Raw genomic sequence first — 115,343 nt, forward strand, 5'->3', positions numbered from 1 at the left:
ACGTCAAAGCCGATCGCGGCACTGACGATCCCGATGCTAAGGCCCAAATTGCCGGTGGAACCCACATCAATGGCGTATTGATTAAAAAAACGCTTGAAAGCTGGAGAGGCAAATTTTTCGTAGCTTTCCTGCTGTGTGATCATCCCGTTGTCAATGGCCAATGTTTCCGCATATTTTAGGACTTCAAAAATCCCGCCGCGCGCCTTTATGGATCCGGCAATCGGCAATTCATTGTCGCATTTTAAATACAAAGTCCCTTCGATGTTTCTTTTATAATGATTTTCAAGTTGCGTTTGCACATTCGGAATGGGGCGCAAGGGAGATTCAATGTTCCCATCATTTTCACGCGTTTCCGGAAACATTTTTTCGATAAAGGGACGAAACCGCATCCACATGCCTGCTGCTTCTTTCATATCTGCCGCGCTTACGGAGCATCCGGAAGCAGAAGCGTCCGTCCATTTTTGTTTGTATGGGTTTTCCCACCATACTGGCCTTAACGCTGTGATGTCTTCAAGAAGGGGAAATGCTTTTGTCCAATTTTCCATTAGTTCGCCCAACACCCGATTCTTCATGGCCAAACCCTCCTCGATACTAAGAGCGACTTAGCCTTCTTCGGTAAAAGCATGATACTCCGCTTCATTCATTAGATCTTCAAGTTCATCACGGTCAGCCATTTTCACATCGACCAACCAGCCTTCATCTTCCGGGTTGGCATTGACTAACTCCGGTTCATCTTCCAATCTTTCATTTACGTTCACAACCGTTCCGGAAATCGGAACGTATATTTCCGAAACTGTTTTCACCGACTCAATGGTGCCGATGCTTTCGTTCGCGGCAACCTCTTCATCGACTTCCGGAATTTCCACAAAAACAATATCTCCAAGTTCCTGCTGCGCGTAATCCGATATTCCGATACGCACAATGCCTTCTTCTAACGTTTCTACCCATTCATGTTCTTTGCTATACAATTTACTCATCATAGGTACTCCTTTTAGCTATATAATTTACGTTTGATACCTTCACCTGTTGGTGTAGTTGCAAGCCCCCCAAGGGATGTTTCCCGTAAGGTTCGAGGCATTTCGCTCCCGACCCGATACATCGTTTCGATCACCTCATCACACGGGATGCGACTTTCAATGCCCGCGAGCGCCATATCCGCGGAAGAAAATGCGATCGATGTGCCGATGACGTTCCGTTTAATGCATGGCACTTCCACCAAACCGCCAACCGGATCACACACGAGCCCAAGCAAGGATTTCATCGCCATCGCGGTCCCGTGTACGGCTTGCCTAGGCGTTCCCCCTTTTAATTCCACGATTACACCTGCAGCCATTGCTGTTGCAGATCCGACTTCTGCCTGACACCCACCTGCAGCACCTGAAATAAATGAACGATTGGCGATAATATAGCCAAGGGCACTGGCAGTAAACAGTCCATTCGTTAGCGCATCAAGGGAATAATTATCGTTGTCGCGAAGGGAAAACAAGATCCCCGGGAGCACGCCCGCTGAACCTGCCGTCGGGGTCGCAACAATAACGCCCATTCTGGCATTGCATTCAGACGTTGCCATCGCGTAACGCATGGCCCCGGTAATGAGTGAGCCGGAGAGTGTGTCCCCGCGGTCTATATATTCCCCCATTTTCAACGCATCTCCGCCTGATATGCCGCTTGGGGCAGGGGAGCCGTCCGATTTCCCGGCTTCGACGGCCTCTTGCATTTTTATTAAACGATCTTTCATTTTATGGAAAATATCCTCACGCGTCATTTCCGCCTTTTCGCTTTCCTTGCCGATCATCGCATCAGCAATGCTTACGTTTTTCGCCTCACAGTGTGAAAGCAAACTTTCCATTGAATCAAATGGCACACGTTACACCTCCCGTTTATCATTGGTGAGCATATATAAAGGCAAGCGATTGCATATGGAACGAAAGTCGTCATCTGTACTTAAACGAATCGTCGTTTCCGCATCATTAATGAGAAAGATATGCGACAAACCGCCGCCAAGGGAAACGCCACCCACTTTTACGTGCCGATATCCAGCCTCGGCAACGATGATTGTCGTATTCGGATGATCGTAATAAGGGCATTGATCCTTTTCGAGCAAAAATGAGTAATCGATGTTTTCATCACTTGCGATAGCCAAGGCGTCTTTAATCCGGGTATCCTCTGGCCCCATCCCGAGCAAACCGCCAAGCAGCGCTTTGTCGGTGCCGTGGCCCTGATACGTTTGCGCAAACGAATCATACAAGGTAATGCGGGCCTTTTCAGGTTTGCAGCGGCCGAGGAGTTCGTACGTAAACCGGCCAATGGAAGCCGCTCCCGCAGTATGAGAACTGGACGGCCCCACCATTACGGGGCCGATAATATCAAAACAGCTTTGAAATTCCATCTCTACACTCCTCTCAAGTAACACGTGCTTCTTGTTGGAAAAGAGGAAAGGCTTTGCAAATGTCATTCGTCTTGTTTTTCGCCTGTTCCAGGACATCGGAATTGCCGTTACTTCCCAGGACATCGGCAATAATTTCGCCAATGTTAATCATTTCTTGTTTTCCCATCCCCCGTGTTGTAAGCGCTGCTGTGCCAATTCTAATCCCGCTCGTCACAAACGGTCCCTCCGGATCAAACGGAATCGTATTTTTATTAGCCGTAATGCCGGCTTTTTCCAGCAATTGCTCTGCCTCTTTTCCGGTAAGGTTCCATGGACGGACATCGACGAGCAATAAATGGTTATCGGTTCCGCCTGAAACGAGGGCAGCGCCTTTCTCTTTTAACGTCTCTCCGAGTGTGACTGCGTTTTCCACAATCCGATTGGCATACGTTTTGAATGACGGCTGGAGGGACTCTTTAAAGGAAACGGCTTTTGCGGCAATCACATGCATTAATGGCCCGCCTTGCAGGCCGGGGAAAACAGCCTTGTTAATTCCTTTTGCCATCTCTTTGTCATTCGTTAAAACAAACCCTCCGCGAGGCCCTCTTAATGTTTTATGTGTCGTACTCGTTACAACGTCCGCATAAGGCACCGGCGATGGGTGAACGCCGGCTGCAACAAGTCCGGCAATATGCGCCATATCGACAATCAGTTTTGCATCAACCTTATCGGCAATTTCTTTAAATTTTGCGAAGTCAATGACCCGCGGATAAGCACTCGCACCGGCGATAATGAGTTTCGGTTTTTCTTTTTTTGCCTGATCTTCCAATTGATCGTAATCAATCAAGTGATCGTCTTCCCTTACGCCATAAGAAACAACATCAAACCACTTGCCGGAAATGCTGACAGGACTGCCGTGCGTCAAATGCCCCCCATGGGATAAATCCATCCCCATTACCTTATCCCCGGGTGTTAACTGTGAGTAATAAACAGCCAGGTTGGCGGAGGCTCCGGAATGAGGTTGCACATTCGCATAATCGGCTTGATACAGTTCTTTCAATCGTTCGATCGCCACATTCTCGACAGTATCCATGTTTTCACATCCGCCGTAATACCTTCTCCCCGGATAGCCTTCCGCATATTTGTTCGTCATCACCGATCCCATAGCTTCCAAGACATCTTCGCTCACAAAATTTTCTGACGCTATTAGCTCAAGTGTGTCATGCTGTCTGTCCCGCTCTCCCTCAATTGCCGAAAAAATAGTTGCATCGTTTTCTTTTAAACTCATCAAAATCCCTCCATTTAAAATTATTTTTGGGCAAATAAAAAAGGACAGAAAAAGGCATACACCCTTTTCTCTGTCCTTGTACCTGAGAGTTCAACTCCCGTTTAAGGAGCCTACCCCTTTGGTGGCTTTAGCGCTCTCCAGAGTTGCGTCCCATTGTAGTCATTTTACCTGAGAGATTCATTCACAAGGATTTTTTATGTGAATATTGCCCCTTCGGTGCCGACGCCTAAGTCGGTCTCTCCCACAATGTTCATTCGCAAATTTCATTCAATTTGTTATTATCATAGCAAAGCAAACACCTTAATGCAACACTATTTTGAAATTATTTATACATTTATCCCCACTCACACAAAAGCCTCACTGCCTTGGTATTTCGCGGCTTCTTGCCATACTTGTGCTTTGTTGACCTGCTCATCGGCGTGATAAGAAGAACGAACGAGAGGCCCTGCCTCGCAATGACGGAACCCTTTCTGCATGGCAATTTCTTTGAAACGCGCAAACTCTTCGGGTGTGTAATATTTTTGCACATCCAAATGTTTTTTCGTCGGCTGCAAATATTGCCCGATCGTCATAATATCCACATCGTGGGCACGCAAATCATCCATGACTTCTTCGATTTCTTCGGGCGTTTCCCCAAGGCCGATCATGAGGCTTGATTTCGTCGGAATGTCGGGATGCAACTCCTTGGAATAGCGAAGAAACTCCAGGGAACGATCATACGTCGCGCGTGCGCGAACTTTTTTCGTTAAGCGCCGGACCGTTTCAATATTGTGGTTCAATATATTCGGGCGCGCCTCCATAAGCGTTTGTAAATTGTCATGCAGCCCCATCATATCCGAAGGCAATACTTCAATCGTCGTAAGCGGATTGCGGCGGCGGACGGCGCGAACCGTTTCTGCATACACCCTTGAGCCCCCGTCTTTAAGGTCATCGCGGGCAACAGCCGTAATGACGACGTGTTTTAATCCCATTTGTTCCACCGACTCGGCGACTCGTTCCGGCTCGCCCCAATCAAGTTCATTTGGCAGCCCCGTTTTCACCGCGCAAAATCGGCACCCGCGCGTACACACATCCCCAAGAATCATAAATGTGGCTGTTTTCCTTACGGCCCAGCATTCATGAATGTTTGGACAGCGCGCTTCTTCACAGACCGTATGTAATTTCTTTTCGCGCATCATCTTCTTAAGGCCTTTATAGGATTCATTCGTGTTTAACTTTATTTTTAACCAATCCGGCTTGCGAACGTGCGTTTCTTTTGCCTCCATTTGATCACATCCTTTGCATCAGACGAATAACTATTTTATCATTTTCGGACAATCCCCCCGAATCGTGTCAGCTCCCAAAATGCGTAATGGTTTCGGCGAAGGGATCACTCTCCACCATCCCCGATTGGCTTCCCTTTTTCATCTTCCAACGGGGCTTCGGGACAAACAAAAAAGACAGAAAAAGGTCTCTACACCTTTTCTCTGTCCTTGTACCTGAGAGTTCAACTCCCCGTGACGGAGTTTACCCCTTTGGTGGCTTATGCGCTCTCCAGAGATGCGTCCCATTGCAGTCTTTTTACCTGAGAGATTCATTCACAAGGCATTTATGTGAATGTTGCCCCTTCGGTGCCGACGCTTACGTCGATCTCTCCCACAATGTTCATTCGCAAATATTTATTTGATATTAGTTTAGCAAAAAAGGCGTTGTAAAGCAATGATTATTTGAAAATTATACTTACACATGTTTCTATGACATTGTCTAAATTCCTATGCCTCAAATGCCAGAGCCAGGCTTCTATAATACTCAATCGATCGCAAATAAGCGTCAACGTCCACATATTCATTAGGTTGATGAGCCAACTGCTCGTCACCTGGACCATAAATAAGTGTTGGGATGGTACTTTCGGGATTCAACACGGCTGCATCCGTATAGTAAGAAACACCGTAAACATCGTTATCAGTACCTTTAATATCTTTTGCAGTCTGAATGATTCGACTTGAAGATTCAGTCAAGATCCCGGGCCTATTTAGCAACTCCTCCATTTTAAAGGCAGAGCTATCCTCCTCATTAAAAAGTTCCTCCAACTTCCTGCTTAATTCCATAAAAATTTCATTGTGGGATTGAGGAGGAATTGTTCTAATATCAACGTATATATGGCATTGATCCGGAACAACATTTGCTTGGAGCCCGCCTTCTATTTTATTAATCGATAGACTACTCTCCCCAAGTGGAGCACCAGTTATTTTCCATTCAAGGCGACATTCATCAAGGATCGCCATTACTTCCCTTATCCGTTCAATGGCATTAATCCCTCGATCCGGCATGGCACCATGTGCTGTTTTTCCGAAAGTGAGAATTTTAACCCATAGCGCGCCTTTATGACCGACAACCACTTTCTCTCGGGTTGGTTCACCGATAACCATTGCAGCAGTATTTGACACATCATGATCTTCCAAATACTGTCTCGCCCCGCAACTATCCACTTCTTCCCCTGCTGTAGCAAGAAATACAATGTCGTGAGGCAGCTCTTCGTTTTGCAAATATAATGATTCAATGGCTAGAAACATGGCCGCAAGACCACTTTTCATGTCTGAGGCCCCTCTGCCGTATATTTTATTTTCCACTTTTTTAGCTTCAAATGGCGGGTAATCCCATTTTTGCTCCCCGGGTAAAACCGTATCCATATGCCCGCAAAAGAATAGCTCGCGGCGATCTTTCCCCTTTAGGTGAATGCTAAAGTTACTTCGATTCTGTCCTAAGTCAGTTATTTGGTATGGCAGACCACTTTCCTTACAGCGCTCTGCAAGAAGTTCGGAAATTTTCGATTCATTACCCGGTGGATTAGAGGAATTTATCCTTATCAACTTTTGCAAAAATTGTACCGCGTTCACTTACTGCCCCCATTATTTGCATTTTTAATGGCGTTACTTGCCAACCGTTAACAGCCTCCATATCTTGCGAACAGGTTGAACATGCAATGACAACATCTTCTGTAGCCCTAAGCCGTATATAATCCCCCGGCTTCGATAACGGTTCCTGAATTGTATAATCTCCCAGTTCATCAAGAACATTGTTCATAAACCAATTGATAGGATCCGGAATTTTCACAGGATGTATGCCATGGTTTTCCAGGGCTATTTTTAAATTGTCATGGCAGTTAGGATGGTCTTCGTTGCCAAAATCCATTTTATATCTGTAGTAATCACAGGCAGGGAAGAAGAAATCATGTTTGCCAACCGTATCCTGGACAAATTCCATGAGCGGACGCCGTTTATTGCTGTATAATCCATCACCTTCTTTTAAACGAATGCTACTTAATGATGCGCGCATGTGAACCGGCGACACATACTCCTCTATGTCATGTTTATTAAAACAAACAAAATCTCCAACTTGTTTTCCTTCCACGTCAATGAGAACTAATTCATCTCCAACTTTAAGTTCTACACTTCTTCCTTCATAGGGGGGGATGAAAATTTCTTCTCGTACACCTCCACCATCAACCATACACCTGACCTCCTTAATAGCTCACCTAGTCTTATTCCAAAAACACAGCTACTGCCCGTATCGGCGAACCCGTGCCTTGGCGAATCTTTAATGGCAATCCAAAATATAAAAAACGTTTCCCAGCAATTTGGTCTAAATTACATAAGTTTTCAATATGGGACATTTCATATTGACGGCATATAAGATGGGCGGAAAAGTTTGGGTCCTTAGGATTATCAGGTGCCGGCGCGTCGACGCCTATATTAACGACACCTTTTTCTCCAAGCCATCTACAAGCCTCTATATCCAGGCCTGCATAACGTGTAAGCCACTCATCCGTTCCATATGCCCGGTCATAATGACCGGTATACAAAAGGACAATGTCCCCTTTTTCCAACACTTGACCTGATCTTTGCAACGCGTTTTCAAGGTCACCCGCCGTAATATAATCATCAGGAGAAACATGTGACACATCTAGGCAAATGGATGGACCGTAAAAATATTCGAGTGACATTTCATCAAGTTTCTTTCCGTTCGGGTCGAACTCATAAATTGCATCCGTGTGTGTTGGGCCATGTTCATTAATCAAGAGATTATAAGTGGCAAATTCAAACCCAACTTCCTTTTTAGATTCTTCGTGTGTTTTATTCTGAAAAATAAAGGTTTTTTGGTGAAGGGGAAACACAGGCATACCATTATAAATCTCTTGCGACAAGTCTACTAATTTAACATTACTCATAGGTCGAACCCCCTTATTCTACTACAGTAGACAACACTTCAAATTGATTGACATCAATTAAACCCATGTCAGTAATCTTCCACTCAGGGCTTGTTACGAGCGACCAGAAAGATAGATGCATGAACGGAACATGTATGCCACACCCTAGTTCATCTTTAGCCAAGCGTGACATTTCATCTACTCTTTCACTCACTTCTTTCCCGTTTAATTCATCGCTTATTAGCCCTCCAACTTTTAATGGTAAATCGCCGATCACTCTTCCTTCGTTTATCATCGCAATTCCACCGTTCATCGCTATGACCCGATTGACGGCCGTGGCCATATCTTCATAGTTGGTTCCGGTGACGATAATATTATGTGTATCGTGAGCAACACTTTCGGCAATCGCACCACTCTGTAACTGAAATCCATGTAAAAACGATTTTCCTATTCTGTTACTTTTACCATGACGCTCGACGACTAGGAGAGGAAGAACATCCTGTTTGAGGCAAGGTTCGACGACCCCGCCGGAAACATTTAAATCAAATTCTTCTGCACCTGTTAAATTTTGATCAGGAATAGCAACAATCGATCTAACTCGGGCTTTATTGCTATTTCGATTCGTTGTGATATGCAAGTCTTCGGTTTTTACCCTTTTTCTCTTTACTGACGTTTTTGTGCTTTCCGGGTACGTATAAGAAGGTAGATCTATCGTTAATTGACCATTATCGGCTGCCGCCTTTCCATTTAAATAAACTTTATCAATGGTCATTTCATTCAAATTATCGATAACCGCAATATTGGCACGTTTCCCCGGGGCCAATATGCCTACATCCTTAAAGCCAAAATGTGTGGCAGGATTGATTGTCGCCATTTGAATTGCTTCAACGGGGTCGATCCCTTCGGCGATTGTCCTTCGAATAATGTCATTCATATGGCCATCTTTTAATAAATCATCAGCAGCCATATCGTCAGAAACGAGTATAGCTCTCCTCGAATCAAGCCCTTCTTCTTTGATGGCACGGACACATTCCGCCATGTTCCGTTGCGATGAACCTTCACGCATAAATACACTAACGCCATAACGAAGTTTTTCAACGGTTTCTTCTTTTGTTGTTGTTTCATGGCACGAAATATGTGTACCCCCACTAATAATATGAGCGGCCAATTCTTTGCCGAACAACGCCGGGGCGTTGCCCTCAACTGTTTTCCCAATGCTGTTGGCATATGACACCGCTGCTACTAAATCATCAATGAGCTCAGGAGCATTTTGGTAGACGGGTTGAATATTACTAAAGCTTTGAATTTCTCCGATCCCTTGTACATTTTCATCATTCAATAAATCTTTCATATGTTTAGCAGTGACTTCTTCCCCGGCAGTTTCTAGCCCGGGCGCATCCGGCACAGCGGCCGGGACGGTAAAATATACTTGATTCGGCAATGTTTTGGCTTCTTTGATCATTTCTTGCATCCCATGAACGCCAAGGACGTTTCCAATTTCATGCGGGTCTCCGATAAGCGTAGTGGTCCCCGTTGGAATCGATAGCCTTGAAAATTCCGTGCCTGTCAACATTGAGCTTTCAAAATGCATATGCGAATCAATAAATCCGGGGCTAATGAATTTTCCCCTTACATCTTCAATGGTTGTTGATGACCCGATTAAATCCTTGGCGTCCCCAACAAGTAGAATGTATTCATCTTTGATAGCGACATCTGCTTGATAAATTTCCCGTGTTACCGTATTAATGATGTAACCACCCTGAAGTACAAGATCAGCAAATAGATGATGGTCCAACAATACATCAATCAACTTACGACGTTGAATCGCTTCCTTAAACTTTTCCGCTTCCATTTCGTTCACCCTTTCCCATAATCGCATTCCAACATATCAATAATGCCGACTATAGCTGCATCGACAGGCGCATTATCATTATCAAACGCTCTGGATGCAATACTTCCTTTCACGAAAATCACTTTTTCACCAACCCCTGCACCTACCGTATCGACTGTAATAATGGGTTGCGCTTGACTTGGCTGATCGTCAATCCCCACCGGCTGTGTAACCAACATTTTTGCTCCGACAAGGCTTTCGTCCTTTCTTGTCGCTGTTACAGTGCCAACTACAATACCGATTTCCATATCAGGTGTCCTTTCATTCTTCACGTATTTGAATGTTATTTTTAAGTGCTAAATCTCTGGCAAGAGGGGTAATGACAGTATTGGAATCGATAATAACCTCATAGTGTGATTGTGATACTATTTGTTCAATGTTTTCTGCACTTATAATCGTCTTATCTTTAGTTCGAGAATAGAAATATCGATTGACTTCTTTTTCATCTGAAAACAACTTAACCCCAAAACTCCTGAGTCTATGCATTTGATTATTCAATTCATTTTTTAAGAACGAATTCCCATGATTCAATCCGTCTTGAGCCCATAAAGAATGGTAAGGGTTTGAACCAATGTCTAGAGCAGTAATTTTCCTCCCTTTCAATAACCCCCATAATATAATATGGGAGAATGGACGGTGATCGTTAAAAGCCAATATATCTGATATAAGCGAAAAGGATAATACAGGTATAAAAAAAGAAGAAAACCGCTCCTTTGCTACGCCTAGTTCACTGCACGGAATAAATGCATCAATGTCTGTTAATGCGTGTATGTCTTCTCTAGTAAAACCATCCAATACTGAATCTTCCATACTTATATAGATTGTGGCACCACTTGATTTTAATAATTTTAACGCAGCTAATCCTCGGTCCATACCGATCATATGATGGGAAAGAAGAGCCAGGATTTGCGGATGTTTATGAAACTCTGGCTCCATTTTGTTTTTTTGTGAAAGTGCTTGCAAAGTGTAAGTGACAACAGCACTTTGCCTGTTTTCATTCATGTTTATTCACCTTTGGAGAGTAGAGCGCGTTCAATTTCACTGTGAGGGCGCGGAATGACATGAACTGAAATCAGTTCACCAACTCTTCCTGCTGCATTTGCCCCGGCATCAGTTGCTGCCTTTACAGCACCAACATCTCCCCTTACCATAACAGTGACCAACCCAAAACCGATTTTATCGTATCCGCATATTTCTACATTAGCTGCTTTTACCATCGCATCCGCAGCTTCAATCGCACCGACAAGACCTTTTGTTTCTACCAATCCTAAGGCTTCACCCATAATGATTTCCTCCTTGATTTAAGTTTTATTTGATTTACCATTTTTGCTTTTTAAATCCTCATCCTGTTGCTCTGTTTTCTTATTTGTGGACTTTTCCTTTTTTTCTTCGTCCTGACTGTCCGTTTTTTTCGGTAAGTTCTCTTGAGAACTTTTTGATAGATTTTTTGTATTTTCAACTGTTTTGCCCATGAACTTATCTATTAATTCGTCTTTAACATTTGAATGTGTACGCGGGATCACATGCGATGAGACTATTGTTCCGACACTTTCACCAGCATTTGTTCCAGCTTCAACCGCCGAAGTAACCGCCGCAACATCTCCACTTAAATGGATCGTGACTCCGACAGCACCGCTAACGCCAATGACCGTCTCACTGCCAAGAATCTCAACATCAGCTGCTTTCACTGCTGCGTCAGCTGCAGAAACTGCTGTTGTATATCCGATCGTCTCAATTAACCCGAGCGCAATCATTACGTCCACCCCCTTCATATTAAGGCTTAGCTAGTCATCCTATAAATTGACCTCCATTTTTTTTGAATACTGCCTCGGCTTCTGTCATTTCGTTTTGACTTCCCGAGACAAGTAAATACTCGTTTTCGACATGATAGTTGAGCGTCCCTTCCGGCATTGCCTTCAATACATGATCCAACAATGAAATGTTGCTATAATAAGGAAGGCCTTCAACAAAACATAACCCCTCAACCGTATAATTGATGCCTAGTTGCTTAGATAGCCACGTGCTCGGATAATCAATTTTAAACACTTCATAATGTTTCATCGTGTTTCGATTTATTTTTTGGAACAATTGCTTGAGGGTATTTTTTAACCAGTGTTCATCTTCATAAAACATCTCTAGTAAAAACTCGCCTTTATTCTTCTTATCCCATTCGAGATGATACTTAACTTCTTGGTTTTCTCTGATGATGTTATTTACAAACATTAATTGACTCGGATAACACTCGGGAAAGTTTACGCACCCTGCGCTAACGCCTTGTTGCGGGGTTCGATAAAAGAATTTCTCCAAGCCTTTAGATAGCTTTGGGAAAAACCACGCTCCCGCCCCAGTATTTGCCTTTCCAATCATTTCGGCATACCCGGAGGCATTTGCTTTTTGATTGTAAGCTTCGCCCTTTGTAAGAGACATCGTTTGTAATTTAGATAATGCATTACTTGAGTGGCTGTTTGGGATGACCGTTACATTCGGTTGATTTATTTGTGAATTCTTAGAAACAGGAGACGCCTGTTCATTTGCAGTCATTGACAATCGTTTTGTTTTGTTTTCTAATTGATAGTTCGGTCGTTTTATGGATTCATTCGAAAGGCTGTCAGTTATCTCGCGTTGAAAAATTGATCTGTCCCCCTCGTCAGTGGAGGGATTCGCTTGTTTTGGGCTGAGGATTTGCCCAACGACCTCTTTCATAAAATCCGACATCGCCGCGCCACTCCTTACAATAATTTTTCAAGTTCCGTATGTGGCCGGGGGATTACATTACTTGATATTAATTCTCCACCAACACGCTCAGACGACAATTTTCCTATTTCAACCGCAGAATTCACATCGGCAACGTCCCCCTCGATAATCACAGTGATTAAGCCTGATCCGACTCTTTTTAAATCAAGGCAACTAATATTAGCTGCTTTCGCCATCGAATCCAGAGCTTCGGCTGCCGCGGTTAACCCCCTTGTTTCAACTAACCCAATTGCACTCACAAGTCTCCCTCCCTAATTCGTTTACAAATAATCATTTAAATCAATATCCAAAGGTATAGATGCTCGCCTAAATTCCGTTTTTTGGGCTAATGGAATAGTTGCGTCAACACCCATTTTTGCAGTTACTCCCCTTAGATTGTGAGATGCTTCCAGGGGTGATCCCTTAGCCCCAGGCATGATCATTACATCTATGTCAGCTTGGACTCTTGTAGCAATTGCCCATTCAACATCTTCAGGATTATATAGATCAACATCATCATCCACAACAACCACATGCTTTAAGTCCTTGTCACTTGCAAACGCTGCCATTGCTGCTTGTTTACCGTCACCATCCGTCTTTTTATCGATTTGAATAACGGCATGAAGGCGGGCAGCGGCAGCCATTGTCACATGAGCCGCTTGCACATTTTCTACGACCTGTCGGACCGTGCTTAACAAGGTCATTTCACGCACCAGACACATTGGCAGCTTTTCTTCTGCGCTTGCTGGTAAAATCGTTTGCGAAATGGCGTTTTTTCTATACGTTAGCGCTGACATTTCCACAATTGGTTGCTCCATGTCGCCTCCATAATAACCCCCGAGTTCAGCAAATGTTCCTTCGGAATCACGTTCATATGGCAACATTCGTCCTTCAAGGACGATTTCAGCTTCCGCCAAAACTTCGAGGTCTACCGTTCGGCATTGAACCACATCTAATGGTTGGCCAAGCAATGCACTGGCTACATCCAACTTATCTGTATGGAATAAATGTGTACTGACTTGGGAAGTGAGCACGACAGCTGGAACAACGCCAAACATGATTGCAACTTCCAACGGTTCGTTGTTTTTCTCAAATGTTGAATAATGACGTTGAAGTTCAGGCGAAGTAATCGCGATGTTTGTTTTATTCACACCTATAAATCCCATTCTGCGGATTGATGTATACCTTTTTTGTCCATTCGGCTCTTTAACGACTAATACACCGGAAACAAAATATGGTCCACAATCTTCTTCATGAAAAGTCGGAATGGGGAAATGTTCGTCCAAATTAAAGGGAGGAAACACTACATTTTCATGGACAGGAGCTGATTTAGATTGTATGGTGTTTGTTTTCATTGGATGAACAATGCTTTCAATTAATGATGGAATCAGTTCAGATGATGAAACACCTATGCTATCGGCCATTAGTTCTCTATCCCCACCCAATCCCGCAACCATTGAAGATTGGTAGCCTTTAATATTTTCAAACAGAAAAGGTTTTTGACCATTTTTGGTTTTAACAACAGCCCCCAGTTCATATTTAGGATCAACTTCCTTGTTGATACGATAGAGGAGATTTCTGTTTTCCAGACTCTCAATCAATGTTCTCATTGATACGGGGTTCACTATTTTTCTCCCCCCATCTGTCGATAAGTTTGTGATCAATGTTAAGTCCGTCCAATATACGAGAAACCATAAAATTAACCAGTTCCCATATTTCTTTCGGACGGTGGTAAAATCCCGGAGACGCAGGCATTATGGACACGTTTGCTTCAGCTAATCTTGTCATGTTTTGCAGATGGATGACATGAAAAGGGGCTTCTCTAGGGACAACAATGAGTTGTCGTTTTTCTTTCATTGCAACATTAGCAGCGCGACTTAGAAGCGTATCGCCAATTCCATTCGCGATTGCCCCCAATGTATTCATTGAACAAGGGACGATAACCATACCATCCGTCTGAAAAGAACCACTCGCCACTGGAGCAAACAAGTTTCCGTCATCATGAACCTCAGCAAATTGATGCATATCCTTTATATTGACACCGCATTCGTATTGCATCACCTTATCTCCCGTTTCGGTCGCAATAACGTGCGTCTCAATGCCTAATTGATGAAGGGTGTGGATCAGTGTATAAGCATACAAAGATCCACTAGCTCCTGTTATTCCTACAATAATTCTCATAGGAGTTTTAATTGGCCTGTTTGTTTCGGGAGAATTTCTGTATCGCAGCCTTTTTGTATTCCTCTGTTGTCATCACCTCACCAAATATACCGATATCTACCAAACCTGCCTCATGCATTTCGTCAGTTTTGGAAGCAGTTGCATCCGACAAACATACAACATTATACGTGTGATACAAGGCATCAGAGGCGGTACTCCTGACACAAACATTCGTCCAATTTCCTGTAAGCACGACGGTGTCAATGCCCTCTTCCCGTAGAAAAAGGTCAAAATCGGTATGGGCAAAAGCACTGTGACGCCTTTTTTGGACGATGTAATCCCCCTTGTCTTCTTCCGGTTGCAATTCAGGAATAAACTCTGATCCCCATGTACCCTTAATGGCATGTACAGGCCTTACTTTGAAATCAGCATCGTTTTTTCGATGCGCTTCTTGAATAAAAACGACCTGAATATCATTGTCATGGCTAAAATCAACCATTTCTCTTATTTTAGGGACAATTTTTTCATTGTTCTCAACCCGTAATGCCCCACCTTCTGCAATAAAATCATTCAACATATCGATAACAACAACTGCGTGTTTGTTTCCTTTTACGCCCATGTTTAAATACCTCCTGTGAATTGTTTTTCTTTATCTGTAACATCTACCTTTTGACCTAACGTATTTTCCGTTTCATATTTTAATTCACGGTCAAGACGTTGAATGCTTTGGCGTTCCACGTACTTCCCATAACCAGGTTCGCTTACAATTCCGCCGTCATCAGCGTTATAGACCATCTTTCCCCGAACGATGGTTTGTACAGGAATACCTTTCAAATCCATGCCATGGAAGGGGGTATATTTGGCTTCCGTTAATACATTATCCTTGTCGATCGTATAATTCCGTTCTAGATCGATCACAGTAAAGTCTGCGTCACTTCCAAGCTCCATCGCTCCCTTTTTGGGGTAAATCCCATAGTGAATGGCAGCATTACGACTCGTAACTTCCACAAACCTGGACAATGACAGACGCCCTTTATTCAAGCCTTCACTTACCAGTATCGGTACCATTTGTTCTACCCCAGGCATACCGGGGAAACTGGTCCAAATAGTCGAACCTTTTTTCTCGGTTTCAATGTTGTAAGGTGCATGATCCGTTCCGACGAAATCTACCGTGCCATCTGCAAGTCCTTGCCAAAATGCTTCATTGTCTTCTTTGCCACGTAGTGGCGGCGCAATTTTTGCAAACGTTCCCCATTTATTCATCGCTTCTTCAGCATTTAGCACCAAATATTGGGGACACGTCTCTGATGTCACCTTAACGCCACGCTTCTTCGCCTCACGAACAAGCTCGACTCCCTTTTTTGAAGTCATGTGAACAACATGAACCCTAGCATCCGTTTCTTCGGCAAAACTTAAAATAAGTTCAATCGCTGTTTTTTCTGCAATAACCCCTCTCGCTTCTGACCAAGCAACTGGATCTTCCCTTCCTTCACTTTCAAGCTTTTTCGAATAAAATGTACAAATGTCAAGGTTTTCTGCATGAACCCCGATTGGCAAATCTGTTGGGGCGACATGACGGAAGATTTCAAGCATTTCCGCATCAGATACCGGTGGGAACGTCGGAACAGAAGGTGTCATATAGACTTTGAAAGCAACAACGCCTTCGTCTACTTGAGGTTGAATATTGTGAAGCAATCCTTCCCGAACATCTTCTCCTGTCATGCCACCCCAGAAAGCGTAGTCAATAACAGCTTTATCTTTAATCGAATTTAATTTTTCATGGAATTGTTCGCGGCTGCGTACAGACGGTTTTGTTGTACACGGCATATCAATGTGAGATGTTAGGCCTCCTTTTGCTGCCGATCGCCCAGCGGCGTCAAACGTGTCACGGTGACTAAATCCCGGCTCCATAAAGTGGGTGTGTGGATCGATACAACCCGGAACCACCAAATTCTGTTGTGCATCAAATATTTCGTCAGCTTCTATACCTTCTATAGAATTAGTGAAACCAACGATTGTGCCTTGATTCACCAAAATATTCGTCAATACTTGTCTGTCTCCCTGCGGAATATTGGCATTTTTCATGATTAAATCCATAAAAAACTCCCTTTCTTTTATAATGATATTTATTAGAAAAACTTGACTTTTCGCCAAGAATGGCGAAAGTCTAAGTCTTTTCTTATACTTTACTCCTTTAACAAAGGCAAACATTCTTAAAGTGTAAAATAAAAAACCGTAGATGAAAGAAGGCATAAGTGTGCACCTTCTACATCTACGGTTTCTCATTACACCGGTTAAACAGAGAATAAGCTCCCGCATAACATTTAGGTGGAAGAACTATAGCGAGTAAATCGCCTTAGATTCTCCCTTTTCATTTAGTTCTTATTAATCTTAAATCTAAAAGTTTTCTTTAAAATGAATGACCGTACAAGCGTATTCGGATTCAGGATCAAAATCCTTCAATACGGTGAAGACTCCTATTCCCAGATGGCGTTCGATCTCTGCTTTCAATCTGTCCTTAAATTCCATGACAAGCGCCGCATCAGCTGCCAAAGTCAGTTCTTTATACTGATTATTAAGAGCATTTAAAGCTGGGTTGCGCTTATGTTCTCCGAAAATCACAACAGTGTTATCAAATGTCTCGATCTTTTGTTTCTTCACCCCTAATCCATGAACTTCTTTGTTGATTTTGTTATAAATTTGCGATAATTCTTTTTTCAGATTATTTTTTGCCGGGTCAGAAACTTCTTCGAGCATCAATCACCCCTCCAAGCATAAAAGATATTTGGAGAACATGTGACAAAGTTATACGCCATTTGAAAACAATTAAAATATTTCTATGTTTTTAATATTATACTATCTCTTGAATAACGTCAATACTTTTCCATTGACTTCTCATTCATAATTTTAATTAAGTTTATTCATAATGAAGCAGTTCTGTAATCCCCGGGCAAACAAAATCCCGAAAATTGGAATAATAATGCGGTTTTGCGGGATTTTTGAATTAAGGTGGTGTGTACTGTCCTTAAAATTTCGGTTGAATAGCAAAAACCTCTAGAGAGTGGCTCCCCAGGTGATAAGGGTTTTACGCTGTTCATGAGGGGGCCCTTTTTTGAAGTCATTTTTCCAACTTAGGTGGAATTCATCAATATGAATAGACAATAAATACAAGCTTTAGTGCTTTTTCCGTTTTTTACGATGTTCACTTGAATGGGGGTGTATTTTTTTAATAGGAGCATTTTCGATCGCTTCATTAGTACGTTGTGAGACCTCATGCATTAATGCTTTTCCATCCCAGTCGACAGGCCATCCTTCCCAAAGACGTAATTTACCGGATACGAACACACCAACGATTTGATCACGATTACCAAACCGTGTAAATTCCCAAACTAGATCTCTTGATGGTTGAAACTCCGGGATGTCCACATCAACGAGCAAGAAATCTGCAGCTTTGCCCGATGCTATTTCACCCGTTAGGTTTCCTAAAGAAATTGCTTCAGCACCGCTTGTAGTTGCTTGATCAAACCAAGTCCACCCTCCACCACTGGAAAAATCACCTACTTGAAGACCATATGATAACCTATGGGTTGCTTCGGCAGCATCTATCAATCTAAATCCATCACTTCGTGTAGCGTCGGTGCCAAGCCCGATGCGAATACCAAGTTCATGCATATGTAATGCAGGTGCTGCAGCATTTCCCTTCCATTGAGTTGCAACAGGGTTATAAGCAACAGCAGTACCACTTTCTTGCAACATGGTAATTTCTTCTGGGGTTAATAAAGTAGCGTGAGCAGCTAACGTTTGGGGACCCAGCGCTTTAATTGAATGTAGATGCTCAAGCGGTCTTAAACCATGCTGAATTAAAGAACGTTCAACAGAAGCAAGATGTTCATTGACATGCGTTTGGAAAACCGCGCCTGCTTCTTTACATAAATTAGAAGCAGTATAAATCATATGATCAGTAGCTACTTCAGGTATTGATATAGCAAGTGAAGGGTGTACCAGGCTATGATTCTCCCATTCATTAAGATATTTTTCAGCTTGCTTTAGAATCTTATTCTGATCACTGGAAGAGGCACCTTTATCATTAGAAATCATGCCAAGAACGCACCGGATACCAACTTCGGATACAGCCTTTACAAGGGGATCTAAACCGCCTTCTGTACGAGCTCCGGCATCAACAACAGTTGTAAACCCTCCACGCAGAGATTCAAGTGCTGCCAGTTTTCCTGAAAGGTACATTAACTCAGCATCAAGGTTACCTTCTAGTGGCACCCAGACTCTTTTAAAAATTTCTGAAGGTTCTCCGAAGGCCAACGCCTTACCAAATGATTGCGTAAGATGGTGATGAGCATCAATAAAACCTGGCATCATAGCAAAACCCGGAAGGTCAATTTTGGTTATATTAGGGTAACGCGATAGCAAGTCCTCTACAGGACCAACCTCAGAGAAATATCCCTCTTCAATTACCACAGCATAATTGGAAACAGATCCATGACTTAGTATAAGATGTTCCGGAGTAATCAAAAGGCGCTGCGCAAAAAAGATTTCAGGATTCAGTTCAATTCTTGATACCATTGTGAGATTCCACCTCGCGGCTAATTTTTTAAAATATAGTTTTTATAAATCTCTTTACTCAAAATACCAGTTGTTAATACACGATTCATACAGATCAACAAATATTGAGCGCATATGAATGTCAATGATTAGCAAAGAACAAATTATCCTTATTTTTGCATTTTTAATATAATATCTCTGCATCCCATTTCCCGTCTAGAGGCTGGTCGAATAGCCTGTGTAAATTTAATTGTTTTGAAGCTTCATCCATATAATAACCTTGATAATTAATATCTATGTTGTTCGGGGATCCATCATACGAATAATATGATTTATTATGGTTCAATAAGTTTTTTAGAGCTTTTAGATCTTGGTGATATACTGCTGCATCCCATCTAACTTTGGAAATGATATCTGTAGAAATTGAATGTTGAATCCCAATAGATTTACTAATGATTTTTGCGACCTTTAAAGGGGAGCTACGGGCAATTTGATGAGTTCTAATATGCGCCTTTAAATAAGCGATTACTAAATCATCATTCTTCTGTGCCCATTGCTCTTGAGCGATAACCCCTGTCAAATAATCATCGTTAATACTTTCATAGTCAATAGTCCTAGCACCTTGTAATCGGGAAAGACTTACATATGGTTCCCACATGACACTCGCTTCAACACACCCTTGCATAATATTTGAATAACTTGAATTCATATCTTGGTTAATGATTTCATAATCAAAATTAGTATTCGGTAACCACTGATTTAAACGGTGACTCGCGCTTGAATTTACAACCGTAGTAATTGTAGTTCCCCTTGAATGGAACAAGTCTCGATATTTTTTTCCTTTTGGGATAACAAGGGATATCCCTGAGCTGTGTGATGTTTTTCCATCAAAACAAAGTAATACGGGGCGGAATTTTGGCAATAGGTTACTGATTTGATGGCTCATGATTATTGGATAATCCCCTAATGAGGCAATATGAACTCCCCCGGAAATTATGCCTTCTACTAGCTCCAAGCCATTTGTGGCATCGATCCATTGAATATTTACCCTGCGATTCGGATAATTTAAGGCTATTTCTTCTTCAAACAAGCGAAGTTCTTTCATAATAAGGGAACTCCACATATGGGCCGTTTGACTTTGATATCCAATTATGATGGTTTGAAGTTGATCTATTTGATCCTCATAATTATCTTCTATTTTTGTGTGTTGCTTGACCCATGCATGCACATCTTTCTCGTTAAAGAAAATTTCCTTACCTATTTTTATATAGGGAAGCCCTTTAAACTTTCGCCATCTATCGATGGTTGAGCGACTAACATGTAAAAGATCCATTGCTTCTTGTATAGTGATTAGATTTAATTCATTTTGCATATTAAACACCTCTAGTAAGTTATAAAAAAGAAAAAGGGGGTTGATAATAGTCAAAATCACCATTTTAACATTCGGAATTTACTGGTGATTTTAATCATTCTTCGTCATTCACCTCCATACGTAGGGCTTTTTCAAATGACTTATTGATAAATGAAAATGATTACTTTATATTAACCTTTAAAGTACAGGCGAAACAATAATGTTGTCAAGGAAGGGTGAATAAAATTAAAAGTTGGAATTTTTTAATATATTGATAAAATACACTTGCGATGGTTTCCTGAATTGGATAAGAAGTTTTTTAAAATTAAATATCTTTATACGAGTGAGGAGATAGTATGGAAGAAGGATATCAATCAATTGCTGATAGGGTTAAGAAGGAATATAAGATATACATTTCAGCTTTTTCCGTTCTTATTTTATCAGAGCTTATTGGGGAAATTGAAGTTAATTTCGGGCCCGGGATGTTGATTTTATTTCCGCTTTTCTACGGAATAATTATTGGAGTTTTGTTGGGACCTGATTTAATTGGCTTTTTTAAAAATGAAGAGGTAGAAGCAGCGTCACCTCTAGTCTTGGTAGCTATAGCACCGTTCATTGTCAACATTGGAATTACAGCGGCTCAAGACCTCCCTTTGCTTATTTCTGTAGGACCGGCCTTACTTTTAGCGGAATTCGGAAACTTATTTACAGTCCTTATCGCTTTGCCTTTAGCTTTATTCCTTGGTTTAAAACGCGAAGCAGTTGGCGCTACGCATTCTATTAACAGGGAAACAAACTTGGCTTTAATCACTAATGTATATGGGCCAAACTCCCCTGAACTGAGAGGTACACTAGCAGTATATATCATGGGCGGTCTTTTTGGAACCATCTTCTTCGGTTTTTTAGCCTCATTAGTGGCTTCAACAGACCTTTTTCACCCACATGCTCTTGCAATTGGAGCAGGTGTAGGTGCAGGGATCATGATGGCTGCTGCCACAACTAGTTTAGCGCATATTTATCCGGCGTATGCTGACGATATTCTCGCGCTCGGTGGGGCGGGCGATATGTTGACTGGAATGACGGGGCTATATGCTGCAATATTTATAGCTCTTCCTCTTGCGAATAAAATATATCAGCTATTAGAACCAAGAATTGGCCGCAAAAAGAAATCTACTGTTAAAAAGGAGGAAACAGATTATGAAGCTTAAAGAATGGGCCTTTTTATTCGGATTTATTGCAATCGGTATCATTACCACAAATCTAATTGGTTATAATACCCCAATTACAGACTCTTTAATGGGAGTATTGATTTTATGTTCAATCGCGTTTATTGCCGTATGCGTGTCAAAAATAATTCCATTAAGACTTCCAATGATTATTTATTGTTCAATATTAGGTTTGCTCATTGCTTCACCTGTTTCCCCTATAGGCGATTTTGTAAGTGATGCAGCAGGAAATATAGATTTCAAAGCTCCGCTAACGATGGTAGGAGCGTTAGCCGGAATAGCAATTGGTGCTAGCGTCCGTGAGTTCACAAAACTTAGTTGGAGAATCGTTGTCGTGGCGTTAGTTGTTATGGCGAGTACATTTATAGGGTCTGTGATCATTGCTCAGATTGTCCTTAACATCACAAATTAAATTTAAGAGGTTTACCATTTTACAGTCGATAAACCCACCCACTTTAAGAGAATACTATACCCTTTGGCGGAAACAGATTTCTTAACGCAATCTGCATCAAGAGGAGCGATAACTACTCCACCTATGCCCTTTCCCTTCACGGGGATAACAACCAATAAGTTCTGTATCGTAGTCGAGATGTGCAAAAATGGTGTTAAGCAGTCCAAGCAAAAATCCATAAAACGCACCTCGCAAAAGCGGGATTGTACCTTTTTTGCTCGAGTGCGTTTTTGTTATACCGTAACGCAATGGCCAGTTATTTTTATATAAAAGTTTATGGTGATTAAGTCTACTTTTGTAATTATCAACAGATTTAAGAAATGCCATATATATCGTATAGAGACGAGGGTTAGATGTTGGATTATCTATTTATATTTATATTAGCTTTAAATCTATTAGTTGGTATCCTCTTGGGAATGTCTAGCATAGGAGGGTTCCTTCTCCCATTAATTTATGTAGGTTTTTTACAGTTACCGTTAAGAGAATCATTGGCTTTAAGTTTTTTATCCTTCGCTATAGCAGGAATTATTGGGTCATATACTTATTGGAAATCCAAAAACATTGATATGAAATTAGCGATAATTATTAGTATCGGAAGCATTCCTGGTGCTTTCTTAGGTGTACAGCTAAATGTCATGACTCCCGATCATATTGCTACCCTAATATTGTATATATTTGTATTAATTTCAGGAGTTTCACTTTTATTCAATGGTAAAAATGATCAAGGCAGTACATCTACAACAAACATACTAGAAAAAAAATGGTTTGTTTTACTATTAGGCTTTACGACAGCGACAATTTGTGCGTTATCAGGAGCCGGAGGCCCAATTTTACTTGTGCCTTTATTAACAAAGCTAGGACTCAGTATCCGAGTTACTGTAGGTGTATGTTTATTTAATTCAGTCGTTATTGCTTTGCCATCAATGCTTGGTTATTTTCAATATGCGAATATGGAAACGTTAACCCCCCTAATCGTGGCTAGTGCAATAGGACAACTTGCAGGCATATTAACAGGATCGTATCTTTCAAACAAGGCAGAATTAAACCAATTACGTTTTTTCATTACATGGTTCACCATCCTAACAGCGACCTACATGATTATTACATTATTTATTTAGCCCAAGTTCATGCTTAAAAACCGAACACTCTTGTGATCACGGGGCTCGAACAGCTTGTTTGTTCAAGCCTCTCGCTATTGAAGTCGAGCCTTCCTAAAGTATAATCTGCTAAACTAAGCCCATCTAACAAGCCGGGGTTTTTCCATCCAGCGCACTTCAATCCTTAGATTTTAAAGATGTACCCTTTTTAACATACAACTATATCTTTCTTTGGGGTATTTTTCACTGTCAAAAGTACGTAATTCAATGCGTGTTCTTGCACGTGATCTAAGATGAATTTCGTTTTCCCCACCAGACTTCAAATTTTGTATCCTTCACTATTGAAGTCCATTCAAGCATGTCCCCTTTTTTAATATATTGACTTTTCCATTTTATTTTTCTATACTTAAATTTATTAGGAAATGGATACGTTCATTCGGTTCATTTTTCTTCCAAAAGTGTATCGGTTGCTCAACCTCTGTTTACCGGAGGCTTTTGAAGCCGTAGATGAAGAAGTGATTCTTCTATCTACGGCTCTTTTTTGTTGCAAATCTATTCAAAGTATATTGTCTGCGATGAAATGGGGTGCTAACAGAGCTGTGAAACAATTTTAGATCTATTGCTGAATATGAAAGCCCTTTCAAAAGAACATACGTGCAGTTTTTTGATTATGGGTAGGCAAAAATCTAATAAATTTTCCAACGCAATATTCTAGTTTTAGATGACCCAACGAATGCCGAGAGCCTACAATTGAGGAGGAATTGTATTGAAACAGCAGACAACATTTCATTACCCCTGGTACAAAAAAGAGGATACCGATGCTTTTTTCGCTTTATTTCAAAATAACCTTGCCAATTTTGTTATAATTACGATTGCAATGCTTGGAATGGGGTTTACTACAGACATTGTTTTCGGACGAGTTATCCCGGGTGTAGCTGTAGCGGTACTGTTTGGTCATCTGTATTATGCCTACACTGCAACTCGTTTGGCAAAAAGAGAGCAAAGAACGGATGTAACGGCTCTATCTTACGGAATAAGTACGCCTGTAATGTTCATTTTCCTGTTTGGAGTCCTACTGCCGGCTATTACACTGACTGATGACCCAGAGCTGGCCTGGAGAATAGGAGTGGCTGCTGCCTTTATAAGTGGGCTAATTGAAGCTTTAGTTAGCCTTGTTGGAAGGTGGATTCAAAGAAATTTACCGCGAGCAGCAATGCTGGGTGCTATTAGTGGCGTAGCTTTAACATTTATCGCAGGTGAAATGCTATTTATGACAATGGAAATACCCGTAGCGGGACTTATAGCATTAGCCATTATCATCGTAGGTGTTATTGGAAAAGTAACCATGCCATTTAGGATCCCGGCTTCCTTATTTGCCATAATTATCGGTACAATTTTGGCATATGCTTTTGGACCAGCCAATATTGGTCAAATTACGGACGGACTAGCTTATGTGGGATTTTATCCATTTTTACCAACTTTAGCAGCTTTTGAAGGGATGACTTATCTTTTTGGAGCTATGATTGGCATATTCGCGGTTGTCCTTCCTATCACCATCTATAATGCTATAGAAACGATGAACAACGTGGAAGCAATGGAAGCAGCAGGTGATAAGTATGATGTTCGGGAATGTCAGGCTGTTGATGGGGCAGGAGCAATGTTGGGGGCTGTTTTTGGGGGAGCATTTCCGACCACCGTCCTTCTTGCCACAGTTGGAGCCAAGCATATGGGAGCAGGTCGTGGCTATAGCATATTAAACGCAATAGTATACACACTTACAGCCATGTTTGGTTTAATCGCTGCAGTCTCGGAAATTATCCCTGTAGCCGTAATAGCACCTGTTCTTGTTTATGTGGGTGCTTCCATGGTGTCAACGGCATTTGAATCGAGTGCATCAAAATACTATCCGGCTGTCGTTATAGCTATGCTTCCATATTTTTCAAATTACTTAATGACTCGGTTTGATGATGATGCTCCTGAAATAGTGGCAGATATCTCCACAGGTATCGTTCCCCTGGGTGACGGAGCCATGTTCACAGCCTTGATTTTTGGAGCTATTACCGTCTTTATCATTGATGGTGATTTTAAAAGGGCAACTGTCTTTGCCTGCACAGGATCCGTTTTCTCCTTTTTCGGACTCATGCACGCTCCGGAGTTAGCGTTCAATGCATCTCCTGATTTTGCCATCGGTTACTTAATAGTGGGACTTTTCTTCTTTTATCAAGCTATTAAAGATGTGAAAGTGGGGAAAATCCAAGAATTGGATCAATAAGAAAAATCAATTGGAGGGGTCTTAATGTCAAAAACACTTATTAAGAATGCTGAAATTGTAACGGTAAATGAGGAAAACGAGATTTTTTATGGCGATTTATTAATTGATAATGATCGGATTAGCCAAATCGATTCGCATATCCAGGACATAGACGTAGATAAAGTGATTGATGCAAGACATAAAACCGTCATTCCCGGTTTTATTCACACCCATATTCATTTATGTCAGACGCTATTCCGAGGACAAGGAGACGATTTGGAGTTACTTGATTGGCTGGAAAAACGGATTTGGCCATTGGAAGCATCTCATGACGAAGAATCCAGTTATTATTCAGCCATGTTAGGTATTGGAGAACTTATAAGAAGTGGGACAACGTCAGTCGTTGATATGGAAACGGTTCACCATGCCGACTCAGCTTTTCAAGCAATCGCGACGAGCGGTATAAGAGCATTAAGCGGAAAAGTCATGATGGATTATGGTGATGAAGTCCCTTTACTGCTACAGGAAAATACAGACACTTCAATTCAAGAAAGTGTGGATTTATTAGAAAAGTGGCATGGTCACGACAGCGGAAGAATACAATATGCCTTCTCACCTCGCTTTGTCGTATCGTGCTCGGAAGATTTACTAACCGAGGTGAGAGACCTTTCCTCGCATTATAATGTTCACGTTCACTCTCACGCAGCAGAAAACACTGGAGAGATTGAAATCGTTGAAAATAGAACAGGAATGAGGAATGTTGTTTATTTAGATCACATTGGCCTAGCTAATGAACGTTTGATTTTAGCGCATTGTGTTTGGTTAAATGACGAAGAAAAATCAATTATTAAAGATAGAGGGGTTAAAGTCAGCCATTGCCCCGGTTCCAATCTGAAATTGGCTTCAGGGATTGCAGATGTGCCTGATATGTTGGATAAACAATTACAGGTTAGTTTAGGCGCGGATGGAGCCCCTTGCAATAACAATTTAAATATGTTGAATGAAATGAGGTTGGCAGCCACGATACAAAAGCCAAAACATGGTCCAACGTCCATGAATGCCCAAGCAGTTCTGCGAATGGCAACGATTGAAGGGGCAAAAGCGGTAGGAATGGAAAATGAAATCGGGAGTTTGGAAGTCGGGAAAAAAGCCGATTTATCAATTCTAGATTTAAATGATTTCCACGTATACCCATCCTTTGACGTTGATCCGGTTTCACGAATTGTATATTCGGCTACAAGTTCAGACATAGAGACGACGTTTATAAATGGCACGCCTGTTATGGAGGGTAGAGTAATGAAAACCATGGACAAAAATATTGTCCTAAAGGAATCCAACAAATCAATTGATCGATTGCTAAAAAGAGTCCCGACGATTCAATATAGTTAAATGATCGAAAATATTTTTATCAAACCATAAAACTTTAATTTTCTGAAAGCCATTGACAAAAAAAGTACATTCCATTACGATTTATCTAAACAATATTAAATTTTAAAAAAGGAATCAATTTCAAATTATATTTGTCATTGGTTTCTTGTAACCAGTTTGGTTTCGTATTCCTTCTGTTCTACGGAATAAATATGAACCGTAACTCTGGGTCAACTCTCTGTTTAGTGACCTATTGTTGCGGTTCTTTTTTATAATTAAAAATTCCCTTTCGTATAACCTCAATAATTGGTTTGAGGGTATCTACAGGAAACCGTAAATTTCCACACTACGAAAGAGGGCTTCTTCCTGGAGTCCTTTTTCGTTTTTTTATGTTTTTAGCCATATTAATGAAGGAGGATTTTTAATGAAGCGCATTCGATTTTTTGTAAATGGCAAACAAAAAACAGTTGATTGTCCACCTGCAAAACCGCTTCTTGATGTATTGCGGGAGGATTTAGGATTGACAGGCAGTAAAGAATGTTGCGGTAAAGGCGAATGTGGATCGTGTTCAGTTTTTATAGGGAATGAAGTAATATGCTCCTGCCTCGTGTTGGTTGGTCAGATTGAAAATGAAAGTGTTATCACTATTGAAGAAATCGGGCTTACGGAAAACATGGACATTGTTCAAGAAGCATTTATAGAAGAAGGTGCGACACAGTGCGGTTATTGTACGCCAGGGATCATCGTTGCGGCTAAATCTTTTTTAAACGATATTGACCACGTTCCAACGGTCAATGAAATAAAAACTGCTCTTGGAGGAAATCTATGTCGCTGTACCGGTTATCAGAAAATTATCTCAGCCATTCAATCAGCGGCCAGAAACAAATTCGCTATATCCGGTGAAACATAATGGCAACTGGTGAGGATAACAGCTTAACCGCACTTGTATTAGCCGCTGGCCGTTCTCAACGAATGGGCACATTAAAAGCTGCCCTTCCCTGGAACGGAACAACGTTAATCAATTATCAAATCAATCAACTCCAAAACACCTTAATAAGTGAACTTATCGTTGTGACAGGTTATAAGAGTGAAGAAGTTGCTGAGATGATTAAACCTTCTCATGTAAAAATAGTCCATAACCATCGATTTCATGAAGGGAAAACTTCATCGATCCGAAAAGGAGTCAAGTCTATAAGCCCTGATTCAAAAGGAATTTTAATAAGCGCAGTTGACCAACCGGTTCCAAAACATACCATAGACTTCATGATCACTCATTTCAATAAAACAAATGCTTCCATTGTTGTTCCTGTATATCAACAAAAGCGCGGACACCCAGTATTATTCAGTACGCAACTAAAACACGAGTTGTTAAAAATCAATGAAGAAACACAAGGGTTACGGAACATTTTTCGAAAGTATAATCGTGATGTGTCGCCAATAGAAGTCTCAGACCCTAATGTTTTACTTAACCTCAATACACCCATCGACTTTCTTCATATGAAAGGAGAGAGAAAATGATTAAAACATCTGAAATGCAGGTTGTCTCACCAAAATCATTGAATGAATGTTTATATTTGCTTAATGATCAAGAAAAGAACAACCGGCTTATCGCAGGAGGAACAGACGCGGTCGTTCGTATGAAGGATAAAAAATGGACACCTGATAGTTGGATTAACATCAAAAGCATGAACGAACTTAGGTATATACGTGAAGATCCAAGCGGCATACATGTGGGTCCACTAACAACACACACCGACATTGTTAAGTCGAAACTATTGCAAGAGAAAGCTGATGTACTCACATTTGCAGCAAAAGAGGTCGGCGCAACCCAAATGCAAAACATGGGGACGTTAGGCGGAAATATTGGAAACGCTTCGCCTACCGGTGATACTATACCAGCCCTCTACGTGTTGGATGCTCGCATTGAATTACGTTCACTTGACGAAACAAGAACAATTCCAATTGAAGAATTTTTTCTTGGTCCGGGAAAAACCGTTATGGAAGCGAACGAAATCATTACAAATATCATTATCCGTCCTCAAGAGAAAAACGAAATGGGCATTTTTGAAAAACTTGGCCCTCGCAAGGCTCAGTCCATTTCCATCGTAAATTTTGCAGCATCCATCAGCATGGATAAGCAAACAAACCATTGCACATCCGGCAGATTGGCTTTCGGTTCAGTTGCCCCGACCATTATCCGTGCAAAAAAGTGTGAGTCAGTGCTTACATTAGACCGCTTTGATAAGGATATTATTCAAAATATTGCTAAAATCGCCTGGAAAGAAGTTGCCCCAATTTCTGACGTCCGCGCTTCGGCAAATTACAGGAGAGACATGGCCAGTGCATTGTTGGAAAGAGGATTACTTCGATTAATGAAAAGGTGGGAAAACAAATGAGCATTAGTGAAAAAGCAAATATTCCCAAGGAACGTTTTAACGATAAATATCAATGGATAGGGAAAAAAATCCCCCGTATCGACGGTCCTGAAAAGGTAACCGGTGAACTAAAATACATGACGGATGAAAGTTACTCTAACATGGTATGGGGAAAAGTTCTTCGGGCAGAGTACCCCCACGCCAAAATTAAAAACATCAAAACGGAAAAAGCAGAATCATTACCCGGGGTGATTTGTGTATTAACGTATAAAGATATTCCGGGATTTAACGGTTTTGGTATTGTGACCCCTGATCAGCCCGTCCTTTGTGAAGATGTTGTTCGATGTACAGCAGATGCTGTCGCACTCGTGGCGGCAGAAACAAACGAAATTGCGGATGAAGCACTCAATCTTATTCAAGTTGATTATGAACCATTGAAAGTTGTCGCTGATGCTGAATATGCCATGACCGATGAAGCACCTTCCCTCCATCCCGACGGAAATATACACAGCCACGTTAAAATCAAAAACGGAGATGTCGATCAGGCATTTAAAAATGCTGACTACATTTTCGAAAATACCTATTATTCCCCGCGGCAAATGCACGCGTTTATAGAAACCGAAGGTGGTTGGGGTTTGGTTAAAGAAGACGGAACGTTAAAAATTCAATGCCCTGGCCAATATGCATACAGAGACAGACTACAAGTTTCTCGAGCGCTTGGTATGAATCCGGAAAGTATTCATGTTATTTCCAGCCCTAATGGCGGTGGTTTTGGCGGCAAAGATGAAATTACTGTGCAAATCTATCTTGCTTTATTAGCCCTGCATACCGAAGGGCGACCTGTGAAAATTCATTTATCTCGCGAAGAGTCGGTTACAGCCGGTATGAAAAGACATCCTTTTAAAGTTCAAGTGAAAACAGCTGCAAACAAAGACGGAACAATTACTGCCAATCAAGTAAGAGCTGTTGCAGATACAGGGGCGTTTGCTTCTTTAGGACCGGCCGTCATATCATTAGCGGTCGAACATGCTTGTGGCCCTTATAAAATACCTAATGTTGATGTTGAAGGGTTTTGCGTATATACCAATAACGGGATCGCCGGTGCATTCCGAGGCTTTGGTGTTAATCAAGTATGTGTTGGCATTGAAACACATATCGATATGATCGCCGAAAAAATCAATATGGACCCAATTGAAATCAGAAAGAAAAACGCCTACCGTCAAGGCGAAATTTCGAGCGTAGGACATGTCGTTAAATCCAGTGTCGGTACACATGAAACGCTTGAGAAGGCTCAAAATTGTGACCTATGGACGAATCGAAATACCTATAAAAACCAACCGAGTGAGCCATGGAAAAAAAGAGGGGTTGCTATCGCGACGTCTTTTCACGGTGTTGGAATGGGACTTGACACGCCGGATTATGGCGCCGCCTCTATCGAACTGTTACACGATGGTCGTTTGAAAGTGGGCGTCGGGCCTGAAGAAATAGGTACCGGCAATGGTACCGTGTATGCTCAAGTTTGTGCTGAAATGCTCCATTGCGACATCGCCGACGTCTCTGTTATCCAAGGCGATACGTCTGAGACATTAGATAGCGGCACCATTTCTGCCTCACGATCCACGTATACCGGTTCAAGGGCAATAGCCACTACAGCACCGCTCATGATTGAACTACTTACGGAAACAGCGAGTGAAATGCTTAATATTCCGGCAAAAGATATGGATATTGAAGACTGCAATGTGATCCATAAAAATGATCATTCAATCCTTCTTGCCTTCACTGAAATCCATGATTATTTGTCTGTAAACAGAAAATCTACAAAAGTAAGTAGCCAGTTTTATCTTCCGAAAGAAAAAGAAGAAATCAAAGGTTCCGGAGGAGCCCCTCATCATATTTACGGTTACCAGACAAACGTTGTCATGGTCGAAGTGGATACCTTAACCGGAGAAACCGACGTTTTGCGGGTAGTGTCAATTCCCGACTGCGGAAGGGTTATGAATTTACAAGGTCTTGAGGGGCAATCCGAAGGTGGCGCCATAATGGGGATCGGTTATACCTTATATGAAGATGTCATTATTGAAGAAGGGTACCATAAAACAAGTAATTTAGGCGATTACATCATCCCAACCATAAGGGAAACCCCGGAGATCGAAACCATTCCTGTCGAAGCTCCGGAACCATCAAACCCATTCGGTGCTAAAGGTATCGGAGAGGTTGTTATGATTCCAATAATCCCTGCCATCATGTCTGCCATTTATGATGCAACCGGCGCAAGGGTAAGGCACTTGCCAGCGACCCCGGAACGTATTTTCAATGCAATGAAATCTGCCACAAAGTCAGTTCCGATGTCTTCGAGGTGATTGCATTGCTCAGTAACCAATTATATGAAAAGTTATCCCATTCACTGAGACAACAGCTTGACGTTGCATTACTGACGATAACGGACCATCCTAATGATCATTATATAGGATCCAAATCACTGCTGTGGCCAGACGGACAAATATTTGATGAGAATAATTATTCATACTGTTTTTCTAATCAGCTCATTTCATGCTGTCTCCCTTTGTTATTGGAACAAAAAACAAAAACCGTCACTTTTGAATGGGAGACTGATAACGTGGACTGCTATGTCGAAGTCTATCCCAGCCCTTCTCATTTAATTGTTGCTGGCGCCGGGCATGTTTCTGAGCCTGTTGAACAACTTGGACGAATGTTAGGGTTTTATGTCACTGTCATTGATGATCGACCTTCTTTTGCAAATCGTGAAAAATTTCCGGAAGCTAATGAGGTCATCTGCATGTCATATCTTGATTTTTTCAGTTCGGTACACATTACACCTAAAACCTTTATTTTGCTTCTTACCCGCGGGCACAAGTTCGATGTCATAAGTTTACAAGAACTACTGAAAAGAGAGGAGAAACTTACACCCCAAGAGCGCACGAGATATATAGGAATGATTGGCAGCAGAAGACGGATCGCCGGTGTATTTGAACAGCTAAAAAGTGAATTTAACAATCATCATTTTAAAAATATATATTCACCTGTTGGATTGGACATCGGCGCACAGTCTCCTGCTGAAATTGCTATCAGTATTATGGCGGAAATATTAAAAGTTCAAAATGGATCTCCAGGCCATTCACATCGAGAGAAAATTAACTACGAAAAACTAAAATTTTATGAAAGGAATCGAAAATGAATCATATAGAGTTTTTCGAAACAGTTATGTCCCTCCGTGAGCAAGGACAACAAGCGGCTATCGCTACCATCATTCGAGTAAAAGGCTCCACCCCGCGAAAAACAGGGACAAAAATGATCATTTATCCCGATTATAAACTATATGGAACAATTGGAGGTGGTTGCGGTGAAGGCGAAGTGATCGAAAAAGCAATTCATGTGATCAAAACAGGTCGTCCCCAACAGCACAAAGTAGACCTTACGGAAGGACTTTTCTATGAAGATGGGGGGATTTGCGGCGGTATTATGGATGTATTTATTGAACCGATACTTTCGATTAAATCTATCTCCATGAAATGAACCAAACAACATTTAAGAGGGTGAACAAAAAGTGAGCTCAAACTTAGAAACTCCAATTAAAAAAAGCAAACCACCGAAAGGCAATAAAATTGAACAATACTTTGGTTTTAATGAAAAAAATACTAATTTCAAAACAGAAACCATTGGTGGACTCACAACCTTTATGGCCATGTCTTATATATTGTTCGTTAACACGGCTATTCTAAGCGATGCAGGAATGGATGAAGGAGCTGTGTTTGTTGCTACCGGGCTAACAGCAGCTATTTCGTGTATTATTATGGCGTTGTGGGCCAACTATCCGATCGGCTTAGCTCCCGGGATGGGATTAAACGCTTTTTTTGCATATACGGTCGTAATAGGTATGGGCATCCCATGGGAAACTGCTCTTTCCGGGATGCTGGTAGCGGGAGTTATCTTCTTGGCCTTAACCTTAACCGGTTTAAGAGAGAAAGTTATTGATGCTATCCCCCCTCAACTAAAAGATGCTACCGTAGCAGGCATCGGAATATATATCGCCTTTATAGGATTACAGAATGCAGGTGTTGTAGCCGGAGATGAAGAGACGTTGGTAACACTTAGTTCCATTACTTCACCCGCCACTTTACTGGCTATGTTCGGCCTGATAGTAACGGCTATAATGCTCGTACGTGGTGTTAATGCCGCTATCTTTTTTGGAATGATCATTACATCTCTTGTTGGAGTAATCACTGGATTGATCCCTATCCCTTCTCAAGTGATTTCTACCCTACCGAGTTTGGCTCCTACTTTTGGAGTTGCGATTGCCGAATTGCCAAATATTCTTCAACCGGAAATATTCACGGTGGTTTTCACTGTACTATTTGTGAACTTCTTTGATGCAACAGGCACAATAATCGCAGTTGCTAAAAAAGCAGGATTCTTGAAAGATGATAAATTGCCCAGGGCCAAACAAGCATTGGGAGCAGACGCTATCGCGTCAGTTGTTGGATCTATTCTGGGAACATCCAACACTAATTCTTATATTGAATCTGCTTCCGGTGTTGCGGCGGGTGCCCGCACGGGATTTGCTTCTTTAATAACGGCCCTTTGCTTTTTCCTATTCTTGTTCCTGTCCCCGCTTTTGGAAGTTGTTACTAATTCTGTAACAGCTCCTGCATTAATTATTGTTGGGGTTTTAATGGCATCTTCTTTAGGATCTATTAAATGGGACCAAATGGAATATGCCATACCTGCTTTTATCACAGCCATTGCAATGCCGTTGACTTACAGTATTGCCAATGGGATTGCCTTAGGCTTTATCGCTTACCCAATCTTAAAAATTGTTAAAGGAGAATACAAAGATCTTCATCCTATCATGTACCTGTTGCTAATTACTTTTATCGCATATTTTATTTGGTTAGCTTAGACAAGCCGTATTTCCACAAAATCAAGGTGTTTTCAGACGACCATGGATCATGCACAGGGAAAATACCCCTGTGCATTTTATCGATTTTCGTTCATTAACTGACAGTCACTTGTTTCTCAACGGGGTTAACAATTGTCCCCGTTTGCCCTTGCAAGGCCTCTTCTGCCTTATCCAACGCACAGATGATGGAGGTGCCGCCTGTTTTGGCGAAAGACAGTGCAGCCTCAACTTTTGGTCCCATGCTTCCTTTACTAAAGTGTCCTTCTTCGATATATTTTTCCAATTCATCAACAGTAAGATTTTCTAACGCCTTCTCATCGGCTTTTCCGTAGTTTACATAAACATGGTCAATATCCGTTAAAACCATAAATACATCCGCTTCGATCTCTTCTGCCAGCTTACATCCGCTGCGGTCTTTATCAATAACAGCCTCGATCCCTACATCGGCATCCGTGCTTTTGCATATGACCGGTATTCCCCCTCCACCACCGGCAATGACTATGTTACCGTTTTCGGACAACTCCCGAATCGTGTCAGCTCCCAAAATGCGTAGCGGTTTCGGCGAGGGGACTACTCTTCGCCATCCCCGATTGGCATCCTTTTTCATCTTCCAACGGTTGGAGACTTGTAATTGTTTGGCTTCCTCTTCTGTATAAAAAGTACCAACCGGTTTACTCGGATCGAGATAATCTTCATCTTCGCTAGATACCTGCACCCTTGTCATCATACTAACGACGGAGACAGTTAGATGATTTTGTTTCAACTCATTTAAGAGCGATTGTTCAATCATGTACCCGATAAACCCTTGCGTTTGTGCATTAAGCACATCTAACGGGAACGGGGGCACAACATTTTGTGCCTCTTCGTTTTGTTGTAATAACCTACCGACTTGCGGACCATTTCCGTGTGTTATCACTAACCGATAGCCCTGTTTCACCAATAGACTTAAAAATTTGCAACTCTTCTTTATATTGTTTAATTGATTGATATAGGTTGGCTCTTCATCGGCTTGCTGAATAGCATTGCCCCCCAGTGCAACAACAACCGTTTTACTCATATCTATCTTTCACCCCTTTACTCTTTTGGCCCCTAACAACATACCTATTAATGTATCCATGCCTGATGTGTATCCAATCTTTTTCATCTCATGAACGGCAGCCAAGCATTCGAATTTTGACTCTTTTATAAGGCTTTTGCACATATTGATGACGTGTGAATGATATTTTTTCTCTGCGGCATACCACAAATATTCATAGCCGATATTTGTCGTCCGGTTGTGCCCTTTTTCTTGCAGGTAGGATTTCAATTGTTCGAGAAATATTGCATTCGAATAGCCAAGGGCGTCCATTGCAGCGCATGTCCCGACGAGGAGGTCGTCCCCGCTAGGCGTCAATCCTTGCCCTCTTCCGATCCAAAAATTAAACATGGTGTCTGGGTCCGTATATTTATTTTCAAATGCCATTGCTTCCAATTCGTGTAGTTTTTTTAGCATTGGATCGACCATATCGCTTGAAGAAGATTGAAGCATATCATGTAGAATGGCTTCTTTATTTATCTCAGTGAAGCCAAGCTGTCCTCTTTCTTCAAATAGACTGGATATTAAATGATCTATATTATTGGTCACGTTTTCTCGCTCATAGCTATAAGCCGGCATTGTATGATCTGTTACTTGCACTTGGTGCATCCAAAGGCGCGCCTCTTGAAAAATAAATTGGTTCGTATTGAAGCGAACAGGTTGCCCACTGTATATTTTCTTTAGGAGGTGATTCAGCTCCCATGGTTCAATCCCGATACTAAAGGGGGCCAATCCTTCATCCACGCTACCGACATGGACGAGGCGATCCCCGAATTGCAAATTAAGGCTATTGTTAAAAACGCTGTGCACCTTCCCGTCGACTTGCTTTTCAATCAATGAGCAGGCGTCAGCACTGGCGACAAGAGCTGATGTTTCCATCATTATTCGTCAGCTGAAACGCCGTATCGTTCAGCAAGCGCTTCCAATGCCTTTTCAAAGCATGCAATCGGCACTCGTACCGTCCCGGCCCCTATTTGTCCGACGCCTGCATTTTTGTGCGCCATCCCTGTATTAATCACCGGCGTAATCCCGGTTTCCACAACTTTACGAATGTCAATGCCTAGGGGCGCTCCTTTGAAATCCCAAGAAGGAATCGGGAAAATCGGATGATGATCAATGCAAATTTCCTGCATTTCTTCCGTCGTAGCCACGGCGTCGTCAAAACCGCCCGCTCCGACGAACCGCATCACAGCCGGTGCAGCGATTACAGCCATCCCGCCCACGCCAAATGCTTCTACAATCGCGCTGTCACCCATATCCGGGCTGGCATCTTCCGAGGAAAATCCGCTAAAGTACAGACCATCAGGTGTGTTAACCGGCGCTGTAAACCATTGATCACCCATCCCACTTACTTTGATGCCAAATTCATATCCGTTTCGGCTCAAAGCAGTTACAACACTGCCCGCTTCCACGCTTCGTGCCGCGTCCATCACTGCTTTACAAGAAGCCATCATAATATTAAGGAAAAACTGATCGGTATCGGCCAAAAATTGCGTAACTTCTTGGACTTCTTTTTCCGGCAAACCTACTTGCAGCAAGTACGGAACAATCTCTTTTAAAAATAAAGCAGAAGCAGCGATGTTTCGTTGATGAAATTCATCACCCATAGCGATCGCTTTAGCAGCAAGAACGTTTACATTTATACCGCCATCTATTTGTCGGAGCGCCCGAGACAATGTTGGGTGCAACACATCTTTCATCCATTGCAAGCGATCGATAACCTCTTTGTTGTAAGCCCCAAAACGCAACACTTTGCCAATGCCTTCATTTAAGTTACAGTAGGCATGATTTCCGTCCATTCGGTTTTCAACGACAAGGACCGGCATATTGGCAGAAGTTATCCCCCCATCGGTCCGACTGCATCAACAGCGTGACACGAAAGAAATTCGATTTCCCCTCCGGCCAACATTTTTTCAGCCTCTTCGTTATCGTCCGCCCACCCTTCAAACAAAGCAGCTCCGATACAGGATCCTTGCATTGGGTTTGTCATATCATCCCATTGAAGCGGAGGACCGGCATGTAACAACACTTTTTTATTTAAATCAGATATAACATCTTTTGCCAGTTTAACATCGACCAAAAATGGTTGGGCTGCTTTTACTTTGTTAATCACTGCTTCATTTGCTTCAGCAATCGTCTGATAGCTCATCTTTTAACTCCTTATTTCTAAAATTTAACGAGGAAAAGGTGCTTCAGCATTATTTCAGTTTTGCCAACAATGATGCTAGACGCTGATTCCCTCCTGCTACAGGCGCCCAATTAAATTGCACGACTTCTCCCTTTTGTTCATGGACGGTTTCAGCAAAACTTTGTAACCCAATATTTACAATCCGCGGTTTTTCTGAAATTAATTTCTCTGCAGGTGTGGAATCAACAGTCACTGCCGTTTCTTCATCACTCGGAGACAAGCTGGATTCTAATTCTTCCATTATTGTTATCGCCAATTGTATTGCAGCGGCATTGCTGTTTCTCACAAGCACGCCGGCGTTTTCCAACTTTTTGACTTGCTCTTCATATACTTGCGGATCTTTGTGGGTCCCTGTTACAGAAGCAATAAAAATAATGGCTTTTCCTTGCTCTTGAGCTTTGATCTTTTCTTCTTCGATTACATCTGCGAATACACCAGCCATATCTACATGTCCACCGTATCCGATAACATTATCCAGCAAAATGATAGCTGTCTCGGGCTCACTTGCAGCTTTTTTTACTTTTTCAATTCTCATCGTCGGGTCGATCATCGGATGGGGGCGATTTTTCGTGAACGTATCATCACCCAAATCCACAATTTCACTGCCATTGTCTTGGAACATGATGCCATTTGCATGATTGCCGTCATCTTCCAACCGGGATTCATCACGCAAGATCATCGCTGCTTCCAAAGCCAACGTTCCACCACAGAAATACCCTTTTAACTGACGTTGGCCTGGCTCGGCTTTCACTCGCCCGATTTCCGATTGAACATCCTCGTTTAAAGATTGATTCGCCAGTTCCACTGCTTTTAAAGCTGCCTGCTCTAGCGTCCATGTGTAATGTACATTGTCATGGTCTTCCGCCGGTTTTTCTCCCATGAAAAGAGCAACAACTGGTTTAGCAAGTGTTGTAAACATTTTAACGACTTTATCTCGCACTTCGGGGGCGGGTGGTTTTGAAACATAGACGAGCACTTCAGTATGTGGATCTTGTGCAAGCAAATTCAAACCGTCAATGGTTGTAATTGCTCCAACTTCAGAAGACAAGTCCCTTCCTCCGGTCCCGATCGCGTGTGTCAGCCCTCCACCGGTACGGGAGATAATACTGGTAATCTCCTGAATCCCTGTGCCTGATGCCCCGACAACGCCGATATTTCCCGGATTGACCACATTTGCGAATGCAATCGGAATATCACTGAAAATTCCCGTTCCGCAATCGGGACCCATTACGATAAGTCCACGCTCGTGCGCTTTTTGTTTTAATCGAACTTCATCATCGATTCCTACATTATCGCTAAATATAAAAACATTTAATCCTTCATCGAGCGCTTTATCTGCTTCTTCGGCCACATATTCTCCTGCAATGGATAGCACTGCTAAATTGGCATTCGGCAGTTTCTTTATTGATGTATCCCAGCTGCGTGCATGCGGTATCATGATCTTGCTCGATTGTGCTCGCTGATTTTTCAAGTAGTCATCAATTTCAGTAATGATGACGCTCTTAACTTTTTTATTGTCAATATCCATTACAATACATAGGTCATTCGGATCTGCGGTACCAAGTTCTTCTGTATATAATCCAGCACCTTTGAAAATATCTTTGTTTGCCGGCGTCCCCATCATCACGGATATTTGATTCACATCGGATCTGGTGTTTAATTGCTCCGACAACAGCATTAAGTTCACCGAATCCTGATATAAATTTTTCTTAATGACTGTATAAAGCATTGTTTTCTCTCCCATGATCTTCGATTAATCTTTATGTTTGTTATCAAAGTCCGGCTTTTTTCCAAACTTCAAAGGGATATTGTTTCACATGTCTTGGTTTCACCGTTTTAAAAGAAATATCCCTATTTTCGTTTCGTTTAGCTACTTGCTCATAAATATACGGCGAAGCCAAGTCGTATGCAGCAGCTTCTTCGAGGGAATAGGCGACATAAACATTCTTAATATCCGCTAAATAAATGGCTCCCAGACACATTGGACAGGGCTCTCCGCTGGCATACAGGTCACACCCGGCCAAACTTTCGCTCTGAAGCTTCTTTGCCGCTTCCCTTATCGCAAGGAGTTCTGCGTGAGCCGTTGGATCGTTTCCACTTCTAGCCTCATTGGCTTCCTCACTAATGATTTCCCCATTTTTTACGATGACTGCCCCAAATGGTGTATTGCCATGCTCGACTGTATCGCATGCTAAACGTATGACTACTTCCATAAATTTTTCTTGCAAACATTTCAACCTCCCTATTTGCCGCCTATATATAATGTAAGTGTTTTCTCTCTATATTTCATTGTTCATATAAACTAAAAAATCATTGATTTTTTATTCAACTTTAACGTTAGAAACCTTGGCTTTTCGGCAGGCTTGTGAAAGCATTGCAAAAAAGCTCCCTTGTCATTAGGGAGCTTTTTCTTACCTTCATTTCACGTATCATTAAAAGCAACGTTTTTTATAGTTTTGCATCTCGATTGCAATCTTTGGAATACACATAGGAAAACGGTTCTCTGCCTACACCATAGCATGCTTGCAGGACGTAGGGGCCGAACCAAATGTAATCATCCTTTTTGACAGGAATCCATTCATTGTCTAAATTATACATCCCCTCACCCGATAATAAGAAAGCACCATGCTCCTGTACATGTGTTTCAATAAACGGGTGGCTTCCTGCCGGATCAAACGTTAAAATATGAAAATTCATATCAAAAACGACATCTGTAGGCAATAGATCTTTCAAGCGGACATTTTCCATATCTTGATAGATCTCACCTTTGATTTCATTCGCGTGCCCGGAGACTACCCACGGCTCGCCATAACCGTCAAGCGGTTCATATTTTTGCTTGTAAAGCGCCAAACGCGCATCCTCGCTTTGCATATTCTCTAAATACATCTTTTTACCCGGCGGGCAATACAAATAGCCGCTTTCAGTTAGCGTAAAAGCCTCGTCGTCCGTATGGGCTTTTATTTTCCCCTCTATCACATAAACAAATGTCTCGACGCCTTCTTCTCCGAATCCCCGCGTATTTTTTCCGCCTTCATGCATGGTGACTTTATAGTCAACGAAACTCGCGCCCAGCTTCGGAGAAGCTAAAATCGAAATCTCGCAGTTTTCAAATCCCGGGATTACATTGTCTACCAGCCCTTGCGGCGGAATAAGTGCGAATTTTCCCGGTCTTATTATCGCTCGGCTAGATAGTAAATCTGATGGATAACTCATGGTTAACCCCACTTTCCTTGTTTATTTCGATACGGCTTTTTTGGTTAGGTATGAAAGTATAAATCAACTTTCTTACCTACATAAGTGCAACTAAGGCTTTCGCCATAAAAGCTTGGCGAAAAGCCGAGTTTTCTAATTTAACGACAATTCTTTTGTATACCCCAGATCATAAATGGCGCCTGTCAATGCTTTTATGCCTTCGACCAAATCTTTCGGCTTCGTATATTCTTGCGGGTTATGACTGATGCCGTCCCGACTGGGGACAAAGAGCATAGCCGTTGGTATGTTTTGTGCAAAAACTTGCGCATCATGGCCCGCGCCGCTATGCATAAGCTTGTACAATAATTGCTGATTGTCGCATTGCTGTTTAATAATATCGACTACTGCCGGATCCATCGGCACCGGAGGTTCATCCATCCACATGTCAATATCGATCTCTACGCCGATATGGCTTGCCGTTGTTCGTAAGTTTGCCGTCATTTCATCCGTGAAATCTTGGAGTTCTTTTTCATTGATATGCCTTGCATCAATCGAGAAAATAACTTTTCCCGACACAACGTTGACGGTGCCCGGTTGGGCTTGTATCTCCCCAACCGTTGCTACAAGTGGGTCGCCATAAGACAACGCGAGATCATTTACGCCATAGATCATACGGGCCGCTGCGTTCATCGCATCCCTTCGATATCCCATTGGGGTTGTTCCGGCGTGATTGGCTTGACCGGTAACCTCAACGATGAATCGGCGTTGCCCAACGATATGCTGGACGATACCGATCGGAATTTCTTCGGTTTCCAAGACATTGCCTTGTTCAATGTGCAGTTCAATAAATGCTTTTAGATCATCACGCACGTTTTCCCGGTTTTTTTTATATCCGAAGCCCGCTTTATTCATCGCTTCTTCAAATGATTCACCATTGGCGTCTTTTATTCCTTTTATATCCTCTTGCTTGGCCTGACCGGCGATATATTTGGAACCCCACATACTATAAGGGAAACGGCTACCTTCTTCTTCTGCCATGGAAACTACTTCGATGTTGCGAACCGGTTGTCCATATGTCTGTTGTAAATGTTTTAAAGCGAAAAAGCCAGCAATAACACCTAGCTGCCCGTCATAATAACCGCCATTTTTCACGGTGTCGATATGAGAGCCGGTTAAAATCGTCTCGTTCGTATACTCGGTCCCATTGAGTCGGGCAAATAAATTTCCAACTTCATCAAATTCGGTATGGAACCCTTCATCTTCGAACAATTTCTTTAATGCAAGTTGCGCTTCCAACCATGTTTCACTGTATACAAGTCTTGTAACCCCGCCATTCTCGCTGTCTTTTCCAAACTGGGCGAGCCAATTAATTTTTTCCACGATGTCTTGTGCCCATTGAACATCCATCCTTTACAGCTCCTTCTACATTAAGCTTCATTTTTAACGAGAGGGTTGCCCGGACAGCTCACAAATGATTGATAGATCGTCACTCGTCTTCTGCACGAGCCGCCTTTGACTGTGCAAACTCGCGTAAGGCGGGGTGGCGATCAAATAGCCTGTGTACGGAATCATTGCTAACGCTTTCATCATCTCCGGCCAATTGATCGTTCCATCGAATGTATTTACGAAATCCTTGATCGATGGTTTATAATCTTTCACATGCATTACCACGATCCGATCGCCCAAAAGAGAAATGAAATGTTCCGGATGTCCCATAACCATGGCATTTCCGTTGTCAAAATATGCCTGGACGGACGGATGATTAATGTCTTTCAGAAAATGGGTAAATTCCAATGGGCTCGGTAAAAATTTATTGCAAACATTCTCGATGGCGATCGTTATCCCGGAAGAAGCCGCTTCCTCCCCCAAACGATATAAGGAATCTTTCGCCCGCTCATAAGCATCTTCATACGGTTCATCAGGGGTGACAACACCCGGTACGACTTGAATGATCGGCACTTCCATCTCTACCGCCAATTGTATCATCCGAGACGCAATGTCTTCCCCTTGCTTGCGTACCGCACGGTCACCGGAAGCAAGCGAATAAACGTTAAACAAGCCGGTCGATAATGTCGGTATATCAATCCCATGAGCGTTCGCTCGCCGCACGATATTTCTTGCCTCAGACGGCGTCGTCCGGAGCGTTAAGTCGCCTTGATCTTCCCTTACATTTAGTTCCACTCCTGAAAACCCGGCTTCCCCAGCCTCTTTCAGAAACGTTTCCGTGCTCCATTCCGGAATGAAAACAGCATCACTAAGCCCCTTCTTCATTATATCCCCCCTTAATAATTACTGATAAATATGATAATCTTTATGATTTAACAGCTGCTTTTTCCTCGGCTGCATAGGTTCCCAAAGCGGCTTGTACAGCCTCGCCGCGGTTTACCGTCACACCATGTTGAATCATAACCGCCTCAAACGCCCCGAGCGTGTGGAGGATATTAGTTTTTCGGCAACTGTTCCCCATATTTCCGATTCTCATTACTCTCCCCTTAAAAGGTCCGAAGGAGCCGGCAATTTCAATCCCGAATTCGTTCAACAACGTAGAACGAACATTTGCCTCGTCCACGTCTTCAGGCGCATTGATCAAGGTCACGACCGGCATTTTATGTTCGCCGTTCCCTCGTAACTCGACACCCATGGCTTCAAGACCGGCGACCAGTGCTTTGCCATGTAGGTGATGACGCTTAATGCGCGCTTCAAGGCCTTCTTCCTGAATGATACGCAAGCCTTCACGCAAACCGTACAGCATTGAGGTTGCTAACGTATGGTGATTTAGTCTGTTCCCTGACGTCCAATAATCCTGAATTTGACTCAAATCCAAATAATTGCTTTGGATTTGACGGCTATTTTCCGAATCAGGAGACAATCCGCGCTCAATTTTCTTGCGTTCCAGTAAAATATTTTCAACCCGTTCATTGTAAGTGATCGGCGCCATCCCAGATGGCACGGCAAGACATTTTTGCGTCCCGGTAATCGCGGCATCAATGTTCCATTCATCTGTTTTAAATTCAACCCCGCCTATGGTCGCGACACCATCAACAACAAACAGACTGCCGTTTTCCCGACAAAAGGCACCGATTTCTTTTAACGGTTGCATCTGCCCGGTAGATGTTTCACCATGGACTATTGCAACAATTTTCGGATTGATCGCTTTTATTTTTGCTTTGACTTCCTCGGGAGCGAACACTTCGCCCCACGCTTTTTCCATCGTGTGCACTTCGGCATCGCAACGACTCGCAATTTCAGCAATCAGATAGCCGAACCGTCCGTAAATCGGCACGAGCACTTTATCTCCGGGCTCAATGATGCTGCACAGGACCGCTTCAATGCCGGATCTGGATGTCCCGTTGATCGGGAATGCCCGCCGATTTTCCGTTTGAAATAAGTAACGGAGCAGATCAACCGTTTCATCCATAATATTTAAGAATTCCGGATCAAATTGCCCGATCACCGGCGTTGATAAAGCTCGAAGGACACGCGGATCGGCTTCTACCGGCCCCGGCGTCATAATCGTGCGTAATGGTGTTGTCAAATCAGTATAAGTCACGATAAAATCTCCCTTCTTCTGTAAATAAGCTCATTCCAAGAAAAACGATTCGCTTCTTGTTTATAATATAAAGATTTTTTCGTCTAAGGTCATTGTTAAAAGAAGCTGAAAAATGTTTCGTTTATTGTTTATTTTATATAATTGCACATAAAAATGTTCGATCAAAAAAAGATCCGCATCCAACGGATCTTCGATTAAACGTTCACTTTATCAAAGCTCGGCTTTCACAGCTTCCAGCGCCGCGTTGTAATCAGGATAATGTGTCATTTCCGGGACATATTCTACGTATGTAACAATATCGTCAGCGTTGACAACAAACACAGCCCTGCATTCTAAACGCTTTTCTTTGATATATGTGCCATACGCTTTTCCAAATGACATTTCACGATGATCGGACAGCGTCAATACACGGTCAATGTCTTGCGCCCCGCACCACCTTTTTTGAGCAAACGGCAAATCCGCACTGATCGTAAGCACCTCGACGTTACTGCCAAATGCCGAGGCTTCCTCGTTGAAGCGCCGAGTTTCCTGATCACACGTCGGGGTATCCAATGAGGGTACCGTTGCTATTAGGCGGATCTTTCCCTTTGTGTCTGAAAGTGTATGTTCCGATTGATCTGTCATCAGAACGGTAAAATCAGGTGCTTCATCCTCGGGTCGGATTTCAGGTCCAATGAGCGTCACCGGGTTCCCTTTCATCGTTACGGCATTTTCACGTTCTTGTAGCATAATTACGCCTCCCTTTTTTATGGTTTCCCCCGTCTTGGCATCTGTCACATTTCCGGAGACAACGTTTTCCCTCTCGGCTGCCCGACAATACCTTCTTCAATATCATAGATCACATGTCCCCGAAGGATCGTTTTCGTGACACGACACCCTATCGTCCTCCCGGTATACGCACTAAATTTATTTTTGTAATAAAGGTCTTTTTCATGAAGCGTGTAGGATTGATTTGGATTAAGCAAAAAGATATCTGCATCTTTGGATACTGCGATTTCGCCTTTGTTCGGAATTTGAAATCGCGCGGCCGGGACGCCGGCAATCAACGCTGCAAATCGCTCGATTGGCATTTTCCGCTGTTTAACAGCTAAATCAAACATAATGTCCACGTTGTTTTGGCAACCGCTAATCCCTCCCCATGCCTCAAACATATCCTTTCCTTCTTTTAAATCCGGCGTACAGGGAGAATGATCGGACGTCAGCCAGTCGATCTTCCCGTCGAGCAACGCCTTCCATAGTTTCTCTTGCTCCTCTGCCTCTCTTAACGGCGGCGAACATTTAGCTTTCGGACCAATTTCGGCGAGGTCATCAGCATTAAGTGCAAAATAATGCGTACAAGATTCAAGCGTTACATCCACGCCATTCCGACGCGCGTTCAAAATCGCGTCAACGGCATCGGCACTGCTAATATGGACAAAGTGCAATCGACACCCCGTCTCTTTAGCAAACAACAACGTTCGTTGAACAGCTTCTACCTCTGTAACGACCGGACGTGTTTCCACATAGTCTCTCGCGGTCGTTTTCCCCTGACGGATTTTTTCTTCCGCGAGTTTATCGGTAATAGAGGCGTTTTCGGCGTGGATACATAGGATTTGATCCAATGTCGCTAAATGTTTCATCCCTTCATAGAGCGTGTAATCATCAACGTTTGCGAAATCTCCTTCCATCCCGGACCCACACGAAGCGATAAAACATTTGAATGCAAAAACACCGGCATCGTTTAAATCCTTTAGATCGTCCATATTATCCGGAACAAGTCCACCGTAAAATCCATAATCGACGTAGTTTTGGTTTTTAGCAGCTTCCAGTTTGAGTTCCAGAGCCTCTTGATTGGTAGTCGCGGGTAGCGCGTTCAGAGGCATCTCTACATAACTTGTGGTCCCACCTGCCGCAAGTGCTTTTGAGCCCGTTTCAAACCCTTCCCACGCCGTACGTCCCGGTTCCGAGATATGAACATGAGTATCGATCATTCCGGGCAGCACATACTGTCCGGAAGCATCAATGACCTCTTTTGATTGCTCTTCTATATGTTCAGCAATACAAGTTATTTTCTCATCTTTTATTCCGATATCTACGCGACGGACACCACTGCTCAAAACGACATGCCCGCCTTTAATGACTACATCATACGCCACTTGTCTATTCTCCTTTCTACATGCCGAAAAACTTATATAACGCTACATTATCTATTAAATCGACCAAAATCATTATATCATTTAACTAAAATTTATAAATATTTTTGTTCAAAATGTTTGGTTTTTTCATTATCAAATGTTCTAATAACTTTAGAAAACTTATTCCGCACATCATTGAAATTTTATAGTCATTTTTGACAATATAGATTATAATATTTAGCCAATGATTATAATGACAGACTTATTTGACAGCGCTATCATAATGGACATATTTACACTCTAGTGTATATCTTTTTAAGGAGGTCAGGTGTACTATGACGCAACAAACCCTTAACGACATTAACGACATGTCACGTGAAATTTTCATCGGTACCCTTGGTAAGATTTATGAGCATTCCCCTTGGGTCGCCGAACGTTCTTTAACCTCACGTCCGTTTTCATCATTGGATGATCTTCACGAAACGATGAAAAAAACTGTCCAGTCAGCAAATAAAAAAGAAAAACTTACGCTATTGCGTGCCCATCCGGATTTGGCCGGGCGAGTGGAACTAACAACATCCTCACAAAAAGAGCAATCTGGGGCGGGTTTGGATCAACTTTCTCAAGAGGAGTATGAAAATTTTCTTGCATTGAATCGCAGATACACCGAAAAGTTCAATTTCCCGTTCATCATGGCTGTAAAAGGACACTCCAAGGACAGTATTTATCATTCCATGATGGAAAGAGTTGAAAACGATTACGACAGGGAATATGAAACAGCTCTAAATGAAATCTACAAAATTGCACGTTTTCGTTTGGAAGATGCAATCAAACCCTAGAGGCGGATGTGAGAAATATGACCAGTAGAGAGTGATTTATTACGATAAAAATAATCATTTTTAACAATATAGATTATAAAATTTAGCCAATGGTTATAATGACAGACTTATTTGACAGCGCTATCATAATGGACATATTTACATACTGTTGTTTATCTTTTTAAGGAGGTGACGGAAATCATCGTAAAATAACCGCAAAACAAGCAAATCTTATAATGGCACCTCAATGAAAGCTAGTAAGGTCTGGGTGCACGATGACACAACAAATCCTTAGTAAGATTCACGATCCTTATTCTAACGTCCGTTTACCTCATTGAGCGATCTGCAAGAAACGATGATTCAAACAGTCGATCAGCAAATAGGACGTTATTTACCACCTCATGACAATATGAAACAGCTAAAATCTATAAAATTGCGCTTTTTCGTTTAGAAGATGCAATCAAATCCTAAAGGAGAGGGTCAGAAATGAGAACAGTAGAAGAAAAAGTCATGTTCGTTGATGAAGAAAAAACCGCGGACGACAGAGTGATGTATTACGGCAAAGGGGATGTATTTGTTTTTCGCACATACGCTACCCCGCTTACAAATATTACAAAAATTCCCGAATCGGATTTTACGGGACGGGAAAATGTTATCTTCGGCATGAACATTCAAGTTTCTTTCCGAGGGGAAAAGTTTTTGCCCTCTTTTACAGAGGGAGATAACAGCATGGTCGTCGCTACAGACTCGATGAAAAATTTCATCTTGGCGCATGCTGCCAAATATGAAGGCGCTACCATGGAAGGTTTTTTACAATTTGTAGGCGAACGTTTCCTTGAAAAGTATAATCATATTGAAGCAGTTGAATTGAGCAGTGACGAGATCCCTTATGACACCGTAAAAATTCATGACGGTTCCGGCATCGTTGAAAGCGATCTTGTCTACAATTGCTCACGGAATGAATATAGCACGGCTTCCGTTGAAGTAACACGAACGGATGAAGGTTATAAGCTCACAAAACAAACCGGTGGCATATCTGATTTACACCTCATTAAAGTGAGCGGTAGTTCTTTTTACGGCTATATTCAAGATGAATATACGCAGCTCCCGGAAACGTCGGATCGCCCTCTGTTCATCTTTTTAGACCTGAGCTGGATCTATCAGGATATGAAAGATGGCACAGGAGACAACCCGGAACGTTACGTTGCTGCAGAACAAGTACGGGACATTGCGGTTACCGTATTTCATGAACTATACAATAATTCCATTCAACACCTCATTAACGAGATCGGGTTGCGTGTGCTTCAAAGGTTCCCGCAATTGGACCAAATCCGTTTCAAAACGAACAATCGCACTTGGGAACCAGTCATTCAAGACATTGAAGGTTCTAAGGGCCAGGTTCATACCGAACCCCGACCTCCATATGGATTCCAAGGATTTACCGTGACGAGAAAAGACCTTGAAAATAAGGGGAATAAATAATGGCCGGACATTTAACAACGCATGTGTTGGATATTTCCGCGAGTATTCCAGCACAGGGACTGACGATTGAGTTGTGGCGCTTGAGCTCCACGAGTGACCGAACGCATGTGAAAACCGTAGTGACCAATGACGATGGCCGAGTGGACAACCCCCTTTTGGCGGACGACGATATGCAACAAGGAACCTATGAACTAGTCTTTCACGCCGGTGATTATTTCAAAAAGCGTGACGTAACGACTGATCATCCGCCTTTTCTAAATGATGTGCCTGTACGTTTCAATGTTGCGGACAGCGACGCTCATTATCATGTGCCTTTATTAGTTGCTCCCGGTGGCTATAGTACGTATAGGGGGAGCTAGTAAATAGAGGGACAAGGGGTCACCTTACGACTAAAAGGTGATCTCCTAATTACAGTATTTTTACATGCAGGCATAAAGGAGTGTTTAAATGGAACAAAATGATTTAGGCGTCGGTAAGTTATCCATCTTGGGACTTCAGCATGTCGCTGTTATGTACGGTGGCGCTGTTGCCGTACCTTTGATCATCGGTCCGGCTATAGGATTAACCCAAGAACAATTAATTTACTTAATTGCTTTTGATATTTTGGCCTGTGGTGTAGCCACTTTAATTCAAGTTATCGGCAATAAGCATGTCGGCATTCGTCTTCCTGTGCTCATGGCTGTTTCGTTCGTTGTCGTACAACCAGCGATTGCGGTCGGACAAGTTCACAGTTTAACCGGGATATTTGGGGCGGTTATTGTCGCCGGTATAATAGTGACGATACTGGCGCAATTCGCCGGCAAAATAATCCCCTATTTTCCACCGCTCGTCACCGGAGCCGTTATATTAATTATTGGGGTATCCTTGATGCCCGTGGCAATGGATAACGCCGCGGGAGGAGTTGATGCAACAGGCAGTGCTTATGGATCCTTGGAGAATTTGGCATTAGCAGGATTTACGCTGTTGCTGTTTCTTTGCCTTAATTATTTTTTCACAGGTTTCATGAAAGCGGTAGCGTTGTTGTTTTCTATGATTATCGGTTCTGCCGTTGCCGTTTTATTCGGAATGGTTGATTTCACCACTCTCAGGGAAGCGGACTGGATCTTAGTTCCACAACCTTTCTTTTTCGGAGTGCCAACCTTTGAATTATCTGCGATTATAACGATGACCATTGTTGCCATCATCATTATGATCGAAAGTATTGGCGCCTTTTTTGCCCTCGGCGAGATTACCGATCGCAAGTTAACCGGTCATGATATTAAAAAAGGACTGAGAGCGGAAGGAATTGGCGGGTTTATCAGTGGGATCTTTAATTCCTTTACCCATTCTACTTTTTCGCAAAACGTAGGATTAGTTGCCCTTACCGGCGTTAAAAGTCGTTATGTACTCATTGCCTCCGGCATCATTCTTTTGGTATTGGGTCTCTTTCCTAAGGTATCCGCGCTTGCTTCCATGATCCCGAGGCCGGTTCTTGGTGGCGCGATGATCCCTATGTTCGGAATGTTGATCGCTTCCTCACTTCGTATGATCAACCGATCGGATTTGACAAAAGGGACGAATCAACTCGTTATTGGCGTTGGTGTAGGGATCGCTTTAGCAATCGAAGGGGCGGAAGAAATATTTTCCACTTATCCGGATAACATTACACTCATTGTCGGAAATGGTATCGTCATGGGCACCATCGCGTTGTTCACTTTGAACCTATTGCTTAATGGCCCCGACAAAACGGAACACGCAACAAATGATCCTCCCACCTCAACAAAGGCCGGTGGATAACATCGATGAGTCCCGGTTTTAATATTCACTTTCCCCCAGAGAGATGAGCATCTCTTTGGGAGAGTTTTATTGGCATGTAATGTATTATACATTTTTTACAACCCATATGTTCATCTCGCATAACTTTTGATCCATATACCACAATTGTTCAGTATACATTAGCCATTTACTATAATTACATCTTTGGGTAGAGAAGTAATTATGAGTATAAATTTTCAGACAACTTATCCGATTTCCTCTTGGCTACCTTCTGAAAAAAAGAAGAGTTTATGAACTTTTCAGAATGGATATTAAAAAATTCCCCTCCCCTTTTCGGACTTATGAAATCATTCTTAGACTAAAAAAGGAGCGTCTAATATGCAAAAATCAACTAATGTAGGACAGGCTCCCATCAAAAAGAGGAAAAGGATGAAAATACCTCATATATATGTACTTTTGTTTCTCATCAGCGCTGTTGGCGCAATTATGACCTATTTGATCCCTGCGGGAGAATTTGAGCGAACCCCCGGTCCGGATGGGAGAGAGACGATTGACCCGGAGTCTTTCGCTCAAATAGAATCTTCACCTCTGTCACTTATAGAATTTATGACCGCAATCCCTCGAGGGATGATTGACGCTGGTGAAATTATTTTCTTCACCTTTATTATTGGCGGAATGTTCATGGTTTTAAGGCGGACAGGGATTATTGAAGTTGGGGTCGATCGCCTTGCTCGTAAATTCCAGACGAAAAGCCTCTTAATCATCCCAATATTAACTACACTTTTCGCAATGGTAGCCACTATAATCGGTACACCTGAGCTTTCGCTCGTATACATCCCGGTATTAATGCCGCTAATGATCTCTCTAGGGTACGATTCCATGATCGCAGCAGCCATTGCCTTAATTTCAACAGCGCTCGGCTTCACCGCAGGTGTAATGAATCCTGTAACAGTTGGAATTTCTCAGCAAATTTCAGGTCTCGAAACATTTTCAGGATTAGGATTAAGAGTCGTTATCTTTATCGTTATTGTTGTTATCGGTTGCTGGTATATGATGCGCTATGCAAAACAAGTTAAAAAGGATCCAATATCTAGTTTAACGTACGAGGATGATACCGAAAAGCGAGAGCTATATAAAGATGAGAGAGACAAGGAACCTCAGCCTCTGACAAAACGTCAAAAACTCGCAGTTGGCACATTACCGATCTTTTTTATAATATTAGTTTATGGTGTTACTCAATTAGATTGGTTCATGATCGAAATGGCAGGCCTATTTGTATTCATGGCAGTCATAGTCGGAGTGATCTCCGGTCTCACACTTACGAAAATATCTGAAGCGTTTACAGAAGGATTCCGTGAAGTGCTGATGGGAGCGATCATTATTGGCATTGCCCGTTCTGTTGCCATCGTGTTAGAAGATGGCCAAATCATGGACACGATTGTATATGGACTCGGCTCCATCGTTGGCCAATTGCCGGGCGTATTTTCAGCGCTAGGCATGCAGTACGTGCAATTGCTCATCAATTTCTTCATTCCATCCGGCAGCGGGCAAGCCCTTGTTACGATGCCAATCATGGCACCGCTATCAGATATGGTAGGAGTTACTAGGCAAACAGCTGTCTTAGCTTTTCAATTCGGCGACGGCTTTGCGCACATTATATATCCGACTTCCGGCTATTTCATGGCCGCCCTCGTTATAGCAGGCGTTAGCTGGGAGAAATGGGTTCGGTTCTTTTTCCCACTCTTCCTCATCTATATGGTTGTAGCTATGGTTTTTCTCATCTTTGCGCAAATGGTTCAATGGACAGGTTAATCAATGTCAAAGCGGCTAAGCCAAAGCTTAGCCGCTCTTTTTATTCTCGAATAGCATTGTTATGATGATCCAGCAACCCTCCAACGAGTAAAGCCGTCCGTATACGCAACGAATCAGAAGGATCCCTTAACGAACACCCGAGCATCGATTCAATTTTCTCAATTCGGTATTTCACCGTATTGCGATGAACAAAAAGTTTACGGGACGTTTCAGAGATCTCACATTGTGTATCCAAGTAAACCCTTGTTGTTTTCGTTAATTCGTTCACTTCTTTCGTATCTGCTTTTGCGAGCGCTTTAAGCGTATGGCGGTAAAACTCATAAAGATTTTTTACGGGAATCATTTGTAACAACTCCATCAACTCACGAACTTTATAAATATGGATAAATGGCCCGGTTTCATTTATATAACCGCTTTGCAGCGCTTCAGATGCTTCATGATACGCATTCGGAAGCGCTTGCAAGTTTTGCACGTAATTGCTGATCCCGAAAGATAGATTAATCCCTTGTTCGAAAACGTTGGTTTGTATATGTTGTAAAAAGGTTTTTACGTTCGCAAGGACGTCATCGTTAAATGTGTCAAATTGCAGGACAGTCGCTACATAGGATTCTTGCGAAAATAAAACACCGTTGAAAGCATGTGAAAGCAAGGCATCTTCCATGTTTTCAAAAATCAATTGGTGTATTTCCGCGATCTCTTTTTCCTTTCGCAAAGACCAGTTCGCTATATTTTCTCCATTTGCTTCACTCAAAATCATAAGATAATAAGCATCTTGACGTAATCCATAATACGCACAACGACTTTCAATCTCTGAGTCGGTATCGATTCGTTTTTCGATGAGATCCGTGAAAAAATTGTTTTTAATAATTTGCAAGTTTTCTTCAATAGCCTCCTCTTTTAAGATCGTAAATGAAATGACATTTGCCGCTTGTTCAATGGCAGTCTCCGATAGGGGGTAGGCCAACGTGACCGCATCTAAAATAACCAACATATTGGGCTGTAGCCGCTTCGTTTGAATTGGAAAGGTCGTGATGCTGCCGATGTTATTCTCTTCTATGAAAAATGTTCCCCCTTTTCGGGCAAGCAGAAGATCTTGTTTAATCGTATTCGTTATCGTCGTTTGTTTACGCTTATCCAGGCGAACTTCTTCCGATGAGGCGTAAGGCTGACTGAGGCATTTTATTTCACCGCGATGATTCGTGAGCATTAAAGGCCTCTTGATATAATAGCTGACTTGCTTGATAAGCGATTGAAGGGTATAGCCTTGAATCATCATATCTGAAAATTTTTGATGCAAATCCATCGCGTAGTATAATTGCTCTGCTCGTGCATCGTTCAATAAGTTTAAAATCTTTTGGGATAGCTCCCCTAACTTATATTCCAGCGGCAAATGAATAACGGGTAATGAAAGCGAATCGGCCACAATTTTTGCTTTTTCCGGTAAAGTATATAAGTATCGTTCAAGTTTAACAATGATACCGGAACAGTTCCGGTCATTCATTTTTTCAATCAGGCGGCAAAGCGCCTCTGGTTCCCCCTTGAAAGCGTATCCGGTCGTCAGCAAAAGTTCATGTTCATTTAAGTGATCGATAGCATCCGGTGTGTCCGAAATATTAACCGTTTGTACGCCTCTCGTAAGCCCGCGATGCCCGGCCATGACTGTGCTATTTTTCAAACTTTCAATCAAAAATAAATCGTTAACGCTCTTCACCCCGGTAACCCCTTTCAAAATCCATATTGTTTAATATTTACAAAGAATTATACATTTTTTATATGAAAACAACAATGCGTTTTTTCTTCCATTTCGTTATGATAAAAGTGGATGTTTTTACCGTTTTAAAGAAATGAGGCAGTAACGTGAAACAACTTATGGAACTAAGCCCTTGGGTGTCAGGGGTTCAATGGCTTTTTTTTATGTTTACAAACACGGTCGTTATCCCAATCACCATTGGCGCCGCCTTCTCTTTACCGCAAGAAAGTATCGTGACGTTGATGCAGTATTCCTTTATCGTAACGGGGATCGCTTGTGTGATTCAGGCCGCTAGCGGGCATAAACGCGCGATTATGGAAGGGCAATCGGGGTTGTGGTGGGGTGTGATCTTGTCTCTTGCGGCCATTGCCCCAGCTCAAGGAATTCCGATCGAGACTGTGGGGGGCAGCCTTGTCGTCGGGATCATTATGTCCGGTATACTGACATTAATCATTGGGATTGTCGGAGCGGGGCCGCTCATTTCGAAATTATTCAACTCAAATGTCATGGGCGTTTTTATGTTTCTTTTTGGTTGTCAGATTCTTGGGATCTTCCTTCAGGGGATGCTCGGGATTCCATTTGGAAATCAGACATCGGAAACAGAAGTAGCCATCGACTTACCCATTTCATTGTTATCCATCATCATCGTTCTAATCGTCATCATTATAAGCGCCAAGGCTCCGGCAAAATATCGTCCGTATGGCTTATTAATCGGTATACTGATTGGATGGCTCGCTTATAATTTGCTCTTTTCCGCTGAGGCAACGGTGACGAATATTACCGGATTTCAGTTTGACATTTTTATTCTCGGTGCTCCTGATTTTCATTGGGGAATCATTTTAACAGCTGTTGTCACCGGTTTACTGAACCTTGCCAATACGTTTGGTTCTTTAAAGGGGACAGAGCCATTGTATAATATCGACACAACCAAAAGTGACTACAGGCGTTCTTTTTCAATAACAGGCACGACGACAACAATCGCAGGGGTGATTGGGCTTGTCCCATATGCCCCGTATGTTTCTTCCATTGGTTTTTTAAGCCAGACGCGAATATTGCAAACGCTGCCTTTTATGCTGGCCGGTGTTATGTTTGTTTCCGTCGGTGCGGTTCCATTGTTCGCGAGCATCTTTGCAACCATCCCGTTAAGTGTAGGAAGCGCGGTGTTATTCGTTGCCTATTTACAATTGTTTTTATCTGCCTTTGGTTTCTTCAAACAAATAGACTACACAAGCACAAACGTTTACAGAACCGCTATCCCTGTTTTTACAGGTGTGATCATTATGACGATGCCGGGTACTTATTTTTCATCACTGCCTGAACTGTGGCAACCTTTATTGTCCAATGGCCTCCTTGTCGGTCTTATACTTGCCATTGTTTTGGAAATGGTCATTCCTTGGGACCGGGAACGGGAGAGCTGAGTTGACTAACATCGCATAGAGTTTCGACGTCAAACAAGGGATAATGGAAAATATTCGTATATGGCTGTATGGCGCCTTAACATGTTTTGGCAGAAGACGTTAGGGCGTCATCCTTGGCCTTTGACACCCTAACTCGTTATGGCGGATGGCGTTAGGTCGTCATCCTAGGGTTTTGACGCCCTAACATGTTAGAGCTTTCGTCGTTAGGTTGTCAACGTTGGTGTATGAACCTTAATTACCGTTCGCTAGAACCCAGTACTGCAGCAAACAAGAAAACAGCGCTGATATCGAATCAGCGCTGTTTCTGATACCCTATTAAACCGCCTTGGCATCTATCGATTTGATGCCTGTTGCCTGAACGACCAATTCCGCGATGTCAACGACCTTGATGCGATCTTCATATCCGAGCGCTGCTGCTGCAGCTGTATACATAACCACATCCATCGGACAGCTGACGACAAACTGAGTGACCCCGTTCAGCTCAACGGCTTCGCGAATTCTTTCTTCTGACGGTCTTTCTTCCATGCCCGTTTCATTCATGAACATGCGCCCGCCCCCGGCACCGCAACAAAGGCTGCATTCGCGGTTTCTCGGCATTTCCACAAGTTCCGCTCCGCATAACCGTAAGATGTCTCGCGGTGGGTCAAAGATTCGATTCCAACGCCCCAAATAACAAGGATCGTGGAAAGTAACCTTTGCATTTACGGGCTGTTCGACGGTTAATTTTCCTTCCTTGAAAAGATCCAGTATAACTTGTGTATAGTGATAAACAGGCTGTTCCAGCCCCATTTTCGGATAATCATTGCGCAACGTATTGAAACTGTGCGGATCAGACGTTAAAATACGGCTGAATGTCGCTTGCTTCATTTCATGCAAATTTTGTCCGGCCAGTTTTTTAAACAAGCCTTCTTCTCCCATGCGCAATTCATCATTTCCGGAGCTCGATTCCCCGTCATACAACAAACCGACGTCCATCCCTGCACGATCTAAAATCGTGCTGATCGCTTGCACCGACTTTAAAACGTTCGGCTCGCTGTCAAACGAGGTGACATCTCCCATAAACCATAGCCAATCAACAGCTTCGCGTCTTGCGTCCTTAAATTGGACGGGTGCTTTCGATTGCCATTTGGGACGTTTATCAGGATTTTCTCCGTAAGCGTTACGTTGATCAATGAGATTTTCCAGAGCGCCCTGAGCCCGCTCCTCAACGGAACCGCTTTCAATCAACGAAGAACGCATGCCTACAATTTTCGGAACATGCTCGATATATACAGGACATTCTTCCTGGCAAGCTCCGCATGTCGTACATGCCCATAACGTTTCCTCAGAAATGACAGGTCCGGCAAGAGCAACTTCAGCTGGATTTTTCAAATGTTCGGTCATTGAATCACGCAAATCAAGGATCAATTTTTTCGGGGACAATGGCAGGCCGGCGCCGTATGCCGGACAAACGTCCTGGCAACGCCCACATTCCGTACACGTAAACAAATCCAGCGTATCTTTCCAACTGAAATCCGCTAACGTCGCAATTTTAATTCCCTCACCGTTCGCTTCCCCGCGGTCAAAATCCGGTCCCGATTGTTCCGGGATGTCCATTCTACGGAAAAACACGGCCGGAATCGCAAACAGCACGTGAGAATGCTTTGAAATCGGAAGATAGGCAAGAAAAATAAGAATCATTCCGAGATCGAGAAGAACTCCCACTGCATAACCGATTTGGGCCATCATTGGCGTATCAATGCCCAACGCGATCCACAGCTGGGAAACCGCCAAACCGAGAAAATGTCCATCGCCAAAAGGTGGTTCCGGAATCACGGAACCCGCCAAAAGATGGTAAAAAGACGTATGGATGATAATCCCGACGAGAATAGTTGCAATCATGGAAAGAATGATCGTCGCGTCTCTTTCATCCGAGCCTTCAAATCTTTTTGGCTTCATGACACGCCTTTGGTAGAGGGCAAGAATTACACCCGCCAGCGTGATAATCACCCATACATCGATGATTCCGCCAAGGACAACGCCGACCGTAAATGGCGGATACACCAACTGGCCCGTGACTTCCAAGATGTCCAAAAACAACACGACAAATCCGCTGAAAATAAACAAGTGAATAATACCTGCAAGCCTAAAGCGCAATAATTTACGATGACCGAACACCTGGTTCATCATCGAAGCAAATCGTTGACCCTTTTGATCCCAGCGCGCGTCGGGTTTTGCGTTTTTCATCGCTCGTAAAATAGGACTGACTCTTAAGACGAAAAGGATGAGCATTGCAAGCGCCAATACGCCAAGGACAATCATTAAAAACGGTCGCACTTCCATCGTTAAACCACCCCTTTCTGGAGATTAGAGGTTAGAAGTTGGAGGTTGGAGGTTGGAAAGTTATTTTCCAGAGGATTCCGGTAAAAGTTCCTTCTTCTTTAAAAATTCCACAATTTCTTCAGCTGCTTTTTCAGGTGCAAGTTCTCGGACTTTCTCTTCCTCATCCTTTTTCTTCGCCTGTCCGGCGCGCGACCCGGATCCCCCACCTCCGCCGCCCATCAGCGACTGCAAGCGATTGGCTGCATTTTGATTGGCGTCAGGCATGGCTTTTCGCTTGGCACGAGGTTTGGGGGGATCAACGGCATTCAAGACTGCTTTTTCATTCCCGCTTTCGACGGAAGGGACGACTTGAATGATCGTTTCGGATTGTTTCTCAGCCTCCTGCCTTCGTTTGACGGAGATGTACATCGGTGAAAAAAATCCTGCCTGAACGGTCATCAATGCAGGCAAATGAACAGAAACATGCTGACGCCATCCACGTTCAAGGCGTTGCTGCAATTCGAGATGTTCCCTGTTCCTTCGGCTTCTTCGTTCACCTGCATATACACGTGACACGCACGGGATACCGAGATAACCTGCCATTAAGGCCGGCGTTACACCTGTTCCGCTCGGATTCCCGCAAATGACGATATCAAACGATTCGTTTTCAAGCCAGGCAGCAAGAGACCGGGCCTTGACCGTCGGATCTGCAAGCGTTTCCGGAGAACGGTTATCTTCGATTCGAATCAAAGACGTCACACCATAAGCGAGCGCATATTCCAATGCAGTGTTTTTATCCAAACCACCAAAGCTAACGGCGGTCACCGTATCGCCTTTCCCGCATATGGATAAGGCAAAATGAAGGGCCGCGATACTATCTGCTTCAGCAACATAACCGGCATCCGAATGCTGCTCAAAATAAACCCGGCGGATGTTTTCTACGGATACGTCTTGCGTAGCCAGCGTGGTGTCCATACAAACCGCCACTTTCATACCATCCCCTCCCTCGTCACTTTCCTTTTGAGGCCGCCACCAATTCGGATGATTCCAACTTTGGATCCAACGCTTTCATTAACGCCTGCATAATCGGTTCAGCCTCCCCTACAAATCCAAGATGGCAAAGTTTGAAGATATGGGCATTCGGGTCATTGTTAATGGCGATGATGACTTCCGATCCGCTCATTCCGTCAACATGTTGAGAAGCCCCCGATATTCCGAGCGCGATATACAACCGGGGCTTTACGGCTTTGCCGGTTTGCCCGATCTGGCGACTATATGGAACCCAACCTAAATCAACCGCCACACGCGTTGCCCCTACCCCGGCTTCCAACTGATTTGCAAGACCTTCCAACAACTGAAACCCTTCTGCCCCGTTGAGCCCGCGACCACCGGCAACAATCCGATCCGCTTCCAATAAATCAATGTCACCCGGATCCGGGGAGAACACCTCTTTAACGTTTACACCTTCATTGTTATCGCTAAGTTCTTGCCGACGCGTAATTTCCGCTTTTGCCCGTGAATTCCCTTTGCCCACACCTGCAACATCCGGGCGCAGGCATACACACCAAGGATGATCTTTTCCGAGGGATAATGTCATTTGTGCTTCACCGCGCCAGGCATATCGCGTCACACTTAGATCTCCGTCCGGCGACAACTTGAAACTCACGCCATCAGAAACGACCGTTCCATCCCAACGTGCCATCAACCAACTGACACACTCGACCCATAAGGGTGTAGACGGTGCCAGAAGCAGGCGCGGCTTTGCACCCACAAAAAAATTCTCCAACACAGCCCAATATTTTTGGGGGCCGTTCGGTTCGCAAAAATCATCGTTTTCCATGAGATAAACGTGATTTGCCCCGTGGGCGGCGAGTTCCTCACAATCTTTGTCCGTCACGTCCATCGGTTTCGCAAAAACAAACACCGCGACTTGCCACTTGGCTCTTTTCGCGAGAACAGCCGCATCGTCAAGGAGCTCCAATGTGACACTCTGCCATTTCTTCCCCTGGCGTTCCGCCAGTACCCAGATCTCAGGGTCTGCAGTATTTTCCTTTTCATCAACCATCGTATACCCCCCCAATATCTGCTGGCCGGTCGCAGGGAATGCCGTTCAAAACATTCCCCGCGACGTTGATTAAACTTGCCGCGCCACCCGTGTCCCTTCCAGAACGGCATCATGCAAACCGCGGGCAGCAAACGCATCCCCGATATAATGTAATTCCGCTACCTTCTCTTTCAGTTGATGGCGCAATTCGTCATTTGCAACACCTTTGGCGGCATAGACAATCGAATCAAAAGGCCCCATTTCCCATTCACGATGAGATTGATAGTGTTCCACAAGGGCGATTCCATCGGGCTGAATTTCTTTTACCTTTGTTAAAGGCTGAATTGTTACCCCAAGGTTATCGAGGCGTGCATACAAATCAGGTCTCATCGTCATGTCAACCTCATTGCCGGCAAACCAAGCCGCCGAAATCACAGTCACTTCATGCCCCTGTTCCGCAAGAACCTCTGCTGTCGACAACCCTTCCTGGTGATGGTTATCATCAACGAACAAAACTTGATCCCCTACATCAGCCGTACCCTCCAATACCTCCCGTGCCGTGACAACGATCGGATCATCCCCTCCCGGGAGATGAACGGGCTCCCGTCCCTCTGATCCGGTTGCGACGACAACAGCATCGGGATTCAATTCAAGAACATTATCAACGGTCGCTTCTTTACCGGTTTGAATATCAACGCCGAGTTTCCGCGCTTGCCCTTCCAGCCATTCAACGGAAGTGGCATAGGAATCCCGGTTCGGCGTACTCGCTGCCAGGCGTATTTGTCCACCGAGCTGATCGTCCTTTTCCATCAATGTCACTTGATGGCCACGAAGGGCAGCCATGCGTGCTGTTTCCAGCCCCGCCGGCCCCCCTCCGACAATGACGAAATTCTTTTGCTTGTCGGCAGGCGCCCATGATGCCAGTTCTTCCTCGCGACCGATAACCGGGTTTTGCACACACGTCATCGTTTTTCCTGCATAAATGCGGGCAATACAGCCTTCATTGGCGCCCATACATAGACGAATATCATCCATCCGACCTTCTTCCGTTTTCTTCGGCATCTCTTCATCGGCAATCAACGCCCGATTCATCCCGACAAAATCGGCCTGCCCTTCTTCAAGAACTTGTTCGGCTTGTTGCGGATGAACGATTCTGCCGCTCCCGAGCACTGGTATGTCGTAACCGGCATCGTGCAAATACGATCGAATCGCACCGGCTAGCCCTGAAAACACCCCTAACGGATAATTCATTGACGGCACCGTTAATGCTTGATGATATTCGGTTGTACCGACGGAACCGATAACATTTAGATAATCGATTTTGTCCGTTTCTGCAACTCGCATGGCAATCTCTTGTAAACCCTCGTTCGTCAAGCCATCTTCAATTAATTCATCTCCGGTCATCCGCAAACCGACGATAAAATCATCCCCGACCGCGTCTCGGACGGCGTCAATCACTTTCATGCCAAAACGCATCCGGTTTTCCAGGCTGCCGCCATATTCATCGGTTCTCGTATTCGAGATCGGCGACCAGAATGCATCGATTAGATGGCCGTGTGCCGCGGAAATTTCCGCTCCGTCAAAACCGCCTTTTTTCAGGCGAAGGGCAGCCTGGGCGTAAGCATCGACGAGCCAATCAATCTCTTCGGGTTGAATAACGTGCGGCATATCCTGATGGACGTCTTCCGGTATATCGGAAGGTGCATAAATCGGGAGCCAAGTAACATCACGGCTGGAACGCCGGCCTTTATGGCTGATTTGTGCAATGAGAACGGTGTCATGAGGTTTAATAGCCTCGGACATTTTTTTCAAATCGGGGACAATGCTTTCATCCCAGTTATTAATGCCGCCCCAATCCGTGTTGGGGGCCGTCGGATGAACGGAAGCAGATCCCATCGTAATTAATAGTCCGACCCCGTTCTTGGCTTTCTCCGCGTTATAAGCGATGAACTGATCCGATGGATGACCGGTCGGGTTCATGCCGGTCGCATGTGCCGTGACCGCGATCCGATTCTTCACCGTCAAATGTCGAAGTTTCAAAGGACTGAACAACATTTTAAGGTCTTCCACGATATATTCCTCCTTTTGATTATTCCGAATACTTTAGCGTTTGAATTTTCATAAATGAATGGCATTTGATCACAGTATAAATGAGAGCCTATATTAGGTGAAATGACTATTTTTGATATGATCAATCATTATAACTGATATCTGAAAGTAGCTTGTATCATATTTATTCAATTCCTCAGTAGAATAGACCCTGTGGAACCCGGACAGGGATTGTTGCCCGCATCTGAAAACTTGATGCGAGCGATATGGTTTATCCCTTTCATCCTCACATCAAAATAACCCAACAATTCTCCCATCTTCATCCACATCAATGGAATCGGCTGAAGGGGATTTGGGAAGCCCCGGCATCGTCATAATGTTGCCGGTTAACATAACAATGAATCCTGCTCCTGCTGAAAGTTTCACATCCCTTATCGTAATTTTAAAATCACTTGGCCGCCCTATTTTCGTCGGATCGTCGGAAAATGAATAGGGTGTTTTTGCCATACATACCGGAAGGTCTCCATACCCTAACGCTTCCAGCCTCTGAATTTCTTTTTCCGCATTTCCTGTAAGTTCAATCCCTTTTCCACCGTATACCTTTTGGACAATCTTTTCGATTTTCTTAAGAATAGAATCTTTCAAGTCATAAGTAAATGTGGTTTGGCTTCCGCGATCGGCCAGTCGAACAACTTCCTGAGCCAGTTCCTCACCACCTGAGCCACCGTTCGCCCATACATCGGAAAGCACGACTTTTACACCTTGCTCTCGGCATTTTTCTTCTATTTTTTCCAACTCCGCTTCGCTGTCCGTTGGAAATTTATTGATGGCCACAACCGTTGATACGCCGAATGTTTCTTGCATGATATCCAGATGTTGCAATAAATTGGGCAGCCCTTTCTCAAGTGCTTGGAGATTTTCTTTTTCCAACTCGGTTTTTGAAATGCCGCCATGCAACTTCAATGCTCTAACTGTGGCAACGACAACAGTGGCAGATGGCCTTATGCCTGACAGGCGGCATTTAATATTCATAAACTTTTCCGCTCCCAGATCGGAGCCGAATCCAGCTTCAGTCACAACATAATCCGCATAGTTCAGCGCCGTTTTTGTCGCTTGTATACTATTGCACCCGTGGGCTATATTGGCAAAAGGTCCGCCGTGAACAAATGCCGGTGTGTGTTCCAACGTTTGTACAAGATTCGGTTTTAAAGCATCTTTCAATAAAGCGGCCATCGCTCCATGTGCTTTCAATTGACCCGCGGTAACAGGGGCATCATCTATTGTATAGCCTATGACAATATTTTTTAACTTTTCTTTTAAATCTTCGATGTTATTTGCCAAACAAAAGATCGCCATAATTTCCGAAGCGACCGTAATATCAAATCCATCTTCACGTGGCGTTCCGTTTGCTTTTCCGTTTAGACCATCGACGATATGACGAAGTTGCCGGTCGTTCATATCGAGCACTCGTTTCCATTTAATTTTACGAGTGTCAATATTCAATGGATTCCCATGGTGGATATGATTATCGATCATGGCAGCCAATAAATTATTCGCCGCACTGATCGCGTGAAAATCACCGGTGAAATGCAAATTGATATCTTCCATAGGCACGACCTGGGAATAACCGCCTCCTGCTGCTCCACCTTTCATACCAAACACAGGGCCTACGGAAGGTTCCCTTATTGCAACAGCCGCATTTTTTCCTGTTTTTTGAAGGGCATCAGCCAAACCGATGCAAGTGGTCGTTTTTCCTTCACCGGCAGGTGTTGGACTAATGCCCGTCATAAGAATTAATTTTCCATTCCCCTTATTCTCGAACCTTATCTGCTGATCTTCGTTAATTTTTGCTTTGTAGTCTCCGTATAATTCAAGCTTACTGCGCCCCACGCCCATTTTTTCGGCAACCTCTTCAATCGGTTTCATCGTTGCAGATTGCGCAATTTCTACATCTGATTTCATTTATACAAGCCTCCAAAGGTAGTGTGTTGATTGGCAAAGCATTTGAGGCCGATTCGAACCTGTTTGGGCGAAAAATTGTGAGCTTCATCTACTTTGCCTATATCCATTATAACCGAAACCATTGAATAGGGTCTTGAAAAAACAATGAAATAAATAACTAAAAACAGATAAGTGCCGCTATCATATAGCTATACGCCCGAAAATTTTTTTAAGGGAGTTTAGTTCGTTAAAAGAATACATATGAAAGCCGGCAATCCCATAGTCCGGATCATTTAAGTGCGGAGTGTAGGCGTTCATCAAACCGGAGGCGTCATAACCGCGCAACAGTTTCCCCGTCAATTTCAGATTTTTTCTCAGGAAGCGAAGCGAGTCGGTCACACCGATACGGGTTGCAATACGGACGAGCTTATCCGGTTTTACCGGTCCGGGAATCCCCAAGTAGAACGGCAACTCCAGACCGGCTTCACGCTGCCGCCGCAACCAAGCAAGGACTTTGTCGGGATCGAAGCACATCTGCGTTACGGCGTAATGTGCGAAAGGCGCTTTCGCCAAAAGGTCCTTGGCAAGGGTGTCATTATCAATATTCGGGTTCCCTTCGGGATATGCCGGAATGCCAATGCGGCGTATCCCATGCTCGCGTGTGGCCAGGGATTGCAACAGATCAAGGCCATGACGGTACGGGCCTAAAGCTTGGTCCTGATCGCCTCCGACGACAAAGATCTCATCCACATCGTGAGCATGGAGCACATCAATCACCGCGTCAAGGTGTTCTTCACTCCGGATCATTCGCGCCGCAATATGGGGGACGACTCGGGCAAACCGAGGAGCCAATGCAATTGCCGTTTCGACCGTAGTGTCGACCCCTTTCGTCGGCGAACAGGTAATCGACAACATAGCGTGAGACGGAAGCGCCTCCGTGGCTCGCTCAACGATGTTGTGCGTGGGTATAACTTCGAAGCGTGGCTCACTCATTTGTTCAAACAATTCAACCGACGATTGTCGATTCATCATTGCCATCACCTCTTTCATTCTGGAAGTTAGAGATTGGAGGCTAGAGATTGGAACAGGAAATTGGATTTTGTTGTCATCAGTTGCCGTCCAACTTCTAACCTCCAGATACGTTTAAAGCTTTCTTCCGGTCTCAGCCAATCCCGTGCCGGGGAACTCGGGGGGCTTGAAAGGCGTTTCTGCTACCTCTGCCGTAACGCGCCCGCCGGCATATGGCTCGGGAAGGTGCACTTCAAGCTGAGTGCCGACCGTGCCGAGCGAGGTGGGCAACATCGCATAACCAATATTACACCCTTGGGTCGGCGAATAAAAGGCGGATGTGATGTAGCCGACCGGCTTCGACTCATTTTCAGCGTAGACGAGGTAGAAATCGGCAGGATACCAGTCGATTTGTTTGCCGCCAAACTTCAGCCCTGCCAGCTTGCTGGTGACACCCTCGCTTTTGATGCGAGCCAGTGCTTCCTTGCCCACGAATTCAGATTTATTCAAGTCCACTTGCCAGGCCAATCCGACTTGGTATGGATTAGTTTCCAGATCCAAGTCCTGACCGTAGGAGAGGATGCCCGCTTCGATCCGACGGATGTGACCAGGGGCAATCACTTTTAAATTATGGGCTTCGCCGGCGTCGAGAAGATGGTTCCAGAGCCGTTCGGCATTGATGCTGGCGTCGTAGAGGTAGATCTCATAGCCGGCCTCAGCCGAGAATCCTGTACGGGAAACGATGACCGGGCAACCGTTTACTTCGCTCTCCAGCAGTCCGTAGTAAGGGACGTCGTGAATTTGCTCGCCAAACAGATCGTACATGAAAGCTGTTGATTTCGGGCCTTGAATCTGCACAGGGGCAACATCGATTTCGTGCACCGTGCAATCAAATTTGCTCGAGACATTTAGCGCCTGTAGCCACAGGGCCACGTCGCTGTCGGAGAGGGAGAACCAAAATTCATCTTCAGCCGGGCGAAGGAGGACAGGATCATTTATGATTCCGCCTTCTTCGTTGCACAAGATAACGTAACGGGCCTTTCCCACTTTGACTTTCTCAACCGGGCGAGTGATGGCCAAGTCGACCAGCTTGGCGGCATCGGGACCTTTCACTTGAATCTGCCGTTCTACCGCGACATTCCAAAGGGTGACGTGTTCGGTGAGATATTCGTATTCTTTAAGGAGCCCTCCTTCCTCCAAAGGAACATAGGCGCGCGGGTGGTACATGTTGTTATAAACCGTATAGCACCAACAGCCGGCTTCCTGAGAGAGATGCCAAAAAGGGGACTTGCGCACCCTTTGTGAGATTAGCATGCGTGAACCGTTGTCCCCACTTTGGCGCAGATTAACCGGGACATTCCTCTGCATGCCCAGTACCTCGAGATCGTTTGACGTCTTGAACTCTGATTTCACCTCAACAGACATACAATTGCCTCCTTATTTGATGAATATTTAGATAAAAAATGGGATAATGCTGACGCCATCTGACATGACCGATCCAACCTCCCGAGCCGCGGTTCTCAGGCATGTTGATCCGAAACCCTTTTAATTAACCGCTTACATTTTGATATTTATGCTTTTTAAGGATAAGCACCTCCTTTTATATAATCATGATTATTTTTTATTCTTGATTATATTATAATCAGCATTTTTTGAATTGTAAATGGTTTTCTTAATTTTTTATTTAAAGATTTTTCGTGTTTTTTCGCTAATGCATTTTTCCGCGGCAACAGGCGTTCTTCACGTTAGAGAACTTGGCTTTCGCCAAGCTTTGATGGCAAAAACCTTAGTTGCACCTATGCAGGTAAGAAAGTTGATTTATACTTTCTTACCTGCCAAGTTAAACACACTTATAGCATCATCCCTTTGACAACGAAGAAAATCCGAATTGTTTTATTCTTATTCACCTATTCACGTAATCATGATTATAATGTATCCTTGTTCATATAATAATCAATGGTTAGATAATTGTGCACCGATTTTGAAAAACTTTTTTTAAAAGACCTTTCGGCGACCATTAAAGTCCTTGTAGGCGTTTGAAGAAAGATGGACAAATGTGCTAGATTAAAGTAAGGATGAATAGGACTTCATATTTTCGAACCGAAAAGAGGTAGAAGCTTGGACAAAAAAGCAATTCAAACGATCCGTATGATGAGATATTTTATAGATGCCACCGTTCAAATCATTGAAGAGGAAGGCATTGAAAATGTCACAATCCGCAAAGTGTCCGATTTGGCCGGCTACAACAGCGCGACCATTTACAATTACTTTAGCGAACTTTCTCACCTGATCTTTTATTCTTCGTTGAAGATTTTAAAACGATATACTTCAGCGCTCCCTGCCTATATGGCGAAAGGAACCAATCCGCAGGAAAGATTTTTGCTCATGTGGGAATGTTTTTGCCAATATAGCTTTGCTGAACCGCACATCTATCATGCCATTTTCTCCTCGGATGTGGGGGGCGGATCCAAGGAACTGATGGATGAGTATTACGATCAGTTCCCGGATGATCTTGACGATTTGCCTCCCGATTTAAAACCGATGTTTTTGGAATTTGACATGACAACGAGGGAACGCATCGCAATGGAGGAGTGCATTCAAGCGGGGTATATTAAGGAAGAAAACGCCGAACACGTACAGGAAATGATAAAACTGACCTGGCAGGGGATGCTGACGCTTGTTCTCAATCGGAGATATGACTACTCCTGGGAGACAGCAACGGAAATTACGATGGCATATATTAAGGAAATCTTAGAAAATGCCAATTCCTTTTCCTTTGATTTTACTTTGGATCGCCGGGGATGGATGAGCTGAATTCGCCGAATAGAAGAAAAGGACAGAGAAAAGGTATTTACACCTTTTCTCTGTCCTTTTACACGTGCTGAGGCTTCTTGCTAACCCCTTAGCTCCACAGTTCAAATTCTTTCACTGCTGCCTCAGCCACTTGCACATCATGAGCAACCGTGCTGCCGCTTACACCAACGGCGCCAAGCACTTTTCCGTCTTTAACGAGCGGGATCCCGCCGCCGAAGACGACAATTTTTCCTTGGTTCGTCGTGTTTAAACCATAAAGTTCGGCATTAGGCACCGTGGCCTCCGCCAAATTGGAAGTCGGCATTTTAAGCGCCACAGATGTCCACGCTTTATTTTGTGCGATATCGACACTGGCGAGCCACGCATCATCCATCCGATGGGTGGCGATCAGGTTACCACCCTCGTCCATAATCGAAATGACCATCGATACACCAATGTTCTGTGATTCACGTTCAGCGGCCTCGATCAAGGTTTTTGCCGCGTTTAAGTTTAATGTGCTCATTACAAATCCCCTCCTAATGTGGTTGAATTTTCATAAATAATTGTCACTTGCATCCATTATGGACGGTACATCAGGTAAAATGACTGTGATTGATAGCCTCGATCATTTAAAATGATACCTGATCAGCGCTGTCGTCCTTATTTTCCTTTGAGTTCTCGAACACATTTCTGATACTTTTCATAATCATTAGAGCCAATGAGATTAACCCTGCAACACCCCCATTAATGACATAAACACATCCAGTGATTTTGCCAGAGTACCCGAATGTAGCAAGGATCAATTCTCTAGCAAATTGAATGAATGTAATAGAATTCTTTGCACAGTTTGTTGTTCACAAACTATGCAAAGAATTACTATAATGAACTTCCTACACGCACACCTTCCGAGACAGCATCATTTAATCGGCGGGGGGAAACGGCATCACCGATAAGCTGAACGGCAAGTTCCGGGGCAGCCGACTTTAGCTGATCCAACAAACGATTGTCCCCTTCTTCGTAACCGATGAAGATGATCATCTCATCTTTTTCAATATCCCTCTTTGATTCCGACCACGTGTCCTCCAATACATGATAGCCTTCTTTTGTTGTGAGCAAATGTTTATTTGGAGACATTGTCACATTCTTTTCTGTCAATAACCGGTATAGTTCAGGCTTTTGCATTTCATCCAAATCTTCTGCCACCGACCATAATGGTGTAGCAATTTCAACTTGGGAAGCGCCTTTTTCAGCTACAAAGTGAGCGACGCTACTCCCTCTAAATTTTCCTTCCCGATCATAGATTAATACTTTACTATCGGCGTTGATCGAAACCTTGTCATCAAACAGCTCAACATCCGTTACATAATGGTCATTTCTGGAATTAGCCCCCGTAGCAAGCACGATGTCATCAGGATTTAAAAGCAAGACATTGTCAGTCGTTCCTTTTGTATTAAGGTGAACATTTACGCCCAGCCGGTCCAACTCTTGCTCTAGCCATTTAATGTGCCTCCCATAATGCGGGCGTTCGGAAGCCATCGCAGCAAAATATACTTTCCCTCCCAGTTTGTCCGTGCCTTCCAGCAGATGAACCTCATGCCCGCGCATGGCTGATACGCGGGCGGCCTCCATCCCCGCCGGACCGCCACCGACAATAACGACTTTACGTTGCTGCTGTGCAGGCATGAGATACTCCAAGGAATCATCAGCCATCGCAGGATTCACCGTACAAATAACCGGCATTCCCGAGTATAATCTGCCGATACATTCACCACATGCGATACACGGTCTTATTCGAGAGAGCTCCCCTTTTTGTGCCAGCTGTGGCATATCAGGATCCGCGATAATAGCCCTTGTCATACCAACAAGATCACAATCTTCATTCGTCAGAGCATCTTCCGCCTGGCTGGGGTCGAGATTACGTCCAGCAACTAAAACAGGGACCGAAAGCTGCGCTTTCATCTTTTTCGCCACATGATTATAGGTGCCCCTTGCAAACGTATCTCCGGGAACAACCGCAGCCTGGGCGTTGTAGGTTGCACCGGTCCCGCCGCTAATGCTAAACATATCAATGCATCCTAAATCATCAAGTGTCCGGGCAATGTCGCGCATATCCCCTTGATCAAGACCTAATGCATCGGTTTTAGGGTCAGCGGCCATTCTAAAAGCAATAATGAAATCGTTTGATACTGCCTTTCTAACCGCTTGAATCACCTCGATCGAAAAACGCATACGACCAGCAAAGTCCCCACCATATCTATCCGTGCGATGGTTAAGGGTTGGGCTCCAAAATTGTTCAATGAGATGTCCCGAAAAAGATGTAATCTCAATGCCATCCCATCCACAACGTTCTAACCGCTCCGCAGCTTCAGCAAAAGACTGGACGATGGGCGGTATTTCCTCCGTACGCATAACGTGTGGGATCTCTCGATGCACCCCCTCCGGAACGGCAGACGGCGCCTGTATAGGGCGACCACTTACCGATGAATCTGCACGTCTTCCCATATGGGTGGCCTGGGACATAATTAAGGCGCCATGGGCATGAACACGGTCGGCAAGGTCCTTCAATAAAGGCTCATTTTCCTCATTCCATAAACTGACCGATCCATAGGAAGCTGCCGATTCTTCATAGACACTGGCAGAGCCAAACGTCATAATGATCCCGGCACCTCCGGCCGCTTTACGTTCATGGTATCTAACATGACGATCATTGATGAGACCCGTTCCATTATCCCACGCCACAGCATGTGACGTTGATACAATACGATTTTTGGCTTTTTTATTGCCAATTTTCAACGGACTGAATAAGGTTTGCAAGTCGGTAGCAGTAGTCACTAGTCTCCCCCATTTCTTATATCAATTGATGCCGTTTACTGCTCGGGGAATGGCTGAAAATTCATCGAAGTGACTTTACCGAAGCGACCCATGCGGATCAATGACGAATTTCTTCGCTACACCACTGTCAAAATCAGCGTATCCTTCGGGAGCTTCGTCAAGGGAAATCACCTGCGCGTTAACCGCTTTGGCAATTTGAGCTTTGCCGGATAAAATCGATTTCATCAAACCGCGATTGTAGTACATAGCCGGTGTCTGGCCGGTGACGAAAGTATGCGCTTTTGCCCACCCCTGGCCGAAGCGCACTTTTAATGACCCTGTCTGGGCATCCTTATCCGCTGCCCCGGGGTCTTCAGTGACATAAAGCCCAGGTATGCCAAGGCCTCCGCCGGCCTGTGTCACATCCATAATCGCGTTTAATACAGCAGCCGGCTGTTCACCGCTTTCTCCATGTCCTGAAGCTTCAAATCCGACCGCATCAATGGCAGCATCCACTTCCGGAACGCCCAAGATTTGTTCAATTTGTTCGCCCAACCGATCATGTTCTTTCAAATTAACTGTTTCACACCCGAAACTTTTCGCTTGTTGAAGCCGCTCTTCATTTAAGTCACCGACAATAACAGCGGAGGCGCCAAGGAGTTGGGCTGAATGCGCCGCGGCTAGTCCTACCGGTCCCGCTCCAGCAACATAGACCGTGGAACCCATTGTGACACCTGCTGAATAGGCACCGTGAAACCCGGTTGGGAAAATATCGGTAAGCATTGTCAGGTCAAGGATCTTGTCCATCGCTTGATCCTTATCAGGGAACTTCAAAAGTTGAAAGTCGGCATATGGAACCATTACATATTCCGACTGACCTCCGACCCAGCCGCCCATATCTACGTAACCGTATGCCGAACCGGGACGATCCGGATTCACATTCAGGCAAATATGGGTTTTTTGTTGTTGACACATGACGCAGCGACCACAAGCGATGTTAAAAGGAACCGATACCATATCCCCTTTTTCAATAAATTCAACGTCTCGCCCTATTTCAATGACTTCCCCGGTGATTTCATGTCCGAGAACCAAGCCCTGAGGGGCCGTTGTTCTGCCGCGAACCATATGTTGGTCGCTTCCGCAAATATTTGTCGCTATAACTTTAAGGATAACCCCATGCTCACATTTTCTGTTGACGTTTTCTTTCGGTACACCGGGACCATCTCTAAGAATGAGTTCCGGATAACCGATGTCTTCGACCGTGACCTTTCCCGTACCTTGATAAACGACGCCTTTGTTGGATGCCATAATGATCCCTCCAAAAAAGTTGTAACCGCTTGCATTTTTTGCGTTAAAGGAGTGCAAAAAGAGCAAGGGATGGTGTGAATATAATATAAATTAAAAATATTATATCATTATCTCTTCTTGCTATTAATTGTATAAAAAGACTTAAATCATGTAAAATGATTAAAAACGATAGGTTTTATCATTATTAGAAATAAGGGGTTGACCTACTTGAGTTTTTTTAAAAAAGGGAGGGAAGCTTAAATTGGAAATCAAAGATTTGAAAATTTTCAAATCAGTAGCTTTTTACGGAAGTGTCAGCAAAGCCGCCCATGAATTAAATTATGTTCAATCCCATGTGACGACGAGAATTCAATTGTTAGAGAAAGAATTGCAAACACAATTATTTCACCGGAACAGCCGTGGCATGATTTTAAATCCTGAAGGAAAAAAGCTTTTATCGTATACGGAGAATCTTTTAACCACGCTTGATGAAATGGTAAAAGTCGTTCAAGATTCGGACCAACCATCAGGTGAACTTGACTTGGGAACCGTTGAAACCGTCATTCGGCTCCCACACATTTTATCCGCTTATCACAACGATTACCCAAACGTTGACTTATCATTGGTCACAGATGTCACGGAAAACCTGGTAGAGCAGGTGCTTGCACACAAAATAGACGGTGCTTTTGTCACCGGATTTGAAGAACACCCTAAAATCACCCAACATAAAGTTTTTCATGAAGAATTGACTTTAATTTCTAATAATGAAGAAATGTCATTGGATGAATTCGCCCATAAACCATTACTCGTGTTTAAACAGGGGTGCAGCTACCGGGCCAAGTTAACGGCATGGATCCAAGCCGAGGGCATACATCCCGCGAACATTATCGAATTCGGCACGTTGGAAACGATTTTAGGATGTGTCGTATCGGGTTTAGGTGTTACACTTCTTCCGAAGTCTACCGTCCACCATTTGGAAGAGGAAGGACTTGTTCGTTGCATGAATCTTCCGGAACAGTACAGTCATGTGACGACCGTTTTTATAAGGCGGTCAGACGCTTACCTGACCAATTCGATGAGAAAATTCATAGAAACGATTGACACGGTCAAAGAAACCAGACGTGCAAACCCGTTAAGATATCAGTTTTAATGAACGATGCTATCAACAACAGTCATTTTACCTGATAGAAGATCTCTCTTATACTATGGACAAATGCCCTGCATTTTGAAAATTCAACCACATTGGGAGGGAATTTGTAATGAGCACATTAAACTTAAACGCTGCAAAAACCTTAATCGAAGCCGCTGAACGTGAATCACAGAACATTGGTGTATCGATGGTCATTTCGATTATGGACGAGGGCGGCAACCTGATCGCCACCCACCGGATGGATGATGCGTGGCTTGCCAGTATCGATATCGCGCAAAATAAAGCGTGGACGTCTGTTGCTCTTAAAATGCCGACATCCAATTTGGAGGATGAGACGGTGCCCGAAGGTTCGCTTTACGGATTAAACACGACAAACCAAGGAAAAATTGTCGTGTTCGGCGGCGGGATCCCGCTCGTTAAAGACGAGAAAGTGATCGGCGCCGTTGGTGTAAGCGGGAGCACAGTCGCGCATGATGTGCAAGTAGCTGAGGCAGCTGTGAAAAAATTTGAAAGTGTGCAATTAAGTGAAATTCGGTGACACAAGGGAGTGGCCAACATGAACACGGATTATGATGTCATCGTTGTCGGCGCCGGATCCATGGGGATGGCAGCCAGTTATTATTTAACAAGACAAGGGGCAAAAACCTTAATGATTGATGCTTTTGATCCGCCCCACGCCAATGGAAGCCATCACGGTGAAACTCGAATTATTCGCCATGCATATGGGGAAGGAAGGGAATACGTGCCTCTGGCGATAAGAGCCCAGACACTCTGGGATGAACTACAGGAAGAAGCTGACGAAACGATTTTTGAAAAAACAGGCGTGCTCGGATTCGGACCTGAAGGCTCGGCGTTTATCGATGAAGCGATCGCGAGCTCCAAGGAATATTCACTGTCTCTTGATTTGCTGGACGCCGATGAAATCAATGAACGCTGGCCGGGGATACAACTTCCGAAAGGGTACAAAGGCTGTTTCGAACCAGAATCCGGCGTCCTTTATAGCGAAAATTGTATCCGTGCTTATCGGCAATTGGCTGAAAAAAATAACGCCACCTTGTTAACAAATACACCGGTTATGAATATAGAGACCTATGAAGACGGTGTTTCCGTCCACACGGAAAACGGCACATTCACATCAAAAAAACTTGTGATTAGTGCCGGGGCATGGAACGGGAAAATTCTGTCTAACTTAGGGTTGGATCTTCCACTGCAACCGACGCGCCAAACGGTTACCTGGTTTGACTCCGACCCATCATTGTATGATGCTGGTGCGTTCCCTTCCTTTTTTGTCGATATGCCAATGGGCGTATATTATGGATTTCCCGGCTTGGACGATTATGGGTTAAAAATCGGACGTTTTGACGTCGGACAAAAAACCGAGCCGGCTTATGTCAACCGTGAATATGGGATTTTTCCGAATGATGAAGGCGACGTGCGTGAGTTTTTGGAAACATATATGCCTGAAGCGGCTGGAAAATTAAATCATGGCCGCGCTTGCATATTCACAAGAACGCCAGACGAACACTTCATTGTTGATCTCCATCCACAACATTCACATATCGCTATTGCTGCAGGCTTTTCCGGACATGGCTTTAAATTTGCCAGTGTTATCGGAGAAATTTTGAGCCAATTGGCTTTGGACGGACACACCGAGCATGATATCTCGATATTCTCCTTGTCGCGGCCGGAATTACAACAACCAAAAATACCGATAAAATAACGAACAGAGAACATTTTTCTCTGTTCGTTATTTTGTCAATCGCTTTTTCTGCTCGGAAGCTCCCTTTGTTCAAGGGTTATTTAACGTGCGGTCATGATGTCCGCAGTTACGTAAAATAATCGTATCTGGCTTTTGTATTTCGAAAGTGATCCGTAAATCCATGTTAGCGCTAGCTTCCCATATATCAGGATTCCGATAACCCTTCATTTTCCTCAACCTTAATGAAGGATGGGAATAATCATTTTCCATTGTTCGCAAAGCTTTTTTGATGATTTTCTGTGACTGTGAATCCAATTTTTTATATTTTTTTATAAAAGGCTTCGTGAAGTGAAGTTCCATTTAGTTTTCCTCGTTCGCCCATCTTTCAGCCTCATCGCTATCAAGCCAATGGATCGCATCTTCCGTATTTTGAAAAGATTTTACTCGCCCTGCCTTAATATCCTCTTCTGCTTCAAGTTCTTCTTTTTGCCATTCTTCCGTCCAAAACCACGCCTGATCTTTTGGGATTTCAACTGTGGGTACAATGACGATTCTTCCGTTCTCCAGGCGACATTCAAGCCGATCGCCCTCCTGCAAATTTAAAGCTTCCACAAACTCTTTGGGGATGGTGACTTGTGAACGTCTTTTAAAGCGAATAGATTCACGCTGCATCGTAGTACCTCGCTCCTTTATTGTGCTATTATATGTTTTCCTCTCGCGATTGATTATGCGAAAGTTTGATTTTCATACTTCATTCTAACATAAAAATGTCATTTTTACATTCAGGACATTTGTCCGGTTAAACCATCCTCGACGTCGATATCTTCGATCACCTTTCCCATTTCAGTACCGGATGTACCTAATCCTTCAATACCTCAACAGGGTTGGTCATGTCAATGAACCGATTTGTATTTATTTCAGAGGCAATAAATACATTTAATCCTCTTTACCGCCCGATCAGAGCACAAAAAAAAGCAACCCTAAACGGGGTGCAATTTATTGTTTATTTTGTGATTCTGCTATAATTCTCGCTTGTTTTTCCATTCGCTTGTCTTGCTTCTTTTCATGTACTACCAATATAGCATGTATGGCTCCAGGAACCCATCCCAAGATCGTCAATACTATGCTTATAATCCCCTGAAACGGCTTACCGACCAAAAAAACAGCAAGCGGGGGAAGCAAAATAGCTAACAAATACACCTTTATCAAACCCCTTTTTTCAAATATTGATTATACTGTACCATAGTTAACTATTTTTTACCCTTGGTTTTTGTATCACTACAAAGCACAAATAAAAATGAACATTCTACCTTTCCGTTTGGAAACGTAAAAGCCTCCCACCATTACACCAATAATTTCCTCATATAGTATTGGCATTCGCCTTCGATGGGATAGCCGTCCATCTTTCCTACGATCTCAAAGCCGTGCTTCATGTAAAAATCCGGTGCTTGCCAACTTAGTGTCTCCAAGTACATCATGCGGCAGGAATGATTCATCGCTTCTGCTTCCATTCGCTGCAACAATTGTTTTCCTAAACCCCGGCCTCGATAAAACGCGTCAACGGCAAACAGCGAGATGTGCATATTGTTCCAAAAGATCTCGCCGTTAATGCCGGCAACGATGTTACCTCCATCCCTGATTACAAAACAGACGAGCGTCTTTTCCCGGTTGGCGAATGCCGGTCGCTTTGCTTCCGTATCAGCTTGCAGGTGGGCAGTGATCGCTCCTTTCGCTTCTTCATAATCGACACGTTCAATGGGCATAAGCTATTTCCTCTCACCGATCTCCCGAGAAAGCTGACCGACAAACGCATCCAATGATTCGGTGTTCGTCTCTTTTTCTCCGTATTTACGGATATTCACTTCATTTGCTTCCATCTCTTTATCCCCAAGTACGAGGGTGTACGGGATTTTTTTCGTTTGTGCTTCCCGAATTTTATAGCCAAGTTTTTCATCACGAAGGTCCGTTTCCACGCGAACACCAGCAAATTGCAGTTTTTCTTTGACCTGTTTGATATATTCAGCATGGATATCCGGGGAGACGGGAATGAGTTGCACTTGCACGGGTGCGAGCCATGTTGGGAAAGCTCCCTTATATTCTTCAATGAGAAAAGCGACAAACCGTTCCATCGTGGAGACGACGCCGCGGTGAATGACGACCGGGCGATGTTCTTTGCCGTCTTCGCCGATATAGGTAAGATCCATTTGCTCAGGTAAGTGAAAATCAAGTTGAACGGTAGATAGGGTTTCATCTTTTCCAAGCGCTGTTTTCACTTGAACATCAAGCTTTGGACCATAGAAAGCCGCTTCTCCGACTGCTTCCACATACTCCGTCCCGTGTTCATCCATCGCTTCTTTTAATAAAATCTGTGCTTTTTCCCACATCTCATCGTTATCGACATATTTTTCCTTATCTTCCGGGTCACGATACGATAGACGGAAATAGTAATCGTTAATGCCGAAGTCGTTGTACACATTCTGGATAAGGTCAACGACGCGCAGAAATTCTTCTTTCATTTGATCGGGCCGACAGAAAATGTGCGCATCATTCAACGTCATGGCACGCACACGCTGCAGGCCGGCCAAAGCACCGGACATTTCATGGCGATGCATCGTGCCAAGTTCGGCAATGCGAAGGGGCAGCTCCCGGTAGCTGTGTAATTCGTTCTTGTAAACCATCATATGGTGCGGGCAATTCATCGGGCGCAATACGAGGTCTTCGTTATCCATTTCCATCGGCGGAAACATATCGTCCTGGTAATGCTCCCAGTGACCGGACGTTTTATAGAGATCGACGCTTCCCAGCACCGGTGTATACACATGGTCATAGCCGAGACGTTCTTCAATATCTGTGATGTAGCGTTCAATCGTACGACGGATCGTCGCGCCTTTCGGCAGCCATAACGGCAAGCCCTGTCCAACTTGTTGGTCGACGGTAAACAAGTCCAATTCTTTTCCAAGCTTACGGTGATCCCGTTCTTTTCGTTCTTCCAATAGACGTAAATGCTCATCCAATTCGCCTTGCTTCGGAAAAGCAGTGCCGTAAATGCGTTGCAGCATTTGATTGTTGCTGTCCCCGCGCCAGTATGCCCCGGAGATGTTCATAAGCTTGAACTTTTTCAGTTTCCCTGTTTCGGGCACGTGAACACCACGGCAAAGGTCGACGAATTCCCCTTGTTCATATAACGAAACCGTTTCCCCTTCGGGAATCGCGTCCAAAAGTTCTAGTTTCAATTCATCCCCTTGCGCTTCAAAGAATTTTTTTGCTTCTTCCCGGGACACTTCCTTGCGTACAATCTCATGGTTCTCATCGATAATCTTTTGCATCTCTTTTTCGATTTTTGGTAAGTCCTCTGGTGAAATCGTCGATTCGGTCTCGATATCATAATAGAAACCATCCTCGATCACCGGTCCAACCCCGAATTTGGCATCGGGATACAACCGTTTCACCGCTTGCGCCAATAAGTGGGCGCTACTGTGACGCAAGACTTCAAGACCTTCTTCATCTTTAAACGTCAAAATTTCGACCTTTCCGTCGTTCGTAAGCGGCGTACGTAAATCAAGCGATTGACCGTTTAATTTTCCGGCTGCCGCCTGCTTTTTTAAACCGGGACTAATAGCGGCCGCAACGTCTTCCAACGTCACGCTTTCATCGAATGCCTTTACTGATCCATCCGGAAACGTTAATTCTGGCATTTTTTCATCTCCTCCTATTTTTTCCGCACGAAAAAAAAAGCCCGCCCCAAAAAGGGACGAGCTTAACCCGCGGTTCCACCCTCGTGCCTTGCCAATACGCAAGACGCTCGGACCGGTTAACGCCCGGGATGACGGCAACAAATACTGTTCGTTCTTCGTTGCAGCTCCGAGGTGGTAAACATCAGGATCGTCGATAAAAAGCTTTCAGCCGGCGGCTTTTCTCTCTGGGATCTTCATCCTGACATTCGCGTCCTCTTCCGTGCCTTTAATCATTGAATCCATTATAAAAAGGTTTGTCGGAAAATGCAAGTGCTGCATTCACTAGTACAACGTAACTTAATCGCTCAATCACACTTGAAACCTTCTAATGATTGGTTCGTTTATGTCTATTGGCGGTTTCCTTCCGGCTTTCGAAGACTATTTTAATCACTAACGAGAGAGAGCTTTGGCGACCTATCTCCGGCTTTCGAAAGTCATTAGGTCTTCAACGATAACTTTTGACGACCTAACTCTGGTTCTCGGAAGTTGTTAGGTCGTCAAAACAGATAGCCTCACACCGGTTCGGAAACGGTGTGATCACTTATTTCAGCCGTTCTGCACTAACAAGCCTCTTTGCGTTAATCGATATTAAAAAATTTGGCTTTTCACCAAGCTTTTATGACGAAAAGCCTTAGTCGAAACTTATGCAGGTAAGAAAGTTGGTTTATACTTACCTGCTAAAATATCCGTGGCGTCTTTGAGTCCCGATCAAACCAAACTAAAAATATTTTGGGGTATTTATGATATAATAGGAAACAGGTATGCATTCGATTTATCGATTTTCGATAATGAATAGGGTGATTGGCGTTACCCCCCCCGAAAGGGGGTGATGCCATGGCTTTGACGCTAATGATTTCGTTCTCCATGATGATCATAACACTCATCGCTGTCGTTGTCGCAATTTTGAACCAAAAAAATAGCCCCTTATTCACAATGGGCAAGGGCTATTTTTTTCATTGAAACTAGATAACGCCAATCCCCTGTTATCGAAATCAGAAGAATGGGTATCTATCGCGACCGCAGTTCCAGCTGTGGTCGCTTTTTATTATATGTGATGTTACCTATATCATACCACATTTTCAGGGGAAATAAACAGAGGTGCACACATTCATTCTTCAGACCATCCCCAATAACGTATGCGAAATATTCACCGAGTGTTGATGAATGCGGAGCATGCTGGTCATCAAGTCGGAAAATACAACGCTGACGGTGCTGCTTTCACTCGCTCCTTGATAGAAATGTTGATAGCGAAGCTCTCGTTCCATCCGTAATATTTTCGGGTTGCTGTGGATGACACGGATGGCCACTTCTGCGTCTTGATCCCGAAAGCCTTGAATGGCATCGTCAAAGCTTTTCATCACTTCTTCATAGAGTTCGGTCACTTTGGCTCGTTCCCATTCACTCAACCGCTTCCCGCCGTGATCTAACTTCGCGATCGTTCGCGTCATGTCCTTCACCGTGTTCGCCATTCGTTCCATATCATTGTTAAAATAAAGCAGTTTGAGTGCTTCTTCCGATTCCCGGTCATTCAAGTTTTGTTCCATCAATCGTTGCAGGTGGTGATAGGTTGCTTTATAAAGATGATCGATGACTTTTTCTTCGGCCACAACTGCTTCTCGGATTTTTTCATCTTGAATCATCGAAATCATATACGGAAGCATGTGATTCCGTATTTTTCCGGCTGCCCGTTCCAATTCCTTGCGCGCTTGCAATAGCCCAACGGAAGGAAACTGAACGGAATCGCGGTCGATATATTTCACATCTTTCGCCGGTTCCGTTTTCTCCGGCAAAAGTTGGACCATCCAATCGGCAAAACGGTTGCAAAAAGGGAGAAGCAACAGCATGTTCACGATATTAAAAATCGTATGCGCGTTCGCGATCTGGCGCTCTATGTCGCCACCCAAAAGCGGAAGTGCTTGCACAAACAAACTCGTGAACGGCAAGAATACGAGAACACCGATGGCTTTAAAGAAGGCATGGGCAATCGCTGCCCGCTGGGCGTCTTTCGATGCTTTCAAGCTGGCAATCATCGCCGTAACGACTGTGCCAAGATTGGCGCCATAAACCGTATACACCGCGGCCTCCAACGAAATCAAACCGCTGCTTGTAAGCGCAAGCGTGAGCGCGATCGTGGCCGCGCTGTTTTGAATAATCCCTGTAAATACGGCCGCCACAAGCACAAAAAGCAATGGGTACTCGGCAATCATCACTAAGGATTCCCGGAACCATTCACTCGACTGCAAAGGCTCCATGGCCCCCGTCATCAAACCCAAACCGAAAAAAACAAAGCCAAAGCCCAACACAATCGAGCCATAAGAGCGGCGTTTAGAATCAAAAAGAAATAAAAGCATCCCGAGAATCACGAATACAAGGGCATAATCCGTAATCGCGAAAGCGATGAGTTGCACGGTCAACGTCGTTCCCACCGCTGACCCGAGCAATACGCCCATCGCTCTGCGCAAACTGATCAACCCGGCGTTAACAAAGCCGACGATCATCACCGTTGCCGCCGTTGACGATTGTAAAATGGCCGCAAGCACGATGCCGGCCAAGGCGCCGTACCATTGATTTTTCGTTACTTTTCGGAGAAACAGGTTTAGTTGATAGGACGAGGACGTTCTCAATCCTTCGCTGGCGACATGCATCCCGTACAAAAAGATCGCAAGACCGCCAAGGAGTTGAATGCTAACTTCGATCCAGTTCATTGTTCTCGCTCAACCTTCAATTAATATTTACGACGCTGAATATTTACGACATGATCAGCCATTCGCTCCACATAACGAATCGCCAAAAAAAGCGGTGCCAGCTTTTCGATTTGATCCGGCGTTTCTTTCATATCCCGGATAATACGCTGTTGCAATGAAAAAAATAATGCATCGACGTCCTCGTCCATTTGTTCCACGCTTTTGTCCGATTGGGGCGTCCCGGCGCGCATGCCTTCCAATGTTTTCGTTAACATAGCCGTACTTACCTGCAGCATCTCCTTATACCCATCGACAAATGACGCGCTGACATACGGACGCAAATCATCCACGTCCAATTCCTTTTTGAGTTCGGCCACATTGACCACCTGATCGCCAATGCGTTCAAACTCCCGCGCCATCCTCATCATCGTTGTCAATGTCCTCAGTTCTTCCGGCAAAGGCTGCTGAAGGCTGATTAAATGCAAAATAGATGTATGGATTTGGTGGTCAAACGCATCGATCGATTCATCTTGTTGGATCACAACATTTGCATCTTTGGTTGGAATAAAAAAAACATCTTTCACGTTTTCCATCTGATGCAAAACTTCTTCGCCCATGCTGAGGAGATCTCTTTCAATCATTTGCACTTCATTACTAAAATTTGTCATTTTATACATGATTACATCCCCCCACCTAAAAATTCCGTCCTATAGATTTCTATTCATCGTATCCCTACAAAATACGCTTCATACGATTAAATCCACTTTTTCAAAACCGTCATCTGTTATTTTTACCAACCCTTTATCCGATAAACGAAGTTCGGGGATCACGACGAGGGCGAGAAGCGATAATGTCATAAATGCATAGTTCATCGTGCAACCGGCTTCGGCAAGTGCATGACTAATTGCACGCGACTCTTCCGCCACTTGTTCAAAAGAGGCATTTGACATTAATCCTGCAATCAGTAAAGGCAAGACTGTCTCCCCTTTTTCCGTTATGACAACAATGCCTCCTTGCATCCCCGCTACTTTATTGGCAGCTGTTGCCATCATCCCATCGTCATTACCGATCACCATGAGGTTATGACTGTCATGCGCTACGGTTGAAGCTATTGCAACCTGCTTATCAAAGCGGAGTCCTTTCAAAATACCAAGACTTTTGTTTCCGTTTCGTCCATGACGTTCAATAACGGCCATTTTACAAAGGTCATCATGAAGAAGGATTTCTCCTTTTTCGCAAGAAAGACTGATATGTTTTTCTTGCGTGTACACCTGATTCTCGTTTACTTCAATCGCTCGCACGTTTACTTTGCTTCCATCGGGAGCAGGAGAAGTGATCCGAAAATCGTCTGCATTTATTTCTTTTCCGAGATGAACCGAATGGATGGCTTTTTCGGGTAATGGAAATTCCGGGAGATTCGTAACCATCTCCCCACCTTGCGCCACGACTTGTCCGGTCGCTATTGTCGTTCCAACGTTTACATCTGCCAGTGTCCCTTCTAGTAAAAGAAGGTCTGCAAACCGTCCGGGAGCCACGATGCCGACATCATTGGAAACGCCAAACCGTTCGGCGGGATTAATCGTCGCCATTTGAAACGCGATAACCGGCGGAACGCCTTGGGCAATGGCGTGACGGACGACAAAATCCATATGCCCCTCATCAACGAGAGATTCGGGACTACGGTCATCCGTAACCAAAAGCATGCGTCTCGTATTCAAGCCGTGCTCCGTATATGCTTTTATCGTTTCCGCAACATCATGCCAAGCTGAACCTCTTCGCAATTTTGCATACATCCCGAGACGTACTTGGGCAATAATGTCCTCGGCCGTAGAATTTTCATGATCACCGCTAATGCCCGCGGCTGTATACGCAGAAAGTCTGCGATCATCTTCCGGGGGCCATGTATAATGGCCATCCGCCGGCCTACCGGCACGCAACGTTTCTTCGATTTCAGCAAGCATCTTCTCATCGCCGTAAACAACCCCGGGGAAGTTCATTACTTCGCCAAGGGCATTGACATCGGTCCCCCACGTGAACGCTTCCGCGACTTCCTTTGGGCCAATGACAGCGCCATTGGTTTCAAAATCTTCGTTTGTCGACGGGACACATGAAGGCACTTGCATATACGCTGCCAACGGTGTCTGCCGCGCTTCCTCCAACATCAGTCTCAACCCGTCAAGGCCAAGCACATTTGTAATTTCATGGGCATCGAAAAAGCCACCAGTCGTTCCTTTCGGCATAACGGCCCGGGCAAATTGCGTTGGTCTTATCTGACTGCTTTCGATGTGGCAATGCCCGTCCAGTAAACCGGGCGTTAAATAGCGATTTTCAGCATCAATAACTTTCGTCTTTTTTCCGATCGCATGATCAGCGTTTTTGCCAACATACGCGATTCGTGTACCTTGAACGGCAACGTCGGTTCCGGGCAAGATTTCATTTGAAATAACGTTTACCAATCTAGCACCTTTGATCACTAACGTAGCGCTCTGTTCTCCTCGAGCCGTGGCATTTAAATCTCTGATACAATCTGCTTGTGTGGGACGTGGGAAGGATAAAGCCATGGTAATTTCGCTCCTTTTGATAATGATTTACGTTCATGCTTGCCTCTATCTTAACAGAACATCTTGATTTTCACCGCAAATTGTTCCTCCTGTTCTATCCAATAAACCATAATTATTTCCCGGGCAATACTTATAATCCAAAAGCTAATGAACGCGATCAATAAACAAAAAAACACCACCGTTAAAAATGTGGTGCCACCTTTTCTTATTTTTTGCTCTTCACTAAAGTCTCTCGTTGATATTAGTGTATAATAACACGGGCAAGCGGAGGAAAAAACACGGGGGTTGTGGGAAAGCGAAGCGGGAAGACCCCACAGAAAAAAGTGTATTTCTTTTTTCCACTTTAAGAACGTTAGCTTTGTTAATGGAATAAAGTTTAAGTAAAACCAAAGCTCCCACCATTAGAACTTGTGGAAGCCAAATTTTTCTAAAAGGAGACTTTTTTTCCGTAGCAATAATCATCAATCATGATTACACCTGTTTGTCATCCTTAAATTTTAGTGTCGGGCCAGTTTTTTCATCTCATGTTGTGAAATTCCATTGTGCGAACGAGCGCGCATTTAATCGCTCTTGAAAAATGGCCCGTAAGGTTTGAATAACCCCATCATCTTGTGACGTATAGATATAGAGGCGTCTGGGAGCTATGCTTGCAATCGGACTTATAATCATTTCCGCCGGATGCAACCCTTCTTCGAATACAAGGGCTGATTCTGTATATTTCAACCTTTGATTCGGCCCCCACTCATTTCCTTCCTTATCCACCAAGCAAAAATATTCACGGTTTTCATACCATAGATGAAGTTCCTGCATTTTAGGCGTTGCTTTTTCCACATGGGAACGCAGTTCATCCACGACCGTCTGGTATTCTTGTTCCATCTGATACTCATCAATCACTACTTCGGCAAGGTGTTGTAAATAGCTTTCGTAATTTCCGGTGCAAAAAGTAAGAAAAGGGTTCCAATAAAAAACGGATCGGTTGCTCAATTGTTCATGAATCGCTACATATAAAACCGTTTTTCGTTCTACCGACCGTCTCGCTTCCGGAATTTCGGGCCGCTCCCCGGCAAGCATGTCTCTGGCCAGCTCCATCACCTGTTCTCGTTCATTCGGTTCGCGGAACTGATAACGTTCTCTGATGAGCTTTTCAATAAAGGATACTTCATATCGTTGAATTATGTCATCGGTTAACACCGCGGCCACGTAAGGGCGCACACTATGCTCCCACTCCATGTCCGAACCCTCATATCGACAATGAATCACATCTTGGCCGAAATGCATTTCAAAGGAAAATGATGGGATTACTGTTAATCTTGAAAGCTCCCTCTTTACACGGTCATACACACGTGCACAATCATGACCATGAGTAAATTCAATTGCTAACAAACGAAGCCCTCCTCCGAACTCTGCAATAATCGATGCCGTATCTATGCACGCCATTCAGTCTGCTATCATGTGTATGGGCAGGCCTTCTGTTTCATGCCTAATTTTTGCGAAAATCAACAACCAGATCCGTCCGCAACCATATCGATCCAGGATTTTTAAACGAGACAAAGAGGGGGAATCGATGAACTTCACACTACGCATCATTTTATGTTGAATAGCTCTGTCATACGTTATTATTTTTCAATATGAGCGTTTTTATATCGTATAAATTCATCCGTCGTCGTGGAAAGCAGCTACGCGTTCTATTACACGAAAAACCCCCGCGAGCGTTACTCACGGGGGGGGGGGGGGTCATCGTTCTGTTACTAGTTTTGCATCACAAAGTCTTTTTTCGCTCGTTCATCTTCCGCAAACACATGCAGTGTATTATATTTCGTATCCCGAACGGCCGGGGTTTTGCCTGCTTCTCGGATGATATCGAGCGCGCGGTTATTGTTCACTTTATATGTGGCGCCCGCGGACGAAACGACGTTTTCTTCAATCATCGTGCTTCCGAAATCGTTGCAACCGAAATGGAGGGAGCGCTTGCCAGTTTCCGGACCCATCGTTACCCATGACGATTGGAAATTCGGTACGTTATCGAGGAATAGACGAGAGATCGCCACGTTTTTCAAATACCCGTCCGCTGAAATTCGTTCGCCTTTCATCCGGGTATTATCAGGCTGGAACGTCCAGGAAATAAAAGCTAAAAATGGGTTTACCTCATCTTGGGCATCACGAACGCGCTGCAAGTGCAATGCCCGCTCCCGGTAGGATTCGCCAAATCCAATCACCATCGTGGCAGTTCCATGCATGCCGGTTTTTTTAGCCAATTTCATGCAGTCCATCCACTCGGTCCATGAATCTTTTAAGCGGCTCACTTTTTTGCGGTTGGATTCCGTTAAAATTTCCGCACCGCCGCCGGGAAGGGAATCAAGGCCAGCATCTTTTAATTCTTGGAGTACTTCTTCCAGCGATAGTCCCGATACTTCGACCATTTTATAAATCTCCGTCGGCGAAAATGAGTGCATCGTGATGTCCGGGAAACGTTGCTTTATTTTTCTAAGTAAATTTGTATAATAGCTAAATGGGAGGTCAGGATTCGTTCCCCCTTGCATCAAAATTTCCGTTCCGCCAACATCAACGGTTTCCTGGATTTTATCCATAATTTCCTCATCGGAGAGGACATAGCCTTCTTCATGCCCAGGCGGGCGGTAAAACGCACAAAATCTGCAATACGTATCGCAAAGATTTGTATGGTTAACGTTACGGCCGATCACGAATGTCGTAATAGGGTCCGGATGCCATTTTTTCATCACTTCGTTGGCTGCTGCACCGATCTTTTCCAGCTCGCTCTCGTCACTTTCATATAATTCCACGGCATCGTCCATCGTTAGACGTTCGCCCGCGATTGCTTTTTCCAATATCGCGTCGACGCTCATGAGGCATCCTCCTTCAATCATCGTCTTCTCTCATATCCTATCATAAAATATGAACAAATGACGAATTTCATAACTTAATAATGTCTTTCATGATACCTCTAGTGCAGATTTTCCGCCCTTCAGAGGTGCCGTAGCTGCTTCTAAACAAAATTTTCCTTATTTTGGTCTTTCTTTACCCGCGATGAATTACAGCATGATTACCTTCGATGTGCCCTCATTTAGAGTTCTCTTAATTTAGAACAGATTACGTCTCCCTGCGATTACGGCCCGATAGATACAGTTGTTTCGTAAACGGACGAATGCGTTCCATAATGCGTTTCGCTTTCATCCTCTCTTCCCCACCTTTGTTGGAATAGGAAAGATGGTCTTCCAATTCTTCGTAGTCCCAGTTCGACGTAAAAATTGTAGGCAGTTTTGCAGTCATCCGATATTGCAAAATCGCCCCTAGGACATCGTCGCGAATCCAGTTTGACATCGTCTCCGCACCGATATCATCGAGCATAAGCACCGGCACACGTTTCACGGCGTCGATTTTTTCACTCACATTCCCCTCTCCGACTGCTTGGCGCATCTCGCGAAAAAATTCAGGCGCATACACGAGCAAGGATTGAATTTTTCGCTCTGCCAGAGCATTCGCGATCGCAGCGATTAAATACGTCTTTCCGACTCCGAACATCCCGTGTAAATATAAGCCTTGCCCATTTTCTCCAGGGTTTGCCTCCCGTTCAAATTCAAGCGCAGTCGCCAAAGCCGTCGCTCTCGTGTCATCCGTATCATCAATTTCCATATTTTCAAAGCTTGCTTTTTTAAATTCCTCGGATACATACAGGCTTTTCACAAGGGATTCTTGCTGTTTTTGACGATCCGACGCAATCTGCAACGGACAAGGATGATAGCGCATTTGAATCTGGCCATGTTCAGGGTATAATTCCGGTTGATAACCCGGCATCGGATTCGGACAATTTGCCAACCCCGGGCATCGATCGCAATTCCGCCAGGAATTCTTGTATTCAAGCAATGCCGTCCTTCCTTGGGCAATCGCATCTTCATTTAACGCCTTGCCGTTCTCGTCAAGCCAGCCGCTCACACGCGTGTCGTTCAACACGGTCTGTTGCACTCGTTCGAGCGCATCTTCCCAGCCGGCATCTTTCATATATTTTTTTAATGACGTTTGTATGGGTTCCATTTTGCGTCATTCCTTTCGATGCTGCTGTAAAAGCGACTGGATTTTTTCGCGCTTCTCATTGACGCGTTTTCGTTTTTCTTCGTCGCTTGCTTCCGCCATTTCACCGGTCAACCACTTCGGCAAACGCTCTTTGCGTTGATTTTGTTTTTTCTGTTGCTGTGTCTTGGTATTGGTATTGGTTCTTTTTTGTTGTTTTGTTCCCTTGCCTTTATACTCTTTTTTGGCAAGTTCCATTGCCTCTTCGACCGTTTTCAAGTTTTCTCTCGACCAGTGACCCGCGATTTTCTCGACGTGATTTCTGTCAAGTTTACGGTCGTTCACCCGCATCACATAATCAATCAGCACGTTCGCCACGCCCGGGTTCAGCTGATAATCAAAAAGCAACGATTCCGCCAAACGCGCATCCGCTGGAGGCACTTTTGCACCCTTATCCGGAAAACTTGCAAGCAACGTTAAAGGGGCGGTTGTTTCATAGTAACGAATCGCCGCGCTCGCTTCATCCAACGGTTCTTTGGTCGCGCCTTTCTTTTCCGACGTCTCGTCAGGTTGATCCGTCCGTAAACCGAGTGCCGGAGGGGACTGTCCATAAGACATTCGATACCATTCCTGGACCTTTTTTCGCAAGCGGTGAATATCCACTTCTTCATCGCCCACAAGCGCCTGCTGAATAAGCTGGCTCATGGAAGCAGCATCGACACGGTAGACAAATGCAAGGCGGCTAACTGCCTGTCTCACATCGGCGGTCAGAAGCACTTCACGGTTAAAAAAAGATGGCAAGCGCTGATATAAAAGATCGAAATCAAAAAAATTCTCCTGTATAGCAACCTCAGGGCTCTCAGGACCTGTCACGAGGGGCTCATTGCTTTCGCTTTTCCATTGCCCAGCATTCGGGATAAGTTCCGAAGGGTGAAGAGAGGTAAACACATCATTAAAGGAAGCGGTCACTTCCGACCAGTCGCCTTCCATGTCGGGAATGATAAACTGTTGCCGCAAGCGGCGGTATTTATTCTTCCCCGTGCGGTTGTATAAAAAAACACTAAGGACATCGTCGGAAAAAAATGCTTGCGGGGACATGGGCGGAAGAAGCTCATAAGAAAATTGCCGATCTTCGTCTTCACTCACCGCCAATGCGTATGTTTTTAAAAGCCCGATGCCCTCGAGTTTTCGGCGGGCTTCCAAAAGCGTCGACAAGTTTTCGCCGGTGACAATCATGAGTTCACGATGCGTCGTCCCTTCACATTCATACACCCCGCGTGTCAAACGATGATAGAGCGTTTGATAGAGATTCACGGCTTGAGCCCCGATCAATGGTTGATAGAGTTGCGTAAGCACTTGTTTGTCTGTCGCTCTGGAATCTTGAGTCATACGCACACGTAAACCATCCACAGGTAACACATGCTTCCAGGAGCCTTCCATGTGTACATCATCTCTTTTCAGATCCGTTTTCCTCATTTTGATTCATCAGTTCTTCCAATTCATTGATGAAAACATTGATATCTTTAAATTGACGATAAACAGAGGCAAAGCGAACATACGCCACATCGTCAATTTTTGCCAAGTGTTTCATAACCTGCTCACCTACCGAGTGACTGGACACTTCGGCCTCTCCGTCATTTCTTAACTCGGCCTCTACTTTTGTGACAATACCTTCTAGTTTTTCAAGCGCAACCGGCCGCTTTTCGCACGCGCGAATAAGTCCACGCAACATTTTCTCACGGCTAAACTCTTCGCGATTTCCATCTTTTTTTACAATGATGAGTGGCGTAACTTCCACAACTTCAAACGTTGTAAACCGATGGAAACATGACTCGCATTCCCTGCGACGTCGGATCGACTTATGGTCGTCATGCGGGCGCGAATCGAGGACGCGGGCACCGTTTGCTTGACAGGCCGGACAGCGCATCGAAAAACCTCCATTTCATCCATTGATTATAGTTTATCATATCATTTTCGTTCCCTGTTTTGGAAGTAAGGAATTTGTATGTAAAAAGACGCCCAACCTTCGTTGAACGCCTTTTTATGGCAGTGGTTTATCCATTGACCGTTGAAGTTTTCGCTGCTTTTTGTGCAATGAGACGTACAAGATCAACGACCCGGCATGCATAACCCCATTCATTATCGTACCAGGCCAGCACTTTTACTTGCCGACGGTTAATGACCATCGTCGACAATTCGTCGATAATCGAGGAATGGTCATTTCCGTTATAATCGACGGAAACGAGAGGCTCATCCGAAGAAGCCAGAATTCCTTTCATTTCTTTGTTCGCTGCCGCACGAAATGCATCATTAACTGCTGTCTCTGTCACCTCTGTCTTCAAATCACAAACAAGGTCCACCAAAGAAACATTCGGTGTCGGCACCCGTAACGCCGATCCGTTCAACTTTCCTTCAAGATGAGGCAGAACCTTTGAAATGGCTTTAGCCGCTCCGGTCGTCGTCGGAATAATGGATTGACCGCAAGCTCTTGCCCGACGCAAGTCTTTATGTGGATTATCAATATTTTTTTGGTCGTTCGTATACGAATGGACCGTTGTCATTAAACCGCTCTCGATGCCGAACGCTTCATCCAATGTTTTAACAACCGGTGCCAGGCAATTCGTTGTACAAGAGGCATTGGAAAGAATGTGATGATGCTCATCATCATAATCTTCATCATTTACGCCAATGACGATCGTTGCGTCCTCATCTTTTCCGGGGGCCGTGATTACGACCTTTTTTGCTCCTGCCTTCAAATGGGCTCCAGCGCCCTCTCTTGTTTTAAATTTTCCGGTGGATTCAATAACCACGTCAATATCCAGATCATCCCAAGGCAACTTCAACGGATCCCGGGATTGTACGATTTTAATTTCTTTTCCATTCACGATAATGGCTTCATCATTGGCCTCCACTGTCGCTTCAAATCGCCCATGAACCGTATCATGCTTGAGTAAATGCGCGAGTGTTTGCGGTGGATACGTCGCATTCACAGCAACAATATTTAGCGTATCATCAAAAAAAGCCCTGCGAAATGCCATTCTCCCTATACGGCCGAAACCATTAATCGCCACGGTTGCACTCATCTTGATTGCCTCCCAATTTATGATATACTAATTAGCTTCATTATATCGATTAGTATATCATATAACAATCGCTCGTACGATGTTTATGGTTAAAAAAAACTCATTAACCTAATCGTTCTGATACTTTTTAGACATGTCTTATGATGACGAGAGGGGATTTAATCCTCAACCTCCACCCCCCATTCCGTTAGAATATGTAGCAATTGATTTTTTGATTCGGCGCGGCTGCCGTCGTTATCGACAACCGCATCCGCGTAATCTTTTTTCTCCTTTAATGGCATTTGCGAACGTATCCGTTCAAGCGCCTCTTCTTTCGTACTCCCGTCCCGTTCCATCAGCCGTTTTAATTGCACATCCTCACTGACACACGCAAGCAGCACACGATCCACCGTATTCATTCTTCCATTCTCTACAAGCAAAGGGATATCGAAAATAAGCGTTCGATTGCCCTCGTTGATCAGTGCTTCTTTTTTGTTCATCATTTCCTTTTGAATCGCCGGATGTGTGATCTTATTGAGACGATTCCGTTTTTCTTTGTCGGCAAAAATAATGCTGCCGAGCGCCTTGCGGTCCAACGTGCCATCATCGTGAAAAACATCATTTCCGAAATAATCTTTGATTTCCTCGTATGCCGGTTGCCCGGGCTCGACGACCTCCCGGGCTACCGCGTCCGCATCGATGATCGGCAGATCCCAAGCCCGCATATAATCCGCAAGTAAACTTTTCCCGCTGGCAATACCGCCGGTGAGTCCTATGATCATATTACCCTTCCCTTTTTAGATAAAATTAGACAATCCGATGCAAACGATAAGCAACCCGGGCAAAAAAACGAGTTTATCGACGGCTTTTCGGCCGGAAAGTTTAAAACCGCCTTTTTTTCCAAGAACTAAAAATATCGAGCACATAACGAAAACGAACACCGCAAAGACAAGCACCGGATATCCAAGCATCGCGACTCCAAAACCGGCCCCAAAAGCATCCAAGGCGAGCGCAAATCCTAAGAGCATCGCTTCTTTAACGGAAATCGTCCCTGAACCATCCATATCGGCAGTAGTCGGCTTTCGCAACACTTGGATGACAAGGCCCAATTTTTTAATTTCCCAGTTGACCATCGTCCCTTCTTTATTTTTACGGACGGGCGGTCTTTGTGGCTGTTCATTCGGCCGTATTCCTTGATAAATTGCCCATGCACCGATCGCGATAAGAATGATGCCTCCCAGGTAATCGGCAAAATGGGCGGGGATATATTGGAAAACCACTCCCGCGAACAAACCCGCCATTAAAGCAGATATAAATGAACATAAACCGATAAGTACAACCGGCAACATGGAGATTTTAAGCTTGCGCATGCCGTACGTCATGCCAACTCCGAATGCATCTACACTAACCGCGAACGCAAGCACGAGTAACGCGACCCAGCCTTCCATCAGACATGCTCCCTCCAGCTATCTATTTAAGATAGCCTATGACAGGAGCCCATCCAATGTACTTCAAACCGAAGGCTGGCAATTTGGGCAATAGTGCGTTCCGCGCCCGGCGACGATTGTTCGTTCAATTTCCCCCTCACACATTTTGCACGGTTGCCCTTTACGGCCATATACATACAATTGTTGCTGAAAATACCCCATTTCCCCGTTGCCATTTAGATAGGAACGAATGGAAGAACCTCCGGCTTCGATGGCCGCTTCCAAGGTTACGATTGTTTCACGATGAACCCGCAAAATTGCGTTTTCATCAAGCGACGCGGCCGGATGGCCGGGAAAAATCCCGGCGCGAAACAACGCCTCATCTACATAGATGTTGCCAAGTCCGGCAACCGCGGATTGGTCTAGCAACACGGCTTTCACATTGCGGGTCGTTTTCGTGAATTTTTCCCGTAGGTAAGGAGGTTTGAAGGAAGGATCCATCGGTTCCGGCCCTAACTTTGCCAACGGTGCAACGCTCATTTCTCTGCCCTTCGGAAACAAATGCATCGTCCCAAATTTACGCACATCGTTATAATGAAGTTCACTGTTATCGTGAAGAAAAAATCGTACATGCGTGTGTTTCGTTGGCGCTTCCTCACTTAGGCTGTATTTCCCTTCCATGCGTAAATGGGAGACAAGCGCATAATCATCCAAACCAAAGATCAAAAACTTTCCCTTTCGACCGATCTGTTGAATCGTTTGTCCCGCGAGAAAAAGACGAAACGCCTCCACATCATCCGGTTCCTTTATCATCTTCGGCCATCCGACCTCAACATCGACAATTTGCTTATTTTGCACGAGTTTCGTTAATGTTCTCCTTACGATTTCCACTTCTGGCAATTCTGGCATACCTTCTCGTTTCTCCTCACTTCGCTTCGTACCAAGTTTCCCCATACGCCACATCAACGATAAGCGGCACATCAAGGGCAATTGTTCCCGTCATTGTCTCGGTGACGAGCGTTTCCATTTGTTCGATTTCTGTTGGCGGAACCTCAAAAATCAGCTCGTCATGAACTTGTAACAGCAGGCGACTTTGCAATCCTTGTCTCTTCAAATCATCTGCTACATCAACCATAGCTTTTTTAATGATGTCGGCAGCCGTTCCTTGAATGGGCGTATTCATCGCTGTTCGTTCCGCGAAACTTCTGCGGTTAAAATTTCGGTCGTTAATCTCGGGGAGATAACGCCGGCGCTTTAACAGAGTCGTAACATAACCTTCATCTCGCGCATGGAGCACAGCTTCATCCATGTATTTCTTCACGTTCGGATAACTTTCAAAATAACGGTCAATAAACGATTGGGCTTCTTTTCTTGTGATCCCGAGATTTTGGGATAAACCATAATCGCTAATGCCATAGACGATTCCGAAATTCACCGCTTTCGCCTGACGACGCATCGTGTCGGTAACTTCCTCTTTTCCAACGTCAAACACATCCATTGCTGTTTGCGTATGAATATCTTGTCCTTCGTGAAAAGCCGCTTTTAATTTTTCATCACCGGACATATGGGCAAGAACACGCAATTCAATTTGTGAATAATCAGCAGCCAAAATCACCCATTCGGGTTCTGAAGGAACAAAGGCTTTGCGTATTTTTCTTCCTTCTTCAAGGCGAATCGGGATGTTTTGCAAATTCGGTTCAGCCGAACTCAAACGGCCCGTCTGCGTGATGGCTTGGTTAAAACGCGTGTGGATTTTGTGCGTATCTGCATGAATAACCTTAAGAAGCCCCTCGATATACGTCGATTTGAGTTTCATCACTTGCCGGTAGTGCAAAAGTTTCGGAATGATTTCGTGTTCATCGGCAAGCTTTTCGAGAACGTCGGCAGCAGTGGAATACCCGGTTTTCGTTTTCTTGATGACCGGAAGTTCAAGCTTCTCAAAAAGAATCGGCCCCAATTGTTTCGGGGAATTAATATTGAACATTTCACCGGCAAGGGAATGGATGTCTTGTTCGAGCGACTGCAGGCGCTCGTCAAGTTCCTCACCCATATCAATCAACTGTTGTTCATCTGTCGCGATCCCCTGCAGCTCCATTTCCGCGAGCACTAATGATAAGGGAAGCTCCAACGTTGAAAACAAGCCGCTTTGTTCATTTTCATCCAACTCGGAACGAAGGGCTCCCTCTATTTTCCAAAGCGTAGCCGCTTTACGAGCCAAATGGTCGTTGAGCGTCGCGGCCTCAGGCTTGCTAAACTTCGCGCCTTTCCCATACACGCTTTCATCCGCTAAAACCGTGTGTAAGCCCCGCCGTTCAGCAATATCCGCCATGTCGTGCGCCGATAAAGAAGGATCCAAGAGATACGATGCAATGAGAGCATCGAAAGGCACGCCTTTGAGCGCGATATTCTTCCATCCCAAAGCGACGATGACGCGCTTGGCGTCAAATAAGTACTTTTCTTTTTTTTCATCGGCTAACCAATCACGAAAAGCATCCGTTGTGAGTGCGGTCTCCGCGGGGACGGTGAATGATCCGTTTTCATTTACAATGCCGACGCCCCAAATATCGGCATTGTGGTAATTCTCTACCGGCACTTCGACAATAAGAGCCGCCGGTGACGCGAGCATTTCATCTGTAATATTTTCCATATGTTGGAATTCAAATTCCTCAAGTGCCGCTTCCTCTTCTTCTATATCCTCGTCAGTCGCAATTTGGTTCATTAAAGAATTGAACCCGTATTCTTTAAAAAGCTGCCGCACTGCTTTACTGTCATACCCTTCATAAGAAAGACGGTCCAGCCCCAAATCAACTGGTGCTTCCCGGTTAATGACCGCCAATTGCTTGCTCATAAGGGCTTGTTCCCGGTATTCTTTCAGCCGTTCCCTCATTTTCGGACCGGATACATCATCGGCATGGTCCAGAACGTCTTCAATATTGCCATATTCAGCCAATAATTTAAGGGCTGTTTTTTCACCGATTTTGGGGACGCCCGGGATATTATCCGATGAATCCCCGCCGAGCCCTTTCATATCAGGAATGTGTGTGGCCGGTATGCCATACCGTTCAGCGATTGCGTCGGTGTCATACCAATCAACATTCGTAATGCCCTTTTTCGTAATCGCAACGTGCGTCCTGTCGGTCACGAGCTGAAGCAAGTCCTTATCTCCGGTGTAGATGCGAACCTGCCAGTTCTCGTCTTCTGCACGTTTGGCAAGCGTCCCGATAATATCATCTGCTTCATATAACTCGACCTGAACGGAGTTAATCGTAAACGACTGTAAAATTTCTTGAATGATCGGCAGTTGTTCCGAAAGCTCCGGCGGCGTTTTCTGGCGATCGCTTTTATAGTCTTCGAATTGTTCATGTCGGAAGGTTGTTTTCCCGGCATCAAACGCGATAAGCATGTGCGTCGGTTGTTCTTCCTCCAAAATTTTAAGCAGCATCGTTGTAAATCCATAGACGGCGTTTGTGTAGACCCCTTTATCATTCGATAAGAGGGGCAGGGCATAAAAAGCACGGTATGCCACGCTATTTCCGTCTACAAGCACGAGTTTATTCATAAATCGCAAGGCTCCTTTCGGCCAACCTGTATATCATGATTTTATTCTATCATAATTGACCCTCGTGAACATAAATAACATCCCCCGGAGATGGGGGATGTTATTGGTTTATATACTATATCTTTATTATTGATCGAGTTCTTTAATGTTATTAATGGGCAACCCTGTAACTTTTGATATATATTCAGGTTAGCGACCCTTTAATCGGTGTCCGCTGGCTGTTCGGGTGTTAATTGCATGGTTAGTGACCCTTCGAGCGTGGTTTTCACCTCTGTTTGGGTGCTAATAACTCGGTTAGTGACCCTTTAACCCGGTTTTTCAAGGCTGTTCGAGTCCTAACCCCGTAATGAATGAGCCCCAGAGCATTTATCCTTGTTTGTTTAACGGAGTAAATCACCCGTCTTTTCTATATCAACTTATCAATCAGTTCCATGGCGGTCATGGATTCACTTTTTTTCACCGCTTGGCCTCTCTTCATAACGATCAAATGTTTTCTTTTATTATAACAAAAAGAGGATGGCGTGTGCATGGCAAGTTCGAGGCGTCTTCGCCGGATCGTTTATCAGCCGAAAACGCCACTTTATCAGCCAAGTTTTGCAATATATGAGCCGAAATCACCAATATATCAGCCAAAACAAACGATTTATCAGCCATTCCATTCTTTCGGAAAACGAATCGTAAACGTCGTGCCCACGCTCGGTTCGCTCTTTGCCTCAATTGTACCTTCATGCGCCTCCAATAAGTGTTTAACGATGGCTAAGCCCAGGCCTGTGCCGCCCAGGTTGCGACTCCGTGCTTTGTCAACGCGATAAAAGCGTTCGAATATGCGCGGGAGGTCCTGTTTTTCAATACCTATCCCTGTATCACTCACTCGACAGACGATGAACTCGGCTTCCCCGTGAATATTTAGCTTTACTTCCCCACCTTCTCCGGTGTATGCGATAGCGTTCGTTAGCAAGTTCAAGAGTATTTGCTTTATCCGAGACGCATCACCAATCATTTCCGTGTTCCCCTCACTCGAAAAGTTAAATTGTAACGATTTGTCACCTGCTTTTTTTCTTAATAAACGCTCTGTTTCCGCTCCGATTTTCGAGAGAGCGATCGGTTGTAAATTCAACTGGAAGTTGTGAGTTTCAATGCGTGACAACTCGAGCAAATCGCTCACCAAATCTTGAAGGCGATCACTTTCCTTCCAGATTATTTCCAAAAACTGTCGTTGAACATCCTGATTCTCCATCGACTCACTGAGCAATGTTTCAGCGAACCCTTTAAGTGACGTGACCGGCGTCTTTAATTCATGGGAAACATTGGCCACAAAATCTTTCCGTATCTCTTCCAGCCGTTTCAAACCTGTGATATCATGCAAGACCACGACCACACCGTGTAATTGGCTTTTGCTATTAGTGACCGGCGTTCCGTAAGCTTCATAATGCTTTACAGACCAGCCATCGTCAAAATACAATTGCTCATGCGCATGTGTCTCGGTTAAAAAGACACGCTGAATGAATTGAACGAAATTATGATCATGAATGCAATCATAATAAAGATGTTCCAACCATTCACTTGTATCCGCTTGAAAAATGTCATCACACATACGGTTCGCGAGTGTTATATGGCCTCGGCCATCAATGAACAAGAGACCGCTACCCATGTTATCAATTAAAGCTTCCAAGTTTTCTTGTTGGCGCTCATAGTTTGACGTTGTTTTTTGCAGATTGTAGGCCAACGTATTAACAGATCGGGTTAATTGTCCCAGTTCATCGCTTGCCTCATCATGTGTTCGTGCATGATAGTTTCCTTTTGCAAGTTCATTGGCCATACCCGTCACCTGGCTAATGGGGCGCGTAAGCCTTTGCGTCACCCGATAGCCCAAAACAACGATGATGATAAGGGCAACCAGAAAACCAACGGCGATTATGATCCACATTTGACCGGTTGCTTCCTGAACAGCATCGATGGGGAGCGCTAGTCTTACGTAACCTTCATTGGTATCGCCTTCCCCTATTGGGTGAGCATAATAGAGCAGACTTCTTCCGACGGTTTCACTATCGCGAATGGTTGCCCCTTCGGGGCTCCCGGCCAATAGAATTTCTTCCCGATTAAGGTGGCTTTCCATTTCGTCGCCTTCAACGTCAGAGGACTCCGCGATGACCTCTCCATCTTCAGCAATGAACGTCACGCGTAAATCCAGTTGTATACCGATCTCTTCACTTAGTGTTTGCAGATCTTCCTCGCTTTCTTGAGCAACAGAGGCGATCATTCGCGCTTCTTTTTGTAGACGATCCACCGTTTCGTCCATATAGAAATCATTGATCAATTGACCAATGAGAAACCCTAAAGCCGCGAGCGTAAGTAAAATAATGATCAACAAAGAAGCCATCAAACGGGAACGAAAAGTATTCATTGTTTATCCGGGCTTTCCATTTTGTAGCCAATGCCCCGTACCGTTTTTATGTAGGAAGGTTTTTTTGTCTCCGGTTCTATTTTTTCCCTTAAATGGCTAATATGCACATCAACAATCCGTGAATCTCCCACAAATTCATAATTCCAGACTGCGTTCAGTAGTTGATCCCTCGTAAGCACCCGTCCGCGGTGATGAATTAAGTACAGTAACAATTCGAACTCCTTCGGCGTGAGCTCAAGTTGATTCTTATTAACATAGGCTTCATGATGATCCGGGTAAATGTCAATATCACCAAGAACTTCCTTCTTTTGATCCGTCTCAACACCCGGAGCGTTCATTGTACCTGCCTGTTCCACCCGGCGAATAATGGCGCGCACCCGCGCGACCAGCTCCCTGGGACTGAACGGTTTCGTCATATAATCATCGGCACCGAGTTCCAACCCCAAAACTTTATCAAATTCTTCATCTTTAGCCGTTAACATGAGAATGGGCGCGTTCACCTTTTGTTCCCTCAGATGCCGGCAAACCTCTAGCCCATCCATCCCGGGTAGCATCAAGTCGAGCACAATAAGATCGTACGTGTGCGCCATTGCCAATTCCACTGCTGTGTGCCCATCACTTGCGCTATCAACATCATATCCTTCTTTTTCAAGGTTGTAGGTTAATAGCGTGATAATGGATTCTTCATCATCTACGACCAACAATTTGTAAGCCATAGCCTCGCCCCTTCATTCACCATCTATCTATATCTTACTATAACTATGGATTGAGATCATAGCGTTCGCCTTTTTCAACAAACAATACTTGCTCGGAAATATTTGTGCAGTGATCGCCTATACGCTCAATCGACCGCACAATATAGGCCAGCTGCAACAATTGTGGTGCAGACGCTTGGTCTGCACGGACATGGCTCATGAGTGTGTGTATCATTTGTTCGTATTGCTCATCCAACCGATGATCCATTTTTTCCAATTCCAACGCTTTAGTTACATCCAATTCCCGGAAGGACTGCAATGATTGTACAATCATCTCTAAGGCATCTTCTCCCATCTTCTCTAACGTTCTTCCTTCGGCAGTGATATCCTGGTTTTCGATTTGTATAACGGACTTTGCCACTTCAACGGCAAGATCTCCGATCCGTTCCAAATCCGAGGCTACTTTAATAAAGGCTAGCACTTTACGAAGGTCGGTGGCAACGGGTTGTTGCGTCGCGATGACGTTCACTGCCCCTTCATCCAGGCGCGCTTCGTTTTGATTGAGATCTTGGTCAAGCGCGATGACGGACTCCGCCAATGCCAGGTCTTGCTGATTCATCGCTTGCAAAGATTGTTTTACGGAATCATAGGCGAGTCGGCCCATGTTTCTGATTTCAAGGCTTAAACGGTCCAGTTCTTCCGTTAATGGTTGTCTAGGCGTCATCACTCAGCCTCCTTATCCGAATTTTCCAGTGATATAGTCTTCCGTTTGCTTTTCAGAAGGATTAGAAAACAACTGGCTCGTTTTATTCGTCTCAATTAATTCACCCATGTATAGAAAGGCCGTTGTATCGGACACCCGAGCTGCTTGTTCCATCTGATGGGTTACCAGGATCACGCTGTATTGACCATCCAGTTTCCTTATCAAATCTTCAATCCCTAGTGTGGAGATAGGGTCAAGGGCAGACGTTGGTTCGTCCATCAACAGTACATCCGGTTTGGTGGCAAGGGCACGGGCGATGCACAGCCGCTGTTGCTGGCCGCCGGAGAGGGCAAGGGCAGAATCATCAAGACGATCCTTCACTTCATCCCATAAATACGCTTCGGTCAATGTTTGTTCGACGATCTCTTGCAATTGTCGTTTCTTTTTAATTCCATGAACACGCGGGCCATAGGCCACATTTTCGAAAATACTCTTAGGAAAAGGATTAGGTTGTTGAAAGACCATGCCAATTTGTTTTCGCAAGTCAATCGCGTCGATTTTATCATTGAGAATATTCTTTCCGGAAAAAGTAATGGACCCACTTAACTTCACATCGTCAGACATGGAACGAATTAGGAGGTTGAGCGTTTTTAAAAAGGTGGATTTCCCACACCCGGATGGACCGATGAGCGCGGTCACCTCCCCTTCGGCAATATCCCAGTCAATGCCGTGAATGATTTGGTTTTTTCCGTAAGCAACTTTAAGGTTTTCCGTTTTAAAAATGGGCTCAGTCAATAGTTCTCCCTCCGTCACCCAAAACGTCCGGATATATAGTCTTCGCTGCGTTTTTCTTTCGGGTTTGAAAAAAACTGCTCCGTCTTTGTATGCTCAACGACTTCCCCTTGATAAAAAAATGCGGTCGAATCTGCCACTCGTGCTGCCTGTTGGAGATTGTGAGTGACGATGATAATCGTGTAGTGTTCCTTTAATTGCAAGAGCAGATCTTCGATTTTCGCTGTCGCGATCGGATCCAGGGCAGAAGCCGGCTCGTCCAGCAACATCACTTCCGGTTGGATGCATAACGACCGCGCGATGCACAGACGTTGCTGCTGACCGCCGGAAAGGGAATAGGCGGATGTATCGAGCCGATCGTATACTTCTTTCCAAAGCCCCACCTGTTTAAGATACGTTTCTACTTTCCCCGCCTGTTTCCGTTTAGATCTAATCCCGTGCTCTTTCAATGGTTGCGTGATGTTTTTTGCGATTGATCTCGGAAATGGGTTTGGATTTTGAAAGACCATGCCGATTTCTTTTCGTAAGGCAACCGTATCAATATTGTCAGCCAACAAATTGATGTCATCGTATTGAATGAGGCCTTCGGCACGAAACCCGGGGACATCATCGTTCATCCGGTTAATCGAACGCAAAAACGTTGATTTTCCGCAACCCGACGGTCCGATTAACGCAGTTACTTCATGTTTTTTTATCGTTAAATCTATATCATGAATGGCTTGCTTGGCTCCGTAAAAAATATTGATTCCTCGAACGTCGAGCGCCGTTTCTATCGTTTCAGGCTGAGCGACTGTAACCAAACCTATCTCTCCTTATTTTGAGGTTAATTTTCTATGAATCCATGAACCAAGCATGCGGGCGCTAATGTTGAAAATCAGGATCGTGGTGACAAGCACGGCTGCCCCACCGTCCGCAACGTCACGAATGTCCGGAATAATGCCCTCGCTGTTCACTTTCCAGACATGCACGGAAAGGGTTTCCGCAGGACGCATTATATTTAAAGGTGACGTCCCCGAAAACGGATTCCAATTTCCAAAATCAAGGTTCGGTGTTGTCATGCCTGCGCTATACAGCAAAGCGGCTGCTTCGCCGAACACAAGGCCACAGGATAATATAATCCCGGTCAAAATCGATGGAAAAGCGCTCGGCAATAAAACGGTCGTGGTTGTACGCCAATGGGTGTATCCAAGCGCCAGTCCCGCTTCTTTTTGTTGCAGCGGTACGGAACGGATGGCATTTTCACATGTCCTGATCATAATCGGTAAATTAAAAATGGTGAGCGTTAATGCCCCCGACAATACGGAATATCCAATGTTGAACGTATTGACGAAAACGAGCAACCCGAACATGCCTAGGACAATGGAGGGCAAGGAAGCAAGTGTCTCAATACAAACACGTATGACTGCCGTAAGTTTATTGCCTTTGGCATATTCCGCCATATAGATCCCCCCGGCAAGACCGAGCGGCACCGTAAATATCATTGTCCATAACAGAATATAAAAGGAATTAAATAATTGATCCTGAATGCCGCCCCCTGCTCTGAAATTGCTCGATTTACTCGTGAGAAAATCCCAAGTTACTTGTTGAATGCCTAGATAAAGCACATAGCCAAGCAGAGCAGCAAGGACGAGCACAATTATAGCGGCAAAAAGTGTAAAAATGGTTGTCGCGAATTTATCGGTTTGTTTTCGATTCATCACATCTTCCTCCTAGCGCCCAAAAAACGCACAGCCATAACCAACAAGTATGATATCGCAAGGAGGATTAGTCCTAATGTCCAAAGGACATTGTTTTCAGCACTCCCAAACGTTGTATGCCCCATATTGAGCGTAATAATTGTTGTCATCGTTGCCGTCGGATCAAGGAGCGATCCGGGGAGAAGTTCTGTATTGCCAATGACCATTTGAATGGCAAGTGCTTCACCGATCGCACGCGCCATACCGAGAATGACCGCTGTTAAAAGTCCGGGGATTGCCGCCGGCAGCAAAACACGGCGGATCGTTTGCCAACGTGTGGCCCCCAACGCATACGAGGAGCTTCTAAGTCCATCGGGCAAACGATTAAGCGCATCCGCCGATAAGGTCGTGACCGTTGGCAATATCATGACGGAAACAACAACGATGCTGGCCATCAAACTGTAGCCGCTCCCCCCGACTTGTTCCCTAATGAAAGGAACGAGAACGGTTAAACCGATATAACCGTAAATAACAGAAGGAATCCCAACAAGAATTTCGATCACGGGCTGAAGCACTCTTTTTCCCCAAGAAGGTGCGATTTCTGTCATAAAAATAGCCGTTCCAATCCCGAGAGGAGCAACAATGATCGCTGAAACTAACGTCACCGCCAATGAACCGAAAATAAATACGAGCGCACCATAGGTCGGATTATCACCTGCCGGATCCCAATTTGTTGAGGCAAAAAACTCCAGTGGGCTTATGTCGCTAATATAGAATGATTGCAGTCCCCGCTGTGTCAGAAATATTGTCACCGCAAGGGTTGCAACGACGGTTAGAAAAGCAGCGGTATAAACGATCATTTTTCCGTTACGTTCCGAATTTTTCAAGGATAATTTTCTTGACTTGCGAACGATCCTCTCACTCGCTCTAAGGTTCGTCTGCATAACCGCTATCACCTGTTTCCTATTCTACCGGTGTCTCTTCACCTTCTGCATCCCGTTCCACTTCCATTTGCGTCACGGGAATATACCCTTGTTCCGGAACTAAGGTGTCCTGAATCTCGTCTGACATCATATAGTCCAGAAAATCTGCTTCTAAGCCTTCAGGTTCTCCGCTTGTATAAGAGTGTTGGTAAGCCCAAATCGGAAAGTCCCCCGTTTGCACATTTTCCGCGGTCGGTTCAACACCATCAATACTCATGGACGAGATGCTGTCATCAAAATAAGAGAATGCCAAGTATGCGATGGCGCCCGGTGTTTCCGAAACAATCTGTCTTACGGTATTTGAAGAATCTTCCGTAATCCCTTCAACCGGCTCTTCACCTTCAAGGGCAAAGTCAACAAACGTTGTGCGTGTTCCGGAGGAATCAGGGCGATTCACAAGTGTAATTTCCTGATCTTCGCCGCCGAGTTCAGACCAATTGGTGATTTCTCCTGTCCACACATCGATCAATTCTTCCTGAGTTAGATCTTCAACGCCGGCATCAGGATGAACGACAGGTCCCATACCGACAACCGCTACACGATGGTCAACGAGCTCGTCTGCATTGATCTCATCTTCTTCCTCAGCAAATATATCAGAGTTACCGATATCCACTTGTCCATCTGCCACTTGGCTTAACCCTGCACCAGATCCTCCGGCCTGCACGTCAATGCTGGCTTCCGGATTTTCTTCCTGATAAACTTCTGCTACAGCACCGACCAACGGTTGCATCGCGCTGGAACCCGCAATTGTGATCGAGCCTGATTCACCATCGCTTGCCTCGGCATCGTCCGCCGTGCTATCAGCTTCTTCTGAAGTTTCTTCTCCGTTATCTTCGCCACAAGCAGCTAATACTGCCAGCATGACAACGGCAACGACCATTATTAATGCTTGCTTTTTCAACTCCATCTCCCCTTTTATGGCTTTTTTGTACAATTTCACTATAGTTGATGAATGTTGAGGAGATATAAAGTCTATGTAAAGATTATGTAAAGAAAAAAGCGCAGCAACGAGTGAATTCTCGCTTCTGCGCGATTTCTACTATCATGACGTGTACAGGCTCTGTCAGTAAGCATTGCTGCAAAGAAAAACACCCCAATTTATGGAGACAATCACTTTTTTCCAGCGATACAGAATATCTTTTAAAAATTTAGCATTCGTCAAGTTAGCTATTTACGTGAACCTCTCCACCTAAATCAAAGATTTTGATGGAGCATCCCTTATCTTAAATACAGCACAAACAAAAGCGGTTAAGCCCCCTTCGGCGACTCTAATGCTTTCGTAAGGCTAATGAATGAAGACAGGGTCGTGTATGTCCTTTTTGCCACATCAGGGACTTTTGCCTGAAGGGACAACCATTTCGTTTCCGACATGGATTTTTGGATGCCACGAACAAAATATCGCGCGCCAATATTATACGAAGCCGATAAGTCGACATGATAGACTTTGCCTGTTGTAAATGTGGCAAGGCCTTTTTTGATATTGCGTTCCACTTTTCCGGAACCATCATATGCCAAGGCGCTTGTATTCCGAGCATTTACTCTTGACATACGTGTGCCTTGATAATGCGCCATCTCCGTCACCTTGTTCTGAATCCCTTTCTTTCGCCAGTAACGGAGCTTGAAGCGAAGCTTCTTCGCGCCCCAAAACCCTTTCGCCGTTTTCATTTTATCAAGGTATTCAAAAACAATGACATCACAATCATTCTCGCTCGCAAATGTAATAATTTTCATGCGACGTATCATTCACGATATGTTTTTGAAGCCCATTGATTTTTCTCCAAACATTTGGCGCAGCAATCCAACCCGACGTCCGTTGCGCTTTGCGTAGTTTGTTCGTCAACGTATATAACCGGTCTTTTTCTTTTGGCTGGTTAATAAACTTACGAGCCAAGACAGTGCCTTTTATATCCATCACAGAACAAACCGCAGAGTTGTTAATGCCGAGGTCTACCGCACACACTTTTTGGTCGTTGATTTTGGTTTTATTTAATGCCACTTTTGATTGATAACTAACATTCAAGAAATACTTTTTTCCGACTTTAACAAGCGTAGGGTTGTTTTCTTTCCAATCCCAAACGCCACGTTTATATAAATCTTGGTCTTTAAAGGTGATATCTACCCAGACCCAATCATTGTTATGAAAAATTTTGATTTGAGCTGTTGTATCCGATGTTCTCTTAAACATATTCCCGCGATAAAACACCGGGAATTCCTTGTGTTTTAATTGTAACCTCGGAGGGTTCTTTTTAAATTTTTTCCCCTCAGAAAGCGCAATTGCCTTCTCTTCTTCCCAGTTACGCAAATTAGAGCGATAACTTTTCACTTTTCCGAAAGCCGAAGCAATCGCACTCCTGCGAAAGTACGAAGGGAATTTATAAAATCGGGCATTAAATGCCCGGTACTTTGGCGAAGGGTTTGATTTAGTCGTATGAATGAGCCTTTCCACCGCAGGAACGATAGATTTCGTCGTCATCTCATCAAGATTAGCGAATTCTTTATCTATAACATCGATAATAAAAGCCAGTGCGTCGTTGTAGATATCTAGCGTTGCGTCAAAAATGCGAGAATGGTTCGTAATTTTGTGCGATAGTGTTTTGGCTATGTTCATCATCAAACCCTCCTTCCAATAAATTACTTTTGTATGATACATTCATCTTACCAAACGAAATATTAGTTGTAATAAGGAGGATGATAAAGAGGATGATAAAAATGACCGATTATAAGAGAAATAGACACGCATATTTTAAATTAACGTATCATTTGGTTGTTGTTACAAAATACAGGCATAAATGTATTAATGATGACGTGATGAAACGTTTAGAGGAAATAACGAGAGATTTATTTTCTAAATGGAATTGCGGGATTATCGAGATGAATGGCGAAGAAGACCACATCCATATTCTTTTTGATGCACCACCTCAAATAAATCTAGCAACCACCATTAACAGTTTTAAAACCGTCACTGCTTCTCGATATATTCGCAAAGAATTTCCTCATCATTTGAGTGAATATTATTGGAAACCTTATTTTTGGAGTAGAAGTTATATGGTATTAACAACCGGCGGAGCAACAATGGACGTGATAAAAAAATATATAGAGGAGCAAGGAGAACAGGACCTTAGCGCCTAATCCCCTACTAACTCAGAGATTTTGAAGGGGAATGCGGCGCTAACTTTTTGTTCAAAGAGGATCACTTTGTATTTTTGGAATAAGTCGTTTAACATAGTATCCGTATACATTTCAGTTTTTGTATCAATTACATCGACCCATCTATACGAATGTTTAATCGTGGTGGGTCAATTTATTTATTTTGTCAATGGATAATCCCGTTGCTTCTGCAATATCTTCCAAGGACATCCCCTTAACGAATAACTTTTTAGCGATTTCCTCCTTGGCTAATTCACTACCTTCTTCTCTCCACTTCTTATCCCATTCAAACTCTTTGACGACATCATCAATCTTTTTTTGGGTATCAGGATCAAGGTCTAGCTTTTGCATCGTTTGGATCACCTCCGTAAATAATTCGGGATTGGCGTGAAAAACCGCGTGAAACATAAGCAAGTACAGATCTTTCTTACTGTCTTGAAAATAGTCCATCAGAGCACGTTGCAGTTGTTCTTTTTCCTGTAACTGATTCGTCAATAGCGTCAGGTACTCGTTCTCCTTGTTGGGAAGATCATCTTGAATGAGAAGTTGGATAGGTACATCCATCCCTTCGATGTAGTATACCCCTTCATTTTCAAAATAGACATGTTTTTCCCGCTTCTGTAGATAATCCAGGAGTTTCGTCGGCTTATACAGGCTAACAAGAGTTAATGTCATCTCACGGATGTCTATCGTGTCTATACCTTTGTCGCCGGTGTTTTTATATAGATATACGTATGCTATAGCCTTATAGAAGTCATCAATCGAAACATAATCTCTGGGTGACTTATACTCGACAACGTTGTAATGACGAAAGATTCTGCCAATATTTTTATCAATATATGCTTCCCCGTCTTTCAAAATAAGAACGTCAACTTTCAAGGGTTCACTCGTTAGCTCAAATTCCAGCTGAAACTCCAACTCATCTGCGTATGCTTGCAATTCCAACTGTAAGGCCGCCGCAAATGACGGATGCCAAGAAATCGATTCATTCTCTTTCACCGCTTCACCTCTCTTCATAACGATCAAGTGTTTTCTTTTATTATAGCAAAAAAGGGATGACGTGTACATGGCAGGTTCGAGGTGCCCTCGCTGTATCGTTTATCAACCGAAAACGCCACTTTATCAGCCAAATTTTGCAATATACCAGCCAAAAAAAGCAGAAACGAGTGATTGCCCCGTTTCTGCATTAGGTTCTGTTCGTATCAAGACGACGTATAGTCGCCACCGTTAATGTGAATCGCTTGCCCGGTCATATAAGAAGACTCGTCAGCAGCTAACATCACATAAGGCCAAGCGTGTTCCGAAGGTTGGCCCGGCCGGTTGATCAAGCCGCTTTGACCGAAATTTTCAACGCCTTCTTCGTCAAACGATGACGGAATTAACGGCGTCCATACCGGCCCGGGCGCCACTGAATTCGCACGAATGCCTTTATCGGCAAGACTTTGCGCGATACTGCGAATAAATGAGGTGACCGCGCCTTTCGTTGCCGAATAGTCCATGAAAATCGGGTTCCCGCGGTAAGCATTAATGGAAGAAGTGGCTATAATGGAATCACCTGCCTGCATGTGACGGACAGCGGCTTTTGTCAAATAAAAATGGGAAAAGAAGTTAACCCGGAACACGTCCTCGAATTGCTCCGAAGAAATATCCAGGATATCATCCCGCACATATTGAATCGCCGCATTGTTGACAAGAATGTTGATCTTCCCGAACGCCGCGACAGTTTCTTCCACTAGGGCCCGGCAATGGGATTCACTCTTAATGTCCCCGGGAAGGAGCAAGCATCTCACTCCTTCGGCTTCGACCATTTTTTTCGTTTCTTCAGCATCATCATGCTCGTCCAAATAGGAGATTGCCACATCCGCGCCTTCTTTTGCATAAAGGATGGCTACCGCGCGTCCAATACCGCTATCACCGCCGGTTATCAACGATGCCTTCCCTTTCAACTTATCCGTTCCTTTATAATCCGTCGGCTGCGCCGGCATTGGCTGCATTTGCGATTCAATGCCCGGTTGCTTGTCTTGGCGCTGCCGGGGTGTACGTCCGATCTGCATCTCCCGTGGATCCATTGGGTTTCCCTCCTTGAAGGCTTTGCATGTTCTCCTTGTCCATACCACTTTCACTTGGGTCTGCAAACCAAAAACTTATTTCTTTTTCTTATTGGTTTTTTCGACATCGGATTTGATGTCTACGTCTGAGCCAAATTCTGTCTGCAGATCTCTCGTTGACGTGCGACCCAAATTTGATTCAGTTTCTGTCAAAACGATTTTCTCCATGTATAAGTGGAAAAATCCTTCGCCCGCGGCAATAAAGAAAGCTGAAGTGATGCAATATAAAACAAGTCCTTCAAATGGAAATAAAGCCGCGCCCAATGCCCATAGTCCGACCCATATGAAAACAAAATCGACGACGGTCGCCAAAGTATTCCCGAAGTTTTTCAACACATACAAATCACCGACGAGAAACGAAACACCAGTGAGTAGAACACTGACGAGCAGTATATTCGCAAGCGAAATCCCGCCGAACACGCCTAGAAAAACCCATAACATGAGCGTAATCATTAGTAATTTAATGATCAAAGCACCAACATACCTCAATGTAGCAACCCCCTTCATCCGTTAGCTTGTCCTGTTTTTATTTTATTAACCATAAACGAATATTATGGATGATAAAGGGGAGGACTTCTACGTCCGGAAAGCTTTCCAAAGGTTCTGCCGAGACGTTGTAACCGCTCTTGCTCCGGCCTCGATGGCTTGCCTAGCGTCTCTTTCGGTTTCGATCAGCCCGCCTGCGATAACATCAATTCCCGTTTCCTCATGCACTTTGCGAATGTAGGAAGGGATAATGCCCGGAAGCAACTCGATCACATCCGGCCCAACCGTTTCGGCCAGTTGATAGCTCGTGTGCAAGGCGATTGTGTCCAAAAGAAACATCCGCTGAATCGCCATGATGTTATTTTTTTTAGCGATTCTGAGCATATCGCCTCGCGTAGAAATAATGCCCGCGGGTTTAATCGTTTGGGAAAGAAATTCCGCCGCATACCGATCGCTTTTAAGCCCTTGCACAAGATCCGCGTGAAGAATCATTTTTTTATTCGCTTCCCGTGCCACCTTCCGCATTCTGGCCAGTTGGGAGATGTGAACTTCCAATACAACAAAAAATGCATCCTCTCGTTTTAATACACGTTCAAAATCCTTCATATCTTTTACAGCCGGAATGATTTTCTGTCCATCAAACACATCCATCACCTGTGAACCTCTCCTCCTAAATCAAAGATTTTGATGGAGCACCCCTTATCTTAAATACAGCACAAACAAAAGCGGCTAAGACGCCTCCGGCGACTCTAATGCTTTCGTAAGGCTAATGAATGAAGACAGGGTCGTATATGTCCTTTTTGCCACATCAGGGACTTTTGCCTGAAGGGACAACCATGTCATTTCCGACATGGATTTTTGAATGCCACGAACAAAGTATCGTGCCCCAATATTATACGAAGCTGATAAATCGGCATGATAGACTTTTCCACTTGAAAATGTGGCGATGTCTTTTTTCCAATTGCGCTCGACTTCTCCGAAACCATCAAATGCCAACTTGCTTGTATTACGAGCATTCACTCTCGACATACGTGTGCCTTGATAATGCGCCATCTCCGTCACCTTGTTCTGAATCCCTTTCTTTCGCCAGTAACGGAGTTTGAAGCGAAGTTTCTTTGCGCCCCAAAACCCTTTCGGCGTTTTCATTTTATCAAGGTACTCAAAAACAATAACATCACAATCATTCTCGCTCGCAAATGTAATAATTTCATGCGACGTACCATTCACGATGTGTTTTTGAAGCCCGTTGATACCACGCCAAAAATTAGGCGCAGCAATCCAACCCGACGTTCGTTGCGCTTTGCGTAGTTTGTTCGTCAACGTATATAACCGGTCTTTTTCTTTGGGCTGATTGACAAACTTACGAGCCAAGACAGTGCCTTTTATATCCACGACTGAACAAACCGCAGAGTTGTTAATGCCGAGATCTACCGCACACACTTTTTGGTCGTTGATTTTTGTTTTATTTAATGTCACTTTTGATTGATAGCTGAAATTGAGGAAATACTTCTTACCGACTTTAACAAGCGTAGGGTTGCTTTCTTTCCAATCCCAAACGCCACGTTTATATAAGTCTTGGTCTTTGAAGGTGATATCCACCCATACCCAATCATTGTTATGAAAAATTTTGATTTGAGCCGTTGAATCAGATGTCCGTTTAAACATATTTCCTCGATAAAACACTGGAAACGCTTTGTGTTTTAATTGCAACTTCGGAGGACTATTTTTAAAATGTTTCCCCTCAGAAAGCGCAATTGCCTTTTCTTCTTCCCAGTTACGTAAATTGGAGCGATAGCTTTTCACTTTCCCGAAAGCCGAAGCAATAGCACTTCTGTGAAAATACGAAGGGAATTTATAAAATCGGGCATTAAATGCCCGGTACTTCGGAGAAGGGTTTGATGTCGTGGTATGAATGAGCCGTTCCACCGCAGGAACGATAGATTTCGTCGTCATCTCATCAAGGTTATCGAATTCTGTATCTATCACTTCGATAATAAAAGCCAGTGCATCGTTGTAGACATCTAGTGTTGCGTCAAATATACGAGAGTGATTCGTAATCTTGTGCGACAAGGTTTTGGCTATGTTCACCACCAAACCCTCCCTCCGAAAGTTTTCCAAGGTTATCTATTTATAACGGAACATTTGTTTGATCTTATTATACCTTATACTGTATGCAAAGTCTAATTCTATACTTACCCAAAATGTTTTTAAAAATAAACAGGCCAAGACCTTAGCGCCTAACCCCCACTAATTCAAAGATTTTGAAGGGGAATGCGGCGCTAACTTTTTTGTTCAAATGTCATGATTTCCCACATATTATTGAGTTCTATAATACGTCTTTCTTTTTCGTCCGTTGTCCACTGAAGCTTCATGGCCATGGCTTCAACGACAGCATCTTTATTTTCTCGCGCCGTATCAATATCAAACAAAAGATACGACGTACGGCGAAGTAAAAAATCAACCGGTGTGAGCGTCATTTCATGCTCTAAGGCGTATCTTAGCGACGCCCAAACAGCTTTCGGAAGCTGAAACGTGTCGGCTTCATCATCTTCAAGGTACATGAATACTTGCGAGACGTTGGAGCCGTAACGTTCCACCAGCTCTCTTGCCGTATTTTCGTCTAAGCCGAGTTTCATGCCGGCGTTAACGAACGTTTTATTAAAATAAACAAGTTCCTGCGATCCGCCGACATCCCCGCCGGAAAGGGCAAGATTTTTCGTTTGGCAAGGCGGATAAGATGCCCCCGTTTCTTTTTCCAACTCCTCGGCGACCATCGAGACAATGGCATCGGCCATTTTACGATAGCCGGTTAATTTTCCGCCGGCAATCGTCATTAACCCACTTTCCGAGTGAAAAATTTCGTCTTTGCGGGAAATGTCCGAAGGGTCCTTTCCTTCTTCATGAATGAGCGGGCGTAACCCCGACCAACTCGACTCCACATCATCTGTGGCAATATGATAACCCGGAAACATGGCATTGGTCGCTTTTATAATATAAGCAACATCCTCATCCGTCACGCCCGGTTCGCGCTCGTCCCCTTCATAGTCGGTTTCCGTCGTTCCTAAGTAAACTTTGTCTCCCCGCGGAATCGCGAACATCATCCGTCCGTCCTTAAAAGGCGTATCAAAATAAATCGCTTGTTGCAGAGGCAAGCGCTTTTTGGAAAAGACGAGGTGAACGCCTTTTGACAAATGAAGCGTTTTGCCTGTTTTCGAACGATCCTGCTCCCGTAAGTGATCCACCCACGGACCGGTCGCGTTAACAATTTTCTTTGCGTAAATTTTGGACGTCTTATCGGTAATCATATCGCGGGCAACGACACCGATCACTTTGCCATTGTCATAAATAAACGCTTCCGCTTTTACATAGTTGGCAAGATGTGCACCTTTTTGAGCCGCCGTTTTCGCGACTTCCAACGTTAAGCGGGCATCATCGGTGCGATATTCCACATACATACCGGCTCCGCGCAACTTTTCATCCGCTAAAATCGGCTCTTGTTCCTTCGCTTCTTTCGCACCCATCATCGTACGCCTTTCCGCTTTTTTCACCCCAGCGAGCCGGTCGTAAACCGATAGTCCCACCGATGTCGTAAACGAGCCAAATGTTCCACCTTTATAAAACGGCAACATCATGCGCAGCGGCGTTGTCACGTGCGGCGCATTTTCATAAACGATCGCCCGCTCTTTTCCCACTTCCGCTACCGTTTTAATTTCAAAATTCTTCAGGTACCGCAAACCACCGTGAATAAGCTTCGTGGACCGGCTCGACGTTCCTGCCGCAAAATCCTGCATTTCAATAAGGCCTGTTTTAACCCCCCGGGTTTGGGCATCAAGCGCGGTTCCCACACCTGTAATGCCTCCACCGATAATTAATAAATCGAGCTCCATTTCAGTCATTTTTTCTATGGCAACATCTCGTGAACACGCTGAAAAAGACAATCAAATTCCTCCATTCGTATTTAAAACATTAAAAAGATCACAGAAATCTCTAACAGACGATATGCGTCGCCCGTCAGCTGATTGCTGTGATCTTCTCATTGACTCCGATCAGTTGGTTATTAACTTATGTTTAGTATACGGGAAATTTTTGTTAGAGTAAAGAAAAGCGTCATTTCATACGTGTTCTCCCGCCAAGGTGTTGCCTTTTTTCCGATGGATGATTTGGGAAACATATATCCCAAACTCATAAAGTAATATGAGTGGTATAATAAGCAGTATATCTGATAAGAAATCAGGCGGCGTGATCAGGACAGAAAATACAACCATTCCAAAATAAGCATATTTTCTAACTTTACGCATTTGCTCGGGAACGAATACACCCAAAGACGTCAAAAACATCATGACGATCGGTAATTGAAACACGAAGCCAATCGGTAACGTTGTCATAAGCAAGAAGGAGAAGTATTGTTGCGCGGTAATCATCATTTCAAAATGAATGGCGCCCAGCCCGATCAAAAAGGAATAAACGATCGGAAAAACGATCAAATATCCAAAAAGTAAGCCTAGAATAAATAAAACGGCGCTTCCCGGGATATAAGTCAAAATCATTTTGCTTTCCTTATCGGTTAAAGCAGGTTTTGCAAACTTCCAAATTTCATAGCCTACATACGGAATGGAAAAACCTATCGCCAATATTAAACCTACAAACAGGTAAATACGCATGATTTCCATAGGACCCAATAAGACCAAAGAAGTATCCACCGAACCGTGATTAATCAGATACGGAATAAGCCAGTGCATCAATACAACCATAACAACGAGGGAAACAGCTAAAAACAGGAGTGAGCGAATAACCATACTACGCATTTCACCATAATGTTCCAGTGCTGATTGATCTGTTGTTTTATTTTTAATATTTTTAATCATTGAGTCACTCACTCCTATCCTTGCTTACTCTTTTTGTGGACCCTCTGATTCCTTGGCTTCATGTGATGACGATTCCTCTTTTTTAGCCTCTTCATCTTTTTCATCGTTTTGTAGAGTCACATCATCCATGATCTGATTGGTAGATTTCTTAAAAGCCGACAACGTTTCACCAAAAGCAGAACCGATTTGAGGTAATTTTTTAGGACCGAAAATCAGTAGCGCTATTAACAATATTAGGATTAACCCGGGTATACCAATCGTACCTATCCCGCCCATACCGTTCGCCCCTTTTTTATAAAGATCTACCAGATGTTACGCTTTTTGGTTTGATTTTTTGCTACTGACTAGTTGACCTCCTCCGTTGTTTAAATATTCCTCGATTCCTTCGGCTGCTCGGTAAGTTAAGGCACCTACAGTTAACGTCGGATTGGTAGCGCTAAAATGCGGGAGAGCAGAGGCTCCACAAACAAATAAATTATCCATATTCCACATTTGCATATAATTATTCACCGCTGATGTCTCCGGGTCATCACCCATAATCGCACCACCGGCATTGTGCATGAATGTGAACTGAGGAGTAAAATGTTCCGGGAGGTGATCTTCATCAACAATATCCGCCCCCATTTCCCTTAATGTTTCAGCAGATTTTTCTACCAAGAACTTTGACATGTTAAGCTCATTATCCTTGTAATCCCATGTGAGGCGAAGGAGGGGATCACCCTTTTCATCCTTATAGTTTGGATCTAAATCTAAATAGTGATCTTCAAAGGGCATGGTGGCCATTTGGATATTGAGTGCAAATGAACGGTAAAAATAATACAGGGACTTTTCTTTAAATTCTTTCCCCCATAAAGGCGTACCATTTGGAACATGATTGTTTTGAATAGGATTCTCTCCATTCTCCCGCATTTCTATATGTCCCCCGTGGATGAAATCCACATCTGAATGGTCGAAGTTATCGGCGTTAAAATCTTCATACGTCATTCCTAAAGCCCCTGTAGATATATACCTATTAAACTTCCGGTCTTCAAAAAAACCTATTGCTTGGCCACTGGTATGATGATCTGTAAAATTTTTCCCAATGATTCCTTCCCCTGTTTCCGGATCATAAGGCTCTCCTATTTCCGATAAGAGTAGCAGACGAACATTATTAAAGGTGTAGCTAGTCAAAACCACAATATCCGCTGGCTGCTCAAATTCCTCACCGGTTTGCGTATCCTCATAGATGACACTCGTTGCTCTATCCCCGTCGTATAAGACGCGTGTGACGTTTGACCTCGTTCGGAGTTCAAAATTGTCTGTCTCCTGAGCAGTTGGAATAACTGTTATATTAGGGCTTGCTCTTGCCCCCCATTCACAGGCAAATCTACTACAAAAGCCGCTGTATTGACATGCATTCAATGTTTGCCCATCAGGATTTTCATATTGCTCCGATATAGTTCCGGCAGGAATTACGTATGGGTGATACCCTAGATTCTCTGTTGCCTCCTGGAATAGCTTCATTGCCTTAGTCTTTTTCAGAGGTGGCGTCGGATAGGGACTCGAACGCTCAGCGGCTAATGGATCTTCCTCTCCAGAAGTTCCCATCGTTTTTTCAAACTTATCATAGTAGGGCTCCAATTCATCGTAAGTAATCCCCCAATCTTGCAAAGACATATCTTCCGGAATTTTCTCTTCACCGTAGCGCTCAACCGTTCTACTGTAAATTTCAAAATCATACGGAAAATAGCGATGTGTTTGTGCAGCCCAATGAAGCCCGCCACCACCAACGTCAGTTCCTATTTGTAAATCGTGAGTTTCCCGAACCGGTGCAGCTGTCTGATCTAAATTATTACGGAATGTTACCGTATTATCAGGTAAATGGTGCATTACCTCATGCCTTTCGGCATAATTTAAGTGATCATGTTTATCATAATAATCTTCCGTTTCCCTTTCACCACCGCGCTCCAGGCCAACAACCTTATACCCTGCTTT

105 protein-coding genes, 1 pseudogene and 5 riboswitches (2 of these 111 running past the window's edge) are annotated in these 115,343 nt (G+C 44.0%); of the genes and pseudogenes, 24 read left to right on the top strand and 82 right to left on the bottom strand.

Annotated features, from left to right (window positions below):
- The 23 genes from dsdA to HUG15_RS17600 form a co-directional block, all read right to left on the bottom strand.
- Positions 1–572, bottom strand: partial view of a D-serine ammonia-lyase gene (gene dsdA / locus HUG15_RS17490; protein WP_200124314.1) — the start only. It extends 787 nt beyond the left edge of the window; only the first 572 of its 1,359 coding nucleotides appear in the window; its start codon is at positions 570–572; its stop codon lies off the left edge, out of view.
- A gap of 30 nt (positions 573–602) precedes the next feature.
- A complete protein-coding gene (gcvH, locus tag HUG15_RS17495; RefSeq protein WP_425504015.1) occupies positions 603–977 on the bottom strand; it encodes a glycine cleavage system protein GcvH in 375 nt (124 codons plus the stop codon).
- 14 nt (positions 978–991) lie between these two features.
- Complete coding sequence (gene sdaAA / locus HUG15_RS17500; protein ID WP_200129033.1) at positions 992–1,849, bottom strand: L-serine ammonia-lyase, iron-sulfur-dependent, subunit alpha; 858 nt, start codon at positions 1,847–1,849, stop codon at positions 992–994.
- Between the two features lie 18 nt (positions 1,850–1,867).
- Positions 1,868–2,389 carry a serine dehydratase beta chain gene (locus tag HUG15_RS17505; protein ID WP_200124316.1) on the bottom strand — a complete coding sequence of 174 codons (522 nt, stop codon included), beginning with the start codon at positions 2,387–2,389 and terminating at the stop codon, positions 1,868–1,870.
- 13 nt (positions 2,390–2,402) lie between these two features.
- A complete protein-coding gene (gene glyA, locus HUG15_RS17510) occupies positions 2,403–3,659 on the bottom strand; it encodes a serine hydroxymethyltransferase (protein ID WP_425504016.1) in 1,257 nt (418 codons plus the stop codon).
- Positions 3,660–3,724: 65 nt separating this feature from the next.
- A riboswitch (glycine riboswitch) is annotated at positions 3,725–3,799 on the bottom strand.
- A 3-nt stretch (positions 3,800–3,802) separates the two neighbouring features.
- Positions 3,803–3,910: riboswitch (glycine riboswitch) on the bottom strand.
- Between the two features lie 90 nt (positions 3,911–4,000).
- Positions 4,001–4,921, bottom strand: a complete 921-nt coding sequence (lipA, locus tag HUG15_RS17515; RefSeq protein ID WP_200124318.1) for a lipoyl synthase — start codon at positions 4,919–4,921, stop codon at positions 4,001–4,003.
- A gap of 198 nt (positions 4,922–5,119) precedes the next feature.
- Positions 5,120–5,196: riboswitch (glycine riboswitch) on the bottom strand.
- Positions 5,197–5,198: 2 nt separating this feature from the next.
- Positions 5,199–5,304, bottom strand: a riboswitch (glycine riboswitch).
- 103 nt (positions 5,305–5,407) lie between these two features.
- A complete protein-coding gene (locus HUG15_RS17520; RefSeq protein WP_200124319.1) occupies positions 5,408–6,532 on the bottom strand; it encodes a M20 family metallopeptidase in 1,125 nt (374 codons plus the stop codon).
- Positions 6,483–7,145 carry a DUF1989 domain-containing protein gene (locus HUG15_RS17525; protein WP_246516385.1) on the bottom strand — a complete coding sequence of 221 codons (663 nt, stop codon included), beginning with the start codon at positions 7,143–7,145 and terminating at the stop codon, positions 6,483–6,485. The genes HUG15_RS17520 and HUG15_RS17525 overlap by 50 nt, the downstream gene beginning before the upstream one ends.
- A gap of 31 nt (positions 7,146–7,176) precedes the next feature.
- A complete protein-coding gene (locus HUG15_RS17530; protein WP_200124320.1) occupies positions 7,177–7,863 on the bottom strand; it encodes a cyclase family protein in 687 nt (228 codons plus the stop codon).
- A 13-nt stretch (positions 7,864–7,876) separates the two neighbouring features.
- Positions 7,877–9,694, bottom strand: coding sequence for an adenine deaminase (gene ade / locus HUG15_RS17535; RefSeq protein ID WP_200124321.1), 1,818 nt, complete (start codon positions 9,692–9,694; stop codon positions 7,877–7,879).
- Between the two features lie 5 nt (positions 9,695–9,699).
- Positions 9,700–9,981 carry a EutN/CcmL family microcompartment protein gene (locus HUG15_RS17540; protein ID WP_200124322.1) on the bottom strand — a complete coding sequence of 94 codons (282 nt, stop codon included), beginning with the start codon at positions 9,979–9,981 and terminating at the stop codon, positions 9,700–9,702.
- Between the two features lie 13 nt (positions 9,982–9,994).
- Positions 9,995–10,735, bottom strand: coding sequence for a hypothetical protein (locus tag HUG15_RS17545; RefSeq protein WP_200124323.1), 741 nt, complete (start codon positions 10,733–10,735; stop codon positions 9,995–9,997).
- Between the two features lie 2 nt (positions 10,736–10,737).
- The gene (locus tag HUG15_RS17550; protein ID WP_200085461.1) at positions 10,738–11,016 is read right to left on the bottom strand and encodes a BMC domain-containing protein; all 279 of its coding nucleotides are present in this window, start codon (positions 11,014–11,016) and stop codon (positions 10,738–10,740) included.
- A gap of 18 nt (positions 11,017–11,034) precedes the next feature.
- On the bottom strand, positions 11,035–11,487 hold the full coding sequence (locus HUG15_RS17555; RefSeq protein ID WP_200124324.1) for a BMC domain-containing protein: 453 nt from the start codon (positions 11,485–11,487) through the stop codon (positions 11,035–11,037).
- 34 nt (positions 11,488–11,521) lie between these two features.
- The gene (locus HUG15_RS17560; RefSeq protein WP_200124325.1) at positions 11,522–12,448 is read right to left on the bottom strand and encodes a hypothetical protein; all 927 of its coding nucleotides are present in this window, start codon (positions 12,446–12,448) and stop codon (positions 11,522–11,524) included.
- A 14-nt stretch (positions 12,449–12,462) separates the two neighbouring features.
- Positions 12,463–12,726 (bottom strand): BMC domain-containing protein, encoded by a 264-nt coding sequence (locus HUG15_RS17565; protein WP_200124326.1) that lies wholly within the window; start codon positions 12,724–12,726, stop codon positions 12,463–12,465.
- A gap of 21 nt (positions 12,727–12,747) precedes the next feature.
- Entirely contained in the window at positions 12,748–14,091 is a 1,344-nt protein-coding gene (locus HUG15_RS17570) for a UbiD family decarboxylase (RefSeq protein WP_200124327.1), read from the bottom strand.
- The gene (locus HUG15_RS17575; protein ID WP_246516386.1) at positions 14,060–14,608 is read right to left on the bottom strand and encodes a UbiX family flavin prenyltransferase; all 549 of its coding nucleotides are present in this window, start codon (positions 14,606–14,608) and stop codon (positions 14,060–14,062) included. Before HUG15_RS17575 ends, HUG15_RS17570 begins: the two co-directional genes overlap by 32 nt.
- 46 nt (positions 14,609–14,654) lie before the next feature.
- A complete protein-coding gene (locus HUG15_RS17580; RefSeq protein ID WP_200124329.1) occupies positions 14,655–15,245 on the bottom strand; it encodes a cysteine hydrolase family protein in 591 nt (196 codons plus the stop codon).
- Positions 15,246–15,247: 2 nt separating this feature from the next.
- A complete protein-coding gene (locus HUG15_RS17585; protein ID WP_200124330.1) occupies positions 15,248–16,723 on the bottom strand; it encodes a dihydroorotase in 1,476 nt (491 codons plus the stop codon).
- Between the two features lie 300 nt (positions 16,724–17,023).
- Positions 17,024–17,383, bottom strand: coding sequence for a Na-translocating system protein MpsC family protein (locus HUG15_RS17590; RefSeq protein ID WP_200124331.1), 360 nt, complete (start codon positions 17,381–17,383; stop codon positions 17,024–17,026).
- Positions 17,384–17,800: 417 nt separating this feature from the next.
- Positions 17,801–19,204: an amidohydrolase family protein gene (locus HUG15_RS17595; RefSeq protein WP_200124332.1), complete on the bottom strand. Its 1,404-nt coding sequence runs from the start codon at positions 19,202–19,204 to the stop codon at positions 17,801–17,803.
- A 163-nt stretch (positions 19,205–19,367) separates the two neighbouring features.
- Positions 19,368–20,555 carry a helix-turn-helix domain-containing protein gene (locus HUG15_RS17600; protein WP_200124333.1) on the bottom strand — a complete coding sequence of 396 codons (1,188 nt, stop codon included), beginning with the start codon at positions 20,553–20,555 and terminating at the stop codon, positions 19,368–19,370.
- A 335-nt stretch (positions 20,556–20,890) separates the two neighbouring features.
- Here HUG15_RS17600 and HUG15_RS17605 point away from each other — a divergent pair, with 335 nt between their 5' ends.
- The 12 genes from HUG15_RS17605 (at position 20,891) to HUG15_RS17660 (ending at position 34,220) form a co-directional block, all read left to right on the top strand.
- Positions 20,891–21,742 carry a DUF3100 domain-containing protein gene (locus HUG15_RS17605; protein WP_200124334.1) on the top strand — a complete coding sequence of 284 codons (852 nt, stop codon included), beginning with the start codon at positions 20,891–20,893 and terminating at the stop codon, positions 21,740–21,742.
- Complete coding sequence (locus HUG15_RS17610; RefSeq protein WP_200124335.1) at positions 21,732–22,172, top strand: hypothetical protein; 441 nt, start codon at positions 21,732–21,734, stop codon at positions 22,170–22,172. Before HUG15_RS17605 ends, HUG15_RS17610 begins: the two co-directional genes overlap by 11 nt.
- A gap of 392 nt (positions 22,173–22,564) precedes the next feature.
- Positions 22,565–23,329: a sulfite exporter TauE/SafE family protein gene (locus tag HUG15_RS17615; protein ID WP_211202257.1), complete on the top strand. Its 765-nt coding sequence runs from the start codon at positions 22,565–22,567 to the stop codon at positions 23,327–23,329.
- Positions 23,330–24,074: 745 nt separating this feature from the next.
- Positions 24,075–25,580, top strand: a complete 1,506-nt coding sequence (locus HUG15_RS17620) for a SulP family inorganic anion transporter (RefSeq protein ID WP_200124337.1) — start codon at positions 24,075–24,077, stop codon at positions 25,578–25,580.
- A 24-nt stretch (positions 25,581–25,604) separates the two neighbouring features.
- A complete protein-coding gene (locus HUG15_RS17625) occupies positions 25,605–26,948 on the top strand; it encodes a 5'-deoxyadenosine deaminase (protein ID WP_200124338.1) in 1,344 nt (447 codons plus the stop codon).
- Between the two features lie 248 nt (positions 26,949–27,196).
- A riboswitch (purine riboswitch) is annotated at positions 27,197–27,296 on the top strand.
- Between the two features lie 55 nt (positions 27,297–27,351).
- On the top strand, positions 27,352–27,837 hold the full coding sequence (locus HUG15_RS17630) for a (2Fe-2S)-binding protein (protein WP_200124339.1): 486 nt from the start codon (positions 27,352–27,354) through the stop codon (positions 27,835–27,837).
- Entirely contained in the window at positions 27,837–28,445 is a 609-nt protein-coding gene (locus HUG15_RS17635) for a nucleotidyltransferase family protein (protein WP_200124340.1), read from the top strand. The genes HUG15_RS17630 and HUG15_RS17635 overlap by 1 nt, the downstream gene beginning before the upstream one ends.
- Positions 28,442–29,323 (top strand): FAD binding domain-containing protein, encoded by an 882-nt coding sequence (locus HUG15_RS17640; RefSeq protein ID WP_246516387.1) that lies wholly within the window; start codon positions 28,442–28,444, stop codon positions 29,321–29,323. Before HUG15_RS17635 ends, HUG15_RS17640 begins: the two co-directional genes overlap by 4 nt.
- Entirely contained in the window at positions 29,320–31,662 is a 2,343-nt protein-coding gene (locus tag HUG15_RS17645; RefSeq protein WP_200124341.1) for a xanthine dehydrogenase family protein molybdopterin-binding subunit, read from the top strand. The genes HUG15_RS17640 and HUG15_RS17645 overlap by 4 nt, the downstream gene beginning before the upstream one ends.
- A gap of 5 nt (positions 31,663–31,667) precedes the next feature.
- A complete protein-coding gene (locus HUG15_RS17650; RefSeq protein ID WP_200129036.1) occupies positions 31,668–32,498 on the top strand; it encodes an XdhC family protein in 831 nt (276 codons plus the stop codon).
- Positions 32,495–32,836, top strand: a complete 342-nt coding sequence (locus tag HUG15_RS17655) for an XdhC family protein (RefSeq protein ID WP_200124342.1) — start codon at positions 32,495–32,497, stop codon at positions 32,834–32,836. Before HUG15_RS17650 ends, HUG15_RS17655 begins: the two co-directional genes overlap by 4 nt.
- An 88-nt stretch (positions 32,837–32,924) precedes the next feature.
- Positions 32,925–34,220 carry an NCS2 family permease gene (locus tag HUG15_RS17660; RefSeq protein ID WP_200129037.1) on the top strand — a complete coding sequence of 432 codons (1,296 nt, stop codon included), beginning with the start codon at positions 32,925–32,927 and terminating at the stop codon, positions 34,218–34,220.
- Positions 34,221–34,314: 94 nt separating this feature from the next.
- On the opposite strand, the gene arcC is transcribed toward HUG15_RS17660, so the two are convergent.
- The 11 genes and pseudogenes from arcC to allB form a co-directional block, all read right to left on the bottom strand.
- The gene (arcC, locus tag HUG15_RS17665; protein WP_200124343.1) at positions 34,315–35,277 is read right to left on the bottom strand and encodes a carbamate kinase; all 963 of its coding nucleotides are present in this window, start codon (positions 35,275–35,277) and stop codon (positions 34,315–34,317) included.
- 9 nt (positions 35,278–35,286) lie between these two features.
- The gene (locus tag HUG15_RS17670; RefSeq protein WP_211202258.1) at positions 35,287–36,177 is read right to left on the bottom strand and encodes an oxamate carbamoyltransferase subunit AllH family protein; all 891 of its coding nucleotides are present in this window, start codon (positions 36,175–36,177) and stop codon (positions 35,287–35,289) included.
- Positions 36,177–37,444, bottom strand: a pseudogene (locus HUG15_RS17675) (YlbE family protein). The gene HUG15_RS17670 and the pseudogene HUG15_RS17675 overlap by 1 nt, the downstream one beginning before the upstream one ends.
- A gap of 49 nt (positions 37,445–37,493) precedes the next feature.
- Positions 37,494–39,212, bottom strand: coding sequence for an acyl-CoA synthetase FdrA (fdrA, locus tag HUG15_RS17680; protein ID WP_200124345.1), 1,719 nt, complete (start codon positions 39,210–39,212; stop codon positions 37,494–37,496).
- A gap of 43 nt (positions 39,213–39,255) precedes the next feature.
- On the bottom strand, positions 39,256–39,711 hold the full coding sequence (locus HUG15_RS17685) for a nucleoside deaminase (RefSeq protein WP_200124346.1): 456 nt from the start codon (positions 39,709–39,711) through the stop codon (positions 39,256–39,258).
- A 220-nt stretch (positions 39,712–39,931) separates the two neighbouring features.
- Entirely contained in the window at positions 39,932–40,696 is a 765-nt protein-coding gene (allE, locus tag HUG15_RS17690; protein WP_200124347.1) for a (S)-ureidoglycine aminohydrolase, read from the bottom strand.
- Between the two features lie 132 nt (positions 40,697–40,828).
- Complete coding sequence (allC, locus tag HUG15_RS17695; RefSeq protein WP_200124348.1) at positions 40,829–42,082, bottom strand: allantoate deiminase; 1,254 nt, start codon at positions 42,080–42,082, stop codon at positions 40,829–40,831.
- A gap of 33 nt (positions 42,083–42,115) precedes the next feature.
- Positions 42,116–42,946: a sugar phosphate isomerase/epimerase family protein gene (locus HUG15_RS17700; RefSeq protein ID WP_200124349.1), complete on the bottom strand. Its 831-nt coding sequence runs from the start codon at positions 42,944–42,946 to the stop codon at positions 42,116–42,118.
- Between the two features lie 40 nt (positions 42,947–42,986).
- A complete protein-coding gene (locus HUG15_RS17705) occupies positions 42,987–44,225 on the bottom strand; it encodes a pyridoxal-phosphate-dependent aminotransferase family protein (protein WP_281393551.1) in 1,239 nt (412 codons plus the stop codon).
- 210 nt (positions 44,226–44,435) lie between these two features.
- A complete protein-coding gene (tpx, locus tag HUG15_RS17710; protein ID WP_200124350.1) occupies positions 44,436–44,954 on the bottom strand; it encodes a thiol peroxidase in 519 nt (172 codons plus the stop codon).
- A gap of 44 nt (positions 44,955–44,998) precedes the next feature.
- Positions 44,999–46,360 carry an allantoinase AllB gene (gene allB, locus HUG15_RS17715; protein ID WP_200124351.1) on the bottom strand — a complete coding sequence of 454 codons (1,362 nt, stop codon included), beginning with the start codon at positions 46,358–46,360 and terminating at the stop codon, positions 44,999–45,001.
- Positions 46,361–46,674: 314 nt separating this feature from the next.
- On the opposite strand from allB, the gene uraD reads away from it, so the two are divergent.
- The 5 genes from uraD to HUG15_RS17740 all read left to right on the top strand — a co-directional run bounded on the left by uraD (position 46,675) and on the right by HUG15_RS17740 (position 52,206).
- Positions 46,675–47,178 (top strand): 2-oxo-4-hydroxy-4-carboxy-5-ureidoimidazoline decarboxylase, encoded by a 504-nt coding sequence (gene uraD / locus HUG15_RS17720; RefSeq protein WP_200124352.1) that lies wholly within the window; start codon positions 46,675–46,677, stop codon positions 47,176–47,178.
- Between the two features lie 465 nt (positions 47,179–47,643).
- Entirely contained in the window at positions 47,644–48,639 is a 996-nt protein-coding gene (gene pucL, locus HUG15_RS17725; RefSeq protein ID WP_246516388.1) for a factor-independent urate hydroxylase, read from the top strand.
- Entirely contained in the window at positions 48,639–48,998 is a 360-nt protein-coding gene (gene uraH / locus HUG15_RS17730; RefSeq protein ID WP_200124353.1) for a hydroxyisourate hydrolase, read from the top strand. The genes pucL and uraH overlap by 1 nt, the downstream gene beginning before the upstream one ends.
- An 88-nt stretch (positions 48,999–49,086) precedes the next feature.
- Positions 49,087–50,415 (top strand): nucleobase:cation symporter-2 family protein, encoded by a 1,329-nt coding sequence (locus HUG15_RS17735; protein WP_200124354.1) that lies wholly within the window; start codon positions 49,087–49,089, stop codon positions 50,413–50,415.
- Between the two features lie 408 nt (positions 50,416–50,823).
- The gene (locus HUG15_RS17740) at positions 50,824–52,206 is read left to right on the top strand and encodes a YfcC family protein (RefSeq protein ID WP_246516389.1); all 1,383 of its coding nucleotides are present in this window, start codon (positions 50,824–50,826) and stop codon (positions 52,204–52,206) included.
- Positions 52,207–52,246: 40 nt separating this feature from the next.
- Here HUG15_RS17740 and HUG15_RS17745 read toward each other — a convergent pair whose 3' ends face one another.
- Positions 52,247–53,917 carry a PucR family transcriptional regulator gene (locus HUG15_RS17745; protein WP_200124356.1) on the bottom strand — a complete coding sequence of 557 codons (1,671 nt, stop codon included), beginning with the start codon at positions 53,915–53,917 and terminating at the stop codon, positions 52,247–52,249.
- 146 nt (positions 53,918–54,063) lie between these two features.
- Between HUG15_RS17745 and HUG15_RS17750 the strand changes: the two genes are divergently transcribed.
- Positions 54,064–55,374, top strand: a complete 1,311-nt coding sequence (locus tag HUG15_RS17750) for a uracil/xanthine transporter (protein WP_246516390.1) — start codon at positions 54,064–54,066, stop codon at positions 55,372–55,374.
- A 315-nt stretch (positions 55,375–55,689) separates the two neighbouring features.
- On the opposite strand, the gene HUG15_RS17755 is transcribed toward HUG15_RS17750, so the two are convergent.
- The 7 genes from HUG15_RS17755 to HUG15_RS17785 all read right to left on the bottom strand — a co-directional run bounded on the left by HUG15_RS17755 (position 55,690) and on the right by HUG15_RS17785 (position 66,142).
- Entirely contained in the window at positions 55,690–57,696 is a 2,007-nt protein-coding gene (locus HUG15_RS17755; RefSeq protein WP_200124357.1) for a heterodisulfide reductase-related iron-sulfur binding cluster, read from the bottom strand.
- A gap of 60 nt (positions 57,697–57,756) precedes the next feature.
- Positions 57,757–58,668 (bottom strand): electron transfer flavoprotein subunit beta/FixA family protein, encoded by a 912-nt coding sequence (locus tag HUG15_RS17760; protein ID WP_211202259.1) that lies wholly within the window; start codon positions 58,666–58,668, stop codon positions 57,757–57,759.
- A gap of 16 nt (positions 58,669–58,684) precedes the next feature.
- Entirely contained in the window at positions 58,685–59,740 is a 1,056-nt protein-coding gene (locus tag HUG15_RS23410; RefSeq protein WP_281393552.1) for an electron transfer flavoprotein subunit alpha/FixB family protein, read from the bottom strand.
- A 69-nt stretch (positions 59,741–59,809) separates the two neighbouring features.
- Positions 59,810–61,789, bottom strand: coding sequence for an oxidoreductase (locus HUG15_RS17770; RefSeq protein WP_200124359.1), 1,980 nt, complete (start codon positions 61,787–61,789; stop codon positions 59,810–59,812).
- 270 nt (positions 61,790–62,059) lie between these two features.
- A complete protein-coding gene (locus tag HUG15_RS17775; RefSeq protein WP_200124360.1) occupies positions 62,060–63,730 on the bottom strand; it encodes a formate--tetrahydrofolate ligase in 1,671 nt (556 codons plus the stop codon).
- A gap of 180 nt (positions 63,731–63,910) precedes the next feature.
- The gene (locus HUG15_RS17780; RefSeq protein ID WP_200124361.1) at positions 63,911–64,741 is read right to left on the bottom strand and encodes a methylenetetrahydrofolate reductase; all 831 of its coding nucleotides are present in this window, start codon (positions 64,739–64,741) and stop codon (positions 63,911–63,913) included.
- Between the two features lie 111 nt (positions 64,742–64,852).
- Complete coding sequence (locus HUG15_RS17785) at positions 64,853–66,142, bottom strand: glycine cleavage T C-terminal barrel domain-containing protein (RefSeq protein ID WP_200124362.1); 1,290 nt, start codon at positions 66,140–66,142, stop codon at positions 64,853–64,855.
- 693 nt (positions 66,143–66,835) lie between these two features.
- Between HUG15_RS17785 and HUG15_RS17790 the strand changes: the two genes are divergently transcribed.
- Positions 66,836–67,531 carry a TetR/AcrR family transcriptional regulator gene (locus HUG15_RS17790; protein ID WP_246516391.1) on the top strand — a complete coding sequence of 232 codons (696 nt, stop codon included), beginning with the start codon at positions 66,836–66,838 and terminating at the stop codon, positions 67,529–67,531.
- Between the two features lie 88 nt (positions 67,532–67,619).
- Here HUG15_RS17790 and HUG15_RS17795 read toward each other — a convergent pair whose 3' ends face one another.
- The 3 genes from HUG15_RS17795 to fdhA all read right to left on the bottom strand — a co-directional run bounded on the left by HUG15_RS17795 (position 67,620) and on the right by fdhA (position 71,629).
- Positions 67,620–68,033, bottom strand: coding sequence for a GlcG/HbpS family heme-binding protein (locus HUG15_RS17795; RefSeq protein ID WP_200124363.1), 414 nt, complete (start codon positions 68,031–68,033; stop codon positions 67,620–67,622).
- A 353-nt stretch (positions 68,034–68,386) separates the two neighbouring features.
- Positions 68,387–70,342 (bottom strand): oxidoreductase, encoded by a 1,956-nt coding sequence (locus HUG15_RS17800; RefSeq protein WP_200124364.1) that lies wholly within the window; start codon positions 70,340–70,342, stop codon positions 68,387–68,389.
- A gap of 75 nt (positions 70,343–70,417) precedes the next feature.
- Positions 70,418–71,629, bottom strand: a complete 1,212-nt coding sequence (gene fdhA, locus HUG15_RS17805) for a formaldehyde dehydrogenase, glutathione-independent (RefSeq protein WP_200124365.1) — start codon at positions 71,627–71,629, stop codon at positions 70,418–70,420.
- 241 nt (positions 71,630–71,870) lie between these two features.
- Between fdhA and HUG15_RS17810 the strand changes: the two genes are divergently transcribed.
- The 3 genes from HUG15_RS17810 to solA all read left to right on the top strand — a co-directional run bounded on the left by HUG15_RS17810 (position 71,871) and on the right by solA (position 74,478).
- Positions 71,871–72,758 carry a LysR family transcriptional regulator gene (locus tag HUG15_RS17810; protein ID WP_200124366.1) on the top strand — a complete coding sequence of 296 codons (888 nt, stop codon included), beginning with the start codon at positions 71,871–71,873 and terminating at the stop codon, positions 72,756–72,758.
- Between the two features lie 109 nt (positions 72,759–72,867).
- Positions 72,868–73,296, top strand: coding sequence for a GlcG/HbpS family heme-binding protein (locus tag HUG15_RS17815; RefSeq protein WP_200124367.1), 429 nt, complete (start codon positions 72,868–72,870; stop codon positions 73,294–73,296).
- An 18-nt stretch (positions 73,297–73,314) separates the two neighbouring features.
- Positions 73,315–74,478 carry an N-methyl-L-tryptophan oxidase gene (gene solA / locus HUG15_RS17820; RefSeq protein WP_200124368.1) on the top strand — a complete coding sequence of 388 codons (1,164 nt, stop codon included), beginning with the start codon at positions 73,315–73,317 and terminating at the stop codon, positions 74,476–74,478.
- 69 nt (positions 74,479–74,547) lie between these two features.
- Here solA and HUG15_RS17825 read toward each other — a convergent pair whose 3' ends face one another.
- The 5 genes from HUG15_RS17825 to thrS form a co-directional block, all read right to left on the bottom strand.
- Positions 74,548–74,817, bottom strand: a complete 270-nt coding sequence (locus HUG15_RS17825; RefSeq protein ID WP_200124369.1) for a type II toxin-antitoxin system RelE/ParE family toxin — start codon at positions 74,815–74,817, stop codon at positions 74,548–74,550.
- Positions 74,818–75,129: an AbrB/MazE/SpoVT family DNA-binding domain-containing protein gene (locus tag HUG15_RS17830; RefSeq protein ID WP_200124370.1), complete on the bottom strand. Its 312-nt coding sequence runs from the start codon at positions 75,127–75,129 to the stop codon at positions 74,818–74,820.
- A 324-nt stretch (positions 75,130–75,453) separates the two neighbouring features.
- Positions 75,454–75,657 (bottom strand): YqaE/Pmp3 family membrane protein, encoded by a 204-nt coding sequence (locus tag HUG15_RS17835; protein WP_200124371.1) that lies wholly within the window; start codon positions 75,655–75,657, stop codon positions 75,454–75,456.
- Between the two features lie 143 nt (positions 75,658–75,800).
- Positions 75,801–76,220 (bottom strand): GNAT family N-acetyltransferase, encoded by a 420-nt coding sequence (locus HUG15_RS17840; protein ID WP_200124372.1) that lies wholly within the window; start codon positions 76,218–76,220, stop codon positions 75,801–75,803.
- Positions 76,221–76,223: 3 nt separating this feature from the next.
- On the bottom strand, positions 76,224–78,152 hold the full coding sequence (gene thrS / locus HUG15_RS17845; RefSeq protein ID WP_200124373.1) for a threonine--tRNA ligase: 1,929 nt from the start codon (positions 78,150–78,152) through the stop codon (positions 76,224–76,226).
- Positions 78,153–79,058: 906 nt separating this feature from the next.
- Here thrS and HUG15_RS23715 point away from each other — a divergent pair.
- Positions 79,059–79,151, top strand: coding sequence for a hypothetical protein (locus tag HUG15_RS23715; protein ID WP_425504060.1), 93 nt, complete (start codon positions 79,059–79,061; stop codon positions 79,149–79,151).
- A gap of 155 nt (positions 79,152–79,306) precedes the next feature.
- On the opposite strand, the gene HUG15_RS17850 is transcribed toward HUG15_RS23715, so the two are convergent.
- The 23 genes from HUG15_RS17850 to HUG15_RS17960 form a co-directional block, all read right to left on the bottom strand.
- Complete coding sequence (locus HUG15_RS17850) at positions 79,307–80,896, bottom strand: Na/Pi cotransporter family protein (RefSeq protein ID WP_200124374.1); 1,590 nt, start codon at positions 80,894–80,896, stop codon at positions 79,307–79,309.
- 20 nt (positions 80,897–80,916) lie between these two features.
- Complete coding sequence (gene phoU / locus HUG15_RS17855; RefSeq protein ID WP_200124375.1) at positions 80,917–81,552, bottom strand: phosphate signaling complex protein PhoU; 636 nt, start codon at positions 81,550–81,552, stop codon at positions 80,917–80,919.
- A 69-nt stretch (positions 81,553–81,621) separates the two neighbouring features.
- A complete protein-coding gene (ade, locus tag HUG15_RS17860) occupies positions 81,622–83,436 on the bottom strand; it encodes an adenine deaminase (RefSeq protein ID WP_200124376.1) in 1,815 nt (604 codons plus the stop codon).
- 522 nt (positions 83,437–83,958) lie between these two features.
- On the bottom strand, positions 83,959–84,819 hold the full coding sequence (gene ytxC, locus HUG15_RS17865; protein WP_211202260.1) for a sporulation protein YtxC: 861 nt from the start codon (positions 84,817–84,819) through the stop codon (positions 83,959–83,961).
- Positions 84,820–85,184: 365 nt separating this feature from the next.
- Positions 85,185–86,300: a cyclic dehypoxanthinyl futalosine synthase gene (mqnC, locus tag HUG15_RS17870; RefSeq protein WP_200124378.1), complete on the bottom strand. Its 1,116-nt coding sequence runs from the start codon at positions 86,298–86,300 to the stop codon at positions 85,185–85,187.
- A gap of 244 nt (positions 86,301–86,544) precedes the next feature.
- Positions 86,545–87,486 (bottom strand): primosomal protein DnaI, encoded by a 942-nt coding sequence (gene dnaI / locus HUG15_RS17875; protein WP_200124379.1) that lies wholly within the window; start codon positions 87,484–87,486, stop codon positions 86,545–86,547.
- Between the two features lie 6 nt (positions 87,487–87,492).
- Positions 87,493–88,938 carry a replication initiation and membrane attachment family protein gene (locus tag HUG15_RS17880; protein ID WP_200124380.1) on the bottom strand — a complete coding sequence of 482 codons (1,446 nt, stop codon included), beginning with the start codon at positions 88,936–88,938 and terminating at the stop codon, positions 87,493–87,495.
- A complete protein-coding gene (gene nrdR, locus HUG15_RS17885; RefSeq protein ID WP_200124382.1) occupies positions 88,910–89,389 on the bottom strand; it encodes a transcriptional regulator NrdR in 480 nt (159 codons plus the stop codon). The genes HUG15_RS17880 and nrdR overlap by 29 nt, the downstream gene beginning before the upstream one ends.
- 127 nt (positions 89,390–89,516) lie before the next feature.
- A complete protein-coding gene (locus HUG15_RS17890) occupies positions 89,517–90,545 on the bottom strand; it encodes a glyceraldehyde-3-phosphate dehydrogenase (RefSeq protein ID WP_200124384.1) in 1,029 nt (342 codons plus the stop codon).
- A gap of 158 nt (positions 90,546–90,703) precedes the next feature.
- Positions 90,704–91,306: a dephospho-CoA kinase gene (coaE, locus tag HUG15_RS17895; protein WP_200124386.1), complete on the bottom strand. Its 603-nt coding sequence runs from the start codon at positions 91,304–91,306 to the stop codon at positions 90,704–90,706.
- Between the two features lie 15 nt (positions 91,307–91,321).
- Positions 91,322–91,972 (bottom strand): sporulation membrane protein YtaF, encoded by a 651-nt coding sequence (ytaF, locus tag HUG15_RS17900; protein WP_200124388.1) that lies wholly within the window; start codon positions 91,970–91,972, stop codon positions 91,322–91,324.
- Positions 91,973–92,035: 63 nt separating this feature from the next.
- Positions 92,036–92,860 (bottom strand): DNA-formamidopyrimidine glycosylase, encoded by an 825-nt coding sequence (mutM, locus tag HUG15_RS17905; protein ID WP_200124390.1) that lies wholly within the window; start codon positions 92,858–92,860, stop codon positions 92,036–92,038.
- Between the two features lie 16 nt (positions 92,861–92,876).
- Positions 92,877–95,510, bottom strand: a complete 2,634-nt coding sequence (gene polA / locus HUG15_RS17910) for a DNA polymerase I (protein WP_200124392.1) — start codon at positions 95,508–95,510, stop codon at positions 92,877–92,879.
- Between the two features lie 646 nt (positions 95,511–96,156).
- Positions 96,157–97,914 (bottom strand): two-component system histidine kinase PnpS, encoded by a 1,758-nt coding sequence (pnpS, locus tag HUG15_RS17920; RefSeq protein ID WP_200124396.1) that lies wholly within the window; start codon positions 97,912–97,914, stop codon positions 96,157–96,159.
- Positions 97,911–98,630 carry a response regulator transcription factor gene (locus HUG15_RS17925; protein ID WP_200124398.1) on the bottom strand — a complete coding sequence of 240 codons (720 nt, stop codon included), beginning with the start codon at positions 98,628–98,630 and terminating at the stop codon, positions 97,911–97,913. The genes pnpS and HUG15_RS17925 overlap by 4 nt, the downstream gene beginning before the upstream one ends.
- 43 nt (positions 98,631–98,673) lie before the next feature.
- Positions 98,674–99,333: a phosphate signaling complex protein PhoU gene (phoU, locus tag HUG15_RS17930; protein ID WP_200124400.1), complete on the bottom strand. Its 660-nt coding sequence runs from the start codon at positions 99,331–99,333 to the stop codon at positions 98,674–98,676.
- A gap of 12 nt (positions 99,334–99,345) precedes the next feature.
- The gene (pstB, locus tag HUG15_RS17935; protein WP_200124402.1) at positions 99,346–100,107 is read right to left on the bottom strand and encodes a phosphate ABC transporter ATP-binding protein PstB; all 762 of its coding nucleotides are present in this window, start codon (positions 100,105–100,107) and stop codon (positions 99,346–99,348) included.
- 14 nt (positions 100,108–100,121) lie between these two features.
- Positions 100,122–100,910, bottom strand: coding sequence for a phosphate ABC transporter ATP-binding protein PstB (gene pstB / locus HUG15_RS17940; protein ID WP_200129043.1), 789 nt, complete (start codon positions 100,908–100,910; stop codon positions 100,122–100,124).
- Between the two features lie 6 nt (positions 100,911–100,916).
- The gene (pstA, locus tag HUG15_RS17945; protein WP_200124404.1) at positions 100,917–101,801 is read right to left on the bottom strand and encodes a phosphate ABC transporter permease PstA; all 885 of its coding nucleotides are present in this window, start codon (positions 101,799–101,801) and stop codon (positions 100,917–100,919) included.
- A complete protein-coding gene (gene pstC, locus HUG15_RS17950; RefSeq protein ID WP_200124406.1) occupies positions 101,801–102,724 on the bottom strand; it encodes a phosphate ABC transporter permease subunit PstC in 924 nt (307 codons plus the stop codon). Before pstC ends, pstA begins: the two co-directional genes overlap by 1 nt.
- 19 nt (positions 102,725–102,743) lie before the next feature.
- Positions 102,744–103,670, bottom strand: a complete 927-nt coding sequence (locus tag HUG15_RS17955) for a PstS family phosphate ABC transporter substrate-binding protein (RefSeq protein ID WP_200124408.1) — start codon at positions 103,668–103,670, stop codon at positions 102,744–102,746.
- A gap of 341 nt (positions 103,671–104,011) precedes the next feature.
- Complete coding sequence (locus HUG15_RS23165; protein ID WP_246516393.1) at positions 104,012–104,494, bottom strand: hypothetical protein; 483 nt, start codon at positions 104,492–104,494, stop codon at positions 104,012–104,014.
- Complete coding sequence (locus HUG15_RS17960; RefSeq protein WP_246516394.1) at positions 104,463–105,371, bottom strand: hypothetical protein; 909 nt, start codon at positions 105,369–105,371, stop codon at positions 104,463–104,465. The genes HUG15_RS23165 and HUG15_RS17960 overlap by 32 nt, the downstream gene beginning before the upstream one ends.
- A gap of 101 nt (positions 105,372–105,472) precedes the next feature.
- On the opposite strand from HUG15_RS17960, the gene tnpA reads away from it, so the two are divergent.
- Positions 105,473–105,892 (top strand): IS200/IS605 family transposase, encoded by a 420-nt coding sequence (gene tnpA, locus HUG15_RS17965; RefSeq protein ID WP_200124411.1) that lies wholly within the window; start codon positions 105,473–105,475, stop codon positions 105,890–105,892.
- Positions 105,893–106,045: 153 nt separating this feature from the next.
- Here tnpA and HUG15_RS17970 read toward each other — a convergent pair whose 3' ends face one another.
- The 9 genes from HUG15_RS17970 to HUG15_RS18010 all read right to left on the bottom strand — a co-directional run.
- On the bottom strand, positions 106,046–106,909 hold the full coding sequence (locus tag HUG15_RS17970; RefSeq protein WP_211202261.1) for an RpnC/YadD family protein: 864 nt from the start codon (positions 106,907–106,909) through the stop codon (positions 106,046–106,048).
- A gap of 203 nt (positions 106,910–107,112) precedes the next feature.
- On the bottom strand, positions 107,113–107,979 hold the full coding sequence (locus HUG15_RS17975) for an SDR family oxidoreductase (protein ID WP_200124415.1): 867 nt from the start codon (positions 107,977–107,979) through the stop codon (positions 107,113–107,115).
- Between the two features lie 75 nt (positions 107,980–108,054).
- Positions 108,055–108,507: a YndM family protein gene (locus HUG15_RS17980; protein WP_200124417.1), complete on the bottom strand. Its 453-nt coding sequence runs from the start codon at positions 108,505–108,507 to the stop codon at positions 108,055–108,057.
- An 87-nt stretch (positions 108,508–108,594) separates the two neighbouring features.
- Complete coding sequence (locus HUG15_RS17985) at positions 108,595–109,155, bottom strand: glycerol-3-phosphate responsive antiterminator (protein ID WP_200124419.1); 561 nt, start codon at positions 109,153–109,155, stop codon at positions 108,595–108,597.
- Between the two features lie 78 nt (positions 109,156–109,233).
- Positions 109,234–110,592, bottom strand: a complete 1,359-nt coding sequence (locus HUG15_RS17990; RefSeq protein ID WP_200124421.1) for a transposase — start codon at positions 110,590–110,592, stop codon at positions 109,234–109,236.
- Between the two features lie 191 nt (positions 110,593–110,783).
- Positions 110,784–112,400 carry a glycerol-3-phosphate dehydrogenase/oxidase gene (locus tag HUG15_RS17995; RefSeq protein ID WP_200129044.1) on the bottom strand — a complete coding sequence of 539 codons (1,617 nt, stop codon included), beginning with the start codon at positions 112,398–112,400 and terminating at the stop codon, positions 110,784–110,786.
- Between the two features lie 216 nt (positions 112,401–112,616).
- Positions 112,617–113,369 (bottom strand): twin-arginine translocase subunit TatC, encoded by a 753-nt coding sequence (gene tatC / locus HUG15_RS18000; RefSeq protein ID WP_200124423.1) that lies wholly within the window; start codon positions 113,367–113,369, stop codon positions 112,617–112,619.
- Positions 113,370–113,393: 24 nt separating this feature from the next.
- A complete protein-coding gene (tatA, locus tag HUG15_RS18005; RefSeq protein ID WP_200124425.1) occupies positions 113,394–113,645 on the bottom strand; it encodes a twin-arginine translocase TatA/TatE family subunit in 252 nt (83 codons plus the stop codon).
- Positions 113,646–113,681: 36 nt separating this feature from the next.
- Positions 113,682–115,343, bottom strand: the 3' portion of a protein-coding gene (locus HUG15_RS18010) for a GMC family oxidoreductase (protein WP_200124427.1). It continues 81 nt past the right edge of the window; the window shows 1,662 of its 1,743 coding nt (coding positions 82–1,743); its start codon lies beyond the right edge, outside the window; its stop codon occupies positions 113,682–113,684.

It is taken from the genome of Salicibibacter cibarius, assembly GCF_016495725.1.
Classification (GTDB): Bacteria; Bacillota; Bacilli; order Bacillales; family Marinococcaceae; genus Salicibibacter; species Salicibibacter cibarius.

What these genes read in the sequence shown, in the direction of transcription:
- gcvH (WP_425504015.1), bottom strand. Translation starts at nt 977, where the DNA reads ATGAGTAAATTGTATAGCAAAGAACATGAATGGGTAGAAACGTTAGAA.
- sdaAA (WP_200129033.1), bottom strand. Translation starts at nt 1,849, where the DNA reads ATGGAAAGTTTGCTTTCACACTGTGAGGCGAAAAACGTAAGCATTGCT.
- HUG15_RS17505 (WP_200124316.1), bottom strand. Translation starts at nt 2,389, where the DNA reads ATGGAATTTCAAAGCTGTTTTGATATTATCGGCCCCGTAATGGTGGGG.
- lipA (WP_200124318.1), bottom strand. Translation starts at nt 4,921, where the DNA reads ATGGAGGCAAAAGAAACGCACGTTCGCAAGCCGGATTGGTTAAAAATA.
- HUG15_RS17525 (WP_246516385.1), bottom strand. Translation starts at nt 7,145, where the DNA reads ATGGTTGATGGTGGAGGTGTACGAGAAGAAATTTTCATCCCCCCCTAT.
- HUG15_RS17530 (WP_200124320.1), bottom strand. Translation starts at nt 7,863, where the DNA reads ATGAGTAATGTTAAATTAGTAGACTTGTCGCAAGAGATTTATAATGGT.
- ade (WP_200124321.1), bottom strand. Translation starts at nt 9,694, where the DNA reads ATGGAAGCGGAAAAGTTTAAGGAAGCGATTCAACGTCGTAAGTTGATT.
- HUG15_RS17540 (WP_200124322.1), bottom strand. Translation starts at nt 9,981, where the DNA reads ATGGAAATCGGTATTGTAGTTGGCACTGTAACAGCGACAAGAAAGGAC.
- HUG15_RS17545 (WP_200124323.1), bottom strand. Translation starts at nt 10,735, where the DNA reads ATGAATGAAAACAGGCAAAGTGCTGTTGTCACTTACACTTTGCAAGCA.
- HUG15_RS17550 (WP_200085461.1), bottom strand. Translation starts at nt 11,016, where the DNA reads ATGGGTGAAGCCTTAGGATTGGTAGAAACAAAAGGTCTTGTCGGTGCG.
- HUG15_RS17555 (WP_200124324.1), bottom strand. Translation starts at nt 11,487, where the DNA reads ATGATTGCGCTCGGGTTAATTGAGACGATCGGATATACAACAGCAGTT.
- HUG15_RS17560 (WP_200124325.1), bottom strand. Translation starts at nt 12,448, where the DNA reads ATGTCGGATTTTATGAAAGAGGTCGTTGGGCAAATCCTCAGCCCAAAA.
- HUG15_RS17580 (WP_200124329.1), bottom strand. Translation starts at nt 15,245, where the DNA reads ATGGGCGTAAAAGGAAACAAACACGCAGTTGTTGTTATCGATATGTTG.
- HUG15_RS17585 (WP_200124330.1), bottom strand. Translation starts at nt 16,723, where the DNA reads ATGGATTTAATCATGAAAAATGCCAATATTCCGCAGGGAGACAGACAA.
- HUG15_RS17590 (WP_200124331.1), bottom strand. Translation starts at nt 17,383, where the DNA reads ATGCTCGAAGAAGTTTCTGACCCGGCAAAAAATAATCTGAAAAAAGAA.
- HUG15_RS17595 (WP_200124332.1), bottom strand. Translation starts at nt 19,204, where the DNA reads ATGGTATCAAGAATTGAACTGAATCCTGAAATCTTTTTTGCGCAGCGC.
- HUG15_RS17600 (WP_200124333.1), bottom strand. Translation starts at nt 20,555, where the DNA reads ATGCAAAATGAATTAAATCTAATCACTATACAAGAAGCAATGGATCTT.
- HUG15_RS17605 (WP_200124334.1), top strand. Translation starts at nt 20,891, where the DNA reads ATGGAAGAAGGATATCAATCAATTGCTGATAGGGTTAAGAAGGAATAT.
- HUG15_RS17610 (WP_200124335.1), top strand. Translation starts at nt 21,732, where the DNA reads ATGAAGCTTAAAGAATGGGCCTTTTTATTCGGATTTATTGCAATCGGT.
- HUG15_RS17615 (WP_211202257.1), top strand. Translation starts at nt 22,565, where the DNA reads ATGTTGGATTATCTATTTATATTTATATTAGCTTTAAATCTATTAGTT.
- HUG15_RS17625 (WP_200124338.1), top strand. Translation starts at nt 25,605, where the DNA reads ATGTCAAAAACACTTATTAAGAATGCTGAAATTGTAACGGTAAATGAG.
- HUG15_RS17630 (WP_200124339.1), top strand. Translation starts at nt 27,352, where the DNA reads ATGAAGCGCATTCGATTTTTTGTAAATGGCAAACAAAAAACAGTTGAT.
- HUG15_RS17635 (WP_200124340.1), top strand. Translation starts at nt 27,837, where the DNA reads ATGGCAACTGGTGAGGATAACAGCTTAACCGCACTTGTATTAGCCGCT.
- HUG15_RS17640 (WP_246516387.1), top strand. Translation starts at nt 28,442, where the DNA reads ATGATTAAAACATCTGAAATGCAGGTTGTCTCACCAAAATCATTGAAT.
- HUG15_RS17645 (WP_200124341.1), top strand. Translation starts at nt 29,320, where the DNA reads ATGAGCATTAGTGAAAAAGCAAATATTCCCAAGGAACGTTTTAACGAT.
- HUG15_RS17655 (WP_200124342.1), top strand. Translation starts at nt 32,495, where the DNA reads ATGAATCATATAGAGTTTTTCGAAACAGTTATGTCCCTCCGTGAGCAA.
- arcC (WP_200124343.1), bottom strand. Translation starts at nt 35,277, where the DNA reads ATGAGTAAAACGGTTGTTGTTGCACTGGGGGGCAATGCTATTCAGCAA.
- HUG15_RS17670 (WP_211202258.1), bottom strand. Translation starts at nt 36,177, where the DNA reads ATGATGGAAACATCAGCTCTTGTCGCCAGTGCTGACGCCTGCTCATTG.
- fdrA (WP_200124345.1), bottom strand. Translation starts at nt 39,212, where the DNA reads ATGCTTTATACAGTCATTAAGAAAAATTTATATCAGGATTCGGTGAAC.
- allE (WP_200124347.1), bottom strand. Translation starts at nt 40,696, where the DNA reads ATGAGTTATCCATCAGATTTACTATCTAGCCGAGCGATAATAAGACCG.
- allC (WP_200124348.1), bottom strand. Translation starts at nt 42,082, where the DNA reads ATGGATGTTCAATGGGCACAAGACATCGTGGAAAAAATTAATTGGCTC.
- HUG15_RS17700 (WP_200124349.1), bottom strand. Translation starts at nt 42,946, where the DNA reads ATGAAGAAGGGGCTTAGTGATGCTGTTTTCATTCCGGAATGGAGCACG.
- tpx (WP_200124350.1), bottom strand. Translation starts at nt 44,954, where the DNA reads ATGCTACAAGAACGTGAAAATGCCGTAACGATGAAAGGGAACCCGGTG.
- uraD (WP_200124352.1), top strand. Translation starts at nt 46,675, where the DNA reads ATGACGCAACAAACCCTTAACGACATTAACGACATGTCACGTGAAATT.
- pucL (WP_246516388.1), top strand. Translation starts at nt 47,644, where the DNA reads ATGAGAACAGTAGAAGAAAAAGTCATGTTCGTTGATGAAGAAAAAACC.
- uraH (WP_200124353.1), top strand. Translation starts at nt 48,639, where the DNA reads ATGGCCGGACATTTAACAACGCATGTGTTGGATATTTCCGCGAGTATT.
- HUG15_RS17735 (WP_200124354.1), top strand. Translation starts at nt 49,087, where the DNA reads ATGGAACAAAATGATTTAGGCGTCGGTAAGTTATCCATCTTGGGACTT.
- HUG15_RS17740 (WP_246516389.1), top strand. Translation starts at nt 50,824, where the DNA reads ATGAAAATACCTCATATATATGTACTTTTGTTTCTCATCAGCGCTGTT.
- HUG15_RS17755 (WP_200124357.1), bottom strand. Translation starts at nt 57,696, where the DNA reads ATGGAAGTGCGACCGTTTTTAATGATTGTCCTTGGCGTATTGGCGCTT.
- HUG15_RS17760 (WP_211202259.1), bottom strand. Translation starts at nt 58,668, where the DNA reads ATGAAAGTGGCGGTTTGTATGGACACCACGCTGGCTACGCAAGACGTA.
- HUG15_RS23410 (WP_281393552.1), bottom strand. Translation starts at nt 59,740, where the DNA reads ATGGTTGATGAAAAGGAAAATACTGCAGACCCTGAGATCTGGGTACTG.
- HUG15_RS17775 (WP_200124360.1), bottom strand. Translation starts at nt 63,730, where the DNA reads ATGAAATCAGATGTAGAAATTGCGCAATCTGCAACGATGAAACCGATT.
- HUG15_RS17780 (WP_200124361.1), bottom strand. Translation starts at nt 64,741, where the DNA reads ATGATGAATCGACAATCGTCGGTTGAATTGTTTGAACAAATGAGTGAG.
- HUG15_RS17785 (WP_200124362.1), bottom strand. Translation starts at nt 66,142, where the DNA reads ATGTCTGTTGAGGTGAAATCAGAGTTCAAGACGTCAAACGATCTCGAG.
- HUG15_RS17795 (WP_200124363.1), bottom strand. Translation starts at nt 68,033, where the DNA reads ATGAGCACATTAAACTTAAACGCGGCAAAAACCTTGATCGAGGCCGCT.
- fdhA (WP_200124365.1), bottom strand. Translation starts at nt 71,629, where the DNA reads ATGGCATCCAACAAAGGCGTCGTTTATCAAGGTACGGGAAAGGTCACG.
- HUG15_RS17815 (WP_200124367.1), top strand. Translation starts at nt 72,868, where the DNA reads ATGAGCACATTAAACTTAAACGCTGCAAAAACCTTAATCGAAGCCGCT.
- solA (WP_200124368.1), top strand. Translation starts at nt 73,315, where the DNA reads ATGAACACGGATTATGATGTCATCGTTGTCGGCGCCGGATCCATGGGG.
- HUG15_RS17825 (WP_200124369.1), bottom strand. Translation starts at nt 74,817, where the DNA reads ATGGAACTTCACTTCACGAAGCCTTTTATAAAAAAATATAAAAAATTG.
- HUG15_RS17830 (WP_200124370.1), bottom strand. Translation starts at nt 75,129, where the DNA reads ATGCAGCGTGAATCTATTCGCTTTAAAAGACGTTCACAAGTCACCATC.
- HUG15_RS17840 (WP_200124372.1), bottom strand. Translation starts at nt 76,220, where the DNA reads ATGCCCATTGAACGTGTCGATTATGAAGAAGCGAAAGGAGCGATCACT.
- thrS (WP_200124373.1), bottom strand. Translation starts at nt 78,152, where the DNA reads ATGCCAGAATTAACGTTTCCGGATGGATCAGTAAAGGCATTCGATGAA.
- HUG15_RS23715 (WP_425504060.1), top strand. Translation starts at nt 79,059, where the DNA reads ATGATCATAACACTCATCGCTGTCGTTGTCGCAATTTTGAACCAAAAA.
- HUG15_RS17850 (WP_200124374.1), bottom strand. Translation starts at nt 80,896, where the DNA reads ATGAACTGGATCGAAGTTAGCATTCAACTCCTTGGCGGTCTTGCGATC.
- phoU (WP_200124375.1), bottom strand. Translation starts at nt 81,552, where the DNA reads ATGTATAAAATGACAAATTTTAGTAATGAAGTGCAAATGATTGAAAGA.
- ade (WP_200124376.1), bottom strand. Translation starts at nt 83,436, where the DNA reads ATGGCTTTATCCTTCCCACGTCCCACACAAGCAGATTGTATCAGAGAT.
- mqnC (WP_200124378.1), bottom strand. Translation starts at nt 86,300, where the DNA reads ATGAGCGTCGACGCGATATTGGAAAAAGCAATCGCGGGCGAACGTCTA.
- dnaI (WP_200124379.1), bottom strand. Translation starts at nt 87,486, where the DNA reads ATGGAACCCATACAAACGTCATTAAAAAAATATATGAAAGATGCCGGC.
- HUG15_RS17880 (WP_200124380.1), bottom strand. Translation starts at nt 88,938, where the DNA reads ATGAGGAAAACGGATCTGAAAAGAGATGATGTACACATGGAAGGCTCC.
- nrdR (WP_200124382.1), bottom strand. Translation starts at nt 89,389, where the DNA reads ATGCGCTGTCCGGCCTGTCAAGCAAACGGTGCCCGCGTCCTCGATTCG.
- HUG15_RS17890 (WP_200124384.1), bottom strand. Translation starts at nt 90,545, where the DNA reads ATGAGTGCAACCGTGGCGATTAATGGTTTCGGCCGTATAGGGAGAATG.
- coaE (WP_200124386.1), bottom strand. Translation starts at nt 91,306, where the DNA reads ATGATCATAGGACTCACCGGCGGTATTGCCAGCGGGAAAAGTTTACTT.
- ytaF (WP_200124388.1), bottom strand. Translation starts at nt 91,972, where the DNA reads ATGGAAGGCTGGGTCGCGTTACTCGTGCTTGCGTTCGCGGTTAGTGTA.
- mutM (WP_200124390.1), bottom strand. Translation starts at nt 92,860, where the DNA reads ATGCCAGAATTGCCAGAAGTGGAAATCGTAAGGAGAACATTAACGAAA.
- polA (WP_200124392.1), bottom strand. Translation starts at nt 95,510, where the DNA reads ATGAATAAACTCGTGCTTGTAGACGGAAATAGCGTGGCATACCGTGCT.
- pnpS (WP_200124396.1), bottom strand. Translation starts at nt 97,914, where the DNA reads ATGAATACTTTTCGTTCCCGTTTGATGGCTTCTTTGTTGATCATTATT.
- HUG15_RS17925 (WP_200124398.1), bottom strand. Translation starts at nt 98,630, where the DNA reads ATGGCTTACAAATTGTTGGTCGTAGATGATGAAGAATCCATTATCACG.
- phoU (WP_200124400.1), bottom strand. Translation starts at nt 99,333, where the DNA reads ATGACGCCTAGACAACCATTAACGGAAGAACTGGACCGTTTAAGCCTT.
- pstA (WP_200124404.1), bottom strand. Translation starts at nt 101,801, where the DNA reads ATGAATCGAAAACAAACCGATAAATTCGCGACAACCATTTTTACACTT.
- pstC (WP_200124406.1), bottom strand. Translation starts at nt 102,724, where the DNA reads ATGCAGACGAACCTTAGAGCGAGTGAGAGGATCGTTCGCAAGTCAAGA.
- HUG15_RS17955 (WP_200124408.1), bottom strand. Translation starts at nt 103,670, where the DNA reads ATGGAGTTGAAAAAGCAAGCATTAATAATGGTCGTTGCCGTTGTCATG.
- HUG15_RS23165 (WP_246516393.1), bottom strand. Translation starts at nt 104,494, where the DNA reads ATGAAAATTATTACATTTGCGAGCGAGAATGATTGTGATGTCATTGTT.
- HUG15_RS17960 (WP_246516394.1), bottom strand. Translation starts at nt 105,371, where the DNA reads ATGAACATAGCCAAAACACTATCGCACAAAATTACGAACCATTCTCGC.
- tnpA (WP_200124411.1), top strand. Translation starts at nt 105,473, where the DNA reads ATGACCGATTATAAGAGAAATAGACACGCATATTTTAAATTAACGTAT.
- HUG15_RS17975 (WP_200124415.1), bottom strand. Translation starts at nt 107,979, where the DNA reads ATGGATCCACGGGAGATGCAGATCGGACGTACACCCCGGCAGCGCCAA.
- HUG15_RS17985 (WP_200124419.1), bottom strand. Translation starts at nt 109,155, where the DNA reads ATGGATGTGTTTGATGGACAGAAAATCATTCCGGCTGTAAAAGATATG.
- HUG15_RS17995 (WP_200129044.1), bottom strand. Translation starts at nt 112,400, where the DNA reads ATGACTGAAATGGAGCTCGATTTATTAATTATCGGTGGAGGCATTACA.
- tatC (WP_200124423.1), bottom strand. Translation starts at nt 113,369, where the DNA reads ATGATTAAAAATATTAAAAATAAAACAACAGATCAATCAGCACTGGAA.
- tatA (WP_200124425.1), bottom strand. Translation starts at nt 113,645, where the DNA reads ATGGGCGGGATAGGTACGATTGGTATACCCGGGTTAATCCTAATATTG.